Below are 115343 nucleotides of genomic sequence, written 5' to 3'. Positions count from 1 at the left end.
CGAGGAAGTTGCCGCAGGCGCGGACCAGCTCCGGTTCTTCGCCGGCGCAGCCCGCATCATGGAAGGCAAGTCCGCAGGCGAGTACTTCGAGGGCCACACCTCCTACGTGCGCCGCGAGCCCATCGGCGTCGTAGCCCAGGTTGCACCGTGGAACTACCCGTTCCTCATGGCCATCTGGAAGATCGGCCCCGCCCTGGCCGCGGGCAACACCGTGGTCCTGAAGCCCTCGGACACCACCCCCGAATCCACCCTCGTGCTTGCGCGCCTCGCCGGGGAGATCTTCCCGGCCGGCGTCCTCAACGTTGTCCTCGGTACCGGCGAGACCGGCGCCATGATGGTGGACCACAAGGTTCCCGGCCTGGTGTCCATCACCGGTTCCGTCCGCGCCGGCATCGCCGTGGCCAGCGGAGCAGCCAAGGGCCTCAAGCGTGCCCACCTGGAACTGGGCGGCAAGGCTCCGGCGATTGTCTTCAAGGATGCCGACATCAAGAAGAGCGCAGCGGCCATCGCCGAGTTCGCCTTCTTCAACGCCGGCCAGGACTGCACGGCCATCACCCGCGTGCTCATCGAGGACTCGGTCCACGATGACGTTGTGGCGGCCATGGTGGAGCACACCAAGACCCTCCACACCGGTTCGCAGAACGACGAGGACAACTACTTCGGCCCGCTCAACAACGTGAACCACTTCAACGCAGTCACCTCCGTAGTGGAGCACCTCCCGGAGAACTGCAGGATCGAAACCGGCGGACACCGGGCAGGGGAGAAGGGCTTCTTCTTCGAGCCCACCATCATCTCCGGCGCCAAGCAGACAGACGACGTCGTGCAGAAGGAAACCTTCGGGCCGGTCATCACCGTCCAGAAGTTCAGCACGGAAGAAGAAGCACTGGAGCTGGCCAACGACGTCGAATACGCCTTGGCTTCCAGCGTCTGGACCACGGACCACGGCACGGCCATGCGCATGAGCCGCGACCTTGACTTCGGCGCGGTCTGGATCAACACCCACATCCTCCTGACGGCCGAGATGCCGCACGGTGGCTTCAAGCAGTCCGGCTACGGCAAGGACCTCTCCATGTACGGCGTGGAGGACTACACGCGCATCAAGCACGTGATGAGCGCGCTGGACGCGTAACCCAGACGCACAGCGCAGTCGCCCCACCCGTACGAATTCCCAGAAAGGCAAACCCATGACCACCACCGCGAACGAGCTCTCGTACCGCATCGAGCAGAAGCGCAACATCAACGGCACCTTCCCCGGCCCCAAGTCGCAGGCACTTGCCGAGCGTCGCGCCGCCGTCGTTGCTGCCGGAGTTGCGTCCGGCGTTCCCGTTTACGTTGAAGACGCCGACGGCGGCATCATCCGCGACGTTGACGGCAACTCCTTCATTGACCTTGGTTCAGGCATCGCCGTGACCAGCGTCGGCGCGTCCGACCCCGCCGTCGTCGCCGCTGTCCAGGAAGCTGCCACGCACTTCACCCACACCTGCTTCATGGTGACCCCGTACGAGGGTTACGTTGCAGTTGCCGAGCAGCTCAACCGCCTCACCCCGGGCGACCACGCCAAGCGGACCGTGCTGTTCAACTCCGGCGCTGAAGCCGTGGAAAACGCCGTGAAGGTTGCCCGCCTGGCTACCGGTCGCGACGCCGTGGTGGCTTTCGACCACGCGTACCACGGCCGTACCAACCTGACCATGGCGCTGACTGCCAAGGCCATGCCGTACAAGACCAACTTCGGCCCGTTCGCGCCCGAGGTCTACCGCATGCCCATGAGCTACCCGTTCCGTGAAGAGAACCCGGAAATCACCGGTGCAGAGGCAGCCAAGCGCGCCATCACCATGATTGAGAAGCAGATTGGTGGCGACCAGGTTGCCGCGATCATCATCGAGCCCATCCAGGGCGAAGGCGGCTTCATTGTTCCGGCTGAGGGCTTCCTTCCCGCACTGTCCGCATGGGCCAAGGAAAAGGGCATCGTCTTCATCGCTGACGAGGTCCAGTCCGGCTTCTGCCGCACGGGCGAATGGTTCGCCGTTGACCACGAAGGTGTTGTCCCGGACATCATCACCATGGCCAAGGGCATCGCCGGCGGCCTCCCGCTCTCGGCCATCACCGGCCGCGCGGACCTGCTCGACGCCGTTCACCCCGGCGGCCTGGGCGGCACCTACGGCGGCAACCCGGTAGCTTGTGCAGCAGCACTGGCAGCAATCGACACCATGGAGCAGCACGACCTCAACGGCCGCGCCCGCCACATCGAAGAGCTCGCCCTGGGCAAGCTCCGCGAACTCGCCGCTGAAGTGTCCGTTGTTGGCGACATCCGTGGCCGTGGCGCCATGCTGGCCATCGAGCTGGTTCAGGCCGGCTCCAAGGAACCCAACGCCGAGCTCACCAAGGCTGTTGCGGCTGCTTGCCTCAAGGAAGGCGTCGTGATCCTGACCTGCGGTACGTACGGCAATGTGATCCGCCTGCTCCCGCCGCTGGTCATCAGCGATGAGCTGCTGCTGGACGGCTTGGAAGTTCTTGCGAACGCCATCAAGGCCAACGCCTAGGGTTTCACCCACAAGCAGGGCCGGATCCATTCACGGATCCGGCCCTGCTTGCTTTAACCGGTCCCTCTCTCACGTCCCGTCGGTCTTCTGGGGTTGCTCTCTCACATCCCGTCGGTTTTTTGGGTTGCTCTCTCACATCCCGTCGGTCTTTTGAGGTCCCTCTCTCACATCCCGTCGCGCATGGCGCCGTCGGGATGTGATGGAGGGATGGGCGGATCGGGTCGGGATGTGATGGAGGGATGGGCGGATCGGGTCGGGATGTGATGGAGGGATGGGCGGATCGGGTCGGGATGTGATGGAGGGATGGCCGGATCGGGTCGGGATGTGATGGAGGGATGGCCGGATCGGGTCGGGATGTGATGGAGGGACGGCCGGATCGGGTCGGGATGTGAGAGAGGGACGGGTGGTGGGGTCCGACGGCGGCTCCGGGCTACGCGGCGGCCGTCGCCTCGCGTCGGGCCTGCTTTTTGAGGACTGAGTTCTTGCGCGTGGCCCGGAGCATGTCCACTGTCAGCAGGACCAGCGCCAGCCACACCACGCAGAAACCGATCCAGCGGGCCGTGGTCATGGTTTCGTGGAACACCGTCAGCGCCACAATGAACTGAAGGACCGGGGCAAAGTATTGCAGCAGGCCGATGGTGGTCATGGGCAGTCGACGGGCTGAAGCGCCAAAGAACAGCAACGGAACAGCCGTGATCACGCCGGAGGCCAGGAGCAACCAGAAGTGCCCGGCTCCCTGGGTGGTGAGGGTTGCCGTGCCAGTGATGCCCAGAACCACCATGGTGATGGCTGCGAAGGGTGCCAGGACCACCGTTTCCACTGACAAACTGGTCAGGGCGTCAACTTTGGGTCCCACGCGTTTCTTAACGAACCCGTACAGACCAAAGCTGAACGCCAGGATCAGGGCAATCCACGGAAGCTGGCCGTAGGAGAACGTCAGGACACCCACCGCCACGAACCCAATGGCCACAGCGGCCCACTGGAGGGGACGGAGCTTTTCCTTGAGGACAAAGACGCCCAACAGCACCGAAACCAAGGGGTTGATGAAGTATCCCAGCGAGGTTTCCACGGCGTGCCCGGTAGTGACCCCGAAGGTATACGTGAGCCAGTTGACGGCAATCAGCACTGCGGCGACGGCCAGTGGGCCGAAAACGGTGCGGTCCTTCACCGCGGCTCCGAAAACGCGCCAGGCCCGCGTGACGGTGATCAGGAGGGCACAGAAGATCAAGGACCACACGATCCGGTTGGCCACGATTTCGATTGCACTGGCCGGCATGAGCACGAAGAAGTACAGCGGAAGCAGACCCCACAGGCCGTAAGCGCCGATGCCAAACAGGACGCCCGCCGTCGACTCGCTTCTCACAGGCTTGCCGCCCGATGCCGGCGAAGCGCCGGCACTACCCCCAGCTGCCGGCGTCGTTGGCTGGCTTGAAGCGGGTGGGTTGGCAGCTATCTGATCCGGAGTCGACACACTGTGGCCAACATCGCGCAAGCACGCAATATTCCGCAATCTTGGTGATTATGCGGGACTCCTGCCATATAAGCGTCTGCCCCGGGAATGGATGTCTAGAATTGGAATCTCCGCGCCACCAAGTGGGTGCGGCCTCCTGCTTCGGAAGGGCCTACGGTGACCAACTCAACCGGTACCACCCCGCAACGTCCGCTTCGCGTCGCCATTGTTGGCGCAGGCCCTGCAGGCGTCTACGCCGCGGACATCCTGACCAAATCCAATGAGGTCAAGGATGGGGAGGTGGAGGTCAGCATCGACCTCTTTGAGGCGTACCCGGCACCGTACGGCCTGATCCGCTATGGCGTTGCTCCTGATCATCCCCGCATCAAGGGAATCGTGAACGCGTTGCACAAAGTCCTGGACCGCGGGGACATCCGCTTCCTGGGTAACGTGACCTATGGCAGGGACCTCACGCTGCACGATTTCAGGGCTTTCTACGATGCCGTGATTTTCTCCACAGGGGCTATCAAGGACGCGGACCTGAACATCCCGGGCATCGGGCTGGAGGGATCGTTCGGCGGCGCGGACTTTGTGTCCTGGTACGACGGGCACCCGGACGTTCCCCGCGAATGGCCGCTGGACGCCAAGGAGATTGCCGTGATCGGCAACGGCAACGTGGCCTTGGATGTGGCGCGCATGTTGGCCAAGCATCCCGAGGAATTGTTGGTCACCGAAATCCCGGACAACGTCTACCAGGGGCTCAGGAAGTCGCCGGTCACCGATGTGCACGTCTTCGGCCGCCGCGGTCCGGCCCAAGTGAAATTCACTCCCCTGGAATTGCGCGAGCTCTCGCACTGCAAGGACGTTGACATTGTGCTGTACCCGGAGGACTTCGAATTCGACGACGCCTCGGACGAAGCTATCCGCACCAACAACCAGGTCAAAACCATGGTGAACACCATGACCAACTGGTTGGTGGAGGAACACGCGGAGTCGGAACAACCGTCTTCCCGCCGCCTGCACCTGCATTTCCTGCACAGCCCCGTCGAAATCCTGGACTCGACTGCTGCACCCGGCAAGGTCGCCGGCATCAAATTCGAGCGGATGGAACTGGACGGCACGGGCAACGTCAAGGGTACGGGTGACTTCATCGAGTACCCCGTCCAGGCGGTGTACCGGGCCATCGGGTATCACGGCTCGCCCCTTGACGAGCTTGAGTACGACGCTCGCCGTGGTGTCATCCCCAACGACGGCGGCCGCGTGCTGGATGCCGACGGCCAGCACGTTCCGGGCATCTACGCCACGGGCTGGATCAAGCGTGGCCCCGTGGGGTTGATAGGCCACACCAAGGGTGATGCGTTGGAGACCATTGGTTTTCTGTTGGAAGACAGGCTCTCGCTTCCGCCGGCCGAAAATCCGGATCCCCAGGCCATCATCGACCTCCTGGAGTCCCGGGGGATCGAGTACACAACCTGGGCGGGCTGGAACCGGCTGGATGAGCACGAGCTCGGTTTGGGGGCTGCATGGTCTGGAGGCGGTGCCAGCGAAGAGTCCGGCGACGGTCCAGGTGCCGGTTCCACAAGCAGCGTGGTCCGTGAGCGCATCAAGGTGGTTCCGCGCGAGGAAATGATCCGGATCTCCCGCGGCTGACATTCGCCCGTTCCCGAACTAGACTTCACGGTACTGTCCCGCCCACCACAGGTGCAGCGCACTGTAGTTGCGGACTATCAGGGAGTTCGATGAGGAATCCAGTCCATCCGCCGGTTCCCGGCAGCGATGCCGCGGAACTGTTGCAAAAACGTGCCCTTGCTGGCCACGAGCGCCTGGACTCCCCGCAGTTTGGGGTACCCGGGGAGATCGTGGGCCTGCGGCGGCTTGTCCGGGAATCATGGCAGCGCTCGGCCCACCTGCAGGCCAACCCGGATGTTGCCGAGGCACCGTTGGCCATGGACCGCGAGGAGCTGGAGGAGTACCGCCGACAGCATCCGCTGGCCACCATCATGCCCGTCATCAAGAAGCTCCTGGTGCAGCCCAGCCATGACAGCGGCCTGCTGGTGGCGGTAGGCGACGACGTGGGGCGGCTTTTGTGGGTGGATGGGGATCCCGTGATGCAACGCCGGGCTGAGAGCATGATGTTCGTTGCCGGCGCCGATTGGTCCGAAGCCTCGGTGGGCACCAGCGCGCCCGGCACAGCCCTTGCCCTGAACCGCAGTATCCAGATCTCCGGCGCCGAGCATTTCAAGCGCTCCGTACATCCATGGAGCTGCACAGCCGTTCCCTTCCATGATCCCGATTCCGGCGCTGTGCTCGGTGTGGTGGACATTACCGGCACGGAAACAGCCGTCGCAGCGCACACCCTTTCCTTGGTGGAGGCCACCGTTGCTGCCGCCCAGGCCCAGCTGCGCATTGAACGCCTGACGCTGGCCGCCGCCGTCAAGGACAAACCCCGCCGGCGCTCGGCAGCGATCACTTCCGGCAGTGCCCTCTACCGGAATAGCCTTCAGCTGCTGGGCCGTGACCAAGCGCTGCTCAGCATTGAGGGCCGGACGGTGTCCCTCTCAGCCCGGCACAGCGAAATCCTGGCGATCCTGGGCAACCATCCCGAAGGCCTGAATGCCGAGGACCTGTGTGCCCAGCTCTACCCCGGGGATGGCTCATCGGTGACGCTCCGGGCTGAGATGGTCCGCCTCCGTAAGGTGATCCATGAGCTCAGCCCGGACGCGGTGCCGGAGTCCAGGCCCTACAGGCTTCCCATGGAACTGTTGCCTGATTCCGGGCAAGTGTTGAACTGCCTCCAACGCGGTGCCCACCGCATTGCCCTGGAAATCTACAAAGGGGCGGTCCTGCCGCGCTCGGAGGCGCCCGGCGTCGTGCAGTTGCGTGAGCGGGTTTCCCACCTGCTGCGCGAGGCACTGCTCACGGACGGCAGCGTCGAGTCGCTCCTGAAGTACGCGGAGCTGCCTGAGGCGAAGTACGACGTCGACCTCCGCCTTGCGGTGTTAAAGCTGCTGCCGCCGCGCTCGCCCAAGCGGGCCGCCGTGGTGGCGGACCTGGAACGCATCGAGAGCGAGCTCGCAACGTGAGCTGACTCACAACGTTGCAACGTGGCTGCAACCTTCACACTCCTAAGCTCGGATCAACGGCGACAGCCACCGTGATTCGCAGCAAAGGAGCTAGCAATGACCGTTTATGCACAGCCAGGTGCCGAAGGTTCCAAGGTCACCTTCAAGGACCGTTACGAGAACTGGATCGGCGGCGAATGGGTTGCCCCGGTGAAGGGCGCCTACTTCGAGAACATCACCCCCGTCACGGGCAAGGCCTTCTGCGAAGTTGCCCGCGGTACCTCAGAGGACATCGAGCTGGCACTGGATGCCGCCCACAAAGTCGCTCCCTCCTGGGGCAAGACCTCCGCCACCGAGCGTGCGGCCATCCTGAACAAGATCGCAGACCGCATTGATGAGAACGTCGAACTGCTTGCTGTCGCAGAAACCTGGGACAACGGAAAGCCTGTCCGAGAAACCCTCAATGCCGACATCCCGCTGGCAGCCGACCACTTCCGTTATTTCGCCTCCGCTGTCCGGGCGCAGGAAGGCCATCTCTCCCAACTGGATGAGGACACCACCGCTTACCACTTCAAGGAGCCCCTGGGCGTGGTTGGCCAGATCATCCCGTGGAACTTCCCCATCCTCATGGCCGTTTGGAAACTCGCCCCCGCGCTCGCCGCCGGAAACGCCGTGGTGCTCAAGCCGGCCGAGCAAACGCCAACGTCCATCCTGGTCCTGATGGAACTGATCGGCGATCTGCTTCCGGCAGGCGTGGTGAACGTGGTGAACGGATTCGGCGTGGAGGCCGGCAAGCCGCTGGCTTCCAGTTCCCGCATCCGCAAGATCGCCTTCACCGGTGAGACCACCACCGGCCGGCTCATCAGCCAGTACGCGTCCAACAACCTCATCCCGGTCACTCTGGAACTTGGCGGCAAAAGCCCCAACATCTTCTTCGACGACGTCGCTGACCAAAACGACGCCTTCTACGACAAGGCGCAGGAAGGCTTCACTCTCTTTGCCTTCAACCAGGGTGAAGTCTGCACCTGCCCCTCCCGCGCGCTGGTGCAGGAAGGGATCTACGACTCCTTCATGGCGGACGTTGTGGCACGGACCAACAAGATCATCCAGGGCAACCCCCTTGATACCGACACGCAGGTGGGTGCCCAGGCTTCCAACGATCAGCTGGAGAAGATCCTGTCCTACATCGACATTGGAAAGCAGGAAGGCGCCACAATCCTCACAGGCGGCGCCCGTGCCGAACTGGACGGTGACTTCGCCGGCGGCTACTACGTGCAGCCCACCATTTTTGAAGGCCACAACCGGATGCGGATCTTCCAGGAGGAGATCTTTGGACCGGTGGTGTCCGTGACCAAGTTCAGCGACTACAACGACGCAATCGGCATCGCCAACGACACCCTCTACGGGTTGGGTGCCGGAGTATGGTCGCGCAACGGAAATGTCGCCTACCGCGCAGGCCGGGAAATCCAGGCCGGCCGCGTGTGGGTCAACAACTACCACGCCTACCCGGCGGGTGCCGCCTTCGGTGGCTACAAGTCCTCAGGTATTGGCCGTGAGAACCACGCCATGATGCTGGACCACTACCAGCAGACCAAGAACCTCCTGGTCAGCTACAACGAGAACAAGCTGGGCTTCTTCTAAACCGTCTTGTCCACCGATCAAAGGAGATCGTCAATGACCACCATGCAAGCAGCAGTAGTCACGGAATTCGGAACCGACCTTGAGATCAAGGAAATGGAAAGGCCGACGCCGGGTCCCGGCCAGGCTCTGGTCCGCCTGATCACCTCCGGAGTCTGCCACACGGACCTTCACGCGGCCGAAGGCGACTGGCCGGTCAAGCCGACTCCGCCGTTCGTGCCCGGTCACGAAGGCGTGGGTGAAGTGGTGGAGCTGGGCGAGGGTGTCAAGGACCTCTCCGTGGGAGACATCGTAGGGAACGCCTGGCTGTGGTCGGCCTGCGGTGACTGCCAGTACTGCCGGACCGGGTGGGAAACACTCTGTGAATCCCAGCAGAACGGCGGCTACAGCGTCAACGGTTCCTTTGGCGAATACATGCTGGTGGACACCCGGTTTGCTGCGCGGATCCCGAAAGGCTCGGACCCTGTGGAGATTGCTCCGGTTCTATGTGCTGGCGTGACCGTTTACAAGGGCCTGAAAATGACCGAGACCCGGCCAGGGCAGTGGGTCACTATTTCCGGGATCGGCGGACTGGGGCATATCGCGGTGCAGTACGCCGTGGCCATGGGCCTGCGGGTTGCAGCTGTGGACATTGCCGACGACAAATTGGCGCTGGCCAAGGAGCACGGGGCCGAGGTGACTGTCAATGCCCTCCACGAGGATCCTGCGGAGGCGATCCAGCGGGAGACCGGCGGGTGCCACGGCGTCCTGGTGACGGCGGTGCATCCCTCGGCATTCGGGCAAGCCATCGGCATGGCCAGGCGTGGCGGCACGATCGTCTTCAATGGCCTTCCTCCGGGGGATTTCCCTGCACCGATCTTCGACATCGTCCTCAAGGGACTCACAGTGCGCGGTTCCATTGTGGGCACCCGGCAGGACCTCGAGGAAGCGCTTGGGTTCTACGCCCAAGGGAAGATCAAGCCGACCGTCTCCACCCGTGGGCTTTCAGAGGTCAACGCGGTCCTGGATGAAATGAAGCATGCCAAGATCGACGGCCGAGTGGTGCTGACGTTCTGATGAGCCCCAACATGTCCCAGGACATCCTGGAGGCTGCGGTGACGCTGCCCGGGGAAGACTTTTCCCGGGTGGCGCTCACTCCGGCATCCGTTGAACTGCTGCGGAAACTGTGGGAGCAGCACGGTCCGCTGATGTTCCACCAATCGGGCGGGTGCTGTGATGGCTCCTCTCCCATGTGCTACCCGGCGGGGGAATTCCTCACCGGGGACTCCGATGTCCTGCTGGGCCGGTTCGATATTGGAACCGAAGGACAGCTGCAGCCTCTGGAGTTCTGGATGTCCAAGGAGCAGTTCGCCTACTGGTCCCACACCCATCTCACCGTGGACGTGGTTCCGGGACGGGGGAGTGGTTTCTCAGTGGAGTCTCCTGAAGGAAAGCGATTCCTGATCAGGTCCACCTTGATGGACTGGGACGTTCCCCGCATGTAGGGGAGCGGGCATGGAGGGGTGTGGGCACGTAGGGGTGTGGCGGCGGTAACAGCCGTCCGCCACACCTGCACCACCTGCCACACGTACCGAGTAGACGTCTCACTATTTGGGATAAATATGGCCGTCCATTGGTCGGACACTATCCTTGATGAGTCCTATACCACTCCCATCCAGAATGTGGCATTTTTATGAACATTTTCAGGACCAAGTCGATCGAACAGTCGATCGCTGATGCCGACGAGCCAGGCCGGAAGCTGAAACGCAGCCTCAGCACCTGGGACCTCATGATCATGGGCGTCGCCGTCGCTGTCGGCGCCGGTATCTTCTCGGTAGGAGCCAAGGCAGCCGCAAACTTCGCTGGCCCCGCCGTCACCATCTCCTTTGCCATCGCCGCCGTCACCTGCGCGCTGGCCATCATGTGTTACGCCGAATTCGCCACGGCCATCCCCGTCGCCGGGTCCGCCTACGTTTTCACCTACGCCACCATGGGCGAGGTCCTTGCCTGGATCATCGGTTGGAACCTCATCCTTGAGCTGTTCACCGCTGCGGCTGTGATCGCCAAGTACTGGGGCATCTACCTCAGTACTGTCTTTGGTTTGATGGGCGTGGACATGCCACCGTCCTTCCAGGTGGCCGGAATCGATCTCTACTGGGGCGCTTTCCTGATTGTCGCGATCTTCACCGTGCTGCTGGTGCTGGGGACAAAGTTGTCCGCCCGCGTTGGCAACGTCTTCACCTTGATCAAGATCGCCGTGGTGCTGTTCGTGATTGTGGTGGGGTTCAGCTACGTGAAGTTCTCCAACTACACCCCGTTCGTGCCCGCTTCGCAGCCTACCGATGCCAGTGGCGCTGATGTCCTCAAGCAGTCCTTCTTTGGTTTCCTCACCGGTGCAGTCCCCGCCCAGTACGGGACGTTGGGCGTCTTCGCCGGTGCCGCCTTGGTGTTCTTCGCCTTCATCGGCTTTGACGTGGTGGCCACGTCCGCCGAGGAAGTAAAGAACCCGCAGAAGACCCTTCCGCGAGGCATCTTCGGTGGCCTGGCACTGGTGACCCTGCTCTACATCCTGGTGTCGCTGGCGTTGACCGGCATGGTCTCCTACACGCAATTGGCTGAGGTTAAGAACCCCACCCTGACCACAGCCTTCGAGGCCGTGGGCAATACCGATGCTGCCAAGGTCATCGCGTTTGGCTCTCTGGTGGGCCTCACCACCGTGATCATGGTGCTGCTGATGGGCTTGTCCCGCGTGGTCCTGGCCATGAGCCGCGATGGGCTGCTTCCCCGCTCCCTGTCCAAAACCAGCGAGAAGCGCTCCACCCCGGCCCGCCTGCAGATCATCTGCGGTGCAGCCGTGGCCGTGGTTGCTGGAGTCACCAAGGTTGACCTGCTGGAAGAAATGATCAACATCGGCACGTTGTCCGCCTTCGTGATGGTCAGCCTTGGAATTCTTGTGCTCCGCAAGAAGCGTCCGGACTTGAAGCCTGCGTTCCGGGTTCCCTTCGGCAAGGTCCTGCCCTGGGTGTCCGCCGTACTGTGCTTCTACTTGATGACCAACCTCGCTGTTGAAACCTGGATTTTCTTCGCCATCTGGCTGGTCATCGGCATGATCATCTACTTCGCCTACGGCCAGCGCCACTCCCGCCTGAACGAAAAGTTCGCAGCGGCCAGGGCCTCCGTTGATGGCAACGCCACAACCGGCCGCACCAAGGGTGACGAGGACGAAGACTCCTTCACCAGGGCCTAAGCCTCAGCAAGCACGCCGTACGTCGGCAGGCTGATGCTGCTATGAGGGCGCCCGGGAACCATCGGTTTCCGGGCGCTTTCGCGTGTACCCCGGACGTCGGGCAGCTGGAGGGGTAGCGCGGCTACGGCGCAGCATGCTCGCTGACCCACTCCACCAAGGGCCTCAGCACCTCCCAACGGGCAGCAATCTCATCCTTGGCTGCGGGGGTGGACAACCAGTCCGGCTGGCCAACGTCCAGGCCCGCCTGCAGCGATTTATGCTTGAGGAGCTCGGCGCGGGGATGTTCTTTGTCGAAACCCCGGGGGACGGTCTTCAGCTTCTCGCCTTCAATGGCGAAGCCGGCAGCTTCCACCGCGTCAACAATCCACTGCAACTCCTCCCCGCTGGCGGGCGCATCAACGGCTGCACGGTAGCGGGCCAATTGGGCGGGGGTGTGCGAGTGGTAACCGCCGCCGATCAGCAGCCCGTCAGCGCTGATCTGGACGTAGAACCCAACGCCTTCCTGGGTAGCTGCAAAGGCGCCCTGGGCTGTCTTATACGGCGACTTGTCCTGTGAAAAGCGGACGTCCCTGTTGGGGCGGAAAATCTTGGCCGGGCCGAACTCCGCCTTCAGCTCCTCCGTCAAGGCTGTCAGCGGTTCCTTCACACCGGCGTCGTATCTCTTTTTGTTGTCCAACCACCACTCGCGGTTGTTGTTCTCTTCAAGCTCGGCGTAGAAGCTGAAGGCGGATGCGGGAATGCCGTCAAATGTGGTCATGGAAGGATCTTATGAACGGTGGCTGTGGCGCAGCCATAGCCATGAGCCCTTATGTGGAAAAAGAACACCCCGCCGCGCAGTGATCCGCAGCGGGGTGTTCCCGTTGTGTATGTAAGTACCTGGACGCTTAGACCTTGTTGGCTGCTTCTGCGTCGGACTCGGTCTGGCCTGCACCGAGGTTGGCGCGGAGCTTGGCGCCGAGCTCGGCGTCAACGTTGGTCCAGTACTGGATGGCGCGTTCCTTGATGTCGGCGCTCTTCACGCCGCCAACGGCACCGGTGATGGTGTCCAGGAAACGTGCCTTTGCAGCTTCGTCGTAAACCTCGCGGTACAGCGTGCCGGCCTGGCCGAAGTCGCCGTCCTCAGCGTGCAGGGTGTGGGCGGAGAGGGTGAGCTCGCCGTCGTTTTCCCAGCCGCCGGCCGGTGAAGCGGGCTCAACCGCGGCCGGGCCACCAAGGGAGTTGGGTGCGTAGACCGGGGTGGACGGGGAGTTGAACAGGTAGCGTCCCTGGCCGTCCTGGCTGTAGTTGTTGACAGCGTTCTTGGGCTGGTTCACCGGGATCTGGGCGTGGTTGGTGCCCACGCGGTAGCGGTGTGCGTCTGCGTAGGAGAAGATGCGGGCCTGCAGCATCTTGTCCGGGGAAGCGGCAATGCCCGGCACGAAGTTCGACGGCGCAAACGTGGCCTGCTCGATCTGCGCGAAGTAGTTCTCCGGGTTCTTGTTCAGCTCCATGGTGCCCACGTGGATCAGCGGGTAGTCGGAGTGCGGCCACACCTTGGTGAGGTCGAACGGGTTGAAGCGGTACGTCTTGGCGTCCTCGTACGGCATGACCTGGACGTGCAGTTCCCAGGAGGGGAAGTTGCCGTTGGCGATGTTCTCCTGGAGGTCGCGGATGTAGAAGTCGGCATCCGAGCCGGCCAGCTGCTCAGCCTGGTCGCTTGTCATGGAGTTGACGCCCTGGTTGGACTTGAAGTGGTACTTGACCCAGAAACGCTCGCCGGCCTCGTTGATCCACTGGTAGGTGTGCGAGCCGTAGCCCTGCATTTCACGCCAGGAGGCGGGGAGGCCGCGGTCGCCCATGAGCCAGGTGACCTGGTGTGCGGACTCGGGGGAGAGGGTCCAGAAATCCCACTGCATGTCAGCGTCACGCAGGTGGCTGCCCGGGAGGCGCTTCTGGGAGTGGATGAAGTCGGGGAACTTGATGCCGTCGCGGATGAAGAAGACGGGGGTGTTGTTGCCAACGAGGTCGTAGTTGCCCTCGGAGGTGTAGAACTTCACGGCGAAACCGCGGGGATCGCGCCAGGTGTCAGGAGAACCGTTCTCGCCGGCAACGGAGGAGAAACGGATCAGCATTTCCGTCTCGGCGCCCGACTGCAGGAATGCGGCCTTGGTGTAGGCGGAAACATCGCCAGTGGTCTTGAACGTTCCGAATGCGCCGCCGCCCTTGGCATGCACAACACGCTCCGGAACCCGCTCGCGGTTGAACTGTGCCAGCTTCTCGATCAGGTAGTGATCGGTGAGGATGATGGCACCGTCGGCGCCGACGGACTTGGAGTGCGCGTCGGAGGTAACGGGGGCACCTGACTGGGTTGTTGAAATGGCAGTCATTGTTCTCCTTTTTCTATTTCTGGTTGACGGAAGATGCGGGGAGCTGTTGTGCGGACTGGCAGTCCTGGCAGATGCCTTGGTACAGGACATCTGCGATCTGTATGGTCATGGGCTTGGAATTTTCATCCCAATGCGGCGTCAAGCACGGTGCGTGGCCCACTGCGCAATCCACGTCCTCCACCTTGCCGCAGCTGATACACACTGCGTGATGGTGGTTGTCACCCACCCGGGTTTCATAAAGGGCGGGGGAGTGCGGGGGCTCGAACCGGTTGAGCATCTGAAGATCCGTGAGGTCGCTCAGCACCACGTAGACGGATTGTGCCGTCAGTTCAGGCAGTTCCGTGCGGGCTTCAGCAAGGATGCGGTCAGCCGGGGCATGCGGATTATGGTGCACAGCGGCAAGAACTGCCAGCCGCTGTTTTGTCACACGCCGTCCGTGGGCGTGCAGGTCGGCTGCCCATTCTGCTTGCCCAACGGTGTGATCTGTCATGCATTCATTGAAACACTTATTTTGATGAGTTCACAATAAGGCGAGACTAACTTCCGGTGAACGAATCAAAGACTCCATGGGATTGACCTCCTCGGCAGCCGATCTGCCCAGCACATGGAGGCGCACCGCGGTCCTTGGTCCTGAAGGCTCCAGGGCGACGCAGCTCAAACCACTGGGTCCGCCGGCCTGGGGCAGGGCACCCAGCGCCACCCCCATGGCAAGAAGTTCGCCGGGGGTTATCTCCCCGATGGAATCCACGGTCCTGGCCGGACGAATCACTGAATGGTTCGGTCCGGCAGGCGTTGTTTGTACCAGGTCTTCAAGCCCAGGTTCATGCACGACGGCGGCACCCTCCACGGGCGGCGCGGTCACCTCTGCGGCGCCACGTCCCAGTGACAGCCGCATGGCCGCGTCGATGGCCTCCAGCTGCTCGAGGTCTTCCCCGGCGCGGCGGTGGGCCGGCAGCGACAACTGGTGTCCCGGCGTCGTGGTTTCCCCGCTCCAGCGTCCAAAGAGATGGAAGGTGGGCGTGGAGGACTCGGCCACGGGTTCACCAATGGCGCCGCCCAACGGGTGCCAGCGGTGGGCGAACATGACAGGGCACAGGGTGATGTCCAGGGCTTCCTGCAATGCTGCCCGGGCCAAGCGGTAGCAGAGCAGCCAGTCAGAGGCGGAAGGAAGAGCGAATTCCGTGGCCGGATCCGAAAGCCGGATCAGGACATGGCCCGATGTCAAAGGATGACGCGGCCGGGCGATCTCCCACACGGTGGATCGGTATAACAAACGTCGCGACATGGCAAGTCACTTCCTTCCCGGGGTGAGCCTACCAAGCAGGGTGGCGGTGCGGGAGGGCACCACCCGGCGTGGTTAGGGTTGGACGGTGGCGAAACTACTGGCAGACATCACCCCGCTGAAGGAGAGTCCGGAATTCCGGCGGCTCTGGTTGGGAGCCTCTGTCGCCGCAGTGGGAACCCAGTTGACCCTGGTGGCCGTGAGCCTTGAGGTCTACCGGCTCACGGAGGAAAGCTTCTACGTGGGTTTGCTGGGGATCTTCGCGCTGGTTCCCCTGGTGATCGCCGGACTCTATGGCGGTTCCGTGTCCGATGCCTATGACCGCCGCAAAGTTGCCATTACTGCCTCCTTGGTCCTCTGGGCAACCACGGGAGCGCTGGCACTCCAAGCGTGGCTGGGGCTGGGGAACATCTGGATCCTCTACGCCTTGGTGGCCATCCAAAGCGGCGCCCAGGGAATCAACGGTCCCGCCCGCAGCGCCATCATCCCGTTGCTTGTCCGCAAAGAGCTGCTCCCTGCCGCCAATGCGCTGAGCATGCTGACCTTCGGGCTGTCCATGACGGCAGGGCCCCTGCTGGCCGGCGTACTGGTGGCCACCATCGGCTTTGGCTGGACCTACACCATTGATGTCATCAGCTTCACCTTTGCCCTGTGGGGTCTCTTCCGGCTTCCTCCGCTGCCGCCTTCCAAAGACGCAGTCCGGCCCGGGTTGCGCTCCGTGGTGGAAGGCTTCCGTTTCCTGGGGACGCGCCCCAATGTCCGCATGACGTTCATCATCGACCTCATCGCCATGATCTGCGCGCAACCCAGGGCGCTGATGCCGGCCATTGGCGCAGTGATGATCGGCGGAGGGGAGACCACCGTGGGCGTGCTCCTGGCGGCTACCGCCGTGGGAGCCTTCCTTGCAGGGCTTTTCTCGGGACCCCTGGGCAGGGTGCGCAAGCAAGGCAGCGCAGTGGTGTGGTCGGTGGTGGGCTGGGGAGCCTCGATCGCCGGGTTCGGCGTGGTGGTCCTCCTGGCCGGCGACAGTGGCCGGGATGGGGTGACCGCCTGGTTGCTGCCCGCCGCCATCTGCTGCGCGCTCGCCGGTATCGCCGATTCCGTCAGTGGAGTCTTCCGCACCACCATCCTGCAATCGGCCACCCCGGACCACCTGCGCGGAAGGTTGCAAGGCGTGTTCATTGTGGTGGTAGCCGGTGGCCCCAGGGTGGGTGACATGCTGGCGGGTGGCGTGACCCAGTTCCTGAGCGAAGGCGGGGTCCTGCTGGCCGGTGGGATACTCTGCATGGTCTTGGCCTGGCTGGCGTCCCGGTTGCAGCCAGGATTCGTCACCTACGACGCCAAGCACCCAGTGCCCTGAAAGCGCGGCCCTGAAGATCCAGAGGAACACCCGGACCGGCGTCGGCGTTAATGGGTACAGAACCCTTGCCGGAGCGGAAGAAAGCGATCACTGTGCACAGACACAACAATGGACTCAAAACCGCAGCACTCTTCGGTGTGCTGTGGGCCGTGCTGTTGGGACTCGGTGCCATCATCGCTGCCGGGACCCGCAGTGCCGCCCCCCTCTGGATCATGGCTTTAATTGGTGTGGGAACCACCGCCTACGGGTATTGGAACAGCGACAAGATCGCCATAAGGTCCATGGCTGCCTATCCTGTGACCGAAGCACAGGCTCCGCAGCTGTACCAGATAGTCCGTGAGTTGTCCGTCCGGGCCAACAAGCCCATGCCCCGGATCTACCTTTCGCCCACCATGACCCCCAACGCGTTCGCCACGGGGCGCAACCCGAAGAACGCCGCTGTCTGCTGCACCGAGGGCATCCTGCACCTCCTGGATGCCCGGGAGCTCCGCGGGGTCCTGGGCCATGAACTGATGCACGTCTACAACCGGGACATCCTCACATCGTCCGTGGCCGCGGCAGTGGCCGGAGTGATCACGTCCGTGGGCCAGATGCTGCTGTTCTTCGGCGGCGGGGACCGGCGTAATGCCAACCCCCTGGCCACTATCGCCATGGCATTGTTGGCACCTTTTGCGGCATCGCTGATCCAGATGGCCATCTCCCGCACCAGGGAATACGACGCCGACGAGGACGGTGCCGAGCTCACGGGAGATCCGTTGGCATTGGCCTCTGCCCTGCGCAAAATCGAGTCCGGCGTGAGCCAGTTGCCGTTGCCGCAGGACCAGAGGCTGGTGAACGCATCCCACCTGATGATCGCCAACCCGTTCCGTGGCGGGGGAATGCGGCGTATGTTCTCCACGCATCCGCCCATGAAGGACCGGATCAGCCGGTTGGAGCAGATGGCTGGACGGCCACTCTCCTGATACTCGGCTGTGTTTCCGCCACTAACCTCGTTGCTGCCCCACTAACCCGTCGCTGGGCAGCAACGCAGGAGTGGGCCAGCGACGGAATTGCGGGGCACCAACGCAGTCACGGCAGGAACGCAGCCACGGAACGGGCCGAAGGTCAGGCGAACAGCCCTTGCCCGATGAACCCGCCCGCTTCAACACCCGGAGGCACAGCGAACAGCCCTGATCCGGTGTGTTTCAGGTACTCAACGGAGAGTTTGTCGCTCTTGGCCAGCGCCAGTTGCATGGGCACGTAGTGGGTGCGCGGGTCCTTGACGAAGGCGATGAAGAACAGGCCGGCATCCAGGTGCCCCAAACCATCCGAGCCATCAGTGAAGTTGTAGCCCCGCCGCAGCATCCGGATGCCACCGTTCTGGTCCGGGTGCGCCAGCCGTACATGCGAATCAACCGAAATCAGGGGATCCCCGTTGCGCCCTGCCAGCGCGAAATCGGGGGCGGTGAACTCGTCGCCGCCGGACAGGGGAGCGCCGGCTCCCTTGGTCCGGCCAATCACGCCCTCTTGTTCACGCAGGGACGTCCGGTCCCAGATCTCAATGTGCATTTGGATCCTGCGGGCAACAAGGTAGCTGCCGCCGGCCATCCACTGTTCACTGGCCCGAGCCCCCGCCGGGACCCACACGTGGTCATCCAGCAAGGAGTTGTCCTCGACCTTGAGGTTGTTGGTGCCGTCCTTGAAGCCAAAGAGATTCCGCGGCGTCACCTGCGCCCTGGACGTGGAGGACGTGCGGCCAAAACCCAGTTGCGACCATCGGACCCGTACCTTGCCGAACCCGATCCGGGCCAGGTTGCGGATGGCGTGCACGGCAACCTGCGGGTCATCCGCACAGGCCTGGATCACGATGTCCCCGCCCGTGCGCGCCGGTTGCAAATCGTCGCCGGGGAAATGCGGGAGGTCGATCAAAGCTTCGGGCCTGCGCCCCTCCAGCCCGAACCGTGCCTTGCCGTCCTTCTCGAACAGTCCGGCGCCGAAGCCGAACGTGAGGGTCAGTTTTGCGGCCGGAAGGTCCAGGGCTTCTCCGGTGTCTTCCGGCGGAGCGTCGTAGGGGCCGTCCACAGCGCCGGTTTTGCCCGTGGGCGCTCCGGTGGTCATGGCCTCGGCCGCGGCGGTCCAGTCCTTGAGGAGCTTGATGAGCTCTTTCCGGTCCTCCGTGGTCACGTCAAAAGCGGCCATGTGCAGACGGTCCTGCGCGGGCGTGGTGATGCCTGCCTGATGCTCGCCAAAAAACGGTACAACTGCTGACCCGGCATCAGGGGTTGCAGCCTTGGCTGCGCCTGCAGTCACCAGATCATGGCCAAGGAAGCCGGCTGCGATTCCCGCAACAGCACCCGCGCCACCCACCCCGGCGAGGGACAACAGCCCACGCCGGGAGAAGCGCGGGGTGCCCGCCTCAGCGGCAGCCGCAGGGCCGCCGTCGGACGTGGAGGTACTGTCAGACGTGGAAGTACTGTCAGGAGCTGCGGCAGTCACGTCGGAACTTTCGACGCCGGCACCCTCGCCATTGCGGTCAGCGTCGGCAGGCTCCCCGGCGTGCCCGTAAGGGCAGCCGCTCACAACACCACTGCTGCGGTGAGCTTGGAAAGGGGCTCACCCAGCGAATCGACCAGGGCTGCGAGCTGCTGGACCTGCTCCGGGGCCAGCTCGTTGTAGTAGGCGAAACCGTTGCCCTTGGCGTGCTTCTTGAGCTCAGCCTGCAGGGCGCTGAACTTGCCGTCCAGTGAGGTGGCGAGCTCGGGGTCCTTCTGCTCCAGGGCGGGCTTCAGGCTTTCGAAAGCAATCCGTGCGCCGTCCACGTTGGCCTGGAAGTCCCAGAGGTCCGTGTGGGACCAGATCTCTTCTTCACCGGTGACCTTGCCGGTTGCCACCTCATCCAGGAGTTCCTTGGCGCCGTTACCCAGCTTGTCCGCCGTGAGCTCCACGGTGCGGGTGCGCTTGGCGAGGTCCTCGGTATCGGCAACCAGTTGCGTGGAGATGGCGGTCCGCTCGGCGGGGGTCATGGCGGTGTAACCGGCCGGCGGGAACAGGTCCTTTTCTGCGCGGTGCCACCCGGTCCATTCCTGGCCGGGCTCGAGGTCAGCTTCGCGGGCGTCGAGCTTGGGATCCAGGTCCCCGAACGATTCGGCTACCGGCTCGATCCGCTCCCAGTGCATGCGTGTGGCCGCGTACAGATCGCGTGCCTTGGCAGCATCCCCGGCGGCAAAGGCATCCGCGAACGCCTTGGTGCCCGTGACCAGCTGCTCTGTTTGGTCCTTCACATACGCCGTGTACTGCTGGGTTCCGGTGTCCAGGAGCTTCTGCATGTCCGCGTCAACACTGGGTTTGTTGCCGGACTCCGTGACCTCGAAGGACGCCCGGATACCGTCGCCCTGCATGCCCGGCTTGCATGCGGTGTTGTACTTGCCCGCGGGGGCCGTGACCACCAGGTTGCGGGAGATGCCCGGGCCGATGTTTTCCACTTCGCCCAGGATGCGCAGGCCGTCTTCGGCCAGCAGGTAGAACTCGGTGACTTCATTGCCATCGTTCTTGACCGAGAACGTCAGGTTGCCGCTGGGGGCAGTGGCGCTGGAGACCTTGCATTCAGTGGCCGTGCTGGAAACCTGGATGGGTCCGTCGGTGGCGCTGGCAGGTTTGGTGTTGTCGGTGCACCCGGCAAGGACCAGGGGCAGCGCGGCAGCGGCGCCGATCACGGCCAGGGACGTGCGGTGCTTGCGGGAAGCGGGCAGGGGCGTGCCGAACATGGTGTGTCCTTTGTTGAGGGGGAGAGTGGCGACGGGCGCAGGATCAGGGGTGTGCCGTGACCACGGAAGCGGGAGCCTTGATGGAAGATGTGCTTGTTGGCTTACGGTTTGCCCGGATGTACAGGAACATCACCGGGATCACGTAGAGCAGCCAGGCGCCGGCTTCCAGCCAGGTTGTTGCGGGGGAGAAGTTCAGGGTGCCCTTGAGCAGGGTGCCGTACCAGGACGACGGCGGGATGGCGGCTGATACGTCAAAGGCCAGGTTGTGGAGGCCAGGGAGAATGCCGGCTTCCTGCAGATCGTGGACGCCGTAGGCCAGGACGCCGCCCGCAATCACGATCAGGCCGACTCCCGTCCAGGTAAAGAAGCGGCCGAGGTTCACTTTCAGGACACCACGGTGCAGGAGGTAACCCAGGCCGGCGGCCGCCAGGAGGCCCAGCAGTGCGCCGAGCAGCGGGAACGTCGTTTCGCCGGTAGCCTGTGCTGCTGCCCAGATGAAGAGCGCCGTTTCCAGCCCTTCCCGGCCCACTGCCAGTGCCGCCACCAGCACAAGGCCCCAGGCGGCGCCGTCGGCCGCTTTATCCACATGGGACCGGAGCTCGCTGCCCAGGCTGCGCGCGGTGCGGGCCATCCAGAAAACCATCCAGGTGACCAGGCCCACCGCGACGATCGACAGGCCGCCGCCAATGGCTTCCTGGGCTTCGAACGTCAGGCCGCGGGGACCGAAGGTCAGCAGTGCGCCGAAGGCGAGGGAAATGGCGATTGCGAGTCCGACGCCGGCCCAAAGACGGGGAATCAGATGCCGCCTGTCCGACTTGACGAGGTAGGCCATCAGGAGGACCACGATGAGTGATGCCTCAAGGCCTTCGCGCAGGCCGATCAGGAAGTTGGCGGTCATGGGAGTTCTTTCACTAAGGGGGACCATACTTAGGCCCGCCTAAGGAAGAAGAATACTGTCTCCCGGCGATTACGCAAACTATTTATGCCCTAATGCATTTTTCCATTACGGCGGTCGATGGACCAACCGGTGTGGGATTGCCGCGAAACACAACGGGGGCCGCCGGGATCATTGCTGATCCCGGCGGCCCCCGGAGGTCCTGCGGACGTGAACTAGCTGCGGAAGTTCACGAACTGAAGATCGGTTTCCTCGAACTTCTTGAGGATGTTCATGGTTTCCTGAAGATCGTCACGGGATTTGGAGGTCACGCGGAGCTCATCGCCCTGGATCTGGGACTTGACGGACTTGGGCGCTTCGTCACGGATGATCTTGTTGATCTTCTTGGCGATGTCCTGGGCAATGCCCTCCTTGATGGTGCACTCAAGGCGGAATTCCTTGCCGGAGGGGAAAGGCTCTCCCTGGTCCAGGGACTTCAAGGAGATGCCGCGCTTGATGAGCTTGGACTGGAAAACGTCCAGGACGGCCAGGACGCGGTCCTCGGAGTTGGCCTTCATGAGGATCTTCTCGCCGCTGAAGTCGATCTCAGCGCCAACACCCTTGAAGTCGTACCGCTGCGCGATCTCCTTCTGGGACTGGTTGAGCGCGTTGGCGACCTCTTGCTTGTCTACCTTGCTGACGACGTCGAATGTGGATTCGCCTGCCATGACTCTCCTTAGGTTGGGGGCCCTGTGAGGGCGGATTGGTCTGGCATCCAGCCTAGTACGGAAGGCGCCCCTTGGGAGGGTGGATGTGTTTCACAGTTCGCTCACAGCACATGCAGGGCTGGAACCGAGGGGCCGGGTTGAGAGTTGTACCAGTTGTAGGAAGCACAACGCCGGAGGAAAAGCATGAGCAGCAAGGCCGTCCACTACGTCAGCAAATCAGCGTCTGCGGCGCGGGGGTCCATTGGTTCGGCCGCAATCGCCGCCGCCAGTGCCGTGGCCGCCGCGGCTGTTGCTGCGTCCGTGGTGTTGAGCCCTGTTCCCGATGCTGCCGCCCGAATGGACGGGGTCCACGCTGACCTGCAGCGGGCGGTTCAGCTGAACCAGATCACCCCGGAGCAGGCTGAGAAGTTCGAGGCGAAATTGGCTGGCCGGATCCTCGGCGAGGCCTGAGCCCCCGGGCAAAATCCCGGGCCGGAGTCCGATTAGATTCTTCGCAGAAAGTTCTGTACAGTTGTCTCTGCCTTCGGTTGCCGGATCTAAAAGAAACGGTCTCCGGAAGTGATCTTCTTTTGAAGTTCGGCAGATTACCCGAGCGGCCAAAGGGGGCTGACTGTAAATCAGCTGGCAACGCCTACGGGGGTTCGAATCCCTCATCTGCCACCCAAAGGAAATCCCCGGAACCAATGGTTCCGGGGATTTTTTTTATGCCCTCGTCTTTGAGCTGAATCGCCGTCACCACCAACTTTGGAGACATGTCCCCGCGCAGGAGCCCCTGGGTCCGGCGTGTCGTCGGATGTGCGGGCCAAAGTGGGTGGTGGCGGGCGTGAAGGTCCTAAGCCCCGTGCTCCCGCTGGAGCTTGGTGTTTTCACGCAGCTCAGCAATTTCCAGCCTGAGCGCCGCAATTTCGGTCACCAGGTCTGCCATCTCCGCCCGGACGGGTTCCTCGGCAGCGGCGACCTTTTCTCCCGCGGCGGCTCCCGCAGCAGCAGCCGCGCCCTCGGCGTTCTCCTCGATCCGTTGCACAAGCCATGATGCGATGGAGGCGGTGACGATACCCAGGACGGCAATCCCGCTCATCATGAGGGCAGCTGCCACAATCCTGCCGATGGGAGTCACCGGGTAAAGATCGCCGTATCCCACGGTGGTGATGGTGGTGACGGCCCACCACGCGGCGTCGCCAAAGGTTTTGATTTTGGCCTCGGGGTCGGTTTGTTCAACGTCCAGGACCGCGAGCGCACCTACCAGGATGAGCATTGCTGCAGCGCCGGCAACATACGTGGCCACCCTGCCGCGCAGTGTTTCGCCAACGGTGCGTTGCAGGACGGACAGCAGTGTGACCAGGCGCAGGAGGCGCAGGGGCCGGAAGAAGGGCAGCACCACAATCAGGAGTTCGTGCAGATTCCACAGGAACCAGCGCGTTCTGTCCTCGGCCAGCCAGAGGTTGATGAAGTAGTCCAGGGCGAAGATCCCCCAGGTGATCCACAGGATTACCTCGAAGGGAACACCGGCTGCGCCGTCAACCCTGCCGATGACCTGCCAGGCGTAGGCTGCCAGGAAGACCAGTGCTGTGGCCATAAGGGGCCACTCCACCAGGTCCCGGTATCGCGCTTGAGTCATAGGGGAATACTAACCACCGGAAGGCCCGCTGACTCAGGCTTCGGGGCACTATGCTCCGGGTGTCTCCAGCCAGTAGCCATCGAGGTGGTGGATCAGTTGACGGCCCAGGCCGCCCTTGAGCTGGATCCACAGGGTACTCCGGTCATCGGTCATGCCGTCGATGGTTCCCTCGATCCGGTTGCCCCGGGCGTCCTGAAGGATAACGTCCTGATGCCGGGAGAGGTGGGGCCAAACATCGCCGTGGGGCCTGGTGGTTTGCAGCATGCTCAAAGGGGTCTCCCTTGTGTCCATTCATTGATACGGGTTTCAGACATTGTGCATGCCTTGGATGAACCATGGGTAAACGTTGGTGCAATCGTTGGACATAGAGCGCAGCGGGCGTTGGGGAGTCCATCATCCGGACCCGGCGTTTCCCCAAAAGTTACCCACGGGTAACATCAAGATATGCATCTGCTTCTGCGCACCCTCGTGCTGTTGTTCACCTCGTCCAAGCGCTCGCCCTTGGGCATTTGGGAAGAGTCGTCGCTGCCGCTGCGGGTACTGCCCACGGACATCGACATTGCCATGCACGTCAACAACGGAATGTACTTCTCCCTGATGGATCTGGGCCGTTTCGACCTCATGGTTCGCAGCGGGACCTGGGCGCGGATGCGCAAGAAGGGGTGGACCCCGGTTGCCGCCGGGGAGACCATCGCCTTCCGCAAGTCCTTGAAGCTGTGGCAGCAGTACAGCATTGAGACGCGCATCATCGGCCTGGACACCAAGGCCATCTACTTTGAGCAGCGCATGGTGGTGGACGGCGAGATCTACGCCCGCGCGCACATCGCCACCCGGCTGGTCACCAAGGGCAGGCCCGTGACGCAGGAGGAAATCATCGCGGAGTTCGGTGCGCCCCCGGCAGAGATGGAATTGCCGGAATGGATCCATGAGTGGCGGGAGAACAACGCCCTTCCTGGAGCGCGCCGCCCAGCGCCCCATAGTTGGAGTTAACCGCACTCTTGGAGCTAAACGCCCACGTCCCTGCGCTGGAGAGCCAGGGCCGCCAGCAGGATCAGGGCTGCTGAAATGCCCAGCAAGCCACCCACAGCTCCCCAATCCGCGCCGTTGGCCACGGGGGAGTTGCCATAAGCCCAGTGATAGGGCGAGAGGTCCAACAACCAGCCAACGGTGGAACTCTGGCGGCCCACGGCATTGAACACGTAGCCCAGCACGGCCACCGCCGCGCCCGCAGCCACTCCGTACACCTTCCGTCCCGTCAGTGCACCGGCGAAGAGCGCAGCAGTCCCGCTGAGCAAAGCCAGTCCGGCGAACAGCAACACCGCTCCGGCCAGATGCCCGACGTCGACATTCAGCTGGGCGGGTCCGTTCAGTCCCAGCACCAACAGGAAGACCAAGACGGACAGGGCGCCCACCCGGACCACCATGGCCAGGGCGCGTTCCAACACCACCTGCACCCGGGTGACGCTGTGCGCCAGCGTCAGTTCCAGCAATCCGGATTCCTCATCGCCGCCCACCGCCGCGGCGCCCCAACCAACGGAAGCCATGGACATCAACAGGAAGCCGATCAGGCCGAACAAGGTCGCCTGGGTGTAGCCGGGCCCTGACGCAATTTGGTCGTAATTCAAGGCCTTGGTCATCTGTGGCGGCAGGGCGTTGATCAGCTCCTGCATCTGGGAACTGCCGCCAATGGACGGGTACAGCGGCAGGTACAACATGCAGGCCGCGGTCAGCCCCACGGCCCAGGCCAGGGTGGAGCGCCAGGAATCCGTCAAGGCTTTGGTGGCGAGGGGCAGGACGCTAGACATGGTGTGCTTCTTTCCGGGAACCGCTGCCCTTGTACAGCGTCAGGACCGCCTCTTCCAGGTCCGGTTCTTCAAGGACAAGGTCCGTCAGTTCCAGGCGTGCCAGCGCCTGCACCAGCGGTTGAACGTGGCCAGCCACCGTGGCTGTGGCTTCCACGGAAGGGGCGGTCAGTTGGTTGTCGGCCAGAACCCGCACCGCGGAGTTGGTGACGCCCGGCACCCGGTCCAGCAGCGCACCGACGTCGTGGGCTGCCGTTCCGGTACTGATGAACCGCAACTGGCGGACGGCCGCCGCCCGCAGGCCTTCCACGGTAGCGACAGTGACAATGGCACCGTCCCGAAGGATCGCTACCGTGTCCGCGGCCTGCTGGACCTCACTGAGGACGTGCGAGCTCAGGAAGACCGTGGCTCCACCGTCCACGGCTTCACGGACCATGGCGTGGAACTCTTGCTGGACCAAAGGGTCCAGGCCGCTGGTGGGCTCATCGAGCACCAGCAACTCGGGCCGGTGCATGAACGCCTGCAGGAGTCCCAACTTTTGCTTGTTGCCCTTGGAGAGCTTGCGGGTTTGGCGGTCCAGGTCCAGGTGCAGCCGCTCGGCCAACTCGTCCACGTACCCCGCCGCTACAGGCCCGCTGATCCGGGCAAAATGCTCCAGCACCCGCCGGCCCGTGGTCCTGTTTTCCAGCTGCAGTTCTCCCGGCAGGTAGCCGATCCTGCGGCGCAGCCCGGTACCCGCCTCCCGTGGGTCCTGGCCGAGCACTGAGATGGAACCGGCGCTGGGCCGGATGATGTCCAGCAGGCAGCGCATGGTGGTGGTCTTGCCGGCGCCATTGGGGCCAATGACGCCGAAGACAGATCCGCGCTCCACCGCGAAATCGACTCCGTGCAGGACTTCCCGGTGCCCGAACTTCTTACGTAAACCCTCGACGACGATTGCCTGGGTCACGGGGCATGCTCCCTTCCTTGTTCAGCGGTGTTGAGGGCCTCGCGGGCGGCATCAAGGAACCGCGAGTCCGTGTAGTAACCGCGCGTGTACAGTTCCAGCGCGGGCAGGGTGAGCTCCCGCAAAAGATCGGGACCTATCCCGTGGGGCTCTGGCGCTTCGACGTCCAGTGCCCGGGAAATATGCCGGCCCAGCATGAGCATGGAGAGGCTGTTGGAGGCGACAACGACGGCGGTGGACCGGACGTCGCTGAACTTCCGGATGGTGCCGGTGGCGATGCCGGCGGTGATGATCTTTTCGGTTTGGGAAACCACGCCGTCGAAGAAGGCATCTCCGGCGTCGGATTCGTCCCCCAAGGCCCGCCGGATATAGGCGATCTCGTCAGCGTAGTGATCTGGATTGGCGAGGTAGTCCTGGATCAGCTGGCCAGCGGAACGGGGGTCCGTTTTTTCCATTCCCTGCTCCGCGGTCCGGGCCAGCACGTGCTGGTCGCAGGCTGTCCTGAGGCCGGATTTGCTGCCGAAATGATGAATGACCAGCCCTGGACTGACTCCCGCGGAAGCGGCCACGGCGCGGATGGTGGCACGGGCAAACCCCTCCCGGCCAAAGAGGCCGATTGCGGCGTCGCGGATCCGTGCGCGGGTGGTCAAATCTTCTGCGATTGAACGCATGTTCCATACACTAAACACTTGTTCAAAGGCTTTCAAGAGCTTTGTCGGACGGATGTGACACCATAGGCGGAGACGCCGTGAAACAGGATGCCGGCGTCGTAGGAACTGGCCTCACTGTTGTCCTTGGGGGAGCAGCTGGGACAACCCGTAGTTGAGGGGTCAAGAAGTGGGTAGTGCAGGGCCGTTGAGGCGTTGGATGGTGGGAATGGTTGCCGTGCTGCTGCTGGTTCCCGCGTATGCAGGGCAGGTTTCCAGGGCTGAGGCTTCTCCGGCCATCCGGACGGAAAATGCGGCGCCGCCGGTTACCGGAGCAATCGGCCAGCTGTATTCCACCAGTGCGTGGGCCCGCAGCGTGCTTGTCCGGCCCACCAGCGGCGAGGAATGTACCGGCACCGGCAGCGCCCGTGGGTGCATCCAGCGCTTTGCTGGTGGGGATATTGCGTGGTCTGCCCGCACCGGAGCCAAGGTTGTCGCCAACGGCCCCGTCCGCACCGCTTGGTGGGATGCGGAAGGCCCGGCAGGTCAGCACGGCTACCCTACGTCCCACACTGAGACCGGCTTGCGCGACGGCGGTTCAAAACAACTCTTCGAACGCGGCGCCATTTCCTACTCACCGGCAACCAAAGCCCAGCGGACGGGCGGTTCCATCCACAGCGCCTGGGGGCGTACCGGGTTCGAGGGCGGCTACCTGGGTTACCCCACCACGGGTGAAAAAGGCGGACTGCCCGACGGCGGCGTGTACCAGGCGTTCGAACGCGGCTTTGTGGTGTGGTCACCCGTGACGGGTGCACATCCCTCGTCCGGGGCAATCCGCCAGCGGTGGCGCCAATCCGGCCTGGAGAGAGGCGAGCTGGGCTACCCCCTGACCGATGAGGCAACGGGCCTGGCCAGCGGGGGAGCATCCCAGCAGTTCCAGCGTGGAATCATCACGTGGTCCCCGGCTACGGGTGCCCGGGCCATTGGCGGAGCCATCCGGGCCTACTGGTCCTCCACCGGCGCCCAAAACGGCGCCTTGGGGTACCCCGTGGGTGAGGAAGTTCGCCAGAACACCTTCGTCTACCAGCTGTTCCAAGGCGGAACGGTGTATTGGTCTGCCGCCACGGGAGCCCATTCCACCACCCACGGCGATGTCCACAACCGGTATGTTTCCTTGGGCGGAGCCGCCGGACAGCTGGGACTGCCCCTGACGGACAAGCTTCCCCGCGCCGGCGGCCTGGTCCAGCAATTCAGCAATGGTTGGTTGGTGTGGGGCCCGGCCACCGGAGCCAGGATCGTGGGGCACCCCACGTACAAGGTGTGGTCTATCAACCCGGGAGAGTTCGGCTGGCCGGTCCGTGACAGCTGGGCTGACGCACGCGGATCACACGTGGCTTTCCAAAAGCTGGAAACCATTTGGAATGACACCACGGGTGAGCTGTATTCAGCCGAAGCCGTGGATGCGTCCACCGCGGTGATCCTGGGCGACTCGCAGCTGGACATGGACTCCTGGGTGGAGCAAGGCGCCCGCGCCGCCGGATATCCCAAGCAAGTAGTCAGAAGCATCGGCGGGATCGGCTACGTTTCCGGAAGTCCCGCCGTCGGGGGCAACTCGGCCACCGACGCCGTGCTGCAGGACCGGCTCCTGCTCCCGCAAGGCAACCCGGGGCTGGTGGTGGTGAACCTAGGTGGCAACGATGCCAGGATCATGGCCACGGATGCCGCGATCCTCTCCCAGGCAAACAAGCTGTGGGACGAGCTCCGCCGCAAATACCCGCACAGCACCATCCTGGTCAACGGGGTTCTCTCCAGGTACGATTCCCTGCACGCGCAGCGGCGTTGGGTGGACGGATTGGTGACCCGGGAAGCTGCCCTCAGGGGCTGGCCGCGGATCTCCATGGCCGGCACGGCGAGCATTGCAGGGGCCACCGGGGATTACCTGGATAATGCCCACATGAACCAGAACGGGCACAACAAGGTGGGGCCGCTGTACGGGTCTGCCATCAGGTTCGTCCTGGGCCGCTAGCCGTTTATTCCCGGTGACGCGGGAAGCGAACAGTGCCCCTTTCCGCGGGACTTGGCGTGCTGACTCGCGTACCGTTGAACCATGGCTACAGTCGACATCACTGGAGAACAGTTCGCATCGACCATCGAGGACAACGACATTGTCCTGGTGGATTTCTGGGCAGCGTGGTGCGGTCCGTGCCGCCAGTTCGCCCCCACATACGGAGCCGCGTCGGACAAACACACCGACGTCGTGTTCGCCAAGGTTGACACCGAGGCTGAGCAGCAATTGGCCGCCGAAGCAGGAATCAGTTCCATCCCCACCCTGATGGCATTCCGCGAAAAGGTCCTGGTCTTTTCGCAGCCGGGAGCCCTGAACGGCCAGCAGCTGGAGCAGGTCATCGAAGCAGTCAAGGGCCTGGACATGGAGGAAGTCCACGCGCACGTGGCCAAATCCCGCGCCGAGGCCCAGGAAAACTAATCCCGGCCACTTCGCCGAAAAACAGCGGGGTCGCCGGAAACGCAGCGAGGTCGCCGGAAAATTCCGGCGACCTCGATGCGTTAACGCGAATTCAGCGCATAGGGACTAGAGACGCTCCAGCTTCACCGGCTCTGCGAGCAGCGCGCTGAGGGACTCGTTGAGGTCCTGGACGGCGGTGCCCTTGGAGTGCTTGGCGAGGAGTTCCTCGGATTCCCAACGCTCGGTCAGGACCAACTTTTCCTCGGTGGCCTCCGTCAATTCGTAACGGATGCAGCCGGGCTCGTTGACTACCTCATCTATCGCAATGTCCAAGGCGAGCTTGACGCGGAAGAACTCGCCGTCGTTGGGGATGAACGTGGCCTGAAGATCAATGGGTTCACTCATGGTCCCACCTTATCTGCAGGACACGGTGGCGCCGGAGGCGGTTACGGTTCTGTTGCGCGCCCCGTCTTGGTAGCGTTCCGTCATGTTGTCCTACACTGCCGGAGACACTGATGTCCCGCTGCTCGAAGAGACCATCGGCACCCATTTCGAACGCATTGCCGCGCAGTTTCCGCTGCGGGATGCGCTGATCGAAGCGGCCGCGGTTCCGGGCGGGGATGCCCGCCGCTGGAGTTACGCGAAGCTGAACGACGACGTCGACCGCCTGGCCCGCGCGCTGCTGGCCCTCGGTGTGGCCAAAGGAGAGCGCGTTGGCATCTGGAGTCCCAACTGCGCCGAGTGGACCATCCTCCAATACGCCACGGCCAAGATCGGAGCGGTGCTGGTCAACGTCAACCCGGCCTACCGGAGCCACGAGCTCGACTTCGTGGTGAAGCAAAACGGAATGCGCCTGCTGGTGGCGGCTCCGTCGGACAAAAACAGTGACTACGTGGGCATGGCCAGGGATGCCATGGATTCCTGCCCGGACCTCCGGGAGTTGGTGTTCCTGCCCGGCGAACCGGCGCTTGGCCTCACCGCGGGAGATCCTGTGGCCGGGCATGAACTGACCTACGCCGAGCTCCTCCGGCGCGCAGATGCCGTGGGACCGGCAGAGCTGCGTGAACGCATGGCCGGCTTGGATCCCCATGATCCGATCAACCTCCAGTACACCTCCGGCACCACGGGGTTCCCCAAGGGAGCCACGTTGACGCACCACAACATCCTCAACAACGGACACTCAATTGGCCGCTTGCTGAACTACACGGAAAAGGACCGTGTGGTGATTCCCGTGCCGTTCTATCACTGCTTCGGAATGGTGATCGGGAACCTTAATGCCCTGAGTTTCGGGGCGGCCACCATCATCCCCAGCCGCGGATTCAGCCCGGCGGCAGCGTTGGAAGCAGTGCAGGATTTCGGCGGGACCTCGCTTTACGGAGTTCCCACCATGTTCATCGCGGAACTCGCTTTGCCCGATTTTGCTTCCTACGACCTCTCCACGCTGAGGACCGGCGTGATGGCGGGATCCCTGTGTCCCATGGAGGTCATGCGGCGGGTGATCGAGGAAATGCACATGGTGGACGTGGCCATCTGCTACGGCATGACGGAAACTTCGCCCGTGTCCACCATGACGCGCCCGGGGGACACGTTGGAACAGCGCACCAGCACGGTGGGCCGGACCATGCCGCACTTGGAGAGCAGGGTGGTTGATCCCGGAACCGGCCAGGAGGTGGAACGCGGGGTGATCGGTGAATTGTGTACCCGGGGATACGCGGTGATGCAGGGATACTGGGGTCAGCCGGACAAGACCGCCGAGGCAGTTGATGCCGAGGGGTGGATGCACACCGGGGATCTGGCCCGCATGGACGTTGACGGGTACGTGGTGATCGAGGGCCGGATCAAGGACATGGTGATCCGCGGAGGCGAGAACATCTATCCCCGGGAGATCGAGGAATTCCTGTACCTGCACCCGTCCATCCTGGACGTACAGGTCGTTGGCGTCCCGGACGGGAAATACGGGGAAGAACTCATGGCCTGCATCATCCTCAAACCAGGCGCCGGCCCCTTGACCGCAGCCGACCTCGCCGAATATTGCAGGGGAAAGCTGGCACACTACAAGATCCCGCGCTACGTGGATGTGCGGGAGAGCTTCCCCATGACGGTCTCCGGGAAGGTTCGGAAAGTGGACATGCGCCAGGAAGCAGTATCCCGGCTCCACCTCCAAGGGCAACGCGGGGTCACTTAAGGCCCATGTCAGGGGCGTTTATGGGCCGTAAGTGACCCCGCGTTGCCTCTCTGGGAACTCAACCTGTGGATAACGCCTTGGGGGCCGCGCCTGGCCGACAGACTGTAAGCATGGTCCGTATCAATCCGCTGCCCGAGGAACTCCGGCACCGGGCCTTCACCACCTATGAATCGCGCGAGCTTGGCATTCCGGCCAAGAGACTGAGGGCGAAAGACCTGTCCGACGGCGGTCGGTTGATTCACGTGCCAACCGGAAGGTCCCTCGATGTGGTTGAACGCGCACGGGTGCTCACGGAGGCAACACCGGGAGCGTGGATTTCCCACGAAACAGCGGCAATCCTTACGGGTTTGGGGCTTCCTCCGTGGATGGGTGGCGGGAATTCGATACACCTCAGCAAACCGCACACCCTTCCCCGGGTGCGCCGTTCCGGAGTAACCGGACACCGCGTCCGTGTTCATCCGGGGGAAGTCATGGATTTGGAGGGCATTCCCGTATCCGTGCGTCCCCGGACGTGGCTGGACCTGGCCAACGTTCTTCCCCTCAAGTATGTGATTGCGATGGGCGACCAGTTGATCAGGCAGCCACGCCCGTTATTGGAGTTCCGTACGGAACCCTACGCCCACGTTTCCGGACTGCGATTGCTGATACGCCAACACCCCAATCTTCAGGGGGTCGAGAAGGCAAGGCTGGCACTTGAAGAAATGCAGGTAGGTGCTGACTCGTATCCCGAGACCTTCTTGAGGCTGGCCATGCGGGACGCAGGATTACCCGAGCCCGAACTCCAACTGCGCCTTGATCCAAACGATGACTGGTCCCCTGCCGCCGACCTTGGCTATCGCCTGTTCCGCATCGCCATCCAGTATGACGGGGCACATCACCTGACGCGGATGCAGCATTCCCGGGACATTCGGCGTGACGAAGCGTTCTTGAGCGCGGGGTGGTCGTACTTCAAAGTAAATGCAGACGATCTTGCGGAGGGCTTCACCGGGGTCATCTCAAGAATCAAGAGGGCCAAGTTGCGTGCGCCTTAGGCAACGCGGGGTCACTTACGGCCCATAAATGGCGCCAACATGGGCCTTAAGTGACCCCGCGTTGCTTTCAGTGGCCTCGGTGGTCCTGCACGGTCATCCTGGGGCCGAAGGTGGGTTTGCGGAAGCCACTGAGGTAGAGCATGCGGACCAGCCGTTGCCGGTGGCCTTCCCAGGGTTTCAGGAGTTCAATCATGCCGGCGTCGTCCGTTTTCCTGCCTGTGAGGGCGTACCCCACGTAAGCGGCCAGGTGGTAGTCGCCCACGGAGATTGAATCGGGGCATCCATGCGTCCGCTGAACCACTTCCGCCGCGGTCCAGATGCCGATGCCGGAGATGGTCTGCAGTTTCCTGCCGGCCTCCACGGAGTCCAGGGGTGCCAGGCGTTCAAGGGCGACGGCGGACTGCAGCGCCCGCATCACCGTTGCCGAACGCTGTGGTCCCACCCCGGCCTTGTGCCATTCCCAGGACGGGACGGACAACCACTGCCGGGCAGCGGGTGCTACCAGCAGCCCGGTGGGTGCTTTGCCGGGCGCCGGTGTTCCGTAGCGGTACATCAAATACCGGTAGCCACGGCGGGCCTCCAGCGAGGTGACCTTTTGCTCCAAAATGGCGGGCACCAGGGCGTCCACCATCCGTCCGGTGGACGGCAAGCGCACAGCCAGGTTCCGGCGTCGTGCTTCTGTCACCATCCGGGGGAGCGTGGCGTGGAAGGCGGGCTCGTCAAAGGCGGACCAATCGTCCTCAGCGCCCAACAAGCGGGGTACCCCTGCTGCGGCTTCTTCCGCTCCCGGTCCCCAGGCTTGGGCGTCCACAAATGAATCGGCACCGTGGCCGGCACCCGCCAGCCGCAGTGTGGCGGGGCCGGCAGCCGTCGTGAAAGCCATCCAGTAGCCGGTGGGGTGGGCAGCAAACGCAGGGTCGGAGCTCCCACGCATCAGCGGAAACATGGTCTGGTCCAGCCGGAAAGGTGCCCCCGGATACCACCGGATGGATGCGTCTGCCGCGGCCGCAACCAAGGGCGGGGCATCTGCAACAGTCATGTCTTCATGGTCCCACGGCCGGCTGACATTCTGCTGTGCGGAGCTCTGTTAGCTGACGCCGGGCAGGACTGGAACCAATCGTGTCACGCGGGCGGGACGGGCTGCACCGTGGACACCGAAGGTAATGTGCCGGGCCTGTGGCTGGCGGATGCCAACGCTGGAAGCTGAACCAGGGGAGGTTCACAACAGGTGTTGGTCCGCAAGCGGTAGCGTTGTCTCCATGAAGTACGCCCAGTCTGTGTTGGACCTGATCGGCAACACACCACTCGTCAAGCTCAACCACGTCACCGAAGGCATCAAAGCCACCCTTCTGGTGAAGCTTGAATACATCAATCCCGGCGGTTCCATCAAGGACCGGATCGCCGTGAAGATGATCGAAGACGCGGAAAAAGACGGCCGGCTGCTGCCCGGCGGAACCATCGTCGAGCCAACGTCCGGCAACACCGGTGTGGGCCTGGCATTGGTCGCCCAGCAGAAGGGCTACAAGTGCGTCTTCGTTGTCCCTGACAAAGTGGGCGAGGACAAGCGGTCAGTACTGAAGGCCTACGGCGCCGAGGTAGTGGTGACCCCCACCGCAGTGCCCCCTGACAGCCCGCAAAGCTACTACGGAGTGTCCGACCGCCTGGTCAAGGAGATTCCCGGAGCGTTCAAACCTGACCAGTTCTCCAACCCGGCGGCGCCCGCCAGCCACTACGAGTCCACCGGTCCGGAAATCTGGAACGACACCGACGGGAAAGTCACCCACGTGGTGATAGGCGCCGGCACCGGCGGAACCATCACCGGCACGGGCCGCTTCCTCCGCGACGTGTCCGCCAACCGGGCGGAGGCCGACGGCGGCCGGGTCAGGATCATCGGCGCAGATCCGAAAGGCTCTGTCTACTCCGGCGGAACCGGACGTCCCTACTTTGTTGAGGGCGTTGGCGAGGACATGTGGCCAGGCAACTACGACGCCTCCGTGCCGGACGACGTCATTGCTGTCACGGACGCCGATTCCTTCTCCATGACCCGACGGCTTGCCCGCGAGGAAGGCCTCTTGGTGGGCGGTTCCTCCGGTATGGCCGTTGTGGCAGCCCTGCAGGCGGCCAAGGACCTGGACGAGTCCGCAGTGATGGTGGTGGTCCTGCCGGACTCGGGCCGCGGCTACCTGGGGAAGATCTTCAACGATCAGTGGATGCGTTCCTATGGCTTCCTGTCAGGCGGCGAAGAGGCGTCCGTGGGTGAAGTCCTCAAATCCAAGACGGGTGAAATGCCGGACCTGGTCCACATCCACCCGAATGAAACCGTGCGCGATGTCATCAACATCATGAACGAGTTCGGGGTCTCCCACATCCCTGTACTCTCGCAGGAACCCCCGGTGGTGATGGGCGAGGTCCTGGGCGCAGTGGACGAGCGCAGCCTCACCACCAAACTGTTCCGCGGCGAAGCCACGCTGGCGGACAAGATCTCCGAACACATGGGCGAACGCCTGCCCGTGATCGGCTCCCTGGAGACCCTCTCCGACGCCCGGGAGCTGCTGTCCGACGTCGATACCCTGATGGTGACCTTCGCCGGAGCCCCCGTGGGAATCCTGACCCGACACGACCTCCTGGCCTACCTGAGCAACTGAGCCTCCAAATCCGCAGACCAACCTACACAAAGGAGCTTCCATGCCTGCCAACAACAACGCCGGGTTCAACACCCGTGCAGTCCACGCCGGCCAAGCTTTCGAGCCGCGGACCGGAGCTGTTGTCCCGCCGCTTCACTTCAGCACCACCTACGCGCAGGACGGCATTGGTGGGCTCCGGTCCGGCTACGAGTACGGGCGCGGCGGAAACCCCACGCGCGATGCCCTGCAGGAGCAGCTGGCAGCCCTGGAAGGTGGCACCGCAGCATTCTCCTTCGGCTCGGGATTGGCCGCTGAAGACTCACTGATCCGTGCCGTTACCCGGCCGGGAGACCACATTGTGCTGGGCAACGACGCCTACGGTGGAACGTACCGTTTGATCGACCGCGTGCTGGGTGACTGGGGCATCGGCAACACCCCTGTGGACATGGCCGACTTGGACGCAGTTGCCGCCGCCGTTGCCGCGAACAAGACCCGCCTGGTGTGGGTGGAGACACCGTCCAACCCAATGATGAAAATCACCGACATCGAGGCGCTCGCCGCCGTTGCGCACGACGCCGGTGCCCTCCTGGTGGTGGACAACACTTTCGCGTCGCCCTACTTGCAGACACCGCTGGCCCTGGGTGCCGACGTCGTGGTCCACTCCACGACGAAGTACATTGGCGGACACTCGGACGTGGTGGGCGGTGCGATCGTGGTAAAGGATGCAGAGCTCGCCGAAAAGATCGGCTTTATCCAGTTCGCCGTGGGTGCCGTTTCCGGTCCCATGGATGCTTTCCTGACCACTCGTGGCCTCAAGACCCTTGGCGTCCGCATGGACCGCCACAGCGAGAACGGACAGGCCGTTGCAGAGTGGCTGCTGCAGCGTCCCGAGGTGGAAGCAGTCCTCTACCCGGGACTTCCGGACCACCCCGGGCACGGACTTGCTGCCAAGCAGATGAAGAAATTCGGCGGCATGGTGTCCGTCCAGTTCAAGGGTGGCGAGGCAGCAGCCCGCACAGTGGCGGAGTCCACATCCGTGTTCACGCTGGCCGAATCCCTGGGTGGCATTGAATCGCTGATGAACTACCCGTCGGAAATGACCCATGCCTCGGTCAAAGGCACCGAACTGGCCGTGCCGGTGAACCTCCTCCGGCTCTCCTGCGGCATTGAGGACGCCGAAGACCTGATCGCCGACCTGGAGCAGGCGTTCGCCAAAATCGGCTAAAGGGGCAGCCCCAGGGTCTGGCTTTTTTGAAAAAAGTCAGCTAGTTTCACTCCATGCCTCTTCGATCTGACTGGTCTGCCCGTTCCTGCAGCCTCGCCCGCGGCCTGGACGTCCTGGGTGACCCCTGGGGCACCTTGGTGCTGCGGGAACTCTTCTTCGGCAATGGTCGCTTCGATGCCATCAAGCAGCGCCTTGAGGTGGCAGACAACGTCCTCAGCAAGCGCTTGGGATGGCTGGTTGACGCGGGGTTGGTTGCCCGGCGTTCCTACGTGGACGGCTCACGGACGCGCCAGGAATACGTCCTCACTCCCAAGGGGGAGGACACGTTGCCTGTTCTCAACGCCATCATCATCTGGGCAGAGAAGCATGCTGAGGCTCCCGACGACGCTTCGCATATGCGCGTGATCCACACTGGATGTGGCCGGACAACGTCCTCTGCCGATACCTGCAGGCACTGCGGTGCGGCGCTGAATGCCGCGAATACCAGTTGGCATAGCGGCAAACGCAGTGGGCAGCCGGTTCGCCTGGCTGTAGCTCCCGTTGGCAGCGGCAGTGAAGCGGAAATCTCCGCATGAGTGCTCCCGACGTCACCGGGGCGCCTGCTGCCAGTGATGGCCCGCCTCCTGGTCCCCGTCCAGCGGGATCCAGGCGTCCAGCGGGGTCCAAGCGCCGCCTCCATCCCGCGTGGATCGTGGCTGCCGTAGCATTCCTGGCCTTGGTGGGCGCGGCGGGCTTCCGTGCCGCGCCGGGTGTCCTCATGGTTCCGCTGCAGCAGGAATTCGGCTGGTCCACCACGGTGTTGTCCTTGGCCGTCAGCATCAACCTGGTGCTGTTCGGCCTGACCGCCCCCTTTGCTGCGGCCCTGATGGAACGCTTCGGCATCCGGACGGTTACCTCGCTGGCGTTGTGCCTGATTGGCCTGGGCTCGGCCCTCACGGTGTTGGTCAACCAGTCGTGGCAGATCCTGTTGACCTGGGGTGTGCTGATCGGTCTGGGTACCGGCTCCATGGCCCTGGTTTTCGCCGCCACGATCGCCAACACGTGGTTCGCCAAGAGTCGCGGCCTGGTGATCGGCATCCTGACAGCGGGCAGCGCCGCCGGGCAGTTGGTGTTCCTCCCGTTCATCGCCGCGCTGGCACAGGACCCCGGATGGCGTGGGGCTTCACTGCTGATCGCGGCCGGTGCGTTGGCCGTTGTACCGCTGGTACTGAGGTGGCTGCGGAACTCGCCCGCCGACGTCGGGGCCTTGCCTTATGGTGCGGAAGTCGCCGACGCCGGGACGCCCACGGCTGGAACTCCTGCTGCCGTTACGGCCTCTGCGCCTCCGGTGGCGGTTCCCGTAACGAACGATTCCAGCAATGCCGCAGTCCGGGCGTTGCAGGTGCTCAAACGCGCCAGCAGGGTCCGCACTTTTTGGGCCTTGGCGGCCGGTTTCGCGATTTGCGGGGCCACAACCAACGGCTTGATCGGGACCCACTTCATACCCTCAGCACACGATCACGGCATGCCCGAAACCACAGCGGCAGGCCTGCTGGCCGTCGTCGGAATTTTCGACATCGTGGGAACCATCGCCTCGGGCTGGTTGACTGACCGCTTCAATCCCAAGGTGCTGCTGGCCGTCTACTACCAATTCCGCGGGATCGGGCTATTGGTATTGCCGATGCTGCTGGATTCATCGGTGCAACCCAGCATGATCATTTTTGTGGTGGTGTACGGGCTGGACTGGGTTGCCACCGTCCCGCCCACAGCCGCGATTTGCCGTTCGGTGTTCGGCGCCGACGGCTCCGTGGTGTTCGGGTGGGTGTTTGCCGCCCACCAACTGGGTGCTGCCGCGGCAGCACTCGCTGCAGGTTTCATCCGCGATTCGACGGGCCACTACAACTACGCCTGGCTTGGGGCCGCCGCCATGTGCACGGTGGCCGCCGTCATCAGCGCCACCATCCGCAAGGACTCAGCCAAGAAGGAACCCGTGGCGGTCACCTGACGTTGTGGTCCAGTACGTTGCGGGGCCTGCTCTGCATGCCATTTGCGCAACAAAGCATGCAGAGTGGGCCCCACAACGAAGGTTTTAGTCCGCTTCAGTGAACCGGAACGTCATGGTCCGGGCGTCGGGACGCAAGGCGTACTGCGGCCAGACGTCCGGCCCGCAGGCCCTGGACCCCAAACCATGCTGGGCGGCGTCCAGGTACAAATAGCTGCCGCGGCTTGTTGGCAACTCATGCGGATGCGCCGCTCCTGAGACCTCCTGTGCACTGTGCCGCGTGAGGGTGAACCCCGGCAGCCTGTCCCGGGAGTCCGGGATGGCCGTGATCTCCAGCCAAGGATTCCCGGAGTTGCCCAGTTCCAGCGAGCGGACGTTGCTGCGGTGCCCGGTTTCCTGCGGCTTCGCGTACGTCACGGCGAGATCGTCGATTCCCGCTGAGAAGCGTCCCACCTGGGTGGCATGCATGCTGTCCGGGTAGGACTCACGCGGACCTGCTCCAAACCAGGAAGCACCGTCCACAGATGCCGGCAGGTCAAAGCGGACACCTACGCGGGGCCAGATGATGTCCCATCCGGCGCTGGGCACAATGTCCACGCGCAGGAAGAGCTCGCCATCCAGCAGTTGCCAGTCCTCCTCCACAGTGACCCAGTGGGCGACGTCGGCCGCAGCGTAGCGTGTACGGACGGAGACGCCCGATCCGCTGGCCGAGACCTTCTCCACCCGGGCCGTCAACCTGTTCAACCCGGCATCGCGCCACACCTTTTCCAGGGAAGGTGCAGCAACGCCGTCGCCGTTGTTCAACCACGGATCGGCGAGGTCGTAGCTGCCGCGCCCCGCGCCACAATCGTTGTCCGTGGGTGCGCGCCACAGTTCCAGCCGCGGGCCGGACACCGGGAGGCCTGCCAGGGAAACCAAGCGGCCCTCCTCAAACCGTGCCTGGCCCAATGCCACGTCGCCTTCCACGTGCCCGGCTGCCCGCATCACGGAGGACAACGGGCGGGGTGCCACCACGGAGTGCCGGCCATTGTTCAGGTCCAGCTGCGCGAACGAGATGACATGGCCCGCCTCAGCCCAGGCCGTGTCCTTGCGCAGGACCGCTTCCACAGTGAGCCAGTGCTCGCCTGCTGCGTCCCCCGCTTCAAGGTCCGGCAGTTCAATCGTTGTGGAGGCACCAGCCGCCAGCGGTACACCTGCGGAAGAGTCGACGTCGAGCTCACCGGACGCGGTTACCTCGCCGTCCACTTCGGTGCGCCAGCGCAGGACGACGTCGGACGCATCAGCCGTGTGCCGCAGGTTGGCAACGGAGACGGAACGGCGGGTGCCGTCGTCGTGCGTTTCCGTGCTGAAGCCCAAGCGGAGGGGAGCGACGATCTGCTTGTACTCGAAGAGTCCTGGGCTGGGGGTGGAATCGGAAAGGACCATGCCGTCCATCACGAAGTTGCCGTCGTGGACCACTTCGCCGAAGTCCCCGCCGTAGGCAAAGAACTCCTTGCCGTTGGCGTCCGTGGTGCGGATGCCGTGGTCCCGCCACTCCCACACAAAGCCGCCGTGCAGCCTCGGGTAGCGGTCCACCAGGTCCTCGTACTGGTCGATTGCGCCGGGTCCGTTGCCCATGGCATGGACGTATTCGCAGAGGATGAACGGTTTGGTCCGCTGGCGTGCGGACTCCGATGCGGAGCACCCCAAAAGCAACGAGCCGGAGTCGTCCCGGCCGATCGCTTCGGTTTCCGGCACGGAGGAGTACATCCGGGAATACACGTCTGTATAGGCGCCGGTGTAGTCGCCTTCGTAGTGGACGGGGCGGCCAGTGTCCCGGGCGTGCGTCCATGCGGACATCGCAGCCAGGTTGGAGCCGCTGCCCGACTCGTTGCCCAGGGACCACATGACGATCGAGGGGTGGTTCTTGTCCCGCTCCACGGTCCGTTCCATGCGGTCCAGGTACGCTTCACGCCACGCGGGATCATCGCTGGGGTTACCCACCCAGCCGTGCCGTTCAAAGCCGTGGGTTTCAAGATCGCATTCGAGGATCACCCAGAAGCCCAGCTCGTCCGCGATGTCCAACAGGCGGGGATGCGGCGGGTAGTGGCTGGTGCGGATGGCGTTGACGTTGAACTTCTTCATCAACGCAAGGTCCTGGCGGGCAAAGTCCTCGTCAAACACGCGGCCGCGGTCAGGGTGGGTCTCATGCCTGTTGACGCCATGGAACACCACGCGCTTGCCGTTCACCAGGAACCGGTCGCCCTTGATCTCCACGGTCCGGAATCCCAGGCGCAGCGAAATGGTTTCCCCATCGCTGGACACGGTGGCGTTGTAGAGGCGCGGAACCTCTGCGGACCAGGGCTCGACGGCGGCGATCGCCACCGGGGCTACCTCGGCAGGAGAGTTCCAGACGACGTCGACGTCCAGCTCGGGTACGGACAGCCGCACCGGGTAGGCGGCGTTGTCAGCCGTGATTTCGGGATCGATGACGCCGGAGTTGTTGGCGTAGGACGTCCGCAACCAGGCGTCGTCGATGCCCTTGGCAGGGCGGGCCTGCAGCGTGACGTCGCGGAAGATGCCCGGCATCCACCACTGGTCCTGATCCTCCACGTAGCTGGAGGCCGACCATTGGTGGACCCGCACAGCCAGAACGTTCTGTCCGGGGCGTGCTGCCTTGGTGACGTCGAATTCCTGGACCAGCCGGCTGCCGGTACCCACACCGATTTCGCTGCCGTTGAGCCAGACCTTGTAACGGGATTCGACGCCGTCGAACCTCAGGACCAGGCGTTCGGCGTCCTTCCATTCAGCAGGCAGCTCGAAGCTTCGGCGGTAATCGCCGGTGGGGTTCTCATCCGGAACATGGGGTGCATCGGTGGGGAAGGGAAACTGGACGTTGGTGTAGATGGGCCGGCCGTAGCGGCCATCGCCTTCCAGGACCCAGTGGGCGGGAACCGGGATCTGGTCCCATCCCGAATCATCCAGATCTTCCGTGCCCACGCCTTCAGTGGGCTCGCCCGCGGGGAGGACACCCCGGCCTCCGGGTGTGCCCGGAGCTCCCGGGAGCAGGCGGAAACGCCACGTCCCATTCAGGGACAGGGTGGGAGCATCTGTGTGCAGCCAGGAGCGGGCAGGGAGTCTTGCGCCTGATCCCGGGCCGGCATCCGTGATGTAGCTGGTGGTCATTACTTAACGGCTCCTTCAGTCAATCCACCGCGCCAGAAGCGCTGCAGGACAACCATGGCGATGCTGAGCGGAATGATGGACAGCAGCACACCGCCAGTGGTCAATTCATAGAATTCGGGCAAACGGTCAACCTGGCTGAGCCAGTTGTTCAACCCGAGCGTGATGGGATACAGCTCGGAATCGGACAGCATGACCAAAGGCAGGAAGTAGTTGTTCCAGATACCAACCAGTTGGAACAGGAACACGGTCACCAGCGCGGGGGTGAGTACTTTGAGCCCAATGGTGTGGAAGATGCGGAGCTCGCCCGCGCCGTCGATCCGTGCGGCCTCAATCAGCGAGGTATCCACGGTGGCCTGCGCGTAGATCCGGCAAAGGAACAGCCCGAACGGGGAAACCAGGGAGGGCAGCAGGACGCTCCAGTAGGTGTTGGCAAGGCCCATCTGGCTGAACAGCAGGAAAAGCGGCAGGGCAGTGGCGGTACCTGGAACCAGCACGCCGCCCAGGATGGTGCCGAACACCAGGTTGCGTCCCTTGAACTGGTACTTTGCCAAGGCATAGCCGCCAGCCGCCGCGAAGTATGTGGCCAGGAGCGCGCCGACGCCGGCGTAGATCGCGGAGTTCAGGAACCAACGGCCGAAGATGCCGTTGTCGTAGCTCAGGACGCGGCTGATGTTCTCCCACAAGGAGAACGTGGGGGCGAACCAGAAGCCATTCGTGGAGAAAAGATCCGACGTGGACTTGGTGGAGGCCACGAGGACCCAATACACGGGAATCAGGAAGTAGAGGGCAACCACCACCAGAAGTGCGGTGACGATGATGGTGGAGGACCGGCGTCGTCCGGCTGAGCGGTCCGGACCTGCGGACGGCTTGCTGCGCACCGGTGCGGTGGGCTGCTTGGTGGCTGTAGTGGTCATGATGACTTCCTGTTCGTAAGCGCCAGGAAGGCGAAGGAAAGGGCGAAGGCGGCCACGGCGATGATGACCGATTGGGCTGCAGCAACGTTGTAGTCGTTGTAGGCGAAGGCCGTGGTGTAGGCGCTGAGGTTGGGTGTGTACTGGCTGTCGATGGCCGGAGCAACGGTCTTGAGGACCTGCGCTTCAGCGAACAGTTGCAGCGTTCCGATGATGGAGAACACCGTGGTGAGCATCAGCGCCGGGCGGATCAGGGGGAGCTGGATGCTCCGGGCAACGCGCCATGTGGAAGCACCGTCCACTTTGGCTGCCTCGTAGAGTTCAACCGGTATGGCTTTGAGCTGCGCCACGATGATCAACATGTTGTAGCCGGTGTAGCTCCACGTGACGATGTTGGCAATGGACCACAGGACACTGTTGGCGCCCAGGAAATCGGGAGTCAGGCCCACGATCTTGGCTGCGTCAAAGAGCGGGCTGAGCCCTGGCACGTACAGGAAGGACCACAGAATGGTGGCGATCACGCCGGGAACGCCGTAGGGCAGGAAGTAAGCGGCGCGGAAAAAGCCGGGCCACTTGGCAGAGGCTGATTCCAGCATCAGCGCCAGCACCGTGCACAGGACAATCATCACCGGGACCTGGACGATGCCAAAGAGCAGCATCCGGCCGATGGAGGCCACAAAACTGCCATCCGCCAGGGCCTGGGCGTAGTTGCTGAAACCTGCAAACTCACTGGTCACACCGGCTTCGCCAAAGAGCCCGCTCCGGGTCACCTTGGTGAAACTGGAAACAATGGCCACCACAATGGGCAGCAGGAACGTGAGGACAAAGAGAGCCAGGAACGGGGCCAGCAGGAGCCACGGAGCGCGTGCGGCAGCACCCGTCCGCTTACTGCTGCGGGAGGTCGCGGCCGTGCGCTTCCCAGCGGGTGCTGTTGGTGTGGTGGTCATGCCGTTTCCTTCCGGATGGTGAGGCCCTTGTTCTTGAAAACGGTGATGATCTGCTGTTCCGAGGCAGCAATCGAGTCCACCAGGGATGTCCCAAAAGCCTTCTTGCGGAAACCGTCGCTGAGGATGTTGAAGGACTGCTGTGTTACCGGCCACCAGGACCACTCAGTGTTCTGCTGCTTCGTGGCCTTCACAAAGACTTCCTCGTTGTAGCGTTGGCCGCCGAAGAAGGCAGAGGGCTGTTGCCGGTCTGTTCCGATGAATTCAGGATTAGGTGACCAACCGATGCCGCTGTTCTTGATCTCGGCGTCGATTCCCTCTTTTGACGTGGTGAGCCAGACAGCAAACTCCAAGGCTTCCTTGGGGTGCTTGCTGTTGGCGAGCACTGCGGCCGTTGAACCGCCCAGGTAGCTGGACCCGAATCCGGTGTTCCCCCACGTGGGCATGGGAGCCACGCGCCACTTGCCTTCGGAGCCGCTGACACCCTCAATGAGGGCATCACCCCAACTGCCGGTGACGGTGGAGGCGATGCCGCCCTTGCCCGCTGCAGCAAACCAAGCCGGCGTGAAAGCACCATAGGCGGTGGTGACGAGGTCGTCGTCGATCGCTTTGTCGAAGAAGCGCGCGGTGTTGAGCGTGGCGTCGTCCGTCATGTTGATGACCCAGCCGTCCTCTTCCGGGCGGAGCCAAGTGGCGCCGGCCTGCCCTGCGAAGGACGCGAAAGGGGAGGCGTCGCTGATGGGGAAGCAATCCAGATAGGTATCCACGGAGCGGAGCTCCTTGGCCAGGACGGCCCAGTCATCCCACGTGCGCGGGGTGGTGCCACCCACTTTCTTCAGGATTTCCGGCTGGTAGAACATGGCCATGGGGCCTGAGTCCTGTGGCAGTCCGTAGACGCCGCCGGTGTAACTGACCTGCTTCCACAGCGTGGGGTCGTACAAGTGGGCGTGCTCGTTGGCGCCGTAGCGGGACACGTCCACCAGACCGTTCACCAGTAGGAATTCGGGAAGGGACCGCAGTTCCACCTGAGCCAGGTCGGGGCCGCCACCAGCGGCAAGAGCCGAGTAGAGCTTCTGGTAGCCACCGGCATTACCGCCGGGAATCCACACAACATCCACCTGGATGTTGGGGTTCTGCGCGTTCCAGATATCGGCAACGTTCTGGAAATCCTTCAACCACGCCCAGTAGGTCAGCCGCACGGGCTCGCCGGCGGTGGCAATGGTGGGGGCGCTGTTGACGGACTGCATCCCGGGAGTCGCGCAACCGGCCAGCAGCCCCATGGCTGCCGTACCCAGTCCTGCGCCCAGGAGTTGTCTTCGCGTGAATGGGGTCATGAACCTTCACCTCTTCGTGTCAGATGCCGGCGCGCATGGATTCTGGGTCCATTCCACCGGGGTGTGACTACGGTAACAGAAAATTCGAGTGCCTACTCGAATTTGAGATATCACCTCCGACCCGCATGTACACTGTCTAGCCATGACCACAAAGGACGTGGGCCGCTCAGCGCGGCGTGGCCCCTACGCAAAATCCGAGGAACGGCGCCGGACCATCATGGACGCCGCCCACGCAGTCTTTGCGGCGCGCGGTTACAGGGGTGGATCACTGCAGGATGTGGCGGACCGTGCGGGCATGAGCCAGACAAGCCTGCTGCACTACTTTCCCTCCAAGCGCGATCTCCTCATGGCAGTCCTGGAGCGCCGCGACGAGATCACCAGCGGCGCTTTTCCTGACGACATGGAGGAGGGCCTGGCGGACTCGGTGGTCCGCACAGCCCTCTACAACGAGGACATCCCTGGAGTGATCGAGCTCTACACGGTGCTGTGCGCGGAATCCGTCACGGACCAGCACCCGGGGAGGGATTACTTCACCGCGCGTTTTGAAAGGTTGCGCTCCAGCTATGCCACGCGTTTCGAGGAGTTGGCCACCGAGGGCAGGCTCCGCCCGGGCGTGGACCCCCGGGAAGCCGCGGCATCGTTGGTAGCCCTGTGGGACGGGCTGCAGACGCAATGGCTGCTGGCCCCCGACGACGTTGATGTCGCCAAAGGCCTCAGGGGATTCTTCAACTTGGTGATCACGCCGGACCCCTGACCCAACTGGATGCGCTAGCCGCGGAACGCACCCAGGCCAGTGATGTGCTGGCCCAGAATCAGGGTGTGAACCTCGTCCGTGCCCTCATAGGTCCGCACGGATTCCAGGTTGTTGGCGTGCCGCATGGGGGAGTAGTCCAACGTGATTCCGTTCCCGCCCAGGATGCTCCGGGCTTCGCGGGCAATCTTGATGGCCTCGCGTACATTGTTCAGCTTGCCCAGGGAGATCTGTTCGGGTCGCAACCGGCCGGCATCCTTCAACCTGCCCAGATGGAGTGCCAGCATGGTGCCCTTCTGGATGTCCAGCAGCATGTTGACCAGCTTCTCCTGCGTCAACTGGTAGCCGGCCAGGGGCCTGCCGAACTGCAGGCGCCCGGCGGCGTAGTCCAAGGCGGCTTCGTAAGAATCCCGGGCCGCGCCCATGGCGCCCCACGCGATGCCGTACCGGGCTTCATTCAAACAGGTGAACGGCCCCCTCAGCCCCGCAGCCAACGGAAGGAGTGCCTCCTTACCCAGCCTCACGCCGTCGAACGTTACATCGCATTGAATGGAGGCCCGCATGCTGAGCTTCGGTTCTATGGCTGTGGCCGTAACGCCCGGAGTTCCGGCGGGAACCAGGAACCCGCGGATGCCGTCTTCAGTGTTCGCCCACACCACCATGACATCGGCTATGGACGCCAGCCCTATCCACCGCTTGGCACCATCGAGGACCCAGCCGTCCCCGGTGTCCCGGGCAAAAGTAGTCATGGACGACGGATCAGAGCCCGCAGTGGGCTCCGTCAAGGCGAAACAGCCGATCAATTCCCCGGCGGCCATTCGAGGCAGCCACTGCTCTTTCTGCTCCTCCGAGCCCCATTTATGGATGGCCGTCATGGCAAGTGACCCCTGCACCGAAACGAACGTGCGGATCCCGGAATCGCCCGCCTCCAGCTCCATGGCCGCAAGGCCATATTCGACGGCGGTCCGGCCGGGGCAGCCGTAACCCTCCAGATGCATGCCCAGGACACCAAGCTCCCCGAGTTCCGTGGCGATCCCGCGGGGGAACACAGCATCCTCGTACCAGCGTGCGATGTTGGGGCGGATCCGTTGCGCGGTGAAGTCGCGGACCTGCTCGCGAAGGGCCAGCTCCTCCGCCGTCAGCAGGGAATCGAGGGCAAGGACGTCGGAGGTGTTCGTCGTTGAATCGCTCATTCCAGCATCCTAGGCGCCCACCACTGCCTACTCGCCGCGGACCACACCCACCTCGGCGCGCTCACCGGTGAAGTAACCGCGGGTGGACGGAGCAAAGCGGCACACCACGGCAAGCACAACGCCGAGGGCCAACAGCAGCACACCACTGACGAACGCCCCACCGATGCCGAAGATTTGCGTGTCACCGTAGGCCGGATCCCACATCTGCACGGCCGAGATGAAGAAGGCAGCTGTCAGGGACACCGCACCAAGCAACGGGAAGATGCCGCGGAACCAGAGATTCCGTGCAGAATCCTTGAGCGTGGACCGGAAGAACCACACGCAGGAGAACCCGGTCAGGGCGTAGTAGAACGCGATGAACAAGCTGATGGCGCTGATGGAATCTGCCAGCAGGTTCTGGCTCAGGAAGCTCATGGCCACGTAGTAGACCACGGCTACCAGGCCCATGATCTGGGTGGAGAACCCGGGCGTCTGGAAACGCTCGTGGATCTTCCCGAAACGCGGCGGAAGAGCTCCGTGGACGCCCATGGACAGCGTTCCGCGGGCCGTCGGAAGGATGGTGGTCTGGGTGGACGAGAGCACCGAGGCCAGAACGGCCACAATGATCAGCCAGCCCCACGGTCCCAGGACGACGTTCTTCATGGCCAGGAAAACGTCATCCTGATTGGCCGTGTTGCCCAGTCCGATCCCGTCCGTGCCGATGGTTGCGTACATCATGACCAGCAGTGCAACGGAAACGTAGATTGCCAGCAGTACGGTGGCGGAGATGACGGCGCCACGGCCGGGGGTCTTCCCGGGGTTTTCGGTTTCCTCATTGAGGGCCAGGCAGGTGTCCCAGCCCCAGTAGATGAACAGCGCAAGGAGCACACCGTGAACCACTGCGCCCGGATCCGCGAACGCGCCGGCAGGGTTGAACCACTCGAAATCAAAGGCCTGGCCTTCGGGCGCTCCGCCGGCGATGCGGAAGACGATTGCCACTGCGAAAATGCCCAAGGAAATGTACTGGATGTACGTCAGGGTCCGCTGGACGTGTTCACCCAAACGGATTCCGCGGTGATTCACGTACGTCATGAACAGGATGAACAGGACACCGGTGGCGGTCACCAACCACGTGTTGTCCGCCAGGGAGCCGTCACCGATCAGCAGCCAGAGGTATTTGCCGGCGATCTGCGCCAAGTTGGCCAGTACCACCACACCCGCCAGGGCAACGCCCCAACCACCAAGCCACCCGGCCCACGGACCGAACGCCTTGCGGGCCCAGAAGAACGTGGTGCCGCAATCCGGCATGGCGCTGTTCAACTCGCGGAACGCGTAGGCGATGAAGAGCACGGGAATGAAGCCCAAGACAAGAATCAGCGGAGTGTAGTTGCCGTTGACGGCCACAATGAGGCCCAGGGTTGCTGCCAGCGAATACACCGGCGCGGTGGAAGCCAGGCCCAGCATGACGGAGTCACCCAGGTCCAGGATCCCTGCGCGCAAACCTTTGGAGGGGACGGCATCGGTGCCGCTGCCCGCAGGGCCGCCGCCCGGCGTCGAGATTTCAGTGCTCATAGTGTGGCTCCGTAAGCAGTAGCAGGCGGCGCGACGGGCGCCGGGGCATCAATGGTGTTGGGTACAAAGCGGCAGAAGTAGTCCGTGATGGGGCCGTCCGATTCACGGATGCCGCAGCCCACGGATTCACCGTCCACCACCCACAGGCCCAGGACCGGGTGGTTCCCGTCAAAGTCAGGAAGGGCATGGTACTGCTGGAAGCACCAGCCCTCACGGCCGTAGCCGCCGGGCTGCTCCATCTCTATGCCCGGGGCGTGGATACGGATGTTGTCCCCTTCGCGGCCGTGCAGGGGTTTGGCCACCCATTCCTTGAGGGGCCCGGGATCACCCAGGTAGGCAGGCAACAGGTTCTTGTGGTTGGGGTACAGATGCCACAGCGCAGCCAACAAGGCCTTGTTGGAGAGCAACATCTTCCATGCAGGCTCCACCCACCGGGGATTATGGGCACGCTGCAGGAGCCTCTGGCCAAAGGGCTCCTTCATCATCAGCTCCCATGGATACAGCTTGAACATGGTGCTGATCATGAAGTTGTCCAGGTCAACAAAGCGGTTCAGGTTGGGATCCCAGCCGATGTCCGACATGTTGATGCCGATGGTGGTCCATCCGCCCTGGCTGGCGACGTCCCGCATGTAAGCCGCCGTCATCCAGTCCTCACCGGATTCCTCGGCCTCTGAATGCGCCACATGAAGGGTGCTCATGCCGGTACGGAACTGCAACTTCTTCCACTGCCGGATCAAAGCCTCATGGATGCCGTTCCACTGGTCCTTGTCCGGGAAAACATCCTGCAACCAGAACCACTGGGCCACGGAAGCTTCAAGCAGCCCTGTAGGGGTATCCGCGTTGTACTCCAGCATCTTTGCCGGCCCACCCTGGCCGTCATAGATGAAGTCGAACCGGCCGTAAATGTCCATGTCCGCAGCCTGCAGCGATTCGCCGGCCAGTTCCAGGGCCTGCTGACCAATGCCGATGTGGCCCATGGCGCCCGTGGCCAGGTACTTGGCGGCCTCCAGGCACATGAGGTGCATTTCCTCGGCAGTGTGCTCCAGGGTCTCCACCTCGTCCACGGTGAACTCGTAGTAGGCGGACTCGTTCCAGTACTCGATCTTGCGGCCATCGGGCATGGTGGTGGTGGAGAAAACCAGGCCCTGCTCTTCTATCTTCTGTTTCCAGTCCGGCCGGGGGGTGGAGGGGAGTCGACGCACGCCTAGCCTCCCGAGCTTCCACTTTTGGAGCTGCTGCCGAATCCGCCGCGGCTGACGGTACCGCCCTTTGTGCTGTACCCCGTGGAGGATTTGGCGCCGGTGGGCACGTTCTTGGTGTAGCTCGGGTAGGAGCTCCTGTTCTGGCCCACTGCAGGCACACTGGCGCCACGGGAGTAGAAGTACCACGCGTACGCCCCGGAGCTCCGGCCGGCAGAGCTGCTGTTGTTGCACTGGGTGTCGTCTACGCGCTCGCCGGTTTCCTCATTGAAACAAACCTGCGCATAATCGGCTTCCTGCTCGTTGCTGGCCACTATCGCGGTGATGGTGCCGGCCAACAGGGCAGTGACACCCAAGCCCACCACAACGGTGCGGCGCTGCAGGCGCTTCTTCTTTTTGGCAGCGTCTGCGGAGCTGCGTTCGCGTTCCTTGGCGAAAGGGTCCACCACGGGCAGGGGCTGGCCAGGGGCATTGCCCGGGCCGGGGGTCTGTGCCGCTCCGGCGGGTACGGGCCGCTGCTTGCCCTTGTTCTTGGCCTTGCCCTGCTGGTTCTGCGGGGGCGCCGGTGCAGGCTCCTGCACCGGGGCGAACAGCTCGGGGTGCAACTCTGGTTTGGGCACCTGCCAGGGCGGGGGCTTCGGCGGGTTGTTGCCCGCATCAAAGTCAGAGTTGTTGTCCCTGCTGCCGCCGTTGTTTCCGGCTGCGTCAGGGCTGTCTTTCGGGCCCATGAATATCCCCCTGGATAGACCGTTGGTGTGCCCGGCACCACGCCGGACCAGAATGCTCAGAGCAAGCCTAGCCCTTAGTCTGCGCTACAAGCACTGATGACAGTCCCATATGGGGACAACTTCCCATCCCTGCCAGCGTGTAAGGATGTAGCCATGGCGGCACCTGAAGCAGAGAGCAACACCGGAGACAGTATGGTGCTGCGGATGCCTACCGTCCGCGGTATAGGCAGGGGGCGCGTTGCAACCGGGCTTGCCCTGGCCATAGTGCTGCCGCCCACGGTGGAATTGATGGTTTCCGTGACCGGATTCCGGAACTTCGCCATGATCATGCTCCTGCAGTTGGCGGTTGCCGTGGCCGTTGCGGCGATTGGCGGCTTGTGGCCGGCAGTGGTGGCCGCGGTGCTGGGCAGCTTCCTCCTTAACTACTTCTCCGCGGATCCCGTGGGTTCCCTCTCCATCGCCGATCCCACCACGCTGTTCACGCTGGTGGTGTTCCTGGCCGTGGCGTGTGGGGTCGCCCTTGCTGTGGGGCTGGCCAGCCGCCGGGCGCAGGAAGCGGCCCGGTCCGGTGCCGAGGCCACCGCCTTGAGTGAACTGGCATTGCGGATGCTCAGCTCGGACGGAAGCCTCGAATCGTTCCTGGAAAAAGTACGCAGCACCCTGGGCATGGACGCGGTGACCTTGCTGGGCGATCAGCCGCTGGGCCGGGAAACGCCTGCCGGAGGTTCCGCCCAAGGCTGGCGGGTGCTGGCGAGCGCCGGCCCGCAGCCGCCGGTGACGCACGGCGCCGCTGACCATGCCGCCGTCGTCGATCCGCATTACACGTTGTTGCTCCGCGGCGGTCCGTTGTCGCCCCACCATGAGCGAATGCTGGCGGCTTTCGGCGCTTTTGTGGTGGCGGTGCGCGAGCGGCAGCAGTTGGTGCAGAGCCGGCGGGACAATGTGCGGCTTGCCGAGGGCAACAAGATGCGTACGTCCATCCTGCGTGCGGTGTCGCACGATCTGAGGACGCCACTGGCCGGCATCAAACTGGCGGTGAGCAGCTTGCGGCAGGAGGATGTGGATTTCCCGCCCGATGTGGAGGGGGAGTTGTTGGAAACCATCGAAGACTATGCAGACCGGTTGGACCATTTGGTGGACAACCTCCTGGACATGTCCCGCATTACGGCGGATGCCGTGAATCCCTTGCTGCGTGGCATTGCCTGGGCCGATGTCTTGCCAACTGCATTGCGCGGCCTTGCCCGCGAGCGTGTGCGGAACGAACTGCCGCCCAACCTCCCGATGGTTCAGGCAGACGCGGGGATGCTTGAGCGCGTTGTGGCCAACATCGTGGAGAACGCGCTGAAATATGCGCCTGAGTCCGATGTCGTGCTGAGCGCCCGTGCCGGCGCGGGCATTACCTTGGGCGCCCGGCCTGCCAGTGAATTCCGCATTGTGGATGGTGGGCGGGGCATGGGCCAGGAGGAGGTCCTCACCATGTTCCAGCCTTTTCAACGGTTTGATGATGTGCCGGGCGTTGGCGCGCAGGGGAGTCCGGGAGCCGCCGGCGGAATCGGGCTTGGGCTTGCGGTGGCCAAGGGTTTCAGCGAAGCCATGGGCGGAACGCTGGTGGCGGAGCCGACGCCGGGCGGCGGGCTGACGTTGGTGCTCACACTGCCGCTGTGGACGGGGGAGCAGTTGTGACCATGGTGCTGATTGTGGAGGACGAGGCACGGATTGCCCGGGCCATGCAGGTGACGCTCCAGGCCCACGGATACCAGGCACTGACCGTGGGCAACGGCACGGATGCCTTGGAGGCGGCTGCCAAACAACCCGTCAACATCGTGGTGCTGGATCTGGGTCTGCCGGACATGGATGGGGTGGAGATCATCCGCCGCATCCGCGGCTGGAGCAGCATGCCCATCATCGTGTTGTCCGCCCGCCATGCCTCCGAGGACAAGGTGGAAGCGCTCGACGCCGGTGCGGACGACTATGTGACGAAGCCTTTCGGTTTGGATGAGCTGCTTGCGCGGCTGAGGGTGGCGTCCAGGCGCGCGGTCACTGAAGGCGAGGAGCCTACGTTGGCTACGGCCGATTTTGTGGTGGACCTTGCCGGTAAAAGGATCGTCAAGGACGGTGCCGAGGTCCGCCTGACTCCCACGGAGTGGAACATCCTGGAATTGCTGGTCCGTAACAAGGGCAAGCTGGTGAGCCAGCAGCAGATCCTCACCCAGGTGTGGGGGCAGGCCTATGCCAAAGAGACCCAGTACCTGCGCGTCTATATTGCCCAATTGCGGCGGAAGCTGGAGCGGGACCCAGCGGCGCCACGGCATCTGCATACGGAGGCAGGTATGGGTTATCGGTTCGATCCCTGACTCGTACACTGTTCCCATGAACCCCGCTTCCGTCCTTGCCGTGTGCCGTGTCCACCAGCTTCGTCCCGATTCCGGGAATGTTGGAGTGACGGCCATAGACAAGCGTCCGGTTGAAGGGCCGGTGAAGGTCCACAAACTGGGGCTCCACGGGGATGTGCAGGCTGACCGCGCCCATCACGGCGGCCCCGACCAGGCGCTGTACGCGTACTCACAGGCGGATGCCGACTACTGGTCCGGTGAACTGGGTCGGGAGTTGGCTGCGGGCTTCTTTGGCGAGAATCTTCGGGTTTCCGGTCTCGGGACTACCAGTGCCGTGATCGGTGAGCGGTGGCGGATTGGCCTGGACGTGGAGGTCGAGGTGACATCGCCCCGGACCCCGTGTGCCACCTTCCAACGAGCCATCGGCGAGCAGCAGTGGGTCAAAAGGTTCACCCAGGCCGGGAGGGTGGGCAATTATCTGCGGGTCATCACAACGGGGAATATCTCTGCGGGGGACCACATCCACCGCACCTTCGTGCCGTCCCATGGAATTACCGTGGGCCAATGGTTCAGTGAGCCGACTCCCGCCATGGTCCAAACCCTGCTGGATGCCGAGGCCGATGGAGAGATCCGGCTCCAGGACGAGTACCACGTGAAGTTCGCCAGGGTCCTCCAACGCAACGGGCTGTAACGGGCAGCCAAGCGAGCGGTGGCAGGCACCAAGGCAAATGTGAAGAAGCTCACCGGATCTTAACTCGCGGTGGTGCGGCCCATTGCCCTACACTTGAAATATCCCCCACTCCGGAAATCCCTTTATCCTGCCCAATTCTTGAGGCAGGACTGGTAAGTGTTGGGGCCCGCAAATGTGAGCGGGCATTTTCATAGGGAGAGCCGGCTAAAGAAAACGCTGTACAGACTGCTGGGATAGCAGCCAAGAGATGCAGCGGGAAGTCCTGCCATGGGATTGCGATAGCGCCGGACTTCTTGCGAAAGCAGGGCACCATGTTCTGTCATTTCGCGACGAGTACTGCGGCCAGCCCAACCGGGTCGCGCCGACTGCCCTATGGATGAGGAATTTCCCCCTATGACCGAAAATCTCAACGAAGACTTCGACGCACAGAACACCGTCTCCGCAGAAGCCGAGACCACCGCTCCCGCCGAAGCCGAAGCACCGGCTGCTGCCGCTGCCCCCGTCGAGACTGCTGCAGCCGAGACTGCAGCCCCCGCCTCCACCGACGCTCCCGCCTCCAAGGGCGAGGAAGACGAAGAAGGCATCCGCTTTGCCGAGCTCGGCATCGACGGCCGCGTCCTGGCCGCACTCCAGGATGTCGGCTATGAGAAGCCGTCTCCCATCCAGGCTGCCACCATCCCGCTGCTCCTTGAGGGCCGCGATGTAGTGGGCCTGGCCCAGACCGGTACCGGCAAGACCGCAGCGTTCGCTGTTCCTGCCCTGTCCCGCCTGGCCGAACTCCACGACCTCAACGGTCCCTCCCGCAAGACCCAGGCGCTGGTCCTGGCTCCCACGCGTGAACTGGCCCTCCAGGTTGCCGAAGCATTCACCTCCTACGCCAAGCACATCGATGACTTCACGGTTCTCCCGGTCTATGGTGGCTCGGCTTACGGCCCGCAGCTTGCCGGCCTTCGCCGCGGTGCACAGGTTGTTGTTGGTACCCCCGGCCGCGTGATCGACCACATCGCCAAGGGTTCCCTGGACCTGTCCGAACTCCAGTACCTGGTGCTGGACGAAGCCGACGAGATGCTGCGCATGGGCTTTGCCGATGACGTTGAGCAGATCTTCCAGCAGACCCCCGAGGACCGTCAGGTTGCCCTGTTCTCTGCCACCATGCCGGGCCAGATCCGCCGCATGTCCAAGCAGTACCTGAACAACCCGGCGGAAATCTCGGTCAAGTCCAAGACCACCACCGGCGCCAACACCCGCCAGCGCTACCTGCAGGTCATGGGCCCGCACAAGCTGGACGCGCTGACCCGCATTCTCGAAGTTGAAGAGTTCGACGGCGTTATCGCCTTCGTGCGGACCAAGATGGCTACCGAGGACCTGGCTGACAAGCTCAAGGCACGGGGCTTCCAGGCTGCCGCCATCAACGGCGACATCCCGCAGCAGCAGCGCGAACGCACTGTTGACGCGCTGAAGGAAGGCCGCATCGACATTCTGGTTGCCACCGACGTCGCGGCCCGTGGCCTTGACGTTGAGCGCATCAGCCACGTCATCAACTACGACATCCCCCACGACACCGAGTCGTACGTCCACCGTATTGGCCGTACCGGCCGTGCAGGGCGTTCCGGTGATGCCATCCTCTTCATGACGCCGCGTGAGAAGTACCTGCTGCGTTCCATCGAGAAGGCCACCCGCCAGCCGGTGGAGCAGATGCACCTGCCCACCGCCGAGACCGTGAACACCCTGCGCCTTGGCAAGTTCGCCGAGCGCATCACCGAGACCCTGGCGTCCGAGGATGTTGCAGCGTTCCGCGACCTCATTTCTTCCTACGAGGAAGAGCACAACGTACCGGCTGCCGAGATCGCCGCAGCCCTGGCCGTCATGGCCCAGGGTGGTCAGCCCCTCCTGGTCAAGGAACTGCCCGCAGCTCCTGAGTACCAGAAGCGTGAGCGCGCCAAGGACGGCTTCGGTTCCCGTGGCCCGACCCGCGCACTCACCGAGGGCAATGCAACCTACCGGATCGCCGTCGGACGCCGCCAGCGCGTCATGCCGGGATCGATCGTGGGTGCCATTGCCAACGAGGGCGGCATCTCGTCCGCACAGATCGGCGGCATCGACATCCGCTCGGACCACTCCCTGGTGGAGCTCCCGGCAGACCTGAGCCCCGAGCAGCTGCGCGCTCTGTCCCGCACCCGCATTGGTGGCGAACTGATCCACCTCGAGCTGGACAACGGCCGCAGGCCAAACAGCGAACGCGGCGGCTCCACTGGCGGTGGACGTGGTGGCTACGGCGACCGCGAAAACCGCGGCGGTGGCAACTTCAAGGGCAACGGCGGTTTCAAGAAGGACTTCCGCAAGAACGACGGCGAGCGGTCCTCCGCTGACCGGGGCGGACGCACCTACAGCGACCGTTCCGAGCGCACGGCAGGCAGCTTCGGCGACCGCGACCGCGGCCAGGCCAGCGGCTCCCGCTTTGGTGGCCACGGCGACGGCGCACGCAAGCCCCGCAGCGGTGGCGAAGGCGGCCACCGCGACTTCAACCGCAAGGGCAAGTGGTAAACACTCCCTCGTGGCTGACCACTGAGTAGTAGTTCCCATCAGGGGGCCGGCTTCCACGCCGGCCCCCTGATGTGTTTAACCTCTCCTTTGTCGAGATTCCGTTGGGGTGCACCGGGGCCCGGATGGGTCCGAAAAAGCCCGGAATGGATCATATTTTCCGGTGGTTCGCCAATTGTGTCGGAGCATTTTCAGCCGCTTTTTTCGCCGATTTGTAGCTTCTGAAAACGTCCGGTAGAGTATTTACTCGTTGCCCCCCTAGCTCAGTGGTAGAGCGCGTTCTTGGTAAGAACGAGGTCACCGGATCGATTCCGGTGGGGGGCTCTGGATGAGGGCCTGCGTCAAGGCGGTTTTGACCGGCTTGCGCAGGCTTTTCTCATCCGTGGCGGTGTAGCTCAGTTGGTTAGAGCGCACGACTCATAATCGTGAGGTCGGGAGATCGAGCCTCCCCACCGCTACAAAGGCAAGACCCCGCAGAATTTCTGCGGGGTCTTTTGTTTTGGGACAGAATGGGTCCATGAGTCGAATCGCAATCATTGGCGGCCACGGCAAAGTGGCCCTGCACCTTTCCCGCATTCTCAGTGACGAAGGGCACGACGTCACCTCCTACATCCGCAACCCGGACCACGCATCGGATGTCACCGATACCGGCGCATCTGCCGAGGTACTGGACGTGGAAAACTCGACGACGGCGGAACTCGCCTCTGCGCTCAGTGGGCACGACGCTGTGGTTTGGTCGGCCGGGGCCGGCGGGGGCAGTCCTGAGCGCACTTACGCCGTGGACCGTGATGCCGCCATCCGTTCCATGGACGCAGCGGCACAGACTGGCGTCAAGCGGTACGTGATGGTGTCCTACCTGGGCGCAAGCAAGAACCATGGGGTTCCGGAGGACAACTCCTTCTTTGCCTACGCAGAGGCCAAAGCAGCGGCCGACGACTACCTGCGCGGCACGGACCTTGAGTGGACGGTCCTGGGCCCGGGTACCCTGACGGAAGACCCTGCAAGCGGCCTGATCGAGCCGGACCCGGCAGATACCAAGGAGACCGGCACCTCGCGCGGAAACGTCGCGTTGGTGGCAGCAGCGGTGTTGGAACTGCCCGGGACCATCGGCAGGACCATTGAGTTCAAGGATGGCAGCCAGGACGTGGTGGATGCCCTGACGGGCGAGTGACAGCCGGGTGAGTGACAGCACAACTGAGCAGTGATGCGCAGATCTTTTGTTGTCTGACCTCCGCGATATGTTGGTAGGGATCTTTTTCGGGTTCTCCCGGCGGAGAGACTCGAAATATCTGGGGAAGCGGGATTATGGATCAGTTGGCGCTCATCATTGGACTGTTGCTGGCCACTGTGGTGGCCGTGGGCCTTGGAGACAGGCTCAAGCTTCCGTACCCGGTGCTGATGCTGCTGCTGGCTGTAGCCCTGACGTTCATTCCGGGGTTCCCGGAATTCGAAATTTCCCCTGAGCTGATCCTGCCGATCTTCCTGCCGCCGTTGCTTTTCGCGACCGCGCAGAAGAGCTCGTGGGCGGTCTTCCGTGTCCGGTGGCGGACACTGCTGCTCATGGCCGTTGCGTTGGTGGTGGTGTCCACCGCGGTGGTAGCGGGCGCCGCGTGGCTGATGATCCCGGGAATCGGAATTCCCGCAGCAATTGCCCTCGGCGCCATGGTGGCGCCCCCGGACCCGGTGGCTGTGGAGTCCGTTGCTGGCCGGGTGCACATGCCGCGCCGGCTCATCACGGTCCTTCAAAGCGAGGGACTGTTCAACGACGCCGCAGCTATCGTGATCTTCCAGGCAGCTGTTGCTGCCACCGTGGCAGGCAAGGAAGTCGGACCCGGCGTCATTCCCCAGTTCATCATTGGTGCCGCATTGGCCATCCTGATCGGCATAGCCATGGGCTGGTTGACCCGGTTCATCACCAAGCTGGTGACCTCCATGGTGGCGCGCAGTGCCATCACCCTGGTGGTCCCGTTCGCCGCGTACATCCTCGCGGAAGAGCTGCACGCCTCAGGTGTGGTGGCCGTCGTCGTCACGGCGTTGGAGCTTCAACGCCACACGCGTCCGCAGGACGCTGCTGAACGCATCACGCAGACAGCCTTCTGGGATGTGGTGGAGCTGCTGGCCACGGGTTTGGCGTTCGGCCTGGTGGGACTCGAGATCCGGCACGTGATTCGTGACGAGGGTACTGCCATCTTCGGGATGATCGGCATGGCTGTGGTGATCTGCGTGCTGGTCTTCGCTGTCCGGTTCCTGTGGTTGGGCTTGCTGTCATTGACGGCCCGGCGACGCCGGAACCTCCTGCCGACCTCGCCCAAGGAAGTCCTGATCCTGACGTGGTGCGGTATGCGGGGCCTGGCAACATTGGCGCTTGCCCTCGCCTTGCCCGTTACGCTTCCCGATGGCAGCGACTTCCCTGCGCGTCACGAGATCCTGGTGATTGCGTGTGCCGTACTGCTGGCGACGCTGGTGCTGCCGGGACTGACGCTGCCGTGGCTCATGAGGGTGCTCAAAGCAACGGAAGATGGCTCCCATGAGCAGGAGGCCGCACGCGTGCTGGCCAGGAGGGCGCAGTCCGCGGCTGTGGCAGCGTTGAAGGACCATGACCTGATGAAGGAGCTGCCGCCGGAGAAGGTGGCCTTGGTCAAGGAGAAGATGCGCCGCCTTCACGCTGAGTTGCTGGATGGCACCCTGCAGAACGAGACAGCTTCAGAGAAACGCAAGCGCGGACGCGAGCTGTCCATTGCAGTGCAAACCATCGCCCTGGACGCCGCCCGCCAGGAAGTCGTCTCAGCCCGTAACGAGCCGGGTACTGATCCCGAGGTGGCAGACCGCGTGCTTCGGCAGTTGGATCTCCGGACCATGTCCATGCCGGACTAGGTACCTTGCCTGCCGGCTGCCCCGTGTTTCGGCAGCGATGCCGGGTAAAGGTCCAAAGCATGCTCTTCAACGTAGTCCAGTGCGTGCCGGATTGCGCCCAGGGAGACTATCCCGTCGCCGAGGGGAGAGGTGGCCAGGCGTGGGGGAGTGTGCGTGAAGTCCGGAAGCGCTTGCTCCATGGCCGGCAGCAGTGCGTTGGCTGACGCTGCCACCCCGCCGGCAATGACCACGAGTTCCGGATTTACCAAGGTGCTGATGGCTCCAACCGCCCGTGCCATGCGCTGTGACAGCCGGTCGAGGATGCCAAGGGCGGCCCCGTCTCCTTCAGCAGCAGCTTGGAACACCATCTCTGCCGTCAGCACTGATGGATCCCCCCCGCTGAGGTCTTTGAGGTACGTCGGTTGCTTCGAGGCCAGTGCTTCCCGGCCCCAGAGCGTGGCGTAGTGGGCTATGCCGTAGGTGTCGCCCACCCCGTCCAGGTGGTTGAGGTAGCCAAGCTCTCCGAATCCGCCAAGGTGGCCGCGGAGCAGCCGGCCGGACTCCATCACACCTGAACCCAGCCTGTCGCCAGCAAGCATGACCACCAGGTTGTCCACGCCCGTGGCGGCGCCTTTCCAGCGTTCGGCAAGGGCAGCAAGGTTGGCGTCGTTTTCGAGCAGAACGTGCCAGCCGTAGCGTTCCGAGATCACCCGGCGGACATCAAAGGACTGCCAGAATTTTTGGACCGTGAGGACGTCACCGTCACGGCCAACCGGGGCGGCGACTCCTACCGATACGGCAAGGACGGAATCGGCCTCCACTCCTGCCTTTTTGAGGGCTTCCGCCGCAATGCGGCCCACCACGTCTGCGCGTTCGTCGGCCGCGATGGTATCGGTACGGAACGGCATGGTGACTTGCGACAGTGCCGTTCCGGCCATGTCGCCCACGATCGTGGTGATTTTGGTGGCGCCAATGTCGATACCCAGGACGCTGGCTGCATCGACGTTGAAGACAAAGCGGCGGGCCGGCCTGCCTTTGACGTACTCGCCGGTACCGCGCTGGTTCTCCAATTCCTGCAACCACCCGAGCCGCACCATTTCATCGCAGATCGAGATGACCGTGGCCCGCGAGAGTCCGGTGGCCTCCATCAGTTCGGTGCCAGTGAGCACACCGGCCCCGCGCATCACCTTGAGCATCGCGCCGGCATTGACCCGGCGCACCAGCTGGGTGGAAGGTGCAGTCCCAGTCAGCATGGGGAACTCCAGACTCTTTGGTTCGTCCTTCGGGAGCGATGGAACGATCCCTCTAAATTTAGTCCATAAATTTAGATGACGAAGCATTTCACGGAAAGGCTTGACGTTGTGGCGCGGATCACTCACCATTATCGACAGGTTATAAATTTACATCCTATCTAAACTTCTCCGCGCTCACGTGCCGCGGGGCAGGGCACGGCGGCCACTGGGGTCCGCATGACGAAAGGACCACGGAGTCTGTGAAACCTACACGCAAGAAACGCCGGGCGGCGGTGACCCTTGGGCTGGCGCTGGCATTGCTGGCCGGCCTCCTCACGGGGTGCACCGGGGGCCAAGGCAAGGAAACCATCCGTTTTACCTTCAGCAAACGTGAAGCTATCGGCTTCATGACCAAGCTGGTAGCGGAGTACAACGCTTCGCAGAGCAACACCGAAGTTGTCCTGGACACCTCCGGCGTGGACGTGGTCTCGGCCAGCTTTGTTCGGGGCAACCCGCCGGACATCGCCTTGGCCAACTACAACATGGAGACGTCCCGGTTTGTCCAGCGCGGTGCCCTGAGTGATCTTTCCGATACCGGGGCTGCCACCCGCATCCGTGAGGACCTCAAACCCCTGATGGACCAGTACGGCTCCTATCAGGACCGGACCAGCGCGCTCCCGTACTCCGTGATGGCGTCCTCGGTCATTTACAACAAGGAGATCTTCGCCGCCAACAACATCAAGATACCCACCACGTGGAGCGAGCTGACGGCAGCTTGCGAGAAATTGAAGGCTGCGGGGGTCACGCCCTTTTATGCCACATGGAAGGACGACTGGACCATAGCCCAGGGCTGGTTCGACTACTCCGTTGGCGGCCAGGTGGACACCCTGGACTTCTTCGACAAACTTGCGGCGGAAGGCACGGGTGTGGGACCGGAGTCCGCGGTTTCCTTCCGCAAGGACTTCGAGCAGCCCGTGGCCAAGATGCTCAAACTGGCCTCGACGTATGTCAACAAAGACGCTGCCAGCAGGGCCTACGGTGACGGTAATCTGGCCTTCTCCCAAGGCAAGGCTGCAATGTACCTGCAGGGACCATGGGCCTTCAGCGAGATCGCCAAAACGGCCCCTGATCTGCAGCTCGGTACTTTTCCCCTGCCGATGACCGAGGATCCCCAGGACCTGCGCGTCCGCGTCAACGTGGACCTCGCGGCATGGATCCCGGAAGCATCAAAACACAAGGAAGCTGCGCGGGACTTCCTGGAGTACCTCTACCAGCCGGACGTTATTGAGGCCTACAACAAGTCGCAGCTGGGATTCGCCCCCACCAAGGACTCAGCGGTGGTCCCGGATCCCCGGATTGAGGGCATGGTGCAGTACTACGACGCCTCGCGTGTGTATCAGGGACCATCCGTCCTGGTGCCAAAGACCATCCCGATCATGAACTACACGCAGGCACTCATCTTCGGCGCAACGCCGGAGTCCACCCTCAATACACTCGACGCAGATTGGGCGCGCCTGGCTTTCCGCCAGTAGTGCCGGACCACGGAGTCATCACCATGTCCCAGATCACCACATCCTCCACCACCGCCGGGCAGCGGCGCAGCAAGCGCCGGGTCGAGCCCATTTTTTACCTTTTCCTGGTACCCAGCCTGGTCCTGTTCACCCTGGCCATCACCGTCCCGGGCATCGTCGGCATCTTTTTCAGCTTCACGGATTCCATTGGAATCGGTGACTGGAAATTTGTGGGCCTGACCAACTACATCGCGATCTTCAGCGATCCCGCGATCCTCCAGAGTTACCTGTTCACCTTCGGGTTTTCCATCGTCACAGTCATCGCGGTCAACGTGGTGGCCTTCCTCCTGGCGGTGGGGCTGACCTCCCGGATCCGGATGAAGTCCGCGCTGCGCACCATTTTTGTGATTCCGATGGTGGTGTCCGGCATCATCATCGCCTACGTCTTCAACTTCCTGTTTTCCAACTCGCTGCCATCGCTCGGCGCCGCGGCCGGAATCCCGTGGCTGGAGAGCAGCCTGCTGGCCAATCCCGATTTTGCCTGGGTTGCCATCGTGCTGGTCACGGCCTGGCAGGCTGTGCCGGGGGCGCTGCTGATCTATATTGCCGGCCTCGTTGCGGTGCCCGGCGACGTCTATGAGGCGGCGGAGATCGACGGCGCCAGCAAGTTCCAGCAGCTGGTCAAGATCACGCTCCCATTGGTTTCCGGTTACGTGGTCATCAATATCATTCTTGGCTTCAAGGGCTTCCTGAACGCCTACGACATCATCGTCGGGCTGACCAACGGTGGCCCGGGAACCTCAACCAGAAGCATCGCGATGACCGTCATCTCGGGCTTCAATGGCGGCGACTACGCCTACCAAATGGCCAATGCCACGATCTTCTTCGTGGTGGCAATCGTGATCTCTCTTGTACAGCTTTCGCTGACACGCGGACGGAATGCACTGTGATGACCAACCAATTGACCCCCGGCAAGACCACCTCCACCGAGCGCACAGCAACGTCCACCTCCACCAAGCCGGCGTCGCCCGGCAAGTCCGGTTCCACCGTGGAGCGGGTGAACTGGTCCGCCACCACCATTCTGGTTCTGTGCGCAGTGACAGTGCTCCTGCCCCTTTACGTCACTATCTCCATGGCGTTCAAGACGCAGGGCCAGGCCGTGGATGGAAATGCCTTTTCTTTCCCGGCACCATTGAGCATGGACGGCTTTGTGCAGGCCTGGACCCTGACCAACTTCCCGGTGGGTGCTGCCATGTCCTTGCTGGTCACCGCCGGCACGGTATCCGCGACCATCATCCTGGCGGCTTTCGCCTCCTACGCGATTGTCCGCAACTGGGAACGCAGGCTGTTCCGGTACTCGTTCTTCTACCTGTTGGGGGCAATGTTCATTCCCTTCCCAGTAGTGGCGCTGCCGCAGATCCAGCTGACGGGCCGTTTGGGCCTGGACAATCCGTTGGGCGTGATCCTGCTGGCCACCATGTTCCAGTTGAGCTTCAGTGTCCTGTTGTTCACGGCTTTTCTGCGGTCGATTCCCATGGAGTTGGAGGAGAGCGCCAGGATCGACGGCGCCACCACGTGGCAGACCTTCTGGAAGCTGATTTTTCCCTTGCTGGCGCCGATGAGTGCAACCGTGGGCATCTTCGCCTTCCTTTACGCCTGGAATGACTTCATGATGCCGTCGCTGATTATTTCCGATCCGGCACTGCAAACACTGCCTGTCCGTCAGAACCTCTTCCAGACCCAGTTCAGCAATAACTACCACGTGTCCTTTGCGTCCTACTTGATGGCCATGGCACCCGCGATTGTTGCGTATTTGTTTACGCAACGGTGGGTCATGGCCGGCGTTACCCAGGGCGCGGTGAAGGGCTAGCCCTGTTGACCTTCAACCTCCGGCCGTTTCATACTGGACCGGAACATAAATTTAGATTCTAAATCAAAGGAGTTTCGTGAGTACCCCCACTACGCAGGCACATCGTACCGACGCTGAGCGCATGGCAGACCCCAACTGGTGGCGCCAGGCAGCTGTCTACCAGATCTACCCGCGCAGCTTCCATGACGCCAACGGCGACGGCCTCGGCGACATCAAGGGCATCACTGCCAAGGTTCCTTACCTCAAGGAACTGGGGATCGACGCCGTCTGGCTGAGCCCGTTCTACCCGTCGGCGCTGGCGGACGGCGGCTACGACGTCGATGACTACCGCAACGTGGATCCGAAGCTCGGCACGTTGGAGGACTTTGACGAGATGGCGGCAGCACTGCACGCCGCTGGCATCAAAATCGTGGCGGACATCGTTCCCAATCACTCGTCAGACCGCCACGAGTGGTTCAAGGAAGCGCTGGCATCGCCCAAGGGTTCTGCTGCCCGTGAGCGCTACATCTTCCGCGATGGCCGTGGCGAGAACGGCGAATTGCCGCCGTCGGACTGGGATTCTGTTTTCGGTGGCCCCATCTGGGAGCGCATCACCGAACCGGACGGCACGCCGGGGCAGTGGTACATGCACATCTTCGCCAAGGAGCAGCCGGACTTCAACTGGGAGAACCCGGAGATCCGCGAGGACTTCCTGAAGACTCTGCGTTTCTGGTCGGACCGGGGCGTTGACGGCTTCCGCATCGATGTTGCCCACGGCATGGCGAAAGATCTTTCCGAGCCGATGCCCATGAAGGCGGACCTTGCGGCCAAGGCGCACGGGACCGACGGCTTCACTGACGGCTCGCACCCGTTCTGGGATCGCGACGAAGTCCACGAGGTCTACGCTGAGTGGCGCAAGCTGTTCAACGAGTACACGCCGCCCCGTACCGCGGTAGCGGAAGCGTGGGTCCACGAGTCACGCCGTGCCCGTTACGCCAGTCCGGAAGGCCTCGGCCAGGCCTTCAACTTCGACCTTCTGCAGTCCGACTTTGATGCTGCCTCGTTCCGGAAGATCATCACGGACAACCTGGCGGCGGCCCAGGAATCCGGAGCGTCCTCCACCTGGGTTTTCTCCAATCACGACGTCGTCCGTCACGCCACCCGCTACGGCCTGCCCAAGGGCGGTTCCGTGGCTCAGGGAACCAACGCAGCCCAGGATCTCACCGGTGGGGAACCCAAGGGCCAGGACGGCAAGGGCTGGTTGCTGGCAGGCGCGCCTGCGGATGAGCTCAACGTCGAACTCGGCTTGCGCAGGGCACGCGCCGCGTCCTTGCTGCTGCTGGCGTTGCCCGGCTCGGCGTACCTGTACCAGGGCGAAGAGCTCGGGTTGCAGGAAGTCACCGATATCCCCGACTCGGAGCGCCAGGACCCCTCCTTCTTCCGGAACAAGGGCGTTGAGATCGGCCGCGACGGTTGCCGTGTACCGCTGCCGTGGACACCGGACGGTACCTCCTTCGGTTTCGGATCCGGCAACGCCCACCTGCCCCAACCGGAGTGGTTCGCCAACTACGCAGTCTCCACGCAGGAAGGCGTCAAAGGTTCAACCCTGGAGCTCTACCGGGAAGCCTTGAGGCTGCGCAGCGAGCTGCAGACCGCCGAGGAACTTCATTGGGTGGAGACCGGCAACCCGGATGTGCTGCACTTCAGCCGCCCCGGCGGCTGGCACACGCTGACGAACTTCGGCAGCGAGCCCGTGGCTCTGCCCGAAGGCGACGTCCTGGTGGCCAGCGGCCCGTTGGAGGACGGCAAGCTGCCTTCTGACACCACGGTGTGGATCCTGGACAAGGCCTGACCGCGTGACTGCTGCGAACGGGCGGGGACGCCTCATTTACGGCTGCATGGGCCTGGGTGGGCCGTGGGACGGAACGTCCTATGGATCCGCTGACATCGATCAGGCAGCTGCGGCGATTGACGCCGCACAGGACATCGGCATTGAGTTGTTCGACCACGCGGATATCTACCGCAGTGGGAAGTCCGAGGCCGTCTTTGGTGAAGTCCTCGCCCGTTCGCAGGGTTTGCGCGACAAAATCCAGCTGCAGACCAAGTGCGGGATCAGGCTGGGGGAGCGGGGGCTCGAAACGCACTACGACCTCAGTAAGGCCGCCATTCTTGAACGGGTCAACCAAAGCCTGGCAAGGCTCCGGACCGATTACGTGGATGTGCTCCTCCTGCACCGCCCCGATCCCTTGATGGACCCACGCGAGGTGGCGGCCGCCGTCGGGCAGTTAATGGCGGAAGGCAAGGTGCGGCAACTGGGTGTGTCCAATATGTCCGGTGCGCAGATCGCCTACCTGCAGGATGAGCTGGAGACACCCATCGTGGCGAACCAGCTGGAAATGAGCTTGCTGCGGCGGGACTGGCTGGAAAGCACAGTGCTTGTCAACAACGCGGAGGGGCTGGATCACAGTTTCCCGCACGGAACGTTGGAGCACTGCATGGGCCGGGGGATTGAACTGCAGGCTTACGGGTCCTTGGCACAAGGCAGGTACACGGGAGCCGACACGCAAGATCCTGCCGATGAAGCTGCCGCGGAGATGCTCGCGGGGCTTGCCGCCGAGAAGAACACAACTCCCGAGGCGGTGCTGCTGGGCTGGCTCATGAACCATCCGGCCCGCATCTCTCCCGTGGTGGGAACCACCAACCCCGCCCGCATCCGGGCCTGCGCCGATGCCGCAACCGTGGCGGAGGGCATGACCCGGGCTGAATGGTATGGCCTGTGGACGGCCGCCCGCGGGCACAACCTCCCCTGACACTTAACCCAACTGAGTCGCAGTTGTGCGCGATATGAGGACTCAAAACGCGCTTAACTGCGACTCAGTTGGGTGCGGACAGCAACACATGGGGGGCGCCTACGAGTCGAGGCCCACAGGAGCCACCACGGAGTACGTGCTCGAATCACCCTGGATCGCCTGGCTGGCCTTGCCCTCAATACCCACTGGAATGTCGCCGGCAATGGTCACCCGGTTGAGCTTGCGGGGCTGGCCGTCGTAGTTGTCCGGGGCGTAATGCTGCGTGATGCGGTTATCGAACAGGACCACCTGGTTGGGCTCCCAGTTCACGCGGACCACATTCTCCGGGCGCGTCACGTACGCCTGCAGCAGACGGATGATGTCCTTCGATTCGGTGTTGGACAAACCCACAATCCGAAGCCGCTGCGCGAAGCCCCCAATAAACAATCCGCGCTCGCCGGTCAGCGGGTGGACCCGGACCACGGGGTGTGCGGTTTCGAACTTCAGGCGGGTGAACTCCTTGCGGCGTTCCTCAGCATTGCTGTGTTCCAGGTTCTTTGGCACCGAGTAGTCGTAGTCGTTGGTGTGGATGGCCCACAGGTTGTCCGCGAAGGTGCGAAGCTCCTCCGGAAGGTCCTGGTACGCACCGGCCGAGGAAGCAATCAACGTCTCGCCACCGTAGGCAGGAAGATCGATGCTGCGCAGGGTGGATGCCTGCGGCGGGTTGACCACAAACGTGACGTCCGTGTGCCAGTTGTTGGCCGAACCGTTTTCGCTGTCAACGGGCAGGACGTTCTCCTCACCTTCCACCGAGGCAACCGTTGGATGGGCCTTGGTGAGTGGGCCAAAGTGCGAGGCAAACTTCACCTGCGCTTCATCGGTGAGGATGTTGGCCTCACGGAACACCAGGGCCTTGTGCTGGTTGAGCGCAGCCCGGATCTGGGCCACTGTCACGGGATCGAGGTCTCCGCTGATATCCAGTCCGCGTATTTCAGCCCCGATGCGGGAGCCGAGCTTGGCGAACTGGAGCTTGGTTTCGGTAATGACGGTCATTGCTTTTCCTTACTTTGTGGATGCTTGCGGCGGTTGCCGCGGGGGTGGTTCAGGCCGCGGACTGGTTCAGGACGCGGTGGCGCCGACGGCGGTCCGCCAGCGCGAGAAATGCCGCTCCAGGGCCACCAGTGCGAAGTTCACGCCGAGCCCCAACAAGGACACCGTGAGGATGCCCGCGTACATATCGGGGATGAGGAAACTGCTCTGTGCGTTGACGATCAGGTACCCCAGACCGGCTTTCGCTCCTACCATTTCCGCGGCGATCAGCACCAGGATGGACGCGGTGCCGGCCATGCGGATGCCGGTGAAGATGGTGGGTACTGCCGAGGGGAGTATCACCTTTTGGAAGAGCCGGAAGCTGTTCAGCCCCAAGGACCGCGCGGCCCGGATGAGCAAAGGGTCCACCGTTTTCACCCCGGCGATGGTGTTCAGCAGCACCGGGAAGAACGCAGCGTAGGCAACAATGCTGATCTTGGATTCTTCGCCGATGCCCAGCAACAGCGTGAACACCGGCAACAGGGCCAGTGCGGCGGTGTTGCGGAACAGTTCCAGCAACGGATTCAGCACTGAGTTCAGGCGCCCGTACCAGGCAATCAACAGGCCCAGCGAAACCCCCGCCACCAGCGCGGCTCCGAACCCGGCCACCGATCTGGTGAGGCTGGCTGCAATGTGGCTCTGGATGGTCCCGGAGTCGAAGAGCTTGGCCCATGCCAGCAGCACTTCGTGCAGCGGTGGTAGGAACACCCTGGTGGACGGGCTGGCCAGATAGGTGGGGCCGAATTCCCACACCGCAAGGAAGGCCAGGATCGCGGCTGACTTCCACAGCACCGCGCCCGCTGCTGAGGTGAGCCGACGCGCGGCGGCCAGTGCCGTCGTCGTGCCCGCCTCCGGTGCCGGCTGGGCAAGGGAAGGTTCGACGGCGGCACCTGGCCGGGGTGCCGATCCCGCCGTGGCTGGTGCCTGGCCGTGGGTGAGTGTGCTGGTCATCAGGCCGCGCTCTTTTCTGCAGCGATGGCTGCGGGTTCGTCGGGGGCGCTTCCGTCCGGGAGGATCTTGCGGTGCCCGGCATACTGGGCTTTGCGGACCTCGTCATGCAGGAGCGTCCACACCTGGTGGCGGTGTTCAACGAAGGCCGGGTTGGAGCGAATGTCCTGGTCTCCGTCACGGTCCGGGATGGCGATGTCCACGATCTCCTTGAGCCTGCCCGGGCGTGCACTCAGCACGGCCACCCGCTGGCCCAGGTACACGGCTTCATCGATGCCGTGGGTGATGAACACAATGGTCTTGCCGGTGGCTTTCCAGATCCGCAGGAGCTCGTCCTGGAGTTGCTCCCGGGTCTGGGCATCCAGGGCCGCAAAAGGTTCATCCATCAGCAGCACATCCGGTTGGTAGGCCAAACTCCGGGCGATCGCCACGCGCTGCTTCATGCCGCCGGACAGCTCGTGGGGGTAGCGGTCCTCAAAGCCGGCCAGGCCCACCAGTGCCAGGTACTCCTTGGCTTTCGCGGCCCGTTCGCGGCGGTTCAGCTTTTTGCCGTCCTGGCCGACCCCCTCAAGCCCGATCGAGACATTGGCCGAAGCCGTCCGCCACGGGAACAGCGCGTACTGCTGGAACACCACGGCACGGTCCTTGCCCGGCCCGGTCACCGGTGTGCCATCCACCAATACTTCGCCGGAGGTGGGGGCTGAGAGCCCGGCAAGCAGGTCCAGCAGTGTGGTCTTACCCGAGCCGCTTGGCCCCACCAGGGTGAGGAATTCGCCGTCGTGGACATCCAGGTTGAGTGAGTCAATGGCCGTCAACCGGCCAGCGGGGGAGGTTTTAGTGGCCCGGACCGTGAACTGCTTGGTCACGTTGCGGAGGCTGATCTTCGCTGTCATGGCTCATCCCTTCTTTTCAACCGCGGCAGGTTCGGCCAGGTCGTTGAATTGGTTGGTGTAGTACTTGGCCGGCGTGAGCTTGCCCTTGACGATCCCGGACGAGTTGAGCCACGACTCCCAGCGCGTGAAGTCCTGGTCCTTGATCACGCCGTTGTCCGGAACCCCGGTGCTCTTCCAGAACTTCAGGTTGGCTGTGCTCTCGTTGCGGCCCCGGCTTTCGATGATTTTGGTGTACCGGGCAATCACCTCGTCGCGGGGCGTTTCGGTGGCCCACTTGATCGCCTTGGCCACTCCCGTGGTGAAGGTGCGCGTGGTAGTGGGGTTCTTTTCAATGAAGTCGTTGCGGAGCACGATCTGACCGCCGGCGAAGGTGCCAAACAGTTCACCATCGCTGAAGAGGGAGCGGAGTCCTCCCGCTTCGATGGCCCGGTCCTGCAGCACTCCGCCCAGGGTTCCGGCGTCAACCTGTCCGCGCCGGATGGCTTCTTCAGTGTCGTTCGGCGCCAGCGGTACCAGTTGGACCTGCTTGATGTCGTCTTGGCTCAGGCCGTTCTTGGTGAGCCAGGTGTTGATCACGGCTTCATGGTGTGCGCCCAGGGTGTTGACGGCAATCTTCTTGCCAATCAGGTCCCGTGGCTCCTTGATGGGACTGTCCGCCTTCACGTAGTAGCCGCTGAAGGTCTTCTCATCCGAGCCGTAGTAGTTGACCACCGCCTTGACCGGAGCCCCGGCTTCGATGAGTTTCACCACCGCTCCGGAGAAAGCCCCGCCCGCGTCCGTCTGGTTGGTGGCCGCGGATTGGATGTCCTGGGGGCCGCTGGTGGTGTTGCCCACCCAGTTCAGTTTTACGTCACCCAGATATCCCAGATCCGCAGCCAGTTCGGGGAAAGTGACGTTGTTGGCTGAGCCCTGGTACCGGATCTCCTTGACCTCGTTGCCGGGTTGATTGGCCTGGCCGGCCTCGGCAGCGCCGCCGCAGCCGCTCACCGTCAGCGCTAGTACGACGGCGGTCGCGACGCTCAGCAGGGGCAGGTGCAGTTTCATGGGAGCTACTTTCGATGAGTTGGAGGATGTGCGCCGGTGAACGGCTTGGGAACGATGAAAGCCCATTGCGTGCACCCAGGGGAAGCGCGCCGGTAACCCCCGGAAACGATCGGAAACAGCACGAAACACGGGGAAATCCGGGGCCTCTCCCGGCAATCCGGGGACACAAGACGCTGCGTTGAGCCGTGTGAACCACAGCGGCAGGCGGGGTGCCTTTGACTGGCGGGGACCGCCGTCGGGCTTCATACTGACGAACCCCACAGTCATATGGGGTTTAGTTCGTATTGATCCTCACAACCGGGCGGAATTCTTCGCCCTCCGGCCCACTGGCCGGATACGGTAGATACATGACGTCAAGCATCGCCGCCGAGTCAGTTCGGCCCACCCGCAACATTCCCGCAGACATTGCCCGTTCCTGGCTCCTTGTTAATGCCATGAAAACGGAGCTCTTTGATGAATCTGCGGGTTCGCGGGCGGACGCCATCATCCTTGACATCGAAGACGCCGTGGACCCGTCCCAGAAGGACGCGGCCCGGGAGAACGTTGTTAACTGGCTGACCGCCGGTGGCCAGGCCTGGGTCCGCATCAACGATGCCATCAGCCCCTTCTGGGCCGACGACCTCGCAGGCTTGCGCGGTACCCCGGGTCTCCTGGGCGTCATGCTCGCGAAGACCGAGTCCGCGGACCAGGTGACCGAGTCCTACCACCGCATGGACGGCAAGACCCCCGTGGTGGCATTGGTTGAGTCCGCACTGGGCATCGAGGAAGCCAACCACATTGCACGCGCCCAGGGTGCGTTCCGCCTGGCCTTTGGTTCCGGCGATTTCCGTCGCGACACCGGCATGGCCGCCACCCCCGAAGCCATGGCGTACCCGCGGGCCAAACTGGTGGTAGCCAGCCGCGTAGGCAATCTTCCGGGCCCCATTGATGGACCCACCGTGGGCACCAACCACCCCATCCTGCGCGAACAGACCGGCATCACCGTCACCATGGGCATGACCGGCAAGCTGTGCCTGGCCATTGACCAGACCACGGTGATCAACGAGGTCATCAGCCCCACGCCGTCCGACGTCGCCTGGGCCACGGACTTCATGAACGATTTCGAAGCCAACGGCCGGGTCATCCGGGACGGATCCGACCTCCCGCGCCTGGGACGTGCAGAGAAGATCATGAAGCTTGCCGTGGCATTCGGAGTCCAGCCTTCCCTGTAAGGATGCTGGTTCACGGGGTCGTTTGGGACTCCTCCTCCCCGTCGTTGCGGCTTTTGCCGGCCGACGGGATCTTTGAAGACATCACGTTGGCCCGGGGCTCCGCCCTGGGCCTGCGTGTTGATCCGGGTTTGTGGTGCCTCGGCCACACCAAGGTCCACGGCCCGGGGAACCGCACCCACGTCCCCTGCCGCAGCGCTTCTCCCGCCGAGCGCGGCAAACAGTGCGGCGCCTGTTTCGCGAAGGACGATTCGCGGCTGATGCACGACTTCCACCGCGGCGGTTCCGTGCCTGCCGGCCTCCGGGCATACCTCATGCAAGCCCACTGGCTGTATGTGGCCACGTTTGCCCACGGCGTCAGCAAGGTGGGCACGGCCTCCGGTCCGCGCAAATGGAACCGGCTGGCCGAGCAAGGAGCAGTCCATGCTTCCTACGTGGCCCTTGCCGAGGACGGACGCGTGGTCCGTTTGCTCGAAGACCTGGTGACGCAGGACCTCGGTTTGGTCCAGCAAGTCCGTTCCGCTGCCAAGGTGGCGTCGCTGGTGCAGCCGCGTCCCGCCGTCGAACTGTCGCAACTGAACCTCGAGCACGCCGGACGGGTCCGGGACTTGCTCGGTGGCTTGGCCATGGGTGGTTACACGGTGGTGGAGGAGGTGTGGGAGCGGCCGGCGCTGGCCCATGCTGTTTGTGCCTCGGGCACGGGTTCGCGGCATCCTTACCCTGCGACGTTCGACGGCGGCGGGCACGGACTGCAGATCGACTCACTGTCCGGTTCCATCGCCTTGGCGTCGTTGCCGGATGCAGCGGGCAACCCGGTGGATGGCAGTTTCGTGGCTGACCTCGGCGCGCTCAAGGGCCGCAGGATCGAGTTCGGTGCCCACACTACGGAGATCCCGGCATTGCAGGACTCATTGTTCTAAATCCCAGCCGGTAGACTTGGACGGTGCTGAACGACTTCTGGGCTACCGCTCCTACCTCCTACAAAGTGCTGGTTTTCGGCGCCATGGGCCTCATTGCCGTGGGAATCATCCTTTCCATTGTTGGCAATACCTCCGGCAACCAGGGCCTCGCCATGGCTTCCTTGCCGCTGATCGGCATCGGGTTGTTGATGCACGTGGCCGGGCTGGTGGTCCGGGGACAGAAAATCCGGAAGAGCTACAAGAAGTAACATCCATCCCGTGCCCGTGGGCCGCTAGGGTTGGAGCATGAGTATCAATCCGGATTTGCAGGGGCGCAGCTACCCTGCCGCAGAGGTGTACGACGTTGGCCGTGAAAAGATTCGCGAATTCGCCACGGCCGTGAAAGCCACCAACCCAGCCCACTTTGATGTGGAAGCAGCCAAGGCCCAGGGCCACAGCGACCTCGTGGCGCCTCCCACGTTCGCCATCATTGTTGCCCAGCGTGCGGATGCCCAGCTGGTGGAGGATCCCGAGTCCGGCATCGACTTCTCCCGCGTGGTCCACGCCGACCAGCGGTTTACGCACCACCGCGCCATCGTTGCCGGTGACCGCCTGGTGGCAGAGCTCCATGTTGACGGTGTCCGGGCCATGGGCGGCGGCGCCATGATCACCACCCGTTCGGAGATTTCCACCGAGGCAGGCGAAAAGGTCGCCACCACCACCTCATCCATCCTGGTCCGCGGAGAGGGACAGTAACCATGAGCCCCACCTTCGAAGAACTGACAGTCGGCCAGGAAATCGGCGCCCGCAGCATTGACGTCACCCGGCAGGATCTGGTGAAGTACGCGGGAGCATCCGGCGATTTCAACCCCATCCACTGGAACGAGGCGTTCGCCACGTCCGTGGAACTGCCGGGAGTCATCGCACACGGCATGTTCACCATGGGCGCGGCAGTGCAACTGGTGAGCGACTGGGCAGGCGACCCCGCAGCCGTCGTCGATTACCAGACCCGCTTCACCAAACCGGTGCTGGTCACGGACACCACCGGGACCCCGGACGCTGGTGCCGTCATTGACGTGACCGGCGTAGTGGGAGCCCTCGACGCCGAAGCCCGTACGGCACGCATTGACCTCACGGTGATGGCCGGTGGCCTCAAGGTACTCATGAAGTCCCAAGCCGTAGTGAAGGTCTCTTGAGTCAACAGAACGATTCCCTGCGGCGCGCCACTGCGACTGAAATGTCCCGGTGGCGCGTCGCTGTTTTGGCCTCTTACGGCGCCAGCGGCATTGCCTTCGCCACCTGGGTGTCCCGCTTGCCGGCCATCCGCGACGGGCTGGACCTGACGCCGGGCGGCATCGGGCTCCTGCTGATGTGCATGACCGTTGCTTCCTTCATCTCCATTTCTGCCTCCGGACTTATCGTGCTGCGCTTGGGGCCGCGGCTGACCAGCTGGATTGGCAGTTGCATGGTGGGCGCCGGACTGGTGACCATCGGCTTTGGTGCCTCCGTTGCTGCCAGCCCTCCGGTGGTGGCCACGGGCCTGGTGGTCCTGGGCTTGGGAACCGCCAGCTGGAACACGGCTTCCAACGTTGAAGGTGCAGCACTGGAACGTGCCATGGAGCGGCACATCATGCCTCATCTGCACGGCTCCTTCAGCCTGGGTACCGTGGCCGCAGCGGGCTTCGGTGCCTGGGCAGCGGCCATCCATCTCCCCGTGGTGTGGCATTTCCTGATGGCGGGAGTGGTGGTTGCCGGAGCGGTGGTGACTGCAGGCTTTTTCTTCCGTGCTGAGAAGACCACGACGCCGGCAAGCACCTTCCGTCCGGAGGAAACCGATACGTTCCGCGACCCTTCCACCGGTCCGCTTCCGGTCATTGCACCCGGGTCAACGGGACGCGGGGACTCGACGACAGCTGCCTCTGACAGTGTTAAGCCGGATGCCGAGCCGCTGCATAACAAGCCGTTGGACAACAAGCGGCTGGTGGCCATGGCCTGGCGGGACCGCCGCACCCTGCTCATCGGCGTCCTGGTACTGGGGCTGGCCTTGGCCGAAGGCGCAGCGGGGGACTGGGTGGCACTTGCCCTTGCCGATGGCTACGGCCAGACCGACGCCGCGGGCGCTGTGGGCTATGGGCTGTTCGTTTCCTTCATGACCATCGGCCGCTTTGCCGGGACGGCCATCCTGGACCGGTTCGGCAGGGTGGTGGTGATGCGCTGGTGCTCAGCCACCGCCGTCGTTGGCCTTGCGCTGTTTGTCTTTGCGCCCGTGCCGTGGCTGGCCTTTGTGGCCTTGGCTTTGTGGGGGCTTGGTGCCTCCCTGGGCTTCCCCGTGGGCATGTCCGCGGCGGCCGATGACCCCGTGCATGCGGCTGCGAGGGTTTCGGTGGTGTCCACCATCGGCTACGGTGCCTTCCTCTGTGGACCTCCCTTGCTGGGCCTCCTTGCTGAGCACTTCGGCATCCTGCATTCGCTCCTTGCGCCTTTGGTCATGCTGGTGGTCAGTTTCTTCCTGGCACCACTGTCAGGAAAAACGGGCTCCGGGTCCTTGGAGCCCAGCCACTCCCGCTAGGCTTGATGGGTGACCCAGACGCTGCTCTCCGAATTGACCACAGCCGCAGTCGGCGGCCCCGCGCAGAACTACGTGGAGGCGCGCACCGAAGCCCAGATCATCGACGCCGTCCGGTCGGCCGACGCTGCAGGCAGCAAACTCCTGATCATCGGCGGCGGCTCCAACCTGCTGATTTCCGACCATGGCTACGACGGCACGGTCCTGAGGATCGCCTCCGAGGGTTTCACAGTGAACTCCGAGGACAGCTGCGGGGGCGTTTCCGTGGTGGTCCAGGCCGGCCACAACTGGGATGCCCTGGTGGAACATGCGGTGCTGCACGCCTGGTCCGGGATAGAGGCGTTGTCCGGAATTCCCGGTTCCACAGGGGCCACCCCCGTGCAGAACGTAGGCGCCTACGGATCCGACGTCTCGCAAACCATTGCTGCCGTGCGCACCTGGGACCGCCAACGGAACGCCGTGCAGACCTTCACCAACTCCGAGCTCAAGTTCGGGTACCGTGACTCCATCCTGAAACAGACCACCGTGGACGGGTCCCCCCGGTACGTGGTGTTGACGGTGGAGTTCCAATTGCTGCTGGGCAGGATGAGCGCTCCCATCCGGTACGGGGAGCTCGCGAAGGTGTTGGGCGTCGAGGCAGGCAAGCGGGCCTACTCAAACGATGTCCGGCGCGAAGTCCTGCGGTTGCGTGCCTCCAAGGGAATGGTCTTGGACGCTTCAGACCGCGACACGTACTCCACTGGTTCGTTCTTCACCAACCCCATCGTGTCCCGGGAACTGGCAGCGACCCTTCCGGAGAACGCGCCCCAATACCCCGCGGGATCGGACGGGCACGTGAAGCTCTCCGCAGCGTGGCTGATTGATCAGGCAGGGTTCGGCAAGGGCTACGGCCTGGAGGCGGACAGCGTTTCCGGTGGCCGGGCATCCTTGTCCACCAAGCACACCCTGGCCATCACCAACCGCGGATCAGCGTCGGCGGCTGACATGGTGGCTGTAGCGCGTCAGGTGAGGGCCGGCGTCGTCGAACGCTTTGGCATTGAACTGCACCCCGAGCCCTTGCTGATCGGGCTCTCGCTCTAGCAGGCTGCCGGTACGGCAGAAGTCAGCGGGTGCGCCGTTCAGCGATGGGCAGGACTTTGTTGAGCAGCAGGAACGTCAGCCCGCAGCTGACGGAGCCCAACAGGAAGATCTGGCTGAATGCGATGCTCTGCGGCGATGGGCCGCTGGGCATGAACAAGCCCGCGGCAGCAAAACCAACCAGGCCCAGGAGAAGCACGATGGAGCCCAGGAGGAAACTGCGGACCTGGGCCGCGGCAGCAGGATAGAACCAGGGTTCAGGGGCGTCGTCATCCCGGTCCGAGACCGGTTGGGTGGCTGCTGCGGTGCCGATCAGGAGGGCAGCGGCAGCGGTGGCCACCAGGCTGACGGTCTGAATGGCCTGCATGGACGGCGAGAGGCTGACACCCGTTCCCACAGCCACGATGAGGCCAGCACCGAGACCAAAGAAGGTGCAGAACCAGCCGGCGGTAGCCAACCACCGGCTCATCGGCCGCACAAACGGAGCCAGGTCACCAAAGAGCATGAAGCAATCTTAGGATCTGGTTCTGGGCGGTGGCTGGGAGCGGCGGAAAGGTTCCCTGTATCCCGTTCCGCTTCTAGGATGAAGCATGGCCCGCGCTCCCATCACACCCCGGCATATGGGCCGTTTGCGGCTGGTCAGCCAAGGCCTGCTGGGTGGTGGCTTTCCCGGCATTCCCGGGGCCGTCCGCTGGATGACAGCCATGCAGGCACAGGATTTGGGGATGGCATTGTGGGCGGTGGGGCAGCGTGTGCCCGGAACCGCGGCCTCGGACGTCCGGGCTGCCCTGGACGCCGGAACTGTGGTGAGATCTTGGCCCATGCGTGGCACCCTGCACTTGGTGGCGCCGGAGGATCTACGGTGGATCCTCGCGCTGACCAGCCCCCGACTGCAGAGGACGCTGACAGGCCGGCACCGGGAACTTTCCATCACCGCAGATGACATCAGCCACTGCCGGGACCTTGCCGTGAAGGCGTGCCACGGCCTCCATGCCCAACGCGGAACCGAGGGACTGCCCGGGGCAAGCCGCGAGGAATTGTTCCAGGCATTCGAAGAGGCCGGCCAGGCTACCGGCGCGCAGCGGGGGATCCACCTGCTGGCATGCCTGTGCCAGGAAGCATCCCTGGTTCAGGGTCCCATGGCAGCGTCGGCAGTTCTGACGGCGGGCGGCCGGGCCGGCGTCCAGCAGCTCTTCGTACCTTTCGACGAATGGATTCCAACATCGCGTGATCTTGCACGTGAGGAGGGGATCGCAGAGCTCCTGTTCCGCTACTTCAGGAGCCATGGTCCAGCCACCATCAAGGACTTCTGTTGGTGGAGCCAGATACCCCTGAAGGAAGCCCGCGCAGCCTTCGCGACCGTACAGGACACCCTGGTTGAGCTTCCTTTCGGGGGCACCAGTTACTGGTTGTCGCCGGAGGTGGCGGACATGCTCGACGGCGGACTGCCCGGCTCCCGCTCGTTGCTGGCCCTCCCCGGGTTCGACGAATACCTGTTGGGGTACCAGGACAGGAGCCTGGTCCTTGCTCCCGAGTACGCCGGCCTTGTGGTGCCCGGAAACAATGGGGTTTTCAAGCGCATCATTGTGGCTGGCGGCGAAGTGGTGGGCACGTGGGCCCGGACCGGCTCCGGCAAGGCCATTGCCGCGGTCCCCGAACCCTTCGCCGGCCCGCTGGGGCCCGCCGCAGAGCGCTCGTTCCAAGCGCAGGGCAGGGCCTATGTGGAGTTCATGGCAGGCTGATCCTGGTTACGCGCCTGGTTCCTGCGCCCGCTCCTGCGCCCTGCTCCTGTTCCGTGGGTTCCCCGCAGCTTCGTCGGTGCCCCGCTTTCCCGTTGCTGCCCCGCGACGGATTTGCGGGCCCGCAACGTGCTGGCCTGCTCCACCCTTGCGGGCCCGCAACGTGTTTGCCTGCTCCACCCTTGCGGGCCCCCAACGTGCTGGCCCAACGTTGGTGTCCCGCGATGGGTGCTGATCCCGGCAGTTCTCCACATAGGGCATTCGGCACATGGCGGGGGCCGCACCGGGGCCCACATGATGGAGCCATGAAACCGCAAAAGCTTGACGACCTGATCACCCGGAACTGGCCCAACACTTTGGTGGCTTCCACAGTGGACCTGGAAATTCGGGGGATCTCGGACAGGGTCCTGACGTCGGGTGTGCGCTCCGGGAAACTGGTCCGGTTGAGACGCGGCATTTACGTTCGGTCCTGGGAGTGGCGGAGACAGAGCCCGTGGGACCAGGATTTGGTGAGGATCCAGGCCCATCAGATGGGGACGCTCACGGCCAGTGTGTACAGCCATGCCAGTGCAGCACGCTTGCACGCCTGCTCTCCGTGGAGTGTGGATTCCCTGGTCCACCTCACAACCCCGTTTTCGCCGGCACAGGCCAGTTCGGGAGGGGACGTGGTGGCGCATGGAAGTCCGCTGGATCCCGTGGAGGTGACCGAGGTGACGGCGCCCTGGCGCAACCCGCTCAGAGTCACGTCGCTTGAACGCACTGTTGTGGACTGTGCCAGGCTGCTGGACTTTGAACGTGCCCTGGTCATCGCTGATCAGGCTGCCCGCAAGGGGGCGGATTTCACAGTGATGAGGAACTACGTGGACAGCGGGCGGATCATCAGGGGCAGCCGACGAGTCACCCGGGTGTTGGACGCTGCCGATCCCCTCGCGGAATCCGTGGGCGAGACCCGGACACGTGTGCTGCTGAACAAGCTGGGCATCACCGACGCGGTGTCGCAGCTTGAAGTGGACACTCCCGTGGGCCGGTGCAGGGGCGACTTCGGCTGGCCCGGATCGTCGGTGATCCTGGAATTTGATGGCCGGGCCAAGTACTTTGACTACGCCCCCACGGAGGAGGTCATTTACCAGGAGCGGCGCAGGGAGAAGGCACTAAAGGCCATGGGCTGGGAGGTGGTGCGCATCGAATGGGAGGACCTCGGCCGCCCGTGGGAAGTGGAACGTCAACTCCGCGCAGCCCTCAACCGCGAAAAACGTCGAAGACCCGCTGTTGCGTTGCGGGACAGCAACGAAACAGCGGGTCAACGAAGACTTATGTCAGCAGCTCCTAGAGCTTGCCCGTGACAATGTTCAGCATGCGGCGCAGAGGCTCAGCAGCACCCCAGAGGAGTTGGTCGCCAACGGTGAAGGCGCTGATGTACTCCGGGCCCATTTCGAGCTTGCGGATACGGCCCACCGGAATGTCCAGGGTTCCGGACGCGGCAACAGGCGTCAGGTCCGCCATGGAGGCTTCCTTGGTATTGGGGACAACCTTGGCCCACTGGTTGTCCTTGGCCAGGAGGTTTTCAATCTCCGTGACGGAAAGATCCTCGCGCAGCTTCAACGTCAAGGCCTGGGAGTGGGACCTCATGGCTCCAATGCGGACGCACAGGCCATCCATGGCGATGTGGTCCTTGCCCTCGGTGCCGTTGCCGGTACCGAGGATCTTGTTGGTTTCCACGCCGGCCTTCCACTCTTCCTTGGATTGGCCGTTGCCCAGATCAGCATCGATCCAAGGAATCAGGGACCCGGCCAAAGGTACGCCGAACTGGGTTGCGTCAACGCCGTTGCGCTGGGCGGAAAGGACTTTGTGGTCGATTTCCAGGATGGCGGAGGCAGGATCATCGAGTTCGCTGCTGACCTCGTTATTGAGGGTGCCGAACTGGTTGAGGAGCTCCCGCATGTGGCGTGCGCCGCCACCGGAGGCAGCTTGGTACGTCATGGACGTACCCCACTCCACGAGGTTGTTCTTGAAGAGTCCGCCGAGGCCCATCAACATACAGGAAACCGTGCAGTTGCCGCCGATGAAGTCCTTCACGCCACCCGAAAGCCCGGCGTCAATCACGTCCCGGTTGATGGGGTCCAGCACAATGATGGAGTCATCGTTCATGCGGAGGGTGGAAGCGGCATCGATCCAGAGGCCATCCCACCCGCGGTTGCGGAGTTCTCCGTGGACCTGCTTGGTGTAGTCACCACCCTGGGCGGTGACAATAATGGGCAGCTTGGCAAGCGTCTCAATGTCGAACGCATCCTCGAGCTTGCCGGGATCGCCGGCGGCAGAGCTCAGGAAGGAGGGGGCGGAACCTCCTGCGTTCGAGGTGGAGAAAAATACCGGGTTGATGTTGGCGAAGTCATTCTCTTCCTGCATGCGCTGCATCAGGACGGAACCGACCATGCCACGCCAACCGACCAGTCCAACGGACGGATTAGCTGCTGTAGTCATTGGACAAGTCTAGACTTTCAGCCCGAACAACCGCTGTTGGTTACGTCACGGACCTTCGAGCAGGAGGGCCTTGCGTTTGCGCAGTGCGAAGAAGGAACCAAACGTGAACACCTGCGTGACCACTACCAGGACAATGATGCCGGCGATTTTGTTGCCCCCCAGGATCATGGTGAGGCCCACGATCGCTGAGATCAGCGCGAAGAGCGGGAGCAGCATGTAGCCCAGCACAAAGAGGATTTCGGGTTTTTTGAACATGCGGTGCTTCCTAGCTTTCGGTCCGGCGCCACGTGGTGAACCGGTATTGTGTGCCGTTTTTCGCGGTGAGCCAGCCCTCGGCCGGCGCCACACTGTCAAAGGTCCATTCGGCGCCCAGTTCCGGAGCGAAGGTGTCACCGTCAAACTCGCCGTCAATGATGGTCACCACGGCAAGCGTGGCAACGTCCATGGACTGCTTGAAGATTTCAGCCCCGCCGATGATCCAGACTTTCTGGCCGCCCGGAGCAAATTGCGATTCAAGGAGGGCAGCATCCAAGGAGGACACGACGACGGCGCCCGCGGCCTCGGGCGTAGAAGCCCACTCCGCGTTCCTGGTCACCACAATGTTGGTGCGGCCAGGCAGCGGCCGGTACTTTTCCGGGAACGACTCCCAGGTTTTGCGGCCCATGATCACGGGATGCCCGTTGGTGAGCTGGCTGAAGTGCTTGAGGTCCTCGGGCAGGTGCCAAGGCATGGTGCCGTCGTTGCCGATCACGCCGGATGTGGTCTGCGCCCACACCATGCCGATCCCGGTCATGCGTGCAGCAGTTTCCTGGGTGAAGATGACGCCGGGCAGTTGCCCGTCGTTGCCGGGGGTGGGCGTGCTCATACGGCGATCGGTGCCTTGATGGTGGGGTGGTGGCGGTAATCCACAACCTCAAAGTCATCAAGGGAGTAGTCGAAGATGGAATCGGGCTTGCGCAGGATCTTCAGCTGCGGGTACTCAAAGGGCTCCCGGCTGAGTTGTTCAGCAACCTGCTCCACGTGATTGTCATAGACGTGGACGTCCCCGCCGGTCCAAATGAACTCGCCGGGTTCCAGGCCGAGCTGCTGCGCCACCATGAGCGTGAGCAGTGCGTAGGACGCGATGTTGAAGGGCACTCCCAGGAAAGTGTCCGCCGAGCGCTGGTACAGCTGGCAGGACAGCTTGCCGTCTGCAACGTAGAACTGGAAGAAAGCATGGCACGGCGGCAGGGCCATGTCCTTGAGTTCGGAGACGTTCCAGGCGGAGACAATGTGCCGGCGCGAATCCGGGTTGGCCGCCAACCCTTTCATGACCTCGGCGATCTGGTCGATGTGACCGCCGTCGGGCGTGGGCCAACTGCGCCACTGCACACCGTACACGGGACCGAGTTCGCCGTCGGCGTCTGCCCATTCATCCCAAATGGTGACACCCTGATCCTGCATCCACTTGACGTTGGAGTCGCCGCGCAGGAACCACAACAGTTCCACGGCCACGGATTTGAAGTGGACCCGCTTGGTGGTGATCAGCGGAAAACTGCTGCCAAGGTCGAACCTCAGTTGACGGCCAAAAACACTCCGCGTTCCTGTTCCGGTTCGGTCGGCTTTGTGTGCGCCGTTGTCCATGACATCGCGCAGGAGGTCTTCATAGGGGGTGGGGATGCTCACGGGTCAAGCTTACTTTGCCCGGAAGCCGTGCCCGTCATGGGAGCGTGTCCTGGGGCATCGGCTTCGTCCGCCGTGTGGGGCCGGTTCCCGCGGGGGATGGTGCGCAGCAGGCTCCGCACCGGCACAATAGCGGTGATCACGGCGATGACGGCCAAAACCATGCCGGCCGTGACGGCTGGATGGGGACCCACAGGGAACGTTCCGGGCGAAATGGGAAAGAAGCCGTCCCAGGACTCGGGGGAGGTCATCAACAGCACCCCCGCTTGGCCAAGGCAGTAGGCGCTGAGGGTCCTGACAATCCTGTACATGGAGATGGCCTTGAGCGCAGCGTCCAGTCCGGCCTCGCCGGCCCCTTCCGGGATACCACGACGGCGGCGCACGGCGAAGATTGCCAAGGTACCGACAGCAGCTGCCGCCACGGTGGTCCCGGCGGCCCACGGCCATGTGGTCGGCTTGAATGGCTGTGCCGGGTCCTGTCCTGCCGCCACGAATACGATGACTGCGAGCAGCATGTACGCGCTGGCCATGGCATAAATGAACAATCCGCGGGAGACGGCCCGGACAGGCCACACCGCGGGAGCACCGTCACGGCCGTAGTTCCGGCCCAGCAGCACCTCTCCGCCTGCGATGCCCGCGAGGAGCAGGACTGCAACCAATCCAACGGCGATGGGAAGCATCCACATGTTGGCTGGCTGCGTCAGTGCGTACATCGTCCCGAGCCCGCCCACTGCCGCGAGCCCGCCCAGCGCGCCAAGACCCACGCCCATATTGACGCTGAGCCGGGCTGCCCCGTGAGTGCCTTGGTCGGCAAGGAGTCCCCGCGCACTGGTGGCCTGGCGTGCTTGGAGGAGCGATGGGAACACCGGCACCGGCCACCAGAGCATGGCCAGGAGGACCACCATGTTGACCGCACCCAAAGCGTTGAACCATGAGGGTTGCCAGGAAGGTCCAGGTTCGGGCAGCACGGCGAAGTTTCCGGCAATGGTGGCAAGACCCGCTGCGATGGTGGCAACTGTGCGCAGCAGCCGGTTGGCGGAGATGCGATGAAGCTGTTGGTTGTCGGCGTCGTCGAGCGTTTCCAGCGGACGCCGTTTGGCAATCAGCAGCAGCACCAGCATGGTGCCGAGGGCCAGCAGCAGCAGCGCCGCGGCCAACCACAGGGCGAGCTCATATCCAGGGATGCGGCCGTTCTGTCCCTGGATCAGGGTGCCGGTATACGACTCGGGACGAAACGCGGGAGCAGGTGCATAAGCAGGAAGCCAGGCGATCCACGCGATGGCCGCCGCGGAGTAGGCAAACACTGCACCCACCGTCCACGCCAGTTTGCGGGGCAGGAGGTCGCGGATGCCGGGGGAGACGTACCCACTGTTCTTTGACCGGTTCTTACCGCGGGGGTAGCTCAGCTGGCCCAAGGCATGGACTGCCAAGCATGCCGCCACGGGCCATCCGAGTGCCTGGAACAGTTGATCGGGCGTTGCGGGGTAGTTGTTCAGCATCGGATCGGGCGACAGGAGGCCGGCGGACATCGCCCCCTGCAGGGAGCTGGCCATCCATCCCACGATTCCCACCCACAGTCCGTGCGAGGCCACTGCGTTCGGGTCCGGCCTTGACCAGACCTGAACGCGGAAAATCAGGTAGACAACCACCGCGCCGATGACTGGCCCCAGGAAAAAGAAAGCCGGCAAACCATACACAACAAGACCCCCCAAAGTCTTTGAACGAATCTCCTACCCTTCGCCACGGAGGGTGGGGAGTCAAGTCACGGCCTAATCTTCGAAGGGCTTGACCTGTTCCACGGAAACGATTTTCCGCTCTGAACCCCTGGCCACCTGGCACACAATGACCTCGCCGGGGGACAGGTACGGATCCGCGGTGGGAAGCAGTGCCCGCAAGGACTGCGGCATGTGTTGACCCAGTTGCTTCAACGCCGTCGGCAGCGCGGGCCGGTGCGTGCAGACGGCGATGGGAACCTGCTTGTCGAAGAGATTTTCGACGGCGGCCGCGGTCTTCTTGGGGGACCGCTGGTGATGGTGCTCCGTGAGGGCCTCCACCAGCTTCACCTTTGCCCCGGTTGCCTTGGCGTAGGGGGCTATGGTGGCAACGCATCGAACCCAGGGGCTGCTGACCACGCGCTGTGGCTTCCAGACCTCCAGCAAGCGTTGGACAGCCACAGCTTGGCGTTGGCCTGTGGCTGCCAGCGGACGGTCGCCCTCGGCTTTGGTCCAGGACGACCGCGGTTTGGCTTTGGCGTGGCGGATCACAAGGAGCGGCCACGTGTCCAGCTCACCGCGGATATGCGCTTTTTCCAGTGACTCCAGTGGCTTGACGTCCGAAGGGTTGCTCAGGAATGCGGCTGCACGGTCCGGCGTGCACCACATGACGCTGTCCACTTCCTTGCCGTCAGGCCGTAACTGCGCTCCGTTAACCTTAACGGCCCAGTACCTGACCACTTTGAGCCCGGCTGCCACATGGTAGTGGATGGGTGGCAGCGGAATGCCGAGCGGTGCCTGGAGACCTATCTCTTCCCACACTTCACGGGCGGCACATTCGGGAACTGTTTCGCCGGCGTCGAGTTTTCCTTTCGGCCACGACCAATCGTCGTACCGGGGCCGATGAATCAGGAGAACCTCAAGGGTGCCCTTGTTGACCCGCCAGGGGATGGCACCGGCGGCAACAACAGCCACCGGCTCGCCTGGGTGATCCGTCTGGTCAGCCACGGGGGTATCGCTGTTCAAGTGTTTCCTCTACCGCCGTGCCTGCGCCCGCTGGCGTGACCGGGACTCCAGCAGCCATGACTGCATATCCAGCAGCGCCTGTCCCTCCGCATCCAGGTGGTGCCGGGTCCAGTGCCCCTGGTTGTCCAGGTGCCAGCTGGCGGTCCCGTCATCAACGTAGCGTCGCATCAGGTCCATGACCGTTGACGTGTCTTCCTTGCTGGCCAGCTGCACCAGTGCCTCCACGCGGCGGTCAAGGTTGCGGTGCATCATGTCGGCGGAGCCGATGTACACCACGGGGTCGCCGCCGTTGCCGAAAGCGAAGACGCGGGAGTGTTCAAGGAAGCGGCCAAGGACGGAACGCACTGTGATGTTGTCGCTGAGACCGGGGACTCCGGGGCGCAGCGAGCAGATGCCGCGAACCACAACATCCACCTTCACACCTGCCTGGGACGCGCGGTACAGGGCATCAATGATTGCCTCGTCCACCATGGAGTTCACTTTGATCTGGACCAAGCCGGGAACGCCTGCCCGTGCGTTCCGGATCTCGGTTTCAATCCGTTCCATCAGGCCTGCACGGACTGAGCGGGGTGCCACCAGCAGCCGCTTGAACGTGGACTTCGGGGCATAACCGGAAAGCTGGTTGAACAGCTTGGACAGGTCCTCGCCCACTTGTTCATTGGCGGTCAGCAGGCCAAGGTCCTCGTAATAACGGGCCGTGCGGGGGTGGTAGTTTCCAGTGCCAATGTGGCAGTAGCGCCGGAGGCCGTCCACTTCCTGGCGCACCACCAAGGAAAGCTTGCAGTGGGTTTTGAGCCCAACAATGCCGTACACCACGTGTACGCCGGCCTGCTCCAGCTTGCGGGCCCAGGAGATGTTGGCCTGCTCGTCAAAGCGGGCCTTGATTTCCACCAGGGCCAGTACCTGCTTGCCGGCCTCCGCAGCGTCGATCAGTGCATCCACAATGGGCGAGTCGCCGGACGTGCGGTACAGGGTCTGCTTGATGGCCTGCACCTTGGGGTCAGCTGCGGCCTGCTCGAGGAACGCCTGGACCGAGGTGGAGAACGAGTCGTACGGGTGGTGCAGAAGGATGTCCCGGCGGCGCATGGCCGCGAAGACGTTGGCCGCCTTGGAGGTCTCGGACTCGTTGAGGTACCGGGACGTGTGGGGCACATGCTTGGGGTAGTGGAGGTCGGCGCGGTCAATTCCGCTGATCGCGGAGAGCCCGCGAAGATCCAGGGGTGCTGGAACGGAGTAGACCTCGGACTCTTCGACGCCCAGCTCGCGGATCAGCAGGGCCTTGATGTTCGGGTTGATGTCCGTGGTGACTTCCAACCGGACCGGAGGCCCGAAGCGGCGGCGCAGCAGTTCCTTTTCAAGGGCCTGCAGGAGGTTCTCGGCGTCGTCTTCTTCAACTTCAAGGTCCTCGTTGCGGGTGACCCGGAAGGTGTGGTGCTCCAGTACTTCCATTCCCGGGAAGAGCTTGTCCAAGTGCACCGCAATGACTTCTTCCAGCGCGATGAACCGGGCAACACGGCCGGGTATGGCACCTGCACGGGGGCCGTCCACGGAGATGAGCCGGGGGAGCTGGTCCGGGACCTTCACACGGGCAAAGAGTTCTTTGTCGCTGATGGGGTTGCTGACAATGACGGCGAGGTTAAGGGACAACCCGGAAATGTAGGGGAACGGGTGGGCCGGATCCACCGCCAGCGGCGTCAGGATGGGGAAGACCTTCTCCTGGAACATGACGCTGATGCGGTGGCGCGCGTCCTCATCAAGTTCATCCCAGTGCATGATGTGGATGTGCTCGTAGGCCAACGCCGGGCGGATCTGCTCCGCGAAGACGCGGGCGTGCCGTTCCTGCAGCTTGTGTGCTTCTTCGCCGATCTGTTCCAGCACCTCGATGGGGCTGAGGCCGGCCGGGGACGGGACGGCGAGCCCTGTGGCGATGCGGCGCTTGAGCCCTGCCACGCGGACCATGAAGAACTCGTCCAGGTTCGAGGCAAAGATGCTGAGGAAGGTGACGCGTTCCAGCAGGTACAGGTCAGGATCCTCGGCGAGCTCCAGAACCCGCGAGTTGAAGGCCAGCCAGCTCAGTTCACGGTCCAGGAAACGGTCCGGGGAGATGTCGCCTTCGGGCTCCAGGCTTGGCGCGAACTCGGGAATGTCGATGCGGTCCTGGGTGGCACGTGATGCCGGAACTTCCGATGATCCAAACCGAGGGGGGAGCGTGGCGCCCTTCGAGGTGGATCCGGCGGCGCCTGCGGGGTCCGGCTGCATGGGCTACTCCTAAGCTCAGGACGGGGTTTCCTCCCACATTACAAGCAAAATCGCGGCCCGAATCCAAGATGTCTCCGGCTTTCCGTTCTGCAGGCCGCGAGGGGTCAGTTTTTGGCTGCCGGCGCGTACATCACATCGGTGTCCCAGCGGACAAAACCGAGCTTTTGGTACAGCGCCACTGCTGCCTCGTTGTCGGCATCCACGTAGAGCATGACGGCGTGCAGGCCCTGGTCCTGCAGATAGGAAATTCCGGCAACGGTGAGGGCCTTCCCCAGTCCCATGCCCTGCGCGGCTGGGGTCACTCCCACCACGTAGACCTCGCCGATCGCCGGGTGTTCGCCGTGGCCGGCATGGACTTTGGTCCAGTGGAATCCCAGCAACGCGTTATCGGCGTTGACGGCCAGAAGGAAGCCCTGCGGATCGAACCACTCTTCTGCCTGCCGCGCTTGAAGGTCGGCCAGTGTCATGGCGCCCTGCTCGGGATGGTGGGAGAAAGCCGCCCGGTTTGCTTCCAGCCATGCTTGCTCGTCCTGGCCCGGCACGAAGGCGCGGAGCGCCACGCCGTCCGGCAGCCCGGCGTCGGGCAGGGCGGGCGAGGAAGTCATCAGGCGCATCTTCCACAATTCCCGGACCGGTGCGTACCCAAAGCGGGCGGCCAGATCAGCGGCGGCTTCATGGTTGCCGTGCGACCATGCACTCAGCCCCTGCAGGCTCCGTTTCTCCTGCAACGCGGCCAATAAGCGGCCGGCCACGCCACGGTTGCGGTAACTGGGGTGGACGGCCAGTTCCAGGACACCCCCACCGTCCGGATCGTCCACGACGACGGCGACGCCCGCCAGGTCTTCGGCGGTGGCCGGATCTGAATCCTCATCCGGAGCGTACAAGGCCAGCGTCAGGACGGAGTGCCCGCCGGTGCCGCGCAGCGTTACCAGCGTCTGTTCCGAGAACGGGGGATTGCCGTCCGACTCTGCCGCGGCGTAGGCCAGGGCCTTGACGTCGCGGAGAAGTGCTCCGTCCAAGCCGCCATCGATGATCAGTACAGGCCAGTTTTCCGGATGTGCGTGACTCATGAAGCAAGGCTATACGTCCGGGGCAAGCCCCTCACGCCAGGAGCGGCCACTTCGATTTGATGTCCTTGGGGAACAGGGGTAATGTCGTGATCTCGTTCGGCGTTGCAGCAGGATCGCAACAGCGGACACGAGGGGGATCCACCAGTGGGGTGGCCTCGATACGTTCGACCCGTATGTCCTCCACCACATAATGGAGAAAGGCCGGAATCCACAGGGATTCCGGCCTTTCTTGTCTGCTGATGCGATCCATGGCCGCGCGGGTCATGAGGCAGCCCAGCGTGCGTGGACCCCTCAGGCCTCCGAGAGCTCGTCGTCGGGAAGCCTGACCAGCGTCAGCCGGTAGCCGACGTTCCGCACCGTGCTGATCAGGTTTTCGTGGTCAACCCCGAGCTTGGCCCTGAGGCGCCGGATGTGGACGTCCACTGTGCGGGTGCCACCGTAGTAGTCGTATCCCCACACTTCGGTCAACAGTTGCTGGCGCGTGAACACGCGGCCAGGGTGCTGGGCCAGGTACTTCAGGAGCTCGAACTCCTTGAACGTCAGGTTCAGCGGTTGCCCGCTGACCCGGGCGGTGTAGCTGGCCTCGTCAATCACGACGCCGGCCGCCCGGATTTCGGTCTGGGTTTCCTCTTCGCCGGGGACCGCACGCGCCATGGCAAGCCGGATACGGGCTTCCACCTCTGCGGGCCCGGCCGAGTCCAGAACGATGTCATCAACTGCCCAAGCGGAGGACACGGCCGCCATGCCGCCCTCCGTCAGGATCAGCATGAGGGGTGCGCTGAGGCCGGTGGCCTTCAACAGTTGGGTCAGGGAGCGTGCCCCCACCAAATCCTTGCGGGCATCCAGGAAGACGATGTCGGTGGGATCGGTCTCCAGCAAAGCCGTGGGTTCTGCCGGGAGGATGTGGACGCGGTGGTTCAACAATTCCAAGGCAGGCAGAATGTCAACTGATGAACCGTTGCTGTTCGTCAGGAGCAGGATGTGCGACATAGTTCCTCCAATGGGCTGTACGCGCATCATCGGGCGTCGAAACCGGAGTCTCACCGGCCGGTCACAACACACCCGAAGCCCGTGTCCGTTGTGACGGAGTGAGGGCGGACACAGTGCGTTGTTGAAGTCTGAGTATACCCATCGCGGGCCCGCAGGTCAGGGATTCGTGACGGGCGCACGCCGGAATTGCGACATATTAGTCCGGCTTAAGGCAGGATTGTCGAGAGGTCTTAGGACACATCGGATTGAGGTTGGGCACACAGTGAAGTCTTGGAGCATCGGGGTATTCGGCCTCGTGGCGCTCGCAGCCATCGTGGCCAGCACCTTCGTTTCCAAGGAAGCCATGGTGGGCACAGGCATAGCCGCCTCGGCAGCCGTGGGTATCGGTTGGCCGCATTTCCTGGCAGTTCCGGCCAAGAAAACACTGGCAGCCGTTATTGGACTCGCCGGAGCCGGTTCCGCTGTTGCCGCGGCGTACATGCCGGCTCCGGGATTCCTGGACGGAACCCCCGCTTTCATCGCCATGGGCGTCATGGCCGTCTTTGTGGTCCAGCTTGTCAGGGGTACGGGCCAGGCCCAGCGGCTCGAATCCACGCTGGGTTGCTGTGCCGGTGTCCTGCTGAATTGCCTGGGAGCCGGCTGGATCGCCAGCATGCGTTTCAATGGCGTGCGGGAAATGGTGCTGGTGGCCGGGCTGAGTGCTGCAGCAGCACTGGCGGCAGGCATCATCAGGTGGCCGGACCGGATCGTGGCTCCGCTGGGCGTGGTGATGGCCGGCCTCATGGCTCCCCTTGCCGGATTGGTTTTCTCGGACATTGCCGTTCTTCCCGCCGCGCTGGTGGGCGTGGTGGTGGGAGCTGTTCTGGTGTGCTTCCGCAGGATGACCACATTGCGGCGCGGCCGGCTCAACATTCCGGCCGCCCTGGGCATGGGGATTGCGCCGGTATGGGCTGTAGGAGCCCTGGCATACTTCATCGACAAACTTCTCATCTACTAACGGTTAGGATGGCATCATGTCTGTTCTCGCATTTGAAATCTTCTTCCTCGTTCTCCTCGGCCTGGCAAGTGTCGCGATGGCATGGTTTGCCGGCTATGTCGTTTACCGTCTTTTCCAGGGTCAGAAGTAGGACTTCCGGTTCTGCAGTACAAGCAAGGTTGCCGTTGTGCCTATTGAGATCCCTACAGACCTGACGCCCGAGCTCGTTCCCCTTTCCTGGCTCATTGGTGAGTGGGAAGGACGCGGACGGCTGGGCAGCGGCGACGAGGATTCGGAGCACTTTGTCCAGCATGTTTCCTTCACCCATAACGGGCTGCCCTACTTGCAGTACAGGGCAGAAACCTGGCTTAGCGATGATGCCGGCACAAAGTTGCGCCCGCTGACCGTTGAGACAGGCTTTTGGGCGCTGGAACGCAAGCTGGAAGAGGGCGACGGCGGGCCCGGGCTCATCCCGGCGGACATCGTTCCCGTCCTGAAGACGGCCGATGAGGTGGAAGAGCGCCGCAATGACGACGGCGGCTTCGACATCTCCGTCTCGATCGCCCACCCCGGCGGTATCACCGAGCTCTACTACGGCCAGATCAAGGGTCCCCAGATCCAGCTCAGTACTGACATGGTGATGCGGGGCAGCCACTCCAAGGAGTACACCGCAGCCACACGCATCTTCGGGCTGGTGGATGGCAATCTTCTGTGGCGCTGGGATGTGGCAGCCAGCGGCAAGTCGCTGGAAGCGCACGCCTCCGCGTTCCTCAACAGGGTTCCCTGACCGGCAGGTTTCCTGACCCGGGCCAGTTCTCCCTTCCGGTCTCACTGAACGTTCCGCAACGCAGCACCAGCAGCCAAGCAGAAGGAGCAGAAAGTGGATACCACCCTCAAGCCGAGTGGCTACGAGGGTTTGAAGGCCGTGTTCTTCAACGGCACGCTCAAGCCCTCACCGCAGGTGAGCAACACCGACGGCCTCATCAACATCAGCCGCGGCATCATGGAGAAGCAGGGCGTGGAGACGCGCCTTATCCGTACCGTGGACCATGACATCGCCAGTGGTGTGTACCCCGATATGCGCCAGCACGGCTGGAAAAGCGACGAATGGCCGGAACTCTACCCTGCGGTGAAGGAAGCGGACATCGTTGTGGTGGCCGGGCCCATCTGGCTCGGTGACAATTCGTCCCAGACCAAGAAGCTGATTGAGCGGCTCTACGCGCACTCCGGGGAACTCAACCAGCAGGGCCAATGGGCGTTCTATCCCAAAGTGGGCGGCTGCCTGATCACTGGCAATGAAGATGGCATTAAGCACTGTTCCATGAACGTGCTCTACAGCCTCCAGCACGTCGGTTTCACCATCCCTCCCCAGGCCGACGCCGGGTGGATCGGCCCCGTGGGGCCTGGCCCAAGCTACTTGGATGAAGGATCGGGCGGACCTGAAAGTGACTTCACCAACAGGAACGCCACGTTCATGACCTGGAACCTCCTCCACCTGGCGAAGATCCTGCGGGACGCCGGCGGCATCCCCGCCTACGGCAACCTCCCGGAGGAATGGAAGTCAGGGACCCGCTTCGATTTTGAAAATCCGGAATACCGCTGAACCGCAAGGACTTCTACTACATATGACTTACACAAGCCCTCTGTTGTCGCGTCCTGGCGCGGTCGAAGACGTCGGACTGGACGCCGGAGTTGCGGCACACTACGGCGAGCCCCTGCGGGAGCAGCGCGCCCTGGCCAACGGGACCGCCGTCGTCGATCTTTCCTTCCGCGGTGTGGTGACGGTGTCCGGGCCGGACCGGCTGAGCTGGCTTAACACCCTGTCCTCGCAGCAGCTCACCAACCTCCAGCCGGGAACGGCCAGCGAGTTGCTGCTGCTCAGCGTCCAGGGCCGGATCGAATTCGACGCCCGCGTCATCGACGATGGTGAGACAACCTGGCTGCTGGTGGAGGCCGCCGAGGCAGCCCCGTTGTCCGAGTGGCTGAACAAGATGAAGTTCATGCTCCGCGTGGACATCAACGACGTCTCGGACCAGTGGGCCGTGGTGGGGTCCACCAAGCCCGTTGAGTCGTTGGCCACGGCGCTGGTCTGGGAAGATCCTTGGCCCCAGGTGGCCCCCGGTGGCTACGCCTACAGCATTGTTCCGGAGGAATCCCACCCCGGCCGGGAACGGCCCTGGTTCGAGTACCTTGTTCCGGCAGCTGACTTGGAGGCAGCGGTGGAAGGGTTGCCGCTGGCCGGGGCCATGGCCGCGGAAGCCTTGCGCATTGCTGCATGGCGCCCCCGCTTGGGTGCGGAGACCGACGAGAAGACCATTCCCCACGAGCTGGACCTGCTCAGGACCTCCGTCCACCTGAACAAGGGCTGCTATAAGGGGCAGGAAACCATAGCCCGTGTCCACAACCTGGGGCACCCCCCGCGCAGGCTGGTGTTCCTGCAGCTTGACGGCTCCCAGCACACCCTGCCGGCCGTGGGCAGTGTTGTATTTGCCGGAGAACGCAAGGTGGGTACGCTGACATCCGTGGCGCAGCACTTCGAGATGGGCCCCGTGGCTTTGGCCGTCATCAAACGTTCTGTTTCGGCTGAGGACAACCTCACCGTGATGGATGGCGAGGAGCCTTACGTGGCAGCCCAGGAAGTGATCGTCGCCCCCGACGCCGGCCAGGTAGTCGGGCGACAAACCGGATTCCTGAAGGGACCCCACCGATGACCCATGCCGCAGCTCCCACCGGTTCAGGGGCCGACGACGAAGCATTGGCCCTTGCCCATGCGCTGTTCGATGCCGCCCGCGAAGGCAATGCCGAACTGTTGCGGGCTTACCTCGGAGCCGGGGCGCCCGCCAACCTGACCAACGCATCCGGAGATTCACTCCTGATGCTGGCCGCCTACCACGGACACGACGAGGCAGTGCAACTGCTGGCCCACCACGGAGCCGACGTGAACTCGGCCAATGACCGCGGGCAGACGCCGCTGGCCGGCGCTGTGTTCAAGGGCTACACGGCTGTTGCGCGGGTGCTGATTGATGCCGGAGCGGATCCCGACGCCGGTACGCCCACCGCCCGCGAGGCTGCCGCGATGTTCGCGCGGTCCGAGATCCTCGCACTGCTCGGATAACCACGCAAAGAGCCCGGCCGTCCACGGCGGCCGGGCTTTCTTGCGCCCTAATATTCCACGTGGAATACTTGTTTTGGAATATGTGCGAGGAAGGGGCCCGTTGTGCCAAAAACCGCAGAGTTGACGCCACTGGGTGTCGCAGCTTTGTCACTCTTGGCCGAGGGGCCCATGCATCCCTACGAGATGTACCAACTGCTCATGGCGCGGCATGAAGACCGCTTGGTGAAAGTGCGTCCCGGGACGCTCTACCACTCGGTGGGACGCCTTGAGGACAACGGCTTGGTGGAGGCCACGGGGACGGAGCGCGAAGGCAACCGTCCGGAGCGCACCACTTACCGGATTACCCACGCCGGCCATGACGCCCTGGATGCGCGCCTTCAGCACATGCTGTCCACGCCGGTCAACGAGTACCCTGCGTTTCCCCACGCCATCGCGGAGGCCCACCATCTGCCGGCCCCTGTGGTCACAGGGCTGTTGGAGGAACGCCTGGTGGCACTCGCGGCTGACCTTGACTTCCTGGTCCGGGCAGAGGGGATCGTGACGGCCAAGGGCCTGCAGCGCAAATATTGGATCGACATCACTTATCAACAGGCCATGCGCCGAACGGAGATCGCGTGGATCCGCGAGCTCCTTACGGAGTTGGAGAGCGGGCAACTGCCCTGGGATGAACCCCGGCCAACTCCCACCGACATTTCACACGAACCAAAGGAATCCCTTGGAAAACGTAGCTAAGCCATGGCCAGCGCTGTGGTCACTTGTGGTGGGGTTCTTCATGATCCTCATCGACACCACCATTGTCTCGGTGGCCAATCCCCGCATCATGGAGGGCCTGAATACCGACATCAACGCCGTCATCTGGGTTACCAGCGCCTATCTGCTGGCCTATGCGGTTCCCCTGCTGATCACCGGCCGCCTGGGTGACCGGTTCGGTCCCAAGAACCTGTATTTGATTGGTCTGGTGGTCTTCACCCTCGCATCCCTGTGGTGTGGACTCTCCGGTGACATCACCATGCTGATTGCGGCCCGCGTGTTGCAGGGCCTGGGTGCTGCCATGATGACGCCCCAGACCATGGCCGTGATCACCCGCATCTTCCCGCCGGACCGCCGCGGTGCAGCCATGGGCCTGTGGGGCGCCACAGCCGGCATGGCAGTGCTGATTGGCCCTATCCTGGGCGGCGTCCTGGTGGACAGCCTCGGCTGGGAATGGATCTTCTTTGTCAACGTTCCCATCGGTTTGGTGGCCTTCATCCTGGTCACCCGGTTCGTGCCCAAGCTGACCACCCACACCCACTCCTTCGACATCCTGGGCGTCCTGTTGTCCGCAGCAGGGATGTTCCTCCTGGTCTTCGGCATCCAGGAAGGCCAGACCTACAAGTGGGGAATGGTCAACAACTTCATTTCAGTGTGGGGGCTCATCATCACCGGGCTGGTGGTCCTGGTGCTCTTCGTCGCGTGGCAGTGGATGCTGGAGCGCCGCGGTGGCGAGCCGTTGCTGCCCCTTGGCCTGTTCAAGGACCGCAACTTCTCCCTGGGCAACACCACCATTGTGGCTGTGGGCTTCACGGTCACGGCTTTCCCGCTGCCCACCATTTTCTACTACCAGACCGTGCGCGGCCTGACCCCCACCCAGTCGGCACTGCTCATGATTCCCATGGCCGTGATCTCCGGCGCCCTCGCGCCGGTGGTGGGCAAGATGATCGACCGCGCCAACCCGCGCTGGTTCGCTACCTTCGGGCTGGTCTGCCTTTCTGTGGCACTCTTCTGGACAGCTTCGCTGCTGGGTCCGGACACACCCATCTGGATGTTCCTGCTCCCGTCCGCGCTGCAAGGCGTTGCCAACGCCTTCATGTGGGGTCCGGTGTCCAACGCCACCACCCGCAACCTTGATCCCCGGCAGGCCGGTGCTGGTTCGGGCGTCTTCAACACCACCCGCCAGATCGGCGCAGTGCTGGGTTCGGCGGCCATCGCGGCCCTGATCCAGTCCCGGTTGGCGGCTGAGTTGCCAGCAGCACCGGCCGGCGCACCGGCCGGGGAGGTTTCCATGAGCGGTACCTTGCCGGAAGCGCTTCACGCTGGATTCTCGACGGCGATGAGCCAGTCCATCCTCCTGCCCGCCTGCGCGATTCTGCTGGGGGCCGTGGCGGCACTGTTCTTCGTCAAGCCCAAGTCTGCTGCCGGTTGGAGCAACAAGCCCGGCGCTGACGACGCGGCACCTGCCGTGGACGCTGCCGCTAAGTAAGGACGCTCAAACAAGCCGGCAAGTTCAGCCGAGGCGAACGCTCGCGTGAAGCCCGCCCGTGGCGAAACCCATGTGGCGGGCCATCGCGAGTGCCCCTGTATTGCTGACGTCGGCTTTCCATTGCAGTGTCAGGCCGGATGCCAAGGCTTCATGGGCGGCGATGGAGGCCGCGAGGGTTCCCAGTCCGCGCCGTCGCCATTGCGGGGCCACCAGGACTCCCAGGTCAGCCAGGATTCCTTCCGACTCGGAGTATGCTCCGCAGGCCACGGGGGTGGGCTGCTCCTCATCCGGATGCATCACTGTGAAGCGGTGCCCACGGCCCTGCAGCCCCACCTCGTTGACATCATCCGGGGGGCACAGGCCTTCCAGGAGGATTGCTTCGGGGTTCCCGTGGGACACCATCAAATCGTCGGACGGCTGCTGCAGCGGGAGGTCGTCGGCAAAGAACAATGCCGAGGACCCCAGCCCGTGGCCTCCGTGGGACCGGGTGAGGGTCAGGAGCGTCACGTGCTGGGCCAGCTCGGTGTCCGGCAGTGCAGCCCCGGCGTCCAGGGCCCATTGCGGCCCCACCAGCACTGAGACCCCGAAGAGCCTCAGGAAGACAACTTCGCGGGCGGCGTCGTCGGCCCGCGTAATCCGGAGGCGGGGATCGCCGGGGGTGTCCGCGGCCGAGGCTGGCCGGGCGGCTGCGGCGGCGAAAGCGTCGTCGTCGAGCCCCAAACGGCGGGCCCACGCCAACTGGATGATCGCAGCGGACGTGGGCTCCAGAGTCATGTAGCCAGCCTAGTCGACTAACCGAACAGCACTGACGCTTCGTCGTAGCGGTGCTGCGGGACCGTCTTCAGCTTGCCCAGCGCTTCCTCGAAGCCCACGTGGGAAATGTCCGTGCCCTTGAGCGCAACCATGGTGCCCCATCGTCCGTCCACCACGGAGTCGATGGCAGCCATGCCCAGGCGGGTGGCGAGGACGCGGTCAAAAGCGGTGGGAACGCCGCCGCGCTGGATGTGTCCCAGAATGGTGGCACGTGTTTCGATGCCGGTGCGGGCCTCGATCTCCGGGGCCAACTGGTCGGCGATACCACCGAGGCGGGGACGCCCAAAGGTGTCCAGTCCGCGCTCGGAGTGCGGCGATTCCATGTGCTCCGGAACGAATCCTTCGGCCACTACTACCAACGGTGCACGGCCGCGGTCGTGGGCTTCGCGGACCCACTCAGTGATTTCCTCGATGCTGACCTTTTGTTCCGGGATCAGGATGGCGTGGGCGCCGGAGGCCATACCGGAGTGGAGGGCAATCCAGCCGACGTGCCGGCCCATGACTTCGGCGATCATGCAGCGGTGGTGCGATTCGCCGGTGGTCCGCAGACGGTCGATTGCCTCGGTGGCAATTTGGACGGCAGTGTCGAAGCCGAAGGTGTAATCGGTGGCGTCGAGGTCGTTATCCACCGTCTTGGGGACGCCAACAATCTTCAAACCGGCGTCGGTGAGCCGTTTGGCTGCCGCCAGGGTGCCTTCGCCGCCGATCGCAATGATGGCGTCGATGCCCAAGCGGTCCATGTGGGCCTTGATGGTTTCCGGCCCGCCACCGTTTTCGAACGGGTTGGTGCGGGAGGTGCCAAGGATGGTGCCGCCCTGCTTGGCGATACCGCGGACCATGGTGCGGGGGATATCGATGATGTCGCCCTCCACCACACCGCGCCAGCCGTCGCGGAAGCCGACGAATTCCTGGCCGTGGATGGCGATGCCCTTGAGGACGGCTCCACGGATCACTGCGTTGAGTCCGGGGCAGTCGCCGCCGCTGGTCAGAATGCCAATTTTCATGTTTGCTCACTCATGGCTTGGAGGAATACGTTCCGAGCGCCACGCTGAGCTCCCCATGATTGTAGACAGGCATGTGGGGTGGGACACAAATAGTGACTATTTAACCCGGTTGTGCGTCGTCGGAAACATGCCCGTTAAAAAAGTTGACGCCCCTGCCGAAAGGGCAGGGGCATCAGATGTGGCACTGGGTCACTGGGACCGGCGGCTCATGAACGATTCCAGGGCAACCTTGTTGTTTTGGTCAGGCAGGATCAGCCAACCCAGGATGTAGACCACAGCAGCGGGTCCCGGCAAAAGGCAGAAAAGCAGGAAACCCACCCGTACATAAGCCACATCGACGTTAAGCTTGGCCGCTATGCCTCCGCAGACACCGCCCAGCCAGCGTTGTGGTCCGCGTTTCAGGCCTAAGCCCCTGACGATGTTGAAGAACTTGTCCATGGCTACACACTTCCTTGTTGTGGTCTCTTTGTCACGTGGTTGGGCATGGTCACGGCGCAGGGCGTCCGGTGGTGGACTTGCCTTTGCGTGCGGCCAGGAGTCCGCCAACCACCAGGGCCGCGCCTGCGCCAATCATGAGGCCGATCAAGACGTAGGTGCCGTTGAGGCTGACCCAGCCCAGGGTGGAGATGATCACCAGGACTGCCAGGACAATCACCACGGCTCCCCAGACCACGGTGCCGATCCGCGCACGCCGGGGTTCGACGTCGGACGGGGACTCTGCCTTGAAGGCCGGCTCCAGAGGTGGCGTCAGCGGGATCTGCTTGAGTTCCGGTGTGGGTTGGGATTCGTTGGTGCTCATGTCAGTTTCCTCCCTGAATGGTCACGTTGCTGAACGTGCCGTCAATCTCCACCACGAGGGTGGCCCCGGGCTTGCCGGAGTTGTACATGGTGGTGTCGTCCTGGAACCGGCCGCCGCGGTCGGAACCGCGCTCGTTGAGGTTTCCGAAGGTCATATCGGCCCTGACCTCAACCGGAACGTTGTCCGGGATGACTACCGTGACGTTGCTGGCCGTGGCGTCAACAGGAATCGTCACCGGCGACGTCAGGGGCGCTGCCAAGGTCAGTTTGCTCAAGTCGAGCCTTCCCTGTGAGCCGGTGATGTTGATGCCCGTCCGTGCCTGGTCCACGCTGGTGGGCGCCCAGTTCACATCATGGAACGTGAAGCGATCGCCGTTCCTGGGCATCAGATTGAAGATTCCGCCGATGATGAGTGCCACCACTGCCAGGAAACCGAGAAATCCTGAGGTGCGCCCGCGGAGTCCTGCAACCACAATCCCCAGGCCCAGTACCGCGGCGCCGGAGGCGAAGACCACCGCGTTGACGGAGTTTCCGAGGTCGATCACATTTCCGGCGTCCAGGGCCTTCAGCGTTCCCCCCACCAACAATGCCGCTCCGGCGGAAACTGCCACGATCGCCGCGCCCGGCCCCTGACGCTTGGGTGCGGCGGGTTTGGGCTGGAAGTTGCGCGGGGGAGTGGGGCCGGAGGGCGGCCGTGGGCCCGATGGATTGAACGGGCCGGATGGATTGGACGGGCCTGATGGATTGGGCGGGCTGGACTGGCCGAACGTTGGCCCGTACACCGGGACACCGGTATTGGTGGAGGCCGTGTAGGTGGGCGCAGTGGATGCCGTGTACGTATGCGCAGTGGATGCCGTGGCCGTTGACGCGCCGGCACCCTGCCCCGCGGGCGGCATGGTCCTGGAGGCCTTGTTGCGTTGAACCAGGTAATAGATCAGGTATCCGGTGCCGCCCACCCAGAAGAGTGTCCAGAAAAGTCCCGGAAGCCCGTTCCATCCCCAGCCCCAGAAGCCCCGGCCCAGGCTGGGAAGTCCAATGATCGTGGCGATCAGGGCGCCGGTCATGCCGCTGGACCAGCGTCCGGCAGCTGCCTCCTGGACGTGGATGCGGCCGTCGGGCTCGGGCAGGAGCGCCCATGCCAGGCCGTACAGGAGAACCCCCACTCCGGCGAAGACTGCCAGGACGATGAAGATGCCGCGGACGATCACCGGGTCGATTCCAAACCGGTGGGCCACGCCGCTGGCCACGCCGCCCACCCAGCGGTCCGGTCCGCGGCGGATGCCCAGGTTGCGGATCCAGTCGAAGAAGTTCTGCTGGGATTCGCCGGGTGCAGCGTCAGCGCCGTGGTAGGCGCTGGAGCCGGATCCACTGGGCGTGCCAGGCGTTCCGGGTTCCTCGGGATTCATGCTGTTCGCGTTCATACTTCGATCCTGCCGTCAGACGCTGTACCTCCTCTACTGGGGGATACCCTGAATGATCCCTGAGGGACCCCCGAACAGTGCCCTCATACTGCCCGGGGCGTCGGTGATCCGTGTTTGGATGGGTACATGACAACGGCTATGGAGCGCCCCGTGCTGGTTCGCAGCAGCGACCGCGTGATTGCCGGCGTCTGCAGCGGGCTGGCCGTTCATTTGGGATGGCCGGTCAAGTACGTCCGTTGGGGAATGGTCCTTGCGTGCCTGGCCGGCGGTGCCGGCTTTGCCCTCTACGCATGGTTGTGGACCATGGTCCCTACAGCGGATGAGAGCGCTAAACGCAATGCCCGCCGTCCGGCGTCGCCCATTGCTCCTTCCGTGAGCCTGCCGCCGGTCGCCGGCGCCGGTGAGACCCCGGCCCCGGCTGCGGGTGGTTGGGGGAACGGGACCGCCGGGTCGTCGCGGTTGTCCTTGCGGCGGATTCACTACGGCAAGGAGATCCTCCTCGGTGCAGCGCTGCTGATGGTGGCCGTGATCCTCATTGCCCGGCAGTTTGGCGTGGACGTACCGTTGGGAACCCTGATACCCGTCGCTGCCATCCTGGGCGGTGCAGCCATCGCCTGGATGCAGCTCGATGAAACCCGGCGGGCAGGGCTGGTGGACAAGACAAAGGCCGATCAGGCCGGCGGGTGGGTACGCCTGGCCGCAGGCCTGGCCCTGGTGGTTGCCGGTGTGCTGGTGATGGTGTCCGGTTCGGGATCGTGGGAGCAGACCTGGCTGGCGTTGCTGGCATCCGTGGCGGTGCTTGGCGGTGTGGCGCTGGTCCTGTTGCCCTGGGGGTTGAAGTTCTGGAAGGACCTGGAGACCGAGCGGGCCGGCCGCGTCCGGGAGACTGAACGCGCCGAAATCGCTGCCCACCTGCACGACTCCGTTCTCCAAACCCTGGCCCTCATCCAGCGGAGGGCTGGCTCGGAACAGGATGTCATCCGGCTGGCCCGGGCGCAGGAACGTGAACTCCGTGCCTGGCTCTTCAGTGATGCTGCCAAGGAGTCGGGCCTCCTGGCCGGTCGCATCAAAGCCGTGGCGGCCGCCGTCGAGGACTCGCACGGCCATGCAGTGGAAGTGGTCACGGTGGGAGACACTGAAGTGACCCACCGGCATGAGGCCCTGGTCCAAGCCGCCCGGGAAGCCATGCTCAATGCCGCCCGGCACGGAGGCGGAACAGTGTCCGTGTACCTGGAAAACACCGCCTCAGGCACGGAGATCTTCATCAAGGACCGTGGTCCCGGCTTCGACCCGGAGGCAGTGCCGGATGACCGGCTGGGAGTCAAGGAATCGATCATTGGCCGCATGAAGCGCCACGGCGGTACCGCGGCGATCATCAGCAGCAGCGATGGAACAGAAGTCCGCCTGGGGCTTCCCTCGGAAAACCAGGACGCCGGCGAACAGCGAAGCAATGAAGCGCAGAATGGAGACGCGAAGCAATGACCAACATCCCTGAAGGCGGCGCAGGCCGCCGGGTGCGCGTGGTGATCGTGGACGATCACACGATCTTCCGCTCCGGCCTCAAGGCTGACCTCGACGGCCGCATGGACGTGGTGGGAGAGGCCGGAACGGTGGAACAGGCTATCGCCGTTATTGCCGGGGCCCGCCCTGAGGTGGTGCTGCTTGACGTCCACCTGCCCGGCGGATTGGGTGGCGGAGGCAGGGAAGTCATCGCAGGATCAACGGCGTTGTTGGGGACCACGAGCTTTCTTGCCCTGAGTGTCAGCGACGCCGCGGAGGACGTTGTCTCCGTGATCCGGGCAGGTGCCCGCGGCTACGTCACCAAGACCATTTCCGGCAAGGAAATTTCCGATGCCGTGATCCGGGTGGCCGATGGCGACGCTGTCTTCTCGCCCCGCTTGGCAGGCTTTGTGCTGGACGCCTTCGGGACGGCTCCGGCCGATATTGCCGACGATGAGCTGGATAAGTTGTCCGCCCGTGAATTGGAAGTCATGCGGCTCATTGCCCGCGGGTACAGCTACAAGGAAGTTGCCAAGGAGCTGTTCATCTCCATCAAGACTGTGGAAACCCACGTCTCGGCCGTGCTGCGCAAACTCCAGCTTTCCAGCAGGCACGAGCTCACCAAATGGGCCGCGGAACGCCGCCTCCTCTGACCCTCTCTCACATCCCGCCGGCTTTCCGCTTCCCTCTCCCACATCCCGTCGCTTAAACACGAACGCTCTTCCACCTGCCACAGGTGGAAGAGCGTTGGTGTTGGCGGGTTGCTACTTGGCTTTGCCCAGGAACTCCTGGATGCGGCGTACACCCTCGGCGAGGTCGTCATCACCCAGTGCGTAGCTGAGGCGGACGTAACCGGAGGGACCGAATGCCTCGCCCGGAACCACGGCAACTTCAACCTCGTCCAGGATCAGGGTGGCAAGTTCAGCCGAAGTCTGCGGCCGGACAGGACCGTTGGAGGTCTCAAATTCCTTGCCCAGCAGGCCGCGAACGTCCGCGTAGACGTAGAAGGCGCCGGTCGGCGTCGGGCATTCAACGCCTTCGATCGCGTTGAGGCCGGCCACGATCGCCTTGCGGCGGCGGTCGAAGGCCACCTTCATCTCGTCGACGGCGGTCAGCGGTCCCGTGAGGGCAGCGGCAGCGGCGATCTGCATGATGTTGGAGACGTTCGACGTCGCGTGCGACTGCAGGTTGGTTGCCGCCTTGATGACGTCGGCAGGGCCGATCATCCATCCCACACGCCAACCGGTCATGGCGTAGGTCTTGGCTACGCCGTTGAGGATGACCACTTTGTCGCCCAGTTCCGGAGCAGCCGTGGCGATGGAAGTGAACTCCACGCCGTCGTAGGTCAGGTGCTCGTAGATCTCATCGGTAACAACCCAGAGTCCCTTGGAGGCAGCCCATTTGCCGATCTCCGCTACCTGCTCGGGGCTGTAGACGGCGCCGGTGGGGTTGGACGGGGAGACGAACAACAGGATTTTGGTCCTGTCCGTCACTGCGGCTTCAAGCTGCTCCACAGTGACCAGGTAGCCCTGCTCCGGACCGGCGAACACCTCAACCGGCACGCCTCCGGCAAGGCGGATGGCCTCCGGATAGGTGGTCCAGAACGGGGTGGGAATGATGACTTCGTCGCCCGGGTCCACCAAGGTTGCGAACGTGTTGTACACGGCCTGCTTGCCACCGTTGGTCACCAGGACCTGGGAGGGATCAACCTTGTAGCCGGAATCGCGGAGCGTCTTGTCCGCAATGGCCTTCTTCAGTTCAGGAAGGCCGCCCGCGGGGGAGTAGCGGTGGTACTTCGGCTGGCTTGCGGCCTCAATGGCGGCCTGCACGATGTAGTCGGGGGTTGGGAAATCGGGCTCGCCGGCACCGAATCCGATCACGGGGCGACCCGCGGCCTTCAGTGCCTTGGCCTTGGCATCAACGGCAAGGGTGGCGGACTCGGCAATGGCGGAGATTCGCTGTGAAATGCGGGCGGCAGTTGTTCCGGCAGACATCTATGGACCGTTCTTCGCAGGCAGCTCGTGGGCTGGATGATGGGATTCGACGTAAACTACCTTATGCTGTTCTGCGGAGCTCCCGGGTGACTGCTTGGCTTTGTGACTGATAATGCCTGTCACATGCTTGGAAAGGCCCCGAAAAGCCCGCAAATGAGCCGGTTCGACTATCGCGAAGTTCTTGCGTAGACTGGTTCACCGGTGTTGAAAAGCACCACAGGCTGAAGTGCGGCCTGAAACATGGATCTAATCCATAGGGTAGTGGCGCAATTGGTAGCGCAGCGGTCTCCAAAACCGCAGGTTGCAGGTTCGAGTCCTGTCTGCCCTGCGCAAGCTGTTCCGGCGGAAACGCCGGAACACGCGCAGCAACCATGGCTCTGATCAGAGTCGGGTCAACAACTTTGCAAGGTGAGTGAGGACCAGGTGACCGAAACAGCTGCCAGCAGCTCAAAGGGCCGTCCCGCCAAGAAAGCCGATCGCGGCTTCTTCGCCCGTATTGCACTCTTCGTCCGCCAGGTCATTGGCGAACTGAAGAAGGTTGTTGCCCCTACCCGCAAGGAACTGATCAATTACACGCTCGTGGTGCTGGTGTTCGTAGCCATCATGATGGTCATCGTCAGCCTGCTGGACATCGCCTTCGGGACTGGTGCCAGCTGGGTCTTCGGTGGGTCAGGCATCACGGACCGCTAAGCGGATCTGTCCGCAAACTGTGTCAATTCCTTGGGATTGACGGGGTTTGCGGAATTGAGCCATTTAAATAGGCATGTTAGGCAATGAGGAAGCAGGAGACCAAGTGTCTGAGCAGGAGCTCGAGGTAAACGGGACTGAGCTGGAAGAGCCCGCTGAAAGCACGGAAGATTCCGCAGTCGAGGCTGCGGAAGAGTCCGAGGCTGATTTCACTGCGCCCGAATCTGCCGACGCCGTCGATTCCGAAGAGGCTTTCGAGGCTGACGTTGACGACGAGTCCGACGACGCGTCCGGCGATGTTGCAGACGAGGACGAAGCTGCGGAGGATTCCGACGGCGACGCCCTGGCTGCCGCTGCTGCTGCAGCCCCCGTGGATCCCGCTGAGGAGTTCAAGGGCAAGCTGCGCCGCCAGGAGGGTGACTGGTACGTCATCCACTCCTACGCCGGTTACGAGAACCGCGTGAAGGCCAACCTTGAGACCCGCATCCAGACCCTGGACATGGAAGATTACATCTTCGAAATCCAGGTGCCCATGGAAGAGGTCGTCGAGATCAAGAACGCGCAGCGCAAGGTTATCAACCGCGTGCGCATTCCCGGCTACGTCCTGGTCCGCATGGACCTGACCGACGCTTCCTGGGGCGCCGTCCGCCACACTCCCGGTGTCACCGGCTTCGTGGGCAACGCCCACAACCCGGTTCCGCTGCGCCTGGATGAGGTCTTCTCCATGCTTGCCCCGGTCTTCGAAGAAGAGCAGGCAGAGCAGGGCAAGCCGGTCAACAAACAGAACCAGGCTCCTGTTGCTGTCGACTTCGAGGTCGGCGAATCGGTCATCGTCAAGGAAGGTCCCTTCGAGACCCTCCCGGCAACGATCTCCGAGATCAAGCCCGAGTCCCAGACCCTTGTGGTTTTGGTCTCGATCTTCGAGCGCGAAACCCCCGTGACGCTCGCATTCAACCAGGTCACCAAGATCTAGCTGATTCCAAAATTTCGCTTCATGCCTGCCCGCTTAGCAGGCCTGAAGCGGCCGGTCGCCTCGCCATGGCGGCCAAAAACCTGGGACGCGCTCCTGTGCCCCAGGAAGCTATTGAGAGAAGGACCCTACATTGGCTCCCAAGAAGAAGGTCACCGGCCTCATCAAGCTGCAGATCCAGGCAGGTGCCGCTAACCCGGCTCCGCCGATCGGTCCTGCGCTTGGCCAGCACGGTGTCAACATCATGGAATTCTGCAAGGCGTACAACGCTGCAACGGAATCCCAGCGCGGAAACGTTATCCCGGTTGAAATCACGGTTTACGAGGACCGTTCCTTCACCTTCATCACCAAGACCCCGCCGGCTGCAGAGCTCATCAAAAAGGCTGCAGGCGTCGCCAAGGGTTCGGCTACCCCGCACACCGTCAAGGTCGCCAAGCTGACCCAGGCACAGGTTGAAGAGATTGCTTCCACCAAGATGGAAGACCTCAACGCCAACGACATCAAGGCTGCTGCCCTGATCATCGCCGGCACCGCCCGTTCCATGGGCATCACGGTAGAGGGCTGATCCCAGCTTTCACCCGCCAGGCAACTGGCATTTGAACATTGAAATGTCGGCGGATCCTTGCCGGATCCCCGACTGTGGCAGGGCCCCGCGCGGTCCGCAGACCACAACTGCACAAGGAGAATAAGCAGCATGGCAAAGCGCAGCAAAGCATATGAGGCAGCCGTAGCCAAGATCGAGGCAGGCAAGGTTTACGCCCCGGTTGAGGCCATCACCCTCGCGAAGGACACCAACCCTTCCAAGTTCGACGCAACCGTTGAGGTAGCTTTCCGTTTGGGCGTTGACCCGCGTAAGGCTGACCAGATGGTTCGTGGCACCGTCAACCTGCCCCACGGCACCGGTAAGACCGCCCGCGTCCTCGTTTTCGCAACGGGCGACAAGGCTGAGGCAGCAATCGCTGCCGGCGCCGACTTCGTTGGTTCCGATGACCTGATCGAAAAGATCGCAGCCGGCTGGACCGACTTCGACGCCGCAGTGGCAACCCCTGACCTCATGGGCAAGGTTGGCCGCCTCGGTAAGGTACTGGGCCCGCGTAACCTCATGCCGAACCCGAAGACCGGCACGGTTACCCCGGATGTCACCAAGGCTGTCAACGACATCAAGGGTGGCAAGATCGACTTCCGCGTCGACAAGCACTCCAACCTGCACTTCATCATCGGCAAGGTTTCCTTCGACGCCAACAAGCTGGCCGAGAACTACGCAGCCGCTCTGGAAGAAGTTCTTCGTTTGAAGCCGTCCGCTTCCAAGGGCCGCTACATCCAGAAGGCAACCCTTGCCACCACGTTCGGTCCCGGCATCACCGTTGACCCCAACGTCACCAAGGTCCTCACCGACGCGTAAGCTTCGGGAGCACTGGCTCTGAAGGAACCGTCCGGCTTGCGCCGGGCGGTTCCTTTTTTGTGTGCCGGTGTGGGCGTGGATCTGTTCCCACCATGCCGTCAGCCGTAGGCTGTGGTGCGTGGCGACGTCGGACTTTTCCAGCCCCGGTGGGCTGTCCTTGGACCCTATCCAGGTTCCCGGGACCCACGGGATGATGCCCCGGGAGTTCCTGATCTTCCATGAGCTGACGGTTTCCCGTGAACTGGAACTCTGGGGCACTACGGACCGTTGTGCCACGCTCGCCGAAGCCGCAGGCTTCTGGAGGGGCAACGGATATGAGGAACGCAGGGTCTTCCTGGCGCGAAGCGGCGGAAAAGTTGTCGGCTTTGGGACCCTCACGTTGCCCCTGAGTGAGAATACGACGACGGCGGGCGTGGACGTGTTTGTCAGCAGGGGTTCACGGCGCCGCGGCTGGGGGACGGCGATCCTCTCCGCGCTGGAGCAGCTGGCGTCCCACAACGGACGAACGTCCTTTGACGCCTACACCAGTGGGCCGCATGAATCCGCGGGCTCGGGCCTGTTGGAGGCCGCATCGGGTGCGGGCGGTGTGCCCCTTGACTCTCCCTTCACCCGGTTCGCGTTGCATCACGGGTATTCGCTGGAACAGGTGGAGACCAACAGCATGCTCGGCATCCCGGTCCCGGAAGAACTGCTGCAGCGGCTTGAGGCGGAGTGCATCCTTCTTACCCAGGGCTACAGTGCGGTGACGTGGGAACGGCGTTGCCCCGGGGAACTGGTGGACGCTTTTGCCCGGCTCAAGAGCCTCATGAGCACCGAAGTGCCGATTGCCGGCCTGGGCTGGGAGGGGGAGTACTGGGATGCGGCCCGTGTCCGGGAGGAAGAGAACACCTGGCAGGACAGTGGCGTGGACTCGCTGGTGGCGGCAGTCCGTCATCATGCCACCGGTGAATTGGCCGCCTACACAGTATTGACACACCGCGCAGCGGTACCGGCAATCATCTATCAGGAAGACACGCTGGTGGCGCCTGGACACCGTGGCCACCGCTTGGGGATGGCGGTGAAGATCGCCAACCTGCGCCGGGCCGGGGAAGTGTGGCCGGAGGCCGCGGCTGTGTTGACATGGAATGCCAATGAAAACCAGCATATGCTGGCCATAAATATCGCCCTGGGGTTCAAATCTTCCGGTTTTGACGGCGAATGGCAGAAACGGGTGGGATGACTGCTGACGAGACCAAGGCCGTGCACGTTGAGCAGTTGTGGGTTCCTGACACACTGGACAGCCCGGACGCTACTGATTTCCTGGACGCCGTGGAAGTGGGGCGCAAGGTCCGTATGGAGACGTGGGGGAGCGACGACCTCGCGTACACGCCCTTGGAGAAGCTCCTGGAACTCGCCGATCCCTACGAGCGCCAGATCATTCTGGTAGCCAAGGTCGATAGTGAGATCGTGGGAACGGTGGACATCGCCCTTCCGCTGGCGGACAACATGGACCTGGCCGAATTCACGCTGGATATCCTCCCCGAGTTCCAGCGCCAGGGAGTAGGACGTCAACTGCTTGAAGCAGCGGAGCAACTTGCCCGGGCCGAGGGACGCACCATGGTGTTGGTGGACACGAACCATCCCGCCACGTCACTGACCGAGATTCCCGAGGATCAGCTGATCCCCGGCAGCGGTGCCGGCTTTGTCCCGGTCAGCAGCCGGGAAGTGGATTTCGCCAAGCGGGCGGGTTACACCCTCCAGCACATCGAGCAGTTCAGTTCATGCAACCTGCCACTCGAGTCCAAACTGGCCGCAACCCTCCAGCTCGAAGCCGAAGAGGCCAACGGCGGACGCTACGCTCTGCATCACTGGACGGACCGCTGCCCCGAGGGTTGGCTTGAGGCTGTTGCTGCGCTGGAAAATGCCGCCGGTGAGGTGGTCCGCGAGGACGGCGATGAAGCACCCGAGGTTGAAGCCAGTGGCATGGTGTTCGATTCCTCTGTGCTGCGCGGAACCGAGGACGCAGCAATGGCGCAGGGCCGGCGGACGGTGGTTACCGCCGTCGAGCATCTGGAGAGCGGCCGGATAGTGGGGCTGACCACCATCAGCGTCCTGGCGCATCGCCAGGACGTGGTGTTCCAGGACGACACCTTGGTCCTCCAGGAGCATCGGGGCAACAAGCTGGGGCTGTTGATCAAGGTGGCCAACATGGAAAGACTCAGCGAGCAGTTCCCTGACGCGCGGGTGATCTATACCTGGAATGCTCCCGAAAACCGGTACCTCCTGACAGTGAACAAGCAATTGGGCTTCACCACTGCCGGTGTCACCGGGTTGTGGCAAAAGGAACTTCCACGCAGGGATCCCGGGACCACCCTGGCGGAGTAGAGGCGTCGATTTGGTTTGCTGGGGGCTGTCCCGTAACCTTGAAGTACCAAAGACCGTCGGTTGATGGGAATCCACTCTTTCGAGCAGAGCTCAAAACTGCAGCCATGCCGTGAGATCACAGTGAATTCCCTGACGAAGGACCCTGAACATAGGGCGGCCGGCGCAGGTGAACGAAGCAAGTCTCCGCAGATTTAGTCTGTGTTGAGCCAAGCCCCGTGCATCTGCGCGGGGCGTTTTTAGTTTTTAGCTCTTGTGAGCGGGGACCCGGAAGACCGGCTTTTATCCCCGGAAGGAGGGTTATGACAACGCCTAGCAAGGTCTCCGCTGTTGCAGAGATCACCAACGATTTCAAGGAATCGAACGCGGCTGTCCTGACCGAATACCGCGGGCTCACTGTTGCACAGCTCAAGGAACTGCGTGTTGCGCTCGGCCAGGACACCAAGTTCTCGGTCGTCAAGAACACCCTGAGCGCCATTGCAGCCAAGGAAGCTGGTGTTGAAGCATTCAACGATCAGCTTGCCGGCCCTACTGCAATCGCCTTCATCAAGGGTGACGCTGTTGCTGCTGCAAAGAGCCTGACGGACTTTGCCAAGGCCAACAAGCAGCTGGTCATCAAGACCGGCGTCTTCGAAGGCAAGGCATTGGACGCAGCAGGAGTTGCCGCACTGGCAGCCCTCGAGTCCCGCGAACTGCAGCTCGCACGTGTTGCTGGTGTCCTCAAGGCTCCCGCTTCCGCTGCTGCACGCATCATCGACGCTCTGCGCCTCAAGCTTGAAGAAGAGGGCGGCGCATCTGCACCGGCCGCTGAAGAAGCTCCGGCCGCTGAAGAGGCTGCTGCTGAAGAGGTTGCGGCTCCGGCCGAAGCCGCTGAAGCTGCAACCGAAGAGAACTAAGTTCTCCCCCCAATCAAACTCCGGTGCACGGAGCGGATCAGTCCGGACCTGCACCAACTAATGGAAGGACGCCACCATGGCGAAGCTCAGCAACGAAGAGCTCATTGAAGCTTTCAAGGAACTGACCATCATCGAGCTCTCCGAGTTCGTCAAGCTCTTCGAAGAGACCTTCGAAGTTACGGCTGCTGCTGTTGCAGTTGCTGGCCCCGCTGCCGGCGGTGCTGCTGAAGCTGCTGAAGAGAAGACCGAATTCGACGTCGTTCTCGAAGCTGCTGGCGACAAGAAGATCGCAGTGATCAAGGAAGTTCGCGCCATCACCTCCCTCGGCCTCAAGGAAGCCAAGGACCTGGTTGACAGCGCTCCCAAGGCTGTTCTCGAAGGCGCCACCAAGGAAGCTGCCGAGAAGGCAAAGGCTCAGCTCGAAGAAGCCGGCGCAACGGTTACCCTCAAGTAACTCGTTTTGCTTGTGGAAGCCCCGTCCGGTTTACCGGGCGGGGCTTCCTGCGTTTAACGCATCAACGTTTCATGGAACCCAAGTATGCTGCTTAGTTGGGTTCGCTGATGTCCGCAACCACTGCGCCGAGTGCCGCCGTGAGGGCGTCGGCGTCCATAAACGCGCTGCGTCCGTGTGCCCCGGCGCCCATGGAGATCCGCCGCCCGGCAATGGAGGCATCGGCGTAGACCGGCCAGGCCGTGGTGCTTCCCAGGGGAGTGATGGTGCCTCGTTCGTAGCCCGTGGCGGCAAGTGCCACATCAGCATGGGGGAGCGAGAGCTTGTTGACCCCCACCAGCGCGCGCAGCTTGGGCCACGAGATCTGCCGATCGCCGGGAATCAGGGCGAACAGGAAGCTGCCATCCCTGTGCTTGACCACCAGCGACTTCACGATCTCCGCCGGGGTGATCCCCAGAATTGCGGCGGCCTCTTCGAGGCTTCCGGCAGGCGCGCGTTCGACGACGTCAACGTCCAACCCGCGCGCGGCGGCATCGGCCAGAAACCTCGAGGCCCCGTCTTCTGTGTCCGTCGCCATTCCGTCCGCCGTCATGTCGTCCTCCATCAGTCGCGGTAGAGAAGCAGGGCTTCGCCTTGGCCGCCGCCCCCGCACAAGGAGACGGCCGCTTTCCCGGTTCCCCTGCGTTTGAGCTCGTGCGCAGCGTGCAACGCGAGCCTGGCGCCGGACGCACCGATCGGGTGACCCAGTGCGATCGCACCACCGTGGATATTGCACTTTTCCAACGGGTAGTTGAGTTCTTTCAGCGACTGCACGGCAACGGAGCCAAAGGCCTCGTTGATCTCGATGAAGTCCAGGTCCTCCGCGGTCCAGCCGGCCCGCCCGAGTGCTTGCGAAATGGCATTGGACGGCTGTGAATGCAGGGAATTGTCCGGTCCTGCCACTTGTCCAGGCTTTCCCACCACGGCCAGGTATTCCAGTCCGTTGTCCCGGGCGAACCGGCGGCTGGACAGCACCAGTGCGGAGGCGCCGTCGGAAAGCGGCGAGGAGTTCCCGGCAGTGATGGTGCCGTCGGTGGCGAAGGCAGGTTTGAGCGGTGCAAGAGCCTCTGTGGTGGTCCCGGAACGGACGCCTTCATCGGTGGTGACCTCCAACGGGGCCCCCTTGCGTTGTTTGACACTGACCGGGGCTATCTCGACGTCGAAGATTCCGTCCGCGATCGCCGCGGCAGCCCGCTGGTGGGAAGCGGCGGCCACTTCGTCCTGGGACATCCGGTCTATGCCGAGAGTGACGTTCTTTGTCTCCGTGGAAAGGCCCATTGACTGGCCGTCAAAGGCGTCGGTGAGGCCATCATGCGCAGCGACGTCCAAGGCCTGGACAGCCCCATAGGTCCAGCCCTGGCGGGACCCGGGGAGGAGGTGCGGTGCCCGGGTCATGGACTCCTGGCCGCCGGCCACCACCACGGTGGCCTCGCCGCTCCGGATCAGGCGGGCGGCATCGATCACCGCTGTCAGGCCGGACAGGCATACCTTGTTGATGGTCACCGCAGGGATGTTCCAACCAAGTCCGGCTGCGATGGCGCTTTGGCGGGCTGGGTTCTGCCCGGCGCCGGCCTGGAGCACCTGGCCCATGATCACGGTATCCACCTGCTCGGCCCTTGCGCCGCTCGCGGCCAGAGCTGCGGCGATGGCATGTGCGCCGAGATCGACGGCGGTGAAGCCCGCCAATTGCCCGTTGAGGCGTCCCTGTGGGGTGCGGGCAGCGGCAAGGATGACAACATCATTGTCGTCAGCTGAGTAGGTCATGGTCTCTCTTCCGATCAGGCGATGGTCAAGCTAGGCTATCGCGGCGAAGGGTGCCTGCGGCAACGGTGCTTGCAATCACGGACAATCTGGGGTAGACAGGAAGGCTGCTTTACCGTATTGTAGATATTTGCGTCTTCCCTGTTAACCTTCAGCCTTCATATAGCGGTGGGCTTTACCTCTCAGCTGCGCCATTGACGTGCCGTTCCTACAACGTGCACAACCATGGGCAGGCTGGGTCCGGGTCATATAGCGGAACCGGAATAAGTATGCTGCGGAGCACTCCGCAGGATGCAAACGGGGGAGATCTGAAAACGCCTGAAGGTCTGTGGAAGGATCCCTCTTGGTCGCCTCGAGCACCTCTAATAACGAAACCGCTAACACGGCAAGCACCGATGGTGCCACCCGCCGCCTCTCATTCGCAAAGATTCACGAACCTTTGGATGTTCCGAATCTTCTCGCCCTGCAGACAGACAGCTTTGACTGGCTGGTCGGAAACGAACGCTGGCAGGCGCGGGTAGCGAAGGCTGTCGAGGAGGGCGACCTCAGCGTCGCCACCACCTCCGGACTTGCCGACATCTTCGAAGAGATCTCCCCAATCGAGGACTTCCAGGGCACCATGTCCCTGAGCTTCTCCGAGCCGGAGTTCGCTGACCCGAAGTACACCATGGCCGAATGCAAAGACCGTGACGCCACTTACTCGGCACCGCTGTATGTCAAGGCCGAGTTCATGAACAACAACACGGGCGAAATCAAGCAGCAGACCGTGTTCATGGGCGACTTCCCCCTCATGACTGAAAAGGGAACGTTCGTCGTCAACGGCACCGAGCGTGTGGTTGTCTCCCAGCTGGTCCGTTCACCGGGCGCCTACTTCGAGCGCACCGCGGACAAGACCAGTGACAAGGACATCTTCACCGCGAAGATCATCCCGTCCCGTGGTGCATGGTTCGAACTCGAAATCGACAAGCGCGACCAGGTCGGCGTTCGCCTCGACCGCAAGCGCAAGCAGTCGGTCACGGTTCTCCTGAAGGCCCTCGGTTGGACCGAAGGCCAGATCCTGGAAGAGTTCGGCCAGTACGACTCCATGCGCGCAACGCTGGAGAAGGACGCCACCGAAACCCGCGAAGACGCGCTTCTGGACATCTACCGCAAGCTGCGTCCGGGCGAGCCGCCCACAGTCGAGGCTGCCCAGTCCCTGCTGGACAACCTGTACTTCAACGCCAAGCGCTACGATCTGGCCAAGGTTGGCCGTTACAAGATCAACCGCAAGCTCGGCATCGATCGCTCCCTTGGTGACAAGGAAGCGTCGGTCCTGCACGTTGAAGACATCGTTGCCATGATCAAGTACCTCGTTGCGCTTCACGCCGGCGAGAAGAACCTCATGGGCAAGCGCGATGGCGAAGACCACGAACTGCGCGTGGACGTCGACGACATCGACCACTTCGGCAACCGTCGCATCCGCGCCGTCGGCGAATTGATCGAGAACCAGGTCCGCACCGGCCTGTCCCGCATGGAGCGCGTTGTTCGCGAACGCATGACCACGCAGGACGTCGAGGCAATCACGCCGCAGACACTGATCAACATCCGTCCGGTTGTTGCAGCCATCAAGGAGTTCTTCGGAACCTCCCAGCTGTCACAGTTCATGGACCAGAACAACCCGTTGTCGGGTCTTACCCACAAGCGCCGCCTGTCGGCGCTTGGCCCGGGTGGTCTGTCCCGTGACCGTGCAGGCATGGAAGTCCGTGACGTTCACCCGTCCCACTACGGACGTATGTGCCCCATCGAAACTCCTGAAGGCCCGAACATTGGCCTGATCGGTTCGTTGGCTTCCTACGGCCGCATCAACCCGTTCGGCTTCATCGAGACGCCGTACCGGTTGGTCTCCGAGGGCGTCGTTTCGGACGAGGTCGAGTACCTCACTGCCGATGACGAAGCAGAGGTCCTGATTGCACAGGCCAACGCTCCGCTGGATGCAGACAAGAAGTTCTCGGAAGAGACCGTTCTTGTCCGTGCCCGTGGTGGTGGAGGCGAGCCCGTCCTGGTTCCCGCTGCAGACGTTCAGTTCATGGACGTTTCCCCGCGCCAGATGGTTTCCGTGGCAACAGCCCTGATTCCGTTCCTCGAGCACGACGACGCCAACCGCGCACTCATGGGTGCCAACATGCAGCGTCAGGCCGTGCCCCTGGTCCGTTCCGAGGCTCCTTTCGTGGGTACCGGCATGGAACGCGCAGCAGCTGTCGACGCCGGTGACGTTGTCATCGCGAAGAAGGCAGGTGTGGTCACCGAGGTTTCCGCCGAGCTGGTTGTCATGATCAACGACGACGGCACCGAGACCAACTACCGCATCAACAAGTTCGCCCGTTCCAACCAGGGCAACTGCTACAACCACCGTGTCCTGGTCAACGAAGGCCAGCGCCTGGAAGTTGGCGGCATCATCGCTGACGGTCCCGCAACGGACCAGGGTGAACTCGCCCTCGGTAAGAACCTGCTCGTGGCATTCATGTCATGGGAAGGCCACAACTTCGAGGACGCCATCATCCTGTCCCAGCGCATTGTTGCTGAGGATGTTCTTTCCTCCATCCACATTGAGGAGCACGAAATTGATGCCCGCGACACCAAGCTTGGTGCCGAGGAAATCACTCGTGACATCCCCAACGTGTCCGAGGAAGTCCTGGCAGGCCTGGACGAGCGCGGCATCATCCACATTGGTGCCGAGGTTGAAGCCGGCGACATCCTGGTTGGCAAGGTCACCCCCAAGGGTGAAACCGAGTTGACCCCGGAAGAGCGCCTGCTGCGCGCCATCTTCGGTGAGAAGTCCCGGGAAGTGCGCGACACCTCCCTGAAGGTGCCCCACGGCGAGTCCGGTACGGTCATCGGCGTGCGCGTCTTCGACCGCGACAACGACGACGAACTGCCCCCGGGCGTGAACCAGCTGGTCCGCGTCTACGTTGCAGCCAAGCGTAAGATCACCGACGGCGACAAGCTCGCCGGCCGTCACGGCAACAAGGGTGTTATCTCCAAGATCCTTCCGATCGAGGATATGCCCTTCCTTGCAGACGGCACTCCGGTGGACATCGTCCTGAACCCGCTTGGTGTTCCGGGCCGAATGAACGTTGGACAGGTCCTGGAAACCCACCTCGGTTGGGTTGCCAAGACCGGTTGGAAGATCGAAGGCGAGCCGGAGTGGGTCAAGAACCTGCCCAACCTGCCCCGTGAAACCGGCCAGACCACTGTTGCCACCCCGGTGTTCGATGGCGCCCGTGAAGAAGAAATCACCGGCTTGCTTGACTCCACCAACGTGACCCGTGATGGCGACCGCCTGATCGATTCCTCCGGCAAGACCCGTCTGTTCGACGGCCGCTCCGGCGAGCCGTTCCCGGACCCGATCTCCGTCGGTTACATGTACATCCTGAAGCTCCACCACTTGGTGGACGACAAGATCCACGCGCGCTCCACCGGCCCGTACTCCATGATCACGCAGCAGCCGCTGGGTGGTAAGGCACAGTTCGGTGGCCAGCGCTTCGGTGAAATGGAAGTGTGGGCGCTCGAAGCTTACGGTGCCGCTTACACCCTTCAGGAACTCCTCACGATCAAGTCGGATGACATCCATGGTCGCGTGAAGGTCTACGAAGCCATTGTCAAGGGCGAGAACATCCCTGAGCCTGGCGTTCCCGAGTCCTTCAAGGTCTTGATCAAGGAAATGCAGTCGTTGTGCCTGAACGTGGAAGTTCTTTCCACGGACGGAACCACGATCGAAATGCGTGACTCTGATGACGCAGTCTTCACGGCTGCGGAAGAACTGGGCATCGATCTGTCTCGTGCAGAGCCCAGTTCCGTAGAAGAGGTCTAGCAGCTGTTCCGGCGGGCAGCCTCAACACCTGTCCGT

At 63.3% G+C, this 115343-nt stretch carries 106 protein-coding genes and 4 tRNA genes (1 of these 110 cut by a window edge); 63 read left to right on the top strand and 47 right to left on the bottom strand.

All coding sequences use genetic code 11. From position 1 onward, the window contains the following. Together JOE60_RS13630 and gabT are read left to right on the top strand one after the other, a co-directional pair. Positions 1-1129, top strand: the 3' portion of a protein-coding gene (locus tag JOE60_RS13630; RefSeq protein WP_167263728.1) for a gamma-aminobutyraldehyde dehydrogenase. It extends 302 nt beyond the left edge of the window; 1129 of the gene's 1431 nt are visible here — the last part of the coding sequence; the start codon falls outside the window, past its left edge; its stop codon occupies positions 1127-1129. A 55-nt stretch (positions 1130-1184) separates the two neighbouring features. Continuing rightward, the gene (gene gabT / locus JOE60_RS13625; RefSeq protein ID WP_167263726.1) at positions 1185-2540 is read left to right on the top strand and encodes a 4-aminobutyrate--2-oxoglutarate transaminase; all 1356 of its coding nucleotides are present in this window, start codon (positions 1185-1187) and stop codon (positions 2538-2540) included. A 430-nt stretch (positions 2541-2970) separates the two neighbouring features. Here the strand turns inward: gabT and rarD are convergent, their stop codons facing one another. Continuing rightward, complete coding sequence (gene rarD / locus JOE60_RS13620) at positions 2971-4050, bottom strand: EamA family transporter RarD (protein WP_167263724.1); 1080 nt, start codon at positions 4048-4050, stop codon at positions 2971-2973. A gap of 117 nt (positions 4051-4167) precedes the next feature. Here rarD and JOE60_RS13615 point away from each other — a divergent pair, with 117 nt between their 5' ends. The 6 genes from JOE60_RS13615 (at position 4168) to JOE60_RS13590 (ending at position 11916) form a co-directional block, all read left to right on the top strand. After that, on the top strand, positions 4168-5640 hold the full coding sequence (locus JOE60_RS13615) for an FAD-dependent oxidoreductase (RefSeq protein WP_167263722.1): 1473 nt from the start codon (positions 4168-4170) through the stop codon (positions 5638-5640). A gap of 89 nt (positions 5641-5729) precedes the next feature. Further along, a complete protein-coding gene (locus JOE60_RS13610) occupies positions 5730-7073 on the top strand; it encodes a GAF domain-containing protein (protein WP_167263720.1) in 1344 nt (447 codons plus the stop codon). Between the two features lie 96 nt (positions 7074-7169). Next, entirely contained in the window at positions 7170-8693 is a 1524-nt protein-coding gene (gene exaC, locus JOE60_RS13605; RefSeq protein ID WP_167263715.1) for an acetaldehyde dehydrogenase ExaC, read from the top strand. 42 nt (positions 8694-8735) lie between these two features. Continuing rightward, complete coding sequence (gene adhP, locus JOE60_RS13600; RefSeq protein ID WP_167264198.1) at positions 8736-9746, top strand: alcohol dehydrogenase AdhP; 1011 nt, start codon at positions 8736-8738, stop codon at positions 9744-9746. 11 nt (positions 9747-9757) lie between these two features. Beyond that, a complete protein-coding gene (locus JOE60_RS13595) occupies positions 9758-10174 on the top strand; it encodes a DUF779 domain-containing protein (RefSeq protein ID WP_167264200.1) in 417 nt (138 codons plus the stop codon). Positions 10175-10362: 188 nt separating this feature from the next. Continuing rightward, positions 10363-11916, top strand: a complete 1554-nt coding sequence (locus JOE60_RS13590; RefSeq protein ID WP_167263713.1) for an APC family permease — start codon at positions 10363-10365, stop codon at positions 11914-11916. Positions 11917-12037: 121 nt separating this feature from the next. On the opposite strand, the gene JOE60_RS13585 is transcribed toward JOE60_RS13590, so the two are convergent. The 4 genes from JOE60_RS13585 to JOE60_RS13570 all read right to left on the bottom strand — a co-directional run bounded on the left by JOE60_RS13585 (position 12038) and on the right by JOE60_RS13570 (position 15567). Beyond that, a complete protein-coding gene (locus tag JOE60_RS13585; RefSeq protein ID WP_167263711.1) occupies positions 12038-12673 on the bottom strand; it encodes a DUF2461 domain-containing protein in 636 nt (211 codons plus the stop codon). 127 nt (positions 12674-12800) lie between these two features. Further along, positions 12801-14282 (bottom strand): catalase, encoded by a 1482-nt coding sequence (locus tag JOE60_RS13580; protein WP_167263709.1) that lies wholly within the window; start codon positions 14280-14282, stop codon positions 12801-12803. 13 nt (positions 14283-14295) lie between these two features. Further along, on the bottom strand, positions 14296-14772 hold the full coding sequence (locus tag JOE60_RS13575) for a Fur family transcriptional regulator (RefSeq protein WP_167263707.1): 477 nt from the start codon (positions 14770-14772) through the stop codon (positions 14296-14298). Positions 14773-14802: 30 nt separating this feature from the next. Continuing rightward, the gene (locus JOE60_RS13570; RefSeq protein WP_167263705.1) at positions 14803-15567 is read right to left on the bottom strand and encodes a hypothetical protein; all 765 of its coding nucleotides are present in this window, start codon (positions 15565-15567) and stop codon (positions 14803-14805) included. An 85-nt stretch (positions 15568-15652) separates the two neighbouring features. Here JOE60_RS13570 and JOE60_RS13565 point away from each other — a divergent pair, with 85 nt between their 5' ends. Further along, complete coding sequence (locus JOE60_RS13565) at positions 15653-16924, top strand: MFS transporter (protein WP_167263703.1); 1272 nt, start codon at positions 15653-15655, stop codon at positions 16922-16924. A 92-nt stretch (positions 16925-17016) separates the two neighbouring features. Beyond that, complete coding sequence (gene htpX / locus JOE60_RS13560) at positions 17017-17886, top strand: zinc metalloprotease HtpX (RefSeq protein ID WP_167263701.1); 870 nt, start codon at positions 17017-17019, stop codon at positions 17884-17886. 142 nt (positions 17887-18028) lie between these two features. Here the strand turns inward: htpX and efeB are convergent, their stop codons facing one another. The 4 genes from efeB to JOE60_RS13540 all read right to left on the bottom strand — a co-directional run bounded on the left by efeB (position 18029) and on the right by JOE60_RS13540 (position 22269). Next, entirely contained in the window at positions 18029-19483 is a 1455-nt protein-coding gene (efeB, locus tag JOE60_RS13555; protein WP_167263699.1) for an iron uptake transporter deferrochelatase/peroxidase subunit, read from the bottom strand. Then, positions 19480-20667, bottom strand: a complete 1188-nt coding sequence (gene efeO, locus JOE60_RS13550; RefSeq protein WP_204814931.1) for an iron uptake system protein EfeO — start codon at positions 20665-20667, stop codon at positions 19480-19482. The genes efeB and efeO overlap by 4 nt, the downstream gene beginning before the upstream one ends. Positions 20668-20710: 43 nt before the next feature. After that, on the bottom strand, positions 20711-21565 hold the full coding sequence (gene efeU, locus JOE60_RS13545; RefSeq protein ID WP_167263697.1) for an iron uptake transporter permease EfeU: 855 nt from the start codon (positions 21563-21565) through the stop codon (positions 20711-20713). Positions 21566-21777: 212 nt separating this feature from the next. Continuing rightward, positions 21778-22269 carry a YajQ family cyclic di-GMP-binding protein gene (locus JOE60_RS13540; RefSeq protein WP_167263695.1) on the bottom strand — a complete coding sequence of 164 codons (492 nt, stop codon included), beginning with the start codon at positions 22267-22269 and terminating at the stop codon, positions 21778-21780. A gap of 183 nt (positions 22270-22452) precedes the next feature. Between JOE60_RS13540 and JOE60_RS13535 the strand changes: the two genes are divergently transcribed. Both JOE60_RS13535 and JOE60_RS13530 read left to right on the top strand, forming a co-directional pair. Further along, complete coding sequence (locus JOE60_RS13535; protein ID WP_167263693.1) at positions 22453-22719, top strand: hypothetical protein; 267 nt, start codon at positions 22453-22455, stop codon at positions 22717-22719. Positions 22720-22847: 128 nt separating this feature from the next. Then, positions 22848-22929, top strand: a tRNA-Tyr gene (locus JOE60_RS13530). A 172-nt stretch (positions 22930-23101) separates the two neighbouring features. Here the strand turns inward: JOE60_RS13530 and JOE60_RS13525 are convergent. Next, a complete protein-coding gene (locus JOE60_RS13525) occupies positions 23102-23887 on the bottom strand; it encodes a potassium channel family protein (protein WP_167263691.1) in 786 nt (261 codons plus the stop codon). Positions 23888-23935: 48 nt separating this feature from the next. Continuing rightward, positions 23936-24151: a hypothetical protein gene (locus tag JOE60_RS13520; protein WP_239529087.1), complete on the bottom strand. Its 216-nt coding sequence runs from the start codon at positions 24149-24151 to the stop codon at positions 23936-23938. A 180-nt stretch (positions 24152-24331) separates the two neighbouring features. Here JOE60_RS13520 and JOE60_RS13515 point away from each other — a divergent pair, with 180 nt between their 5' ends. Then, positions 24332-24877: an acyl-CoA thioesterase gene (locus JOE60_RS13515; protein WP_167263687.1), complete on the top strand. Its 546-nt coding sequence runs from the start codon at positions 24332-24334 to the stop codon at positions 24875-24877. Between the two features lie 14 nt (positions 24878-24891). Here the strand turns inward: JOE60_RS13515 and JOE60_RS13510 are convergent, their stop codons facing one another. The 3 genes from JOE60_RS13510 to JOE60_RS13500 are packed head-to-tail and all read right to left on the bottom strand — an operon-like array spanning position 24892 to position 27306. Continuing rightward, entirely contained in the window at positions 24892-25692 is an 801-nt protein-coding gene (locus JOE60_RS13510; protein ID WP_167263685.1) for an ABC transporter permease subunit, read from the bottom strand. Beyond that, a complete protein-coding gene (locus JOE60_RS13505) occupies positions 25685-26638 on the bottom strand; it encodes an ATP-binding cassette domain-containing protein (protein ID WP_167263683.1) in 954 nt (317 codons plus the stop codon). Before JOE60_RS13505 ends, JOE60_RS13510 begins: the two co-directional genes overlap by 8 nt. Continuing rightward, positions 26635-27306, bottom strand: a complete 672-nt coding sequence (locus JOE60_RS13500) for a TetR/AcrR family transcriptional regulator (RefSeq protein ID WP_167263681.1) — start codon at positions 27304-27306, stop codon at positions 26635-26637. Before JOE60_RS13500 ends, JOE60_RS13505 begins: the two co-directional genes overlap by 4 nt. 196 nt (positions 27307-27502) lie before the next feature. Between JOE60_RS13500 and JOE60_RS13495 the strand changes: the two genes are divergently transcribed. Then, positions 27503-29308, top strand: coding sequence for an SGNH/GDSL hydrolase family protein (locus JOE60_RS13495; protein ID WP_167263679.1), 1806 nt, complete (start codon positions 27503-27505; stop codon positions 29306-29308). Positions 29309-29389: 81 nt separating this feature from the next. Next, the gene (trxA, locus tag JOE60_RS13490) at positions 29390-29767 is read left to right on the top strand and encodes a thioredoxin (protein WP_167263677.1); all 378 of its coding nucleotides are present in this window, start codon (positions 29390-29392) and stop codon (positions 29765-29767) included. A gap of 105 nt (positions 29768-29872) precedes the next feature. Here the strand turns inward: trxA and JOE60_RS13485 are convergent, their stop codons facing one another. Beyond that, positions 29873-30151 (bottom strand): putative quinol monooxygenase, encoded by a 279-nt coding sequence (locus JOE60_RS13485; RefSeq protein ID WP_167263675.1) that lies wholly within the window; start codon positions 30149-30151, stop codon positions 29873-29875. An 82-nt stretch (positions 30152-30233) separates the two neighbouring features. Here JOE60_RS13485 and JOE60_RS13480 point away from each other — a divergent pair, with 82 nt between their 5' ends. Then, the gene (locus JOE60_RS13480; protein WP_167263673.1) at positions 30234-31931 is read left to right on the top strand and encodes an AMP-binding protein; all 1698 of its coding nucleotides are present in this window, start codon (positions 30234-30236) and stop codon (positions 31929-31931) included. Positions 31932-32041: 110 nt separating this feature from the next. Then, positions 32042-32962 (top strand): hypothetical protein, encoded by a 921-nt coding sequence (locus JOE60_RS13475; RefSeq protein WP_167263671.1) that lies wholly within the window; start codon positions 32042-32044, stop codon positions 32960-32962. Between the two features lie 67 nt (positions 32963-33029). On the opposite strand, the gene JOE60_RS13470 is transcribed toward JOE60_RS13475, so the two are convergent. Beyond that, a complete protein-coding gene (locus JOE60_RS13470; RefSeq protein ID WP_167263669.1) occupies positions 33030-34001 on the bottom strand; it encodes a DNA-3-methyladenine glycosylase family protein in 972 nt (323 codons plus the stop codon). 220 nt (positions 34002-34221) lie between these two features. On the opposite strand from JOE60_RS13470, the gene JOE60_RS13465 reads away from it, so the two are divergent. The 4 genes from JOE60_RS13465 to JOE60_RS13450 are packed head-to-tail and all read left to right on the top strand — an operon-like array spanning position 34222 to position 38795. After that, positions 34222-35607 carry a cystathionine beta-synthase gene (locus JOE60_RS13465; protein ID WP_167263667.1) on the top strand — a complete coding sequence of 462 codons (1386 nt, stop codon included), beginning with the start codon at positions 34222-34224 and terminating at the stop codon, positions 35605-35607. 40 nt (positions 35608-35647) lie between these two features. Beyond that, positions 35648-36811: a cystathionine gamma-synthase gene (locus JOE60_RS13460; RefSeq protein WP_167263665.1), complete on the top strand. Its 1164-nt coding sequence runs from the start codon at positions 35648-35650 to the stop codon at positions 36809-36811. A gap of 53 nt (positions 36812-36864) precedes the next feature. Beyond that, the gene (locus JOE60_RS13455; RefSeq protein ID WP_167263662.1) at positions 36865-37386 is read left to right on the top strand and encodes a winged helix-turn-helix transcriptional regulator; all 522 of its coding nucleotides are present in this window, start codon (positions 36865-36867) and stop codon (positions 37384-37386) included. After that, positions 37383-38795 carry an MFS transporter gene (locus JOE60_RS13450; protein WP_167263660.1) on the top strand — a complete coding sequence of 471 codons (1413 nt, stop codon included), beginning with the start codon at positions 37383-37385 and terminating at the stop codon, positions 38793-38795. The genes JOE60_RS13455 and JOE60_RS13450 overlap by 4 nt, the downstream gene beginning before the upstream one ends. Before the next feature lie 84 nt (positions 38796-38879). On the opposite strand, the gene JOE60_RS13445 is transcribed toward JOE60_RS13450, so the two are convergent. From JOE60_RS13445 to JOE60_RS13430, 4 genes are read right to left on the bottom strand one after another with little or no spacing between them, the layout of a single operon-like run. Further along, the gene (locus JOE60_RS13445) at positions 38880-41957 is read right to left on the bottom strand and encodes a glycoside hydrolase family 2 TIM barrel-domain containing protein (RefSeq protein ID WP_204814930.1); all 3078 of its coding nucleotides are present in this window, start codon (positions 41955-41957) and stop codon (positions 38880-38882) included. Then, the gene (locus JOE60_RS13440) at positions 41957-42871 is read right to left on the bottom strand and encodes a carbohydrate ABC transporter permease (RefSeq protein ID WP_167263658.1); all 915 of its coding nucleotides are present in this window, start codon (positions 42869-42871) and stop codon (positions 41957-41959) included. Before JOE60_RS13440 ends, JOE60_RS13445 begins: the two co-directional genes overlap by 1 nt. After that, positions 42868-43815 carry a carbohydrate ABC transporter permease gene (locus JOE60_RS13435; RefSeq protein ID WP_167263656.1) on the bottom strand — a complete coding sequence of 316 codons (948 nt, stop codon included), beginning with the start codon at positions 43813-43815 and terminating at the stop codon, positions 42868-42870. Before JOE60_RS13435 ends, JOE60_RS13440 begins: the two co-directional genes overlap by 4 nt. After that, a complete protein-coding gene (locus JOE60_RS13430) occupies positions 43812-45146 on the bottom strand; it encodes an ABC transporter substrate-binding protein (protein WP_167263654.1) in 1335 nt (444 codons plus the stop codon). Before JOE60_RS13430 ends, JOE60_RS13435 begins: the two co-directional genes overlap by 4 nt. A 142-nt stretch (positions 45147-45288) precedes the next feature. On the opposite strand from JOE60_RS13430, the gene JOE60_RS13425 reads away from it, so the two are divergent. Then, positions 45289-45900 carry a TetR/AcrR family transcriptional regulator gene (locus tag JOE60_RS13425; protein WP_167263652.1) on the top strand — a complete coding sequence of 204 codons (612 nt, stop codon included), beginning with the start codon at positions 45289-45291 and terminating at the stop codon, positions 45898-45900. Between the two features lie 14 nt (positions 45901-45914). Here the strand turns inward: JOE60_RS13425 and JOE60_RS13420 are convergent, their stop codons facing one another. From JOE60_RS13420 to JOE60_RS13405, 4 genes are read right to left on the bottom strand one after another with little or no spacing between them, the layout of a single operon-like run. Further along, on the bottom strand, positions 45915-47090 hold the full coding sequence (locus tag JOE60_RS13420) for an acyl-CoA dehydrogenase family protein (RefSeq protein ID WP_167263650.1): 1176 nt from the start codon (positions 47088-47090) through the stop codon (positions 45915-45917). A 27-nt stretch (positions 47091-47117) separates the two neighbouring features. Next, a complete protein-coding gene (locus JOE60_RS13415) occupies positions 47118-48641 on the bottom strand; it encodes an APC family permease (protein WP_167263648.1) in 1524 nt (507 codons plus the stop codon). After that, positions 48638-49843, bottom strand: a complete 1206-nt coding sequence (locus JOE60_RS13410; protein WP_167263646.1) for a glutathionylspermidine synthase family protein — start codon at positions 49841-49843, stop codon at positions 48638-48640. Before JOE60_RS13410 ends, JOE60_RS13415 begins: the two co-directional genes overlap by 4 nt. Positions 49844-49845: 2 nt before the next feature. After that, the gene (locus tag JOE60_RS13405) at positions 49846-50568 is read right to left on the bottom strand and encodes a Tat pathway signal protein (RefSeq protein ID WP_167263645.1); all 723 of its coding nucleotides are present in this window, start codon (positions 50566-50568) and stop codon (positions 49846-49848) included. A 153-nt stretch (positions 50569-50721) separates the two neighbouring features. On the opposite strand from JOE60_RS13405, the gene JOE60_RS13400 reads away from it, so the two are divergent. From JOE60_RS13400 to JOE60_RS13365, 8 genes are all read left to right on the top strand, one after another. Next, positions 50722-52251 (top strand): sensor histidine kinase, encoded by a 1530-nt coding sequence (locus tag JOE60_RS13400; protein ID WP_167263643.1) that lies wholly within the window; start codon positions 50722-50724, stop codon positions 52249-52251. Then, positions 52248-52922: a response regulator gene (locus tag JOE60_RS13395; RefSeq protein ID WP_167264193.1), complete on the top strand. Its 675-nt coding sequence runs from the start codon at positions 52248-52250 to the stop codon at positions 52920-52922. The genes JOE60_RS13400 and JOE60_RS13395 overlap by 4 nt, the downstream gene beginning before the upstream one ends. Positions 52923-52938: 16 nt before the next feature. Next, on the top strand, positions 52939-53592 hold the full coding sequence (locus JOE60_RS13390; protein WP_167263641.1) for an MOSC domain-containing protein: 654 nt from the start codon (positions 52939-52941) through the stop codon (positions 53590-53592). A 393-nt stretch (positions 53593-53985) separates the two neighbouring features. Further along, positions 53986-56136 carry a DEAD/DEAH box helicase gene (locus tag JOE60_RS13385; protein ID WP_167263639.1) on the top strand — a complete coding sequence of 717 codons (2151 nt, stop codon included), beginning with the start codon at positions 53986-53988 and terminating at the stop codon, positions 56134-56136. Between the two features lie 249 nt (positions 56137-56385). Beyond that, positions 56386-56457, top strand: a tRNA-Thr gene (locus JOE60_RS13380). A gap of 60 nt (positions 56458-56517) precedes the next feature. Beyond that, positions 56518-56591 (top strand) — tRNA-Met (locus JOE60_RS13375). 59 nt (positions 56592-56650) lie between these two features. Further along, on the top strand, positions 56651-57304 hold the full coding sequence (locus tag JOE60_RS13370) for an SDR family oxidoreductase (RefSeq protein ID WP_167263637.1): 654 nt from the start codon (positions 56651-56653) through the stop codon (positions 57302-57304). Positions 57305-57438: 134 nt separating this feature from the next. Beyond that, entirely contained in the window at positions 57439-59007 is a 1569-nt protein-coding gene (locus JOE60_RS13365; RefSeq protein WP_167263636.1) for a Na+/H+ antiporter, read from the top strand. Here the strand turns inward: JOE60_RS13365 and JOE60_RS13360 are convergent. Next, positions 59004-60239: an ROK family protein gene (locus tag JOE60_RS13360; protein ID WP_167263634.1), complete on the bottom strand. Its 1236-nt coding sequence runs from the start codon at positions 60237-60239 to the stop codon at positions 59004-59006. The two genes, JOE60_RS13365 and JOE60_RS13360, sit on opposite strands and share 4 nt — an antisense overlap. Positions 60240-60478: 239 nt before the next feature. Between JOE60_RS13360 and JOE60_RS13355 the strand changes: the two genes are divergently transcribed. The 5 genes from JOE60_RS13355 (at position 60479) to JOE60_RS13335 (ending at position 66388) form a co-directional block, all read left to right on the top strand. Further along, positions 60479-61750 (top strand): extracellular solute-binding protein, encoded by a 1272-nt coding sequence (locus JOE60_RS13355; protein WP_167263632.1) that lies wholly within the window; start codon positions 60479-60481, stop codon positions 61748-61750. Between the two features lie 23 nt (positions 61751-61773). After that, a complete protein-coding gene (locus tag JOE60_RS13350; protein ID WP_167263630.1) occupies positions 61774-62679 on the top strand; it encodes a carbohydrate ABC transporter permease in 906 nt (301 codons plus the stop codon). Beyond that, entirely contained in the window at positions 62679-63599 is a 921-nt protein-coding gene (locus JOE60_RS13345; protein ID WP_208381129.1) for a carbohydrate ABC transporter permease, read from the top strand. Before JOE60_RS13350 ends, JOE60_RS13345 begins: the two co-directional genes overlap by 1 nt. A gap of 76 nt (positions 63600-63675) precedes the next feature. Continuing rightward, positions 63676-65430 carry an alpha-amylase family glycosyl hydrolase gene (locus tag JOE60_RS13340; protein WP_167263628.1) on the top strand — a complete coding sequence of 585 codons (1755 nt, stop codon included), beginning with the start codon at positions 63676-63678 and terminating at the stop codon, positions 65428-65430. A 4-nt stretch (positions 65431-65434) separates the two neighbouring features. Further along, entirely contained in the window at positions 65435-66388 is a 954-nt protein-coding gene (locus tag JOE60_RS13335; protein WP_338112513.1) for an aldo/keto reductase, read from the top strand. 99 nt (positions 66389-66487) lie between these two features. Here the strand turns inward: JOE60_RS13335 and JOE60_RS13330 are convergent, their stop codons facing one another. The 4 genes from JOE60_RS13330 to JOE60_RS13315 form a co-directional block, all read right to left on the bottom strand. Continuing rightward, complete coding sequence (locus JOE60_RS13330; protein WP_167263627.1) at positions 66488-67420, bottom strand: TauD/TfdA dioxygenase family protein; 933 nt, start codon at positions 67418-67420, stop codon at positions 66488-66490. A gap of 66 nt (positions 67421-67486) precedes the next feature. Beyond that, positions 67487-68407: an ABC transporter permease gene (locus JOE60_RS13325; RefSeq protein ID WP_167263625.1), complete on the bottom strand. Its 921-nt coding sequence runs from the start codon at positions 68405-68407 to the stop codon at positions 67487-67489. Further along, positions 68407-69297 carry an ABC transporter ATP-binding protein gene (locus tag JOE60_RS13320; RefSeq protein ID WP_167263623.1) on the bottom strand — a complete coding sequence of 297 codons (891 nt, stop codon included), beginning with the start codon at positions 69295-69297 and terminating at the stop codon, positions 68407-68409. Before JOE60_RS13320 ends, JOE60_RS13325 begins: the two co-directional genes overlap by 1 nt. Positions 69298-69300: 3 nt before the next feature. Further along, complete coding sequence (locus JOE60_RS13315; protein ID WP_167263621.1) at positions 69301-70341, bottom strand: ABC transporter substrate-binding protein; 1041 nt, start codon at positions 70339-70341, stop codon at positions 69301-69303. Between the two features lie 347 nt (positions 70342-70688). Between JOE60_RS13315 and JOE60_RS13310 the strand changes: the two genes are divergently transcribed. The 7 genes from JOE60_RS13310 to JOE60_RS13280 are packed head-to-tail and all read left to right on the top strand — an operon-like array spanning position 70689 to position 76094. Then, positions 70689-71552, top strand: coding sequence for an HpcH/HpaI aldolase/citrate lyase family protein (locus tag JOE60_RS13310; protein WP_167263619.1), 864 nt, complete (start codon positions 70689-70691; stop codon positions 71550-71552). Positions 71553-71554: 2 nt separating this feature from the next. After that, a complete protein-coding gene (locus JOE60_RS13305; protein WP_167263617.1) occupies positions 71555-72469 on the top strand; it encodes a DUF2797 domain-containing protein in 915 nt (304 codons plus the stop codon). A 23-nt stretch (positions 72470-72492) separates the two neighbouring features. Next, positions 72493-72717 carry a DUF3188 domain-containing protein gene (locus JOE60_RS13300; RefSeq protein ID WP_167263615.1) on the top strand — a complete coding sequence of 75 codons (225 nt, stop codon included), beginning with the start codon at positions 72493-72495 and terminating at the stop codon, positions 72715-72717. Positions 72718-72754: 37 nt separating this feature from the next. Further along, complete coding sequence (locus tag JOE60_RS13295) at positions 72755-73204, top strand: FAS1-like dehydratase domain-containing protein (protein ID WP_167263613.1); 450 nt, start codon at positions 72755-72757, stop codon at positions 73202-73204. Positions 73205-73206: 2 nt separating this feature from the next. Continuing rightward, entirely contained in the window at positions 73207-73644 is a 438-nt protein-coding gene (locus JOE60_RS13290; RefSeq protein ID WP_167263611.1) for a MaoC family dehydratase, read from the top strand. A 41-nt stretch (positions 73645-73685) separates the two neighbouring features. After that, positions 73686-75017, top strand: coding sequence for an MFS transporter (locus JOE60_RS13285; protein ID WP_167264187.1), 1332 nt, complete (start codon positions 73686-73688; stop codon positions 75015-75017). 9 nt (positions 75018-75026) lie between these two features. Then, positions 75027-76094, top strand: a complete 1068-nt coding sequence (locus JOE60_RS13280) for a UDP-N-acetylmuramate dehydrogenase (RefSeq protein WP_167263609.1) — start codon at positions 75027-75029, stop codon at positions 76092-76094. 22 nt (positions 76095-76116) lie between these two features. On the opposite strand, the gene JOE60_RS13275 is transcribed toward JOE60_RS13280, so the two are convergent. Then, positions 76117-76596, bottom strand: a complete 480-nt coding sequence (locus JOE60_RS13275; RefSeq protein ID WP_167263608.1) for a hypothetical protein — start codon at positions 76594-76596, stop codon at positions 76117-76119. 85 nt (positions 76597-76681) lie between these two features. Between JOE60_RS13275 and JOE60_RS13270 the strand changes: the two genes are divergently transcribed. Next, complete coding sequence (locus JOE60_RS13270; RefSeq protein ID WP_167263606.1) at positions 76682-77833, top strand: winged helix DNA-binding domain-containing protein; 1152 nt, start codon at positions 76682-76684, stop codon at positions 77831-77833. Positions 77834-78135: 302 nt separating this feature from the next. Beyond that, positions 78136-79173 (top strand): type IV toxin-antitoxin system AbiEi family antitoxin domain-containing protein, encoded by a 1038-nt coding sequence (locus JOE60_RS13265; protein WP_167263604.1) that lies wholly within the window; start codon positions 78136-78138, stop codon positions 79171-79173. Here JOE60_RS13265 and asd read toward each other — a convergent pair. The 9 genes from asd to JOE60_RS13220 form a co-directional block, all read right to left on the bottom strand. Beyond that, entirely contained in the window at positions 79157-80311 is a 1155-nt protein-coding gene (asd, locus tag JOE60_RS13260) for an aspartate-semialdehyde dehydrogenase (RefSeq protein WP_167263602.1), read from the bottom strand. The genes JOE60_RS13265 and asd overlap by 17 nt on opposite strands. Positions 80312-80356: 45 nt before the next feature. Next, a complete protein-coding gene (locus JOE60_RS13255; RefSeq protein ID WP_167263600.1) occupies positions 80357-80566 on the bottom strand; it encodes an NF038396 family protein in 210 nt (69 codons plus the stop codon). Positions 80567-80576: 10 nt separating this feature from the next. Beyond that, positions 80577-81176 (bottom strand): dihydrofolate reductase, encoded by a 600-nt coding sequence (locus JOE60_RS13250; protein WP_167263598.1) that lies wholly within the window; start codon positions 81174-81176, stop codon positions 80577-80579. After that, positions 81173-81976 carry a thymidylate synthase gene (locus JOE60_RS13245; protein WP_167263596.1) on the bottom strand — a complete coding sequence of 268 codons (804 nt, stop codon included), beginning with the start codon at positions 81974-81976 and terminating at the stop codon, positions 81173-81175. Before JOE60_RS13245 ends, JOE60_RS13250 begins: the two co-directional genes overlap by 4 nt. Beyond that, complete coding sequence (locus tag JOE60_RS13240) at positions 81973-83661, bottom strand: hypothetical protein (RefSeq protein WP_167263594.1); 1689 nt, start codon at positions 83659-83661, stop codon at positions 81973-81975. Before JOE60_RS13240 ends, JOE60_RS13245 begins: the two co-directional genes overlap by 4 nt. Positions 83662-83742: 81 nt before the next feature. Beyond that, a complete protein-coding gene (locus JOE60_RS13235) occupies positions 83743-84711 on the bottom strand; it encodes an NUDIX hydrolase (RefSeq protein ID WP_167263592.1) in 969 nt (322 codons plus the stop codon). Positions 84712-84720: 9 nt separating this feature from the next. Then, positions 84721-86970, bottom strand: coding sequence for an RNA degradosome polyphosphate kinase (locus JOE60_RS13230; protein WP_167263590.1), 2250 nt, complete (start codon positions 86968-86970; stop codon positions 84721-84723). A 104-nt stretch (positions 86971-87074) separates the two neighbouring features. After that, positions 87075-88040 (bottom strand): mycothiol synthase, encoded by a 966-nt coding sequence (gene mshD / locus JOE60_RS13225; RefSeq protein ID WP_167263588.1) that lies wholly within the window; start codon positions 88038-88040, stop codon positions 87075-87077. A 291-nt stretch (positions 88041-88331) separates the two neighbouring features. After that, complete coding sequence (locus JOE60_RS13220) at positions 88332-89030, bottom strand: winged helix-turn-helix transcriptional regulator (protein WP_167263586.1); 699 nt, start codon at positions 89028-89030, stop codon at positions 88332-88334. A 262-nt stretch (positions 89031-89292) separates the two neighbouring features. Between JOE60_RS13220 and JOE60_RS13215 the strand changes: the two genes are divergently transcribed. From JOE60_RS13215 to JOE60_RS13185, 7 genes are all read left to right on the top strand, one after another. Beyond that, the gene (locus tag JOE60_RS13215) at positions 89293-90027 is read left to right on the top strand and encodes a permease (RefSeq protein ID WP_167263584.1); all 735 of its coding nucleotides are present in this window, start codon (positions 89293-89295) and stop codon (positions 90025-90027) included. A 166-nt stretch (positions 90028-90193) separates the two neighbouring features. Then, a complete protein-coding gene (locus JOE60_RS13210) occupies positions 90194-90793 on the top strand; it encodes a nitrobindin family protein (RefSeq protein ID WP_167263582.1) in 600 nt (199 codons plus the stop codon). A 93-nt stretch (positions 90794-90886) separates the two neighbouring features. Then, positions 90887-91609, top strand: coding sequence for a flavodoxin family protein (locus tag JOE60_RS13205; RefSeq protein WP_167263581.1), 723 nt, complete (start codon positions 90887-90889; stop codon positions 91607-91609). A gap of 22 nt (positions 91610-91631) precedes the next feature. Continuing rightward, positions 91632-92717: a CAF17-like 4Fe-4S cluster assembly/insertion protein YgfZ gene (gene ygfZ, locus JOE60_RS13200; RefSeq protein ID WP_167263579.1), complete on the top strand. Its 1086-nt coding sequence runs from the start codon at positions 91632-91634 to the stop codon at positions 92715-92717. Then, on the top strand, positions 92714-93121 hold the full coding sequence (locus JOE60_RS13195; RefSeq protein ID WP_167263577.1) for an ankyrin repeat domain-containing protein: 408 nt from the start codon (positions 92714-92716) through the stop codon (positions 93119-93121). Before ygfZ ends, JOE60_RS13195 begins: the two co-directional genes overlap by 4 nt. Positions 93122-93223: 102 nt before the next feature. Beyond that, positions 93224-93853 carry a helix-turn-helix transcriptional regulator gene (locus tag JOE60_RS13190; RefSeq protein ID WP_167263575.1) on the top strand — a complete coding sequence of 210 codons (630 nt, stop codon included), beginning with the start codon at positions 93224-93226 and terminating at the stop codon, positions 93851-93853. Next, complete coding sequence (locus JOE60_RS13185; RefSeq protein WP_167263573.1) at positions 93837-95360, top strand: DHA2 family efflux MFS transporter permease subunit; 1524 nt, start codon at positions 93837-93839, stop codon at positions 95358-95360. Before JOE60_RS13190 ends, JOE60_RS13185 begins: the two co-directional genes overlap by 17 nt. A 24-nt stretch (positions 95361-95384) precedes the next feature. Here JOE60_RS13185 and JOE60_RS13180 read toward each other — a convergent pair whose 3' ends face one another. The 5 genes from JOE60_RS13180 to JOE60_RS13160 form a co-directional block, all read right to left on the bottom strand. Next, positions 95385-96134 (bottom strand): GNAT family N-acetyltransferase, encoded by a 750-nt coding sequence (locus tag JOE60_RS13180; protein WP_167263571.1) that lies wholly within the window; start codon positions 96132-96134, stop codon positions 95385-95387. A gap of 17 nt (positions 96135-96151) precedes the next feature. Then, positions 96152-97177: a 6-phosphofructokinase gene (locus JOE60_RS13175; RefSeq protein ID WP_167263569.1), complete on the bottom strand. Its 1026-nt coding sequence runs from the start codon at positions 97175-97177 to the stop codon at positions 96152-96154. Positions 97178-97366: 189 nt separating this feature from the next. Then, a complete protein-coding gene (locus tag JOE60_RS13170) occupies positions 97367-97615 on the bottom strand; it encodes a PspC domain-containing protein (RefSeq protein WP_167263567.1) in 249 nt (82 codons plus the stop codon). Positions 97616-97664: 49 nt separating this feature from the next. Then, positions 97665-97976, bottom strand: a complete 312-nt coding sequence (locus tag JOE60_RS13165; protein WP_167263565.1) for a hypothetical protein — start codon at positions 97974-97976, stop codon at positions 97665-97667. Position 97977: 1 nt separating this feature from the next. After that, positions 97978-99396, bottom strand: coding sequence for a PspC domain-containing protein (locus tag JOE60_RS13160; RefSeq protein WP_167263563.1), 1419 nt, complete (start codon positions 99394-99396; stop codon positions 97978-97980). Positions 99397-99522: 126 nt separating this feature from the next. Here JOE60_RS13160 and JOE60_RS13155 point away from each other — a divergent pair, with 126 nt between their 5' ends. Both JOE60_RS13155 and JOE60_RS13150 read left to right on the top strand, forming a co-directional pair. Beyond that, entirely contained in the window at positions 99523-100878 is a 1356-nt protein-coding gene (locus JOE60_RS13155; protein WP_167263561.1) for an ATP-binding protein, read from the top strand. Continuing rightward, positions 100875-101549 (top strand): LuxR C-terminal-related transcriptional regulator, encoded by a 675-nt coding sequence (locus JOE60_RS13150; protein ID WP_167263559.1) that lies wholly within the window; start codon positions 100875-100877, stop codon positions 101547-101549. Before JOE60_RS13155 ends, JOE60_RS13150 begins: the two co-directional genes overlap by 4 nt. A 111-nt stretch (positions 101550-101660) precedes the next feature. Here the strand turns inward: JOE60_RS13150 and JOE60_RS13145 are convergent, their stop codons facing one another. Beyond that, a complete protein-coding gene (locus tag JOE60_RS13145) occupies positions 101661-102890 on the bottom strand; it encodes a pyridoxal phosphate-dependent aminotransferase (protein WP_167263557.1) in 1230 nt (409 codons plus the stop codon). A 255-nt stretch (positions 102891-103145) separates the two neighbouring features. Between JOE60_RS13145 and JOE60_RS13140 the strand changes: the two genes are divergently transcribed. The 9 genes from JOE60_RS13140 (at position 103146) to rplL (ending at position 109660) form a co-directional block, all read left to right on the top strand. Beyond that, positions 103146-103218 (top strand) — tRNA-Trp (locus JOE60_RS13140). A gap of 80 nt (positions 103219-103298) precedes the next feature. Further along, entirely contained in the window at positions 103299-103580 is a 282-nt protein-coding gene (gene secE, locus JOE60_RS13135) for a preprotein translocase subunit SecE (RefSeq protein ID WP_167263555.1), read from the top strand. A gap of 103 nt (positions 103581-103683) precedes the next feature. Continuing rightward, on the top strand, positions 103684-104550 hold the full coding sequence (gene nusG, locus JOE60_RS13130; RefSeq protein WP_167263553.1) for a transcription termination/antitermination protein NusG: 867 nt from the start codon (positions 103684-103686) through the stop codon (positions 104548-104550). A gap of 130 nt (positions 104551-104680) precedes the next feature. After that, complete coding sequence (gene rplK, locus JOE60_RS13125) at positions 104681-105112, top strand: 50S ribosomal protein L11 (protein WP_011775609.1); 432 nt, start codon at positions 104681-104683, stop codon at positions 105110-105112. A 129-nt stretch (positions 105113-105241) separates the two neighbouring features. Then, a complete protein-coding gene (gene rplA / locus JOE60_RS13120) occupies positions 105242-105949 on the top strand; it encodes a 50S ribosomal protein L1 (RefSeq protein ID WP_167263551.1) in 708 nt (235 codons plus the stop codon). A gap of 118 nt (positions 105950-106067) precedes the next feature. Further along, positions 106068-107168 carry a GNAT family N-acetyltransferase gene (locus JOE60_RS13115; protein ID WP_167263549.1) on the top strand — a complete coding sequence of 367 codons (1101 nt, stop codon included), beginning with the start codon at positions 106068-106070 and terminating at the stop codon, positions 107166-107168. Further along, positions 107147-108313: a GNAT family N-acetyltransferase gene (locus JOE60_RS13110; RefSeq protein WP_167263547.1), complete on the top strand. Its 1167-nt coding sequence runs from the start codon at positions 107147-107149 to the stop codon at positions 108311-108313. Before JOE60_RS13115 ends, JOE60_RS13110 begins: the two co-directional genes overlap by 22 nt. A gap of 299 nt (positions 108314-108612) precedes the next feature. Then, positions 108613-109206 carry a 50S ribosomal protein L10 gene (gene rplJ, locus JOE60_RS13105; protein WP_062073190.1) on the top strand — a complete coding sequence of 198 codons (594 nt, stop codon included), beginning with the start codon at positions 108613-108615 and terminating at the stop codon, positions 109204-109206. A gap of 76 nt (positions 109207-109282) precedes the next feature. Beyond that, positions 109283-109660: a 50S ribosomal protein L7/L12 gene (gene rplL / locus JOE60_RS13100; protein ID WP_011775604.1), complete on the top strand. Its 378-nt coding sequence runs from the start codon at positions 109283-109285 to the stop codon at positions 109658-109660. Between the two features lie 91 nt (positions 109661-109751). On the opposite strand, the gene JOE60_RS13095 is transcribed toward rplL, so the two are convergent. Next, positions 109752-110249: an aminoacyl-tRNA deacylase gene (locus JOE60_RS13095; protein WP_420851395.1), complete on the bottom strand. Its 498-nt coding sequence runs from the start codon at positions 110247-110249 to the stop codon at positions 109752-109754. 11 nt (positions 110250-110260) lie between these two features. Beyond that, positions 110261-111460, bottom strand: coding sequence for an acetyl-CoA C-acetyltransferase (locus JOE60_RS13090; RefSeq protein ID WP_167263543.1), 1200 nt, complete (start codon positions 111458-111460; stop codon positions 110261-110263). A gap of 340 nt (positions 111461-111800) precedes the next feature. Here JOE60_RS13090 and rpoB point away from each other — a divergent pair, with 340 nt between their 5' ends. Next, the gene (gene rpoB / locus JOE60_RS13085; protein WP_024817596.1) at positions 111801-115307 is read left to right on the top strand and encodes a DNA-directed RNA polymerase subunit beta; all 3507 of its coding nucleotides are present in this window, start codon (positions 111801-111803) and stop codon (positions 115305-115307) included. Positions 115308-115343: the final 36 nt, after the last annotated feature.

The sequence above is a fragment of the Paenarthrobacter ilicis genome, assembly GCF_016907545.1.
In the GTDB taxonomy this organism is placed as follows: domain Bacteria; phylum Actinomycetota; class Actinomycetes; order Actinomycetales; family Micrococcaceae; genus Arthrobacter; species Arthrobacter ilicis.
This window is presented reverse-complemented; position numbering and strand designations above follow the sequence as displayed.

Bases quoted from the DNA above. Each gene is read 5' to 3' on its own strand.
- JOE60_RS13370 (WP_167263637.1), top strand. From the start codon at position 56,651: ATGAGTCGAATCGCAATCATTGGCGGCCACGGCAAAGTGGCCCTGCAC.
- trxA (WP_167263677.1), top strand. From the start codon at position 29,390: ATGGCTACAGTCGACATCACTGGAGAACAGTTCGCATCGACCATCGAG.
- JOE60_RS13165 (WP_167263565.1), bottom strand. From the start codon at position 97,976: ATGAGCACCAACGAATCCCAACCCACACCGGAACTCAAGCAGATCCCG.
- JOE60_RS13230 (WP_167263590.1), bottom strand. From the start codon at position 86,970: ATGCAGCCGGACCCCGCAGGCGCCGCCGGATCCACCTCGAAGGGCGCC.
- JOE60_RS13325 (WP_167263625.1), bottom strand. From the start codon at position 68,407: ATGACCAGCACACTCACCCACGGCCAGGCACCAGCCACGGCGGGATCG.
- JOE60_RS13305 (WP_167263617.1), top strand. From the start codon at position 71,555: ATGCTGGTTCACGGGGTCGTTTGGGACTCCTCCTCCCCGTCGTTGCGG.
- efeO (WP_204814931.1), bottom strand. From the start codon at position 20,667: ATGTTCGGCACGCCCCTGCCCGCTTCCCGCAAGCACCGCACGTCCCTG.
- JOE60_RS13460 (WP_167263665.1), top strand. From the start codon at position 35,648: ATGCCTGCCAACAACAACGCCGGGTTCAACACCCGTGCAGTCCACGCC.
- JOE60_RS13220 (WP_167263586.1), bottom strand. From the start codon at position 89,030: ATGTCGCACATCCTGCTCCTGACGAACAGCAACGGTTCATCAGTTGAC.
- JOE60_RS13520 (WP_239529087.1), bottom strand. From the start codon at position 24,151: ATGCTGCAAACCACCAGGCCCCACGGCGATGTTTGGCCCCACCTCTCC.
- JOE60_RS13255 (WP_167263600.1), bottom strand. From the start codon at position 80,566: ATGTTCAAAAAACCCGAAATCCTCTTTGTGCTGGGCTACATGCTGCTC.
- JOE60_RS13285 (WP_167264187.1), top strand. From the start codon at position 73,686: ATGTCCCGGTGGCGCGTCGCTGTTTTGGCCTCTTACGGCGCCAGCGGC.
- JOE60_RS13405 (WP_167263645.1), bottom strand. From the start codon at position 50,568: ATGGGCCCGAAAGACAGCCCTGACGCAGCCGGAAACAACGGCGGCAGC.
- JOE60_RS13175 (WP_167263569.1), bottom strand. From the start codon at position 97,177: ATGAAAATTGGCATTCTGACCAGCGGCGGCGACTGCCCCGGACTCAAC.
- rplJ (WP_062073190.1), top strand. From the start codon at position 108,613: ATGACAACGCCTAGCAAGGTCTCCGCTGTTGCAGAGATCACCAACGAT.
- JOE60_RS13360 (WP_167263634.1), bottom strand. From the start codon at position 60,239: ATGCTGACTGGGACTGCACCTTCCACCCAGCTGGTGCGCCGGGTCAAT.
- JOE60_RS13090 (WP_167263543.1), bottom strand. From the start codon at position 111,460: ATGACCTACTCAGCTGACGACAATGATGTTGTCATCCTTGCCGCTGCC.
- JOE60_RS13440 (WP_167263658.1), bottom strand. From the start codon at position 42,871: ATGACCACTACAGCCACCAAGCAGCCCACCGCACCGGTGCGCAGCAAG.
- JOE60_RS13540 (WP_167263695.1), bottom strand. From the start codon at position 22,269: ATGGCAGGCGAATCCACATTCGACGTCGTCAGCAAGGTAGACAAGCAA.
- efeU (WP_167263697.1), bottom strand. From the start codon at position 21,565: ATGACCGCCAACTTCCTGATCGGCCTGCGCGAAGGCCTTGAGGCATCA.
- JOE60_RS13330 (WP_167263627.1), bottom strand. From the start codon at position 67,420: ATGACCGTCATTACCGAAACCAAGCTCCAGTTCGCCAAGCTCGGCTCC.
- JOE60_RS13400 (WP_167263643.1), top strand. From the start codon at position 50,722: ATGGCGGCACCTGAAGCAGAGAGCAACACCGGAGACAGTATGGTGCTG.
- gabT (WP_167263726.1), top strand. From the start codon at position 1,185: ATGACCACCACCGCGAACGAGCTCTCGTACCGCATCGAGCAGAAGCGC.
- ygfZ (WP_167263579.1), top strand. From the start codon at position 91,632: ATGACTTACACAAGCCCTCTGTTGTCGCGTCCTGGCGCGGTCGAAGAC.
- JOE60_RS13535 (WP_167263693.1), top strand. From the start codon at position 22,453: ATGAGCAGCAAGGCCGTCCACTACGTCAGCAAATCAGCGTCTGCGGCG.
- JOE60_RS13590 (WP_167263713.1), top strand. From the start codon at position 10,363: ATGAACATTTTCAGGACCAAGTCGATCGAACAGTCGATCGCTGATGCC.
- JOE60_RS13390 (WP_167263641.1), top strand. From the start codon at position 52,939: ATGAACCCCGCTTCCGTCCTTGCCGTGTGCCGTGTCCACCAGCTTCGT.
- JOE60_RS13160 (WP_167263563.1), bottom strand. From the start codon at position 99,396: ATGAACGCGAACAGCATGAATCCCGAGGAACCCGGAACGCCTGGCACG.
- JOE60_RS13290 (WP_167263611.1), top strand. From the start codon at position 73,207: ATGAGCCCCACCTTCGAAGAACTGACAGTCGGCCAGGAAATCGGCGCC.
- JOE60_RS13365 (WP_167263636.1), top strand. From the start codon at position 57,439: ATGGATCAGTTGGCGCTCATCATTGGACTGTTGCTGGCCACTGTGGTG.
- JOE60_RS13575 (WP_167263707.1), bottom strand. From the start codon at position 14,772: ATGACAGATCACACCGTTGGGCAAGCAGAATGGGCAGCCGACCTGCAC.
- JOE60_RS13570 (WP_167263705.1), bottom strand. From the start codon at position 15,567: ATGTCGCGACGTTTGTTATACCGATCCACCGTGTGGGAGATCGCCCGG.
- JOE60_RS13595 (WP_167264200.1), top strand. From the start codon at position 9,758: ATGTCCCAGGACATCCTGGAGGCTGCGGTGACGCTGCCCGGGGAAGAC.
- JOE60_RS13485 (WP_167263675.1), bottom strand. From the start codon at position 30,151: ATGAGTGAACCCATTGATCTTCAGGCCACGTTCATCCCCAACGACGGC.
- asd (WP_167263602.1), bottom strand. From the start codon at position 80,311: ATGACTACAGCAGCTAATCCGTCCGTTGGACTGGTCGGTTGGCGTGGC.
- JOE60_RS13345 (WP_208381129.1), top strand. From the start codon at position 62,679: ATGACCAACCAATTGACCCCCGGCAAGACCACCTCCACCGAGCGCACA.
- rplL (WP_011775604.1), top strand. From the start codon at position 109,283: ATGGCGAAGCTCAGCAACGAAGAGCTCATTGAAGCTTTCAAGGAACTG.
- JOE60_RS13095 (WP_420851395.1), bottom strand. From the start codon at position 110,249: ATGACGGCGGACGGAATGGCGACGGACACAGAAGACGGGGCCTCGAGG.
- JOE60_RS13110 (WP_167263547.1), top strand. From the start codon at position 107,147: ATGGCAGAAACGGGTGGGATGACTGCTGACGAGACCAAGGCCGTGCAC.
- JOE60_RS13310 (WP_167263619.1), top strand. From the start codon at position 70,689: ATGACGTCAAGCATCGCCGCCGAGTCAGTTCGGCCCACCCGCAACATT.
- JOE60_RS13420 (WP_167263650.1), bottom strand. From the start codon at position 47,090: ATGAGCGATTCAACGACGAACACCTCCGACGTCCTTGCCCTCGATTCC.
- JOE60_RS13415 (WP_167263648.1), bottom strand. From the start codon at position 48,641: ATGAGCACTGAAATCTCGACGCCGGGCGGCGGCCCTGCGGGCAGCGGC.
- JOE60_RS13480 (WP_167263673.1), top strand. From the start codon at position 30,234: ATGTTGTCCTACACTGCCGGAGACACTGATGTCCCGCTGCTCGAAGAG.
- JOE60_RS13320 (WP_167263623.1), bottom strand. From the start codon at position 69,297: ATGACAGCGAAGATCAGCCTCCGCAACGTGACCAAGCAGTTCACGGTC.
- JOE60_RS13445 (WP_204814930.1), bottom strand. From the start codon at position 41,957: ATGACCACCAGCTACATCACGGATGCCGGCCCGGGATCAGGCGCAAGA.
- JOE60_RS13250 (WP_167263598.1), bottom strand. From the start codon at position 81,176: ATGAGCACGCCCACCCCCGGCAACGACGGGCAACTGCCCGGCGTCATC.
- JOE60_RS13510 (WP_167263685.1), bottom strand. From the start codon at position 25,692: ATGTCTAGCGTCCTGCCCCTCGCCACCAAAGCCTTGACGGATTCCTGG.
- JOE60_RS13500 (WP_167263681.1), bottom strand. From the start codon at position 27,306: ATGCGTTCAATCGCAGAAGATTTGACCACCCGCGCACGGATCCGCGAC.
- exaC (WP_167263715.1), top strand. From the start codon at position 7,170: ATGACCGTTTATGCACAGCCAGGTGCCGAAGGTTCCAAGGTCACCTTC.
- JOE60_RS13150 (WP_167263559.1), top strand. From the start codon at position 100,875: ATGACCAACATCCCTGAAGGCGGCGCAGGCCGCCGGGTGCGCGTGGTG.
- JOE60_RS13275 (WP_167263608.1), bottom strand. From the start codon at position 76,596: ATGCTCTTTGGTGACCTGGCTCCGTTTGTGCGGCCGATGAGCCGGTGG.
- JOE60_RS13435 (WP_167263656.1), bottom strand. From the start codon at position 43,815: ATGACCACCACACCAACAGCACCCGCTGGGAAGCGCACGGCCGCGACC.
- JOE60_RS13385 (WP_167263639.1), top strand. From the start codon at position 53,986: ATGACCGAAAATCTCAACGAAGACTTCGACGCACAGAACACCGTCTCC.
- JOE60_RS13515 (WP_167263687.1), top strand. From the start codon at position 24,332: ATGCATCTGCTTCTGCGCACCCTCGTGCTGTTGTTCACCTCGTCCAAG.
- adhP (WP_167264198.1), top strand. From the start codon at position 8,736: ATGCAAGCAGCAGTAGTCACGGAATTCGGAACCGACCTTGAGATCAAG.
- JOE60_RS13585 (WP_167263711.1), bottom strand. From the start codon at position 12,673: ATGACCACATTTGACGGCATTCCCGCATCCGCCTTCAGCTTCTACGCC.
- JOE60_RS13270 (WP_167263606.1), top strand. From the start codon at position 76,682: ATGGCCCGCGCTCCCATCACACCCCGGCATATGGGCCGTTTGCGGCTG.
- JOE60_RS13350 (WP_167263630.1), top strand. From the start codon at position 61,774: ATGTCCCAGATCACCACATCCTCCACCACCGCCGGGCAGCGGCGCAGC.
- JOE60_RS13450 (WP_167263660.1), top strand. From the start codon at position 37,383: ATGAGTGCTCCCGACGTCACCGGGGCGCCTGCTGCCAGTGATGGCCCG.
- JOE60_RS13465 (WP_167263667.1), top strand. From the start codon at position 34,222: ATGAAGTACGCCCAGTCTGTGTTGGACCTGATCGGCAACACACCACTC.
- JOE60_RS13430 (WP_167263654.1), bottom strand. From the start codon at position 45,146: ATGACCCCATTCACGCGAAGACAACTCCTGGGCGCAGGACTGGGTACG.
- JOE60_RS13155 (WP_167263561.1), top strand. From the start codon at position 99,523: ATGACAACGGCTATGGAGCGCCCCGTGCTGGTTCGCAGCAGCGACCGC.
- JOE60_RS13265 (WP_167263604.1), top strand. From the start codon at position 78,136: ATGAAACCGCAAAAGCTTGACGACCTGATCACCCGGAACTGGCCCAAC.
- JOE60_RS13195 (WP_167263577.1), top strand. From the start codon at position 92,714: ATGACCCATGCCGCAGCTCCCACCGGTTCAGGGGCCGACGACGAAGCA.
- JOE60_RS13315 (WP_167263621.1), bottom strand. From the start codon at position 70,341: ATGAAACTGCACCTGCCCCTGCTGAGCGTCGCGACCGCCGTCGTACTA.
- JOE60_RS13525 (WP_167263691.1), bottom strand. From the start codon at position 23,887: ATGACTCAAGCGCGATACCGGGACCTGGTGGAGTGGCCCCTTATGGCC.
- JOE60_RS13610 (WP_167263720.1), top strand. From the start codon at position 5,730: ATGAGGAATCCAGTCCATCCGCCGGTTCCCGGCAGCGATGCCGCGGAA.
- JOE60_RS13295 (WP_167263613.1), top strand. From the start codon at position 72,755: ATGAGTATCAATCCGGATTTGCAGGGGCGCAGCTACCCTGCCGCAGAG.
- JOE60_RS13580 (WP_167263709.1), bottom strand. From the start codon at position 14,282: ATGACTGCCATTTCAACAACCCAGTCAGGTGCCCCCGTTACCTCCGAC.
- JOE60_RS13180 (WP_167263571.1), bottom strand. From the start codon at position 96,134: ATGACTCTGGAGCCCACGTCCGCTGCGATCATCCAGTTGGCGTGGGCC.
- JOE60_RS13475 (WP_167263671.1), top strand. From the start codon at position 32,042: ATGGTCCGTATCAATCCGCTGCCCGAGGAACTCCGGCACCGGGCCTTC.
- JOE60_RS13495 (WP_167263679.1), top strand. From the start codon at position 27,503: ATGGTGGGAATGGTTGCCGTGCTGCTGCTGGTTCCCGCGTATGCAGGG.
- JOE60_RS13425 (WP_167263652.1), top strand. From the start codon at position 45,289: ATGACCACAAAGGACGTGGGCCGCTCAGCGCGGCGTGGCCCCTACGCA.
- JOE60_RS13170 (WP_167263567.1), bottom strand. From the start codon at position 97,615: ATGGACAAGTTCTTCAACATCGTCAGGGGCTTAGGCCTGAAACGCGGA.
- JOE60_RS13455 (WP_167263662.1), top strand. From the start codon at position 36,865: ATGCCTCTTCGATCTGACTGGTCTGCCCGTTCCTGCAGCCTCGCCCGC.
- rplA (WP_167263551.1), top strand. From the start codon at position 105,242: ATGGCAAAGCGCAGCAAAGCATATGAGGCAGCCGTAGCCAAGATCGAG.
- mshD (WP_167263588.1), bottom strand. From the start codon at position 88,040: ATGAGTCACGCACATCCGGAAAACTGGCCTGTACTGATCATCGATGGC.
- JOE60_RS13145 (WP_167263557.1), bottom strand. From the start codon at position 102,890: ATGTCTGCCGGAACAACTGCCGCCCGCATTTCACAGCGAATCTCCGCC.
- JOE60_RS13470 (WP_167263669.1), bottom strand. From the start codon at position 34,001: ATGACTGTTGCAGATGCCCCGCCCTTGGTTGCGGCCGCGGCAGACGCA.